Annotated in this window: 102 protein-coding genes, 1 tRNA gene and 1 rRNA gene (1 of these 104 running past the window's edge); 46 read left to right on the top strand and 58 right to left on the bottom strand. The window is 73.4% G+C overall.

Going from position 1 to position 114,476, the window contains the following annotated elements:
* From Q0795_RS13275 to Q0795_RS13265, 3 genes are all read right to left on the bottom strand, one after another.
* Positions 1-536: the start of a pitrilysin family protein gene (locus Q0795_RS13275; protein WP_298890360.1), read on the bottom strand. 745 nt of this gene lie to the left of the window's left edge; only the first 536 of its 1,281 coding nucleotides appear in the window; the start codon lies at positions 534-536; its stop codon lies off the left edge, out of view.
* Positions 537-688: 152 nt separating this feature from the next.
* A tRNA-Met gene (locus Q0795_RS13270) sits at positions 689-762 on the bottom strand.
* Positions 763-836: 74 nt separating this feature from the next.
* Positions 837-4,058: a UPF0182 family protein gene (locus tag Q0795_RS13265; RefSeq protein WP_298890358.1), complete on the bottom strand. Its 3,222-nt coding sequence runs from the start codon at positions 4,056-4,058 to the stop codon at positions 837-839.
* 62 nt (positions 4,059-4,120) lie between these two features.
* On the opposite strand from Q0795_RS13265, the gene Q0795_RS13260 reads away from it, so the two are divergent.
* The gene (locus Q0795_RS13260; protein ID WP_298890356.1) at positions 4,121-4,684 is read left to right on the top strand and encodes a PPA1309 family protein; all 564 of its coding nucleotides are present in this window, start codon (positions 4,121-4,123) and stop codon (positions 4,682-4,684) included.
* A gap of 1 nt (position 4,685) precedes the next feature.
* On the opposite strand, the gene Q0795_RS13255 is transcribed toward Q0795_RS13260, so the two are convergent.
* Both Q0795_RS13255 and Q0795_RS13250 read right to left on the bottom strand, forming a co-directional pair.
* Positions 4,686-5,846: a PDZ domain-containing protein gene (locus Q0795_RS13255; protein WP_298890354.1), complete on the bottom strand. Its 1,161-nt coding sequence runs from the start codon at positions 5,844-5,846 to the stop codon at positions 4,686-4,688.
* On the bottom strand, positions 5,843-6,271 hold the full coding sequence (locus Q0795_RS13250; RefSeq protein WP_298890352.1) for a molybdenum cofactor biosynthesis protein MoaE: 429 nt from the start codon (positions 6,269-6,271) through the stop codon (positions 5,843-5,845). Before Q0795_RS13250 ends, Q0795_RS13255 begins: the two co-directional genes overlap by 4 nt.
* A 184-nt stretch (positions 6,272-6,455) precedes the next feature.
* On the opposite strand from Q0795_RS13250, the gene Q0795_RS13245 reads away from it, so the two are divergent.
* Both Q0795_RS13245 and Q0795_RS13240 read left to right on the top strand, forming a co-directional pair.
* Positions 6,456-7,865, top strand: a complete 1,410-nt coding sequence (locus tag Q0795_RS13245; protein ID WP_298890350.1) for a zinc-dependent metalloprotease — start codon at positions 6,456-6,458, stop codon at positions 7,863-7,865.
* A 61-nt stretch (positions 7,866-7,926) separates the two neighbouring features.
* Positions 7,927-8,694, top strand: coding sequence for a hypothetical protein (locus Q0795_RS13240; protein WP_298890348.1), 768 nt, complete (start codon positions 7,927-7,929; stop codon positions 8,692-8,694).
* 21 nt (positions 8,695-8,715) lie between these two features.
* On the opposite strand, the gene Q0795_RS13235 is transcribed toward Q0795_RS13240, so the two are convergent.
* From Q0795_RS13235 to nudC, 3 genes are all read right to left on the bottom strand, one after another.
* A complete protein-coding gene (locus Q0795_RS13235) occupies positions 8,716-9,024 on the bottom strand; it encodes a WhiB family transcriptional regulator (RefSeq protein WP_298890346.1) in 309 nt (102 codons plus the stop codon).
* A gap of 491 nt (positions 9,025-9,515) precedes the next feature.
* A complete protein-coding gene (locus tag Q0795_RS13230) occupies positions 9,516-11,621 on the bottom strand; it encodes an ATP-dependent DNA helicase UvrD2 (RefSeq protein WP_298890344.1) in 2,106 nt (701 codons plus the stop codon).
* The gene (nudC, locus tag Q0795_RS13225; RefSeq protein WP_298890342.1) at positions 11,618-12,565 is read right to left on the bottom strand and encodes an NAD(+) diphosphatase; all 948 of its coding nucleotides are present in this window, start codon (positions 12,563-12,565) and stop codon (positions 11,618-11,620) included. Before nudC ends, Q0795_RS13230 begins: the two co-directional genes overlap by 4 nt.
* Before the next feature lie 114 nt (positions 12,566-12,679).
* On the opposite strand from nudC, the gene Q0795_RS13220 reads away from it, so the two are divergent.
* On the top strand, positions 12,680-14,287 hold the full coding sequence (locus tag Q0795_RS13220; RefSeq protein ID WP_298890340.1) for a phosphotransferase: 1,608 nt from the start codon (positions 12,680-12,682) through the stop codon (positions 14,285-14,287).
* Here Q0795_RS13220 and Q0795_RS13215 read toward each other — a convergent pair.
* Positions 14,251-17,583: an ATP-dependent DNA helicase gene (locus Q0795_RS13215; protein WP_298890338.1), complete on the bottom strand. Its 3,333-nt coding sequence runs from the start codon at positions 17,581-17,583 to the stop codon at positions 14,251-14,253. The two genes, Q0795_RS13220 and Q0795_RS13215, sit on opposite strands and share 37 nt — an antisense overlap.
* Positions 17,580-20,798: an ATP-dependent DNA helicase gene (locus Q0795_RS13210; protein WP_298890336.1), complete on the bottom strand. Its 3,219-nt coding sequence runs from the start codon at positions 20,796-20,798 to the stop codon at positions 17,580-17,582. Before Q0795_RS13210 ends, Q0795_RS13215 begins: the two co-directional genes overlap by 4 nt.
* 87 nt (positions 20,799-20,885) lie before the next feature.
* Here Q0795_RS13210 and Q0795_RS13205 point away from each other — a divergent pair, with 87 nt between their 5' ends.
* The 4 genes from Q0795_RS13205 to Q0795_RS13190 all read left to right on the top strand — a co-directional run bounded on the left by Q0795_RS13205 (position 20,886) and on the right by Q0795_RS13190 (position 24,057).
* A complete protein-coding gene (locus Q0795_RS13205; protein WP_298890334.1) occupies positions 20,886-21,524 on the top strand; it encodes a TetR/AcrR family transcriptional regulator in 639 nt (212 codons plus the stop codon).
* Positions 21,525-21,584: 60 nt separating this feature from the next.
* Entirely contained in the window at positions 21,585-21,812 is a 228-nt protein-coding gene (locus Q0795_RS13200; protein ID WP_298890332.1) for a DUF3107 domain-containing protein, read from the top strand.
* 172 nt (positions 21,813-21,984) lie between these two features.
* Complete coding sequence (locus tag Q0795_RS13195; protein ID WP_298890330.1) at positions 21,985-22,254, top strand: GlsB/YeaQ/YmgE family stress response membrane protein; 270 nt, start codon at positions 21,985-21,987, stop codon at positions 22,252-22,254.
* 267 nt (positions 22,255-22,521) lie between these two features.
* The gene (locus tag Q0795_RS13190) at positions 22,522-24,057 is read left to right on the top strand and encodes a DEAD/DEAH box helicase (protein WP_298890328.1); all 1,536 of its coding nucleotides are present in this window, start codon (positions 22,522-22,524) and stop codon (positions 24,055-24,057) included.
* On the opposite strand, the gene Q0795_RS13185 is transcribed toward Q0795_RS13190, so the two are convergent.
* A complete protein-coding gene (locus tag Q0795_RS13185) occupies positions 24,033-24,905 on the bottom strand; it encodes a PHP domain-containing protein (RefSeq protein WP_298890326.1) in 873 nt (290 codons plus the stop codon). The two genes, Q0795_RS13190 and Q0795_RS13185, sit on opposite strands and share 25 nt — an antisense overlap.
* A gap of 99 nt (positions 24,906-25,004) precedes the next feature.
* On the opposite strand from Q0795_RS13185, the gene Q0795_RS13180 reads away from it, so the two are divergent.
* Positions 25,005-25,694, top strand: a complete 690-nt coding sequence (locus Q0795_RS13180; protein WP_298890324.1) for a DcrB-related protein — start codon at positions 25,005-25,007, stop codon at positions 25,692-25,694.
* 69 nt (positions 25,695-25,763) lie between these two features.
* Here the strand turns inward: Q0795_RS13180 and Q0795_RS13175 are convergent, their stop codons facing one another.
* Positions 25,764-27,266: a threonine/serine exporter ThrE family protein gene (locus Q0795_RS13175; protein ID WP_298890323.1), complete on the bottom strand. Its 1,503-nt coding sequence runs from the start codon at positions 27,264-27,266 to the stop codon at positions 25,764-25,766.
* A gap of 71 nt (positions 27,267-27,337) precedes the next feature.
* Here Q0795_RS13175 and Q0795_RS13170 point away from each other — a divergent pair, with 71 nt between their 5' ends.
* Entirely contained in the window at positions 27,338-28,843 is a 1,506-nt protein-coding gene (locus Q0795_RS13170) for an aminopeptidase P family protein (RefSeq protein WP_298890322.1), read from the top strand.
* Between the two features lie 15 nt (positions 28,844-28,858).
* Here the strand turns inward: Q0795_RS13170 and Q0795_RS13165 are convergent, their stop codons facing one another.
* Entirely contained in the window at positions 28,859-29,353 is a 495-nt protein-coding gene (locus Q0795_RS13165; protein ID WP_298890321.1) for a general stress protein, read from the bottom strand.
* Between the two features lie 87 nt (positions 29,354-29,440).
* Here Q0795_RS13165 and Q0795_RS13160 point away from each other — a divergent pair, with 87 nt between their 5' ends.
* From Q0795_RS13160 to Q0795_RS13150, 3 genes are read left to right on the top strand one after another with little or no spacing between them, the layout of a single operon-like run.
* Positions 29,441-30,724 carry a CBS domain-containing protein gene (locus Q0795_RS13160; RefSeq protein ID WP_298890320.1) on the top strand — a complete coding sequence of 428 codons (1,284 nt, stop codon included), beginning with the start codon at positions 29,441-29,443 and terminating at the stop codon, positions 30,722-30,724.
* Positions 30,717-31,322 (top strand): DUF1003 domain-containing protein, encoded by a 606-nt coding sequence (locus Q0795_RS13155; protein ID WP_298890319.1) that lies wholly within the window; start codon positions 30,717-30,719, stop codon positions 31,320-31,322. Before Q0795_RS13160 ends, Q0795_RS13155 begins: the two co-directional genes overlap by 8 nt.
* A 43-nt stretch (positions 31,323-31,365) precedes the next feature.
* Complete coding sequence (locus Q0795_RS13150; protein WP_298890317.1) at positions 31,366-32,523, top strand: Mrp/NBP35 family ATP-binding protein; 1,158 nt, start codon at positions 31,366-31,368, stop codon at positions 32,521-32,523.
* A gap of 37 nt (positions 32,524-32,560) precedes the next feature.
* Here the strand turns inward: Q0795_RS13150 and Q0795_RS13145 are convergent, their stop codons facing one another.
* The 3 genes from Q0795_RS13145 to sigE form a co-directional block, all read right to left on the bottom strand.
* Positions 32,561-32,965 (bottom strand): Sec-independent protein translocase TatB, encoded by a 405-nt coding sequence (locus tag Q0795_RS13145; protein WP_298890315.1) that lies wholly within the window; start codon positions 32,963-32,965, stop codon positions 32,561-32,563.
* A 61-nt stretch (positions 32,966-33,026) separates the two neighbouring features.
* Positions 33,027-34,262 (bottom strand): trypsin-like peptidase domain-containing protein, encoded by a 1,236-nt coding sequence (locus Q0795_RS13140; protein ID WP_298890313.1) that lies wholly within the window; start codon positions 34,260-34,262, stop codon positions 33,027-33,029.
* Positions 34,263-34,288: 26 nt separating this feature from the next.
* The gene (gene sigE, locus Q0795_RS13135) at positions 34,289-34,873 is read right to left on the bottom strand and encodes an RNA polymerase sigma factor SigE (protein WP_298750694.1); all 585 of its coding nucleotides are present in this window, start codon (positions 34,871-34,873) and stop codon (positions 34,289-34,291) included.
* Positions 34,874-34,939: 66 nt separating this feature from the next.
* On the opposite strand from sigE, the gene Q0795_RS13130 reads away from it, so the two are divergent.
* Complete coding sequence (locus tag Q0795_RS13130; RefSeq protein WP_298890311.1) at positions 34,940-35,572, top strand: class I SAM-dependent methyltransferase; 633 nt, start codon at positions 34,940-34,942, stop codon at positions 35,570-35,572.
* Between the two features lie 67 nt (positions 35,573-35,639).
* Here Q0795_RS13130 and Q0795_RS13125 read toward each other — a convergent pair whose 3' ends face one another.
* The gene (locus tag Q0795_RS13125) at positions 35,640-35,807 is read right to left on the bottom strand and encodes a DUF3117 domain-containing protein (RefSeq protein WP_010147956.1); all 168 of its coding nucleotides are present in this window, start codon (positions 35,805-35,807) and stop codon (positions 35,640-35,642) included.
* Positions 35,808-35,940: 133 nt separating this feature from the next.
* Here Q0795_RS13125 and Q0795_RS13120 point away from each other — a divergent pair, with 133 nt between their 5' ends.
* Together Q0795_RS13120 and Q0795_RS13115 are read left to right on the top strand one after the other, a co-directional pair.
* Complete coding sequence (locus Q0795_RS13120; RefSeq protein ID WP_298890309.1) at positions 35,941-36,729, top strand: PaaX family transcriptional regulator C-terminal domain-containing protein; 789 nt, start codon at positions 35,941-35,943, stop codon at positions 36,727-36,729.
* Positions 36,730-36,738: 9 nt separating this feature from the next.
* Positions 36,739-37,542 carry an enoyl-CoA hydratase-related protein gene (locus Q0795_RS13115; RefSeq protein ID WP_298890308.1) on the top strand — a complete coding sequence of 268 codons (804 nt, stop codon included), beginning with the start codon at positions 36,739-36,741 and terminating at the stop codon, positions 37,540-37,542.
* A gap of 9 nt (positions 37,543-37,551) precedes the next feature.
* Here Q0795_RS13115 and Q0795_RS13110 read toward each other — a convergent pair whose 3' ends face one another.
* Genes Q0795_RS13110 through Q0795_RS13095 form a run of 4 tightly spaced genes read right to left on the bottom strand, consistent with a single transcriptional unit; the run spans position 37,552 to position 40,557 of the window.
* Positions 37,552-38,790, bottom strand: a complete 1,239-nt coding sequence (locus Q0795_RS13110) for a hypothetical protein (protein ID WP_298890306.1) — start codon at positions 38,788-38,790, stop codon at positions 37,552-37,554.
* Positions 38,787-39,422, bottom strand: coding sequence for a DNA-3-methyladenine glycosylase I (locus Q0795_RS13105; protein WP_298890304.1), 636 nt, complete (start codon positions 39,420-39,422; stop codon positions 38,787-38,789). The genes Q0795_RS13110 and Q0795_RS13105 overlap by 4 nt, the downstream gene beginning before the upstream one ends.
* Entirely contained in the window at positions 39,419-39,748 is a 330-nt protein-coding gene (locus Q0795_RS13100) for a DivIVA domain-containing protein (protein WP_298890302.1), read from the bottom strand. The genes Q0795_RS13105 and Q0795_RS13100 overlap by 4 nt, the downstream gene beginning before the upstream one ends.
* Positions 39,749-39,801: 53 nt before the next feature.
* Positions 39,802-40,557, bottom strand: coding sequence for a TIGR00730 family Rossman fold protein (locus Q0795_RS13095; RefSeq protein WP_298890300.1), 756 nt, complete (start codon positions 40,555-40,557; stop codon positions 39,802-39,804).
* 59 nt (positions 40,558-40,616) lie between these two features.
* Here Q0795_RS13095 and Q0795_RS13090 point away from each other — a divergent pair, with 59 nt between their 5' ends.
* Entirely contained in the window at positions 40,617-41,459 is an 843-nt protein-coding gene (locus Q0795_RS13090) for a hypothetical protein (RefSeq protein ID WP_298890298.1), read from the top strand.
* Between the two features lie 7 nt (positions 41,460-41,466).
* On the opposite strand, the gene Q0795_RS13085 is transcribed toward Q0795_RS13090, so the two are convergent.
* The 7 genes from Q0795_RS13085 to Q0795_RS13055 form a co-directional block, all read right to left on the bottom strand.
* A complete protein-coding gene (locus tag Q0795_RS13085; RefSeq protein ID WP_298890296.1) occupies positions 41,467-42,768 on the bottom strand; it encodes a citrate synthase in 1,302 nt (433 codons plus the stop codon).
* A 40-nt stretch (positions 42,769-42,808) separates the two neighbouring features.
* Positions 42,809-43,135 (bottom strand): ferredoxin, encoded by a 327-nt coding sequence (fdxA, locus tag Q0795_RS13080; RefSeq protein ID WP_058889883.1) that lies wholly within the window; start codon positions 43,133-43,135, stop codon positions 42,809-42,811.
* A gap of 73 nt (positions 43,136-43,208) precedes the next feature.
* The gene (locus tag Q0795_RS13075; RefSeq protein WP_298890293.1) at positions 43,209-45,023 is read right to left on the bottom strand and encodes a VanW family protein; all 1,815 of its coding nucleotides are present in this window, start codon (positions 45,021-45,023) and stop codon (positions 43,209-43,211) included.
* 57 nt (positions 45,024-45,080) lie between these two features.
* A complete protein-coding gene (locus Q0795_RS13070; protein ID WP_298890291.1) occupies positions 45,081-45,602 on the bottom strand; it encodes a flavin reductase family protein in 522 nt (173 codons plus the stop codon).
* Positions 45,599-46,507 carry an N-acetyl-1-D-myo-inositol-2-amino-2-deoxy-alpha-D-glucopyranoside deacetylase gene (gene mshB, locus Q0795_RS13065; RefSeq protein WP_298890290.1) on the bottom strand — a complete coding sequence of 303 codons (909 nt, stop codon included), beginning with the start codon at positions 46,505-46,507 and terminating at the stop codon, positions 45,599-45,601. Before mshB ends, Q0795_RS13070 begins: the two co-directional genes overlap by 4 nt.
* Positions 46,508-46,510: 3 nt before the next feature.
* The gene (gene typA, locus Q0795_RS13060) at positions 46,511-48,433 is read right to left on the bottom strand and encodes a translational GTPase TypA (RefSeq protein ID WP_298890288.1); all 1,923 of its coding nucleotides are present in this window, start codon (positions 48,431-48,433) and stop codon (positions 46,511-46,513) included.
* A 54-nt stretch (positions 48,434-48,487) separates the two neighbouring features.
* Entirely contained in the window at positions 48,488-48,892 is a 405-nt protein-coding gene (locus tag Q0795_RS13055; RefSeq protein ID WP_298890286.1) for an NUDIX domain-containing protein, read from the bottom strand.
* A gap of 154 nt (positions 48,893-49,046) precedes the next feature.
* On the opposite strand from Q0795_RS13055, the gene Q0795_RS13050 reads away from it, so the two are divergent.
* The 7 genes from Q0795_RS13050 to Q0795_RS13020 all read left to right on the top strand — a co-directional run bounded on the left by Q0795_RS13050 (position 49,047) and on the right by Q0795_RS13020 (position 57,534).
* Positions 49,047-50,738, top strand: coding sequence for an ABC transporter substrate-binding protein (locus Q0795_RS13050; protein WP_298890284.1), 1,692 nt, complete (start codon positions 49,047-49,049; stop codon positions 50,736-50,738).
* Between the two features lie 122 nt (positions 50,739-50,860).
* Entirely contained in the window at positions 50,861-51,871 is a 1,011-nt protein-coding gene (locus Q0795_RS13045) for an ABC transporter permease (RefSeq protein ID WP_298890282.1), read from the top strand.
* A 10-nt stretch (positions 51,872-51,881) separates the two neighbouring features.
* Positions 51,882-52,823, top strand: a complete 942-nt coding sequence (locus Q0795_RS13040) for an ABC transporter permease (protein WP_298890280.1) — start codon at positions 51,882-51,884, stop codon at positions 52,821-52,823.
* A gap of 12 nt (positions 52,824-52,835) precedes the next feature.
* The gene (locus Q0795_RS13035; RefSeq protein ID WP_298890278.1) at positions 52,836-53,915 is read left to right on the top strand and encodes an ABC transporter ATP-binding protein; all 1,080 of its coding nucleotides are present in this window, start codon (positions 52,836-52,838) and stop codon (positions 53,913-53,915) included.
* On the top strand, positions 53,912-55,087 hold the full coding sequence (locus Q0795_RS13030) for an ABC transporter ATP-binding protein (protein WP_298890277.1): 1,176 nt from the start codon (positions 53,912-53,914) through the stop codon (positions 55,085-55,087). Before Q0795_RS13035 ends, Q0795_RS13030 begins: the two co-directional genes overlap by 4 nt.
* Before the next feature lie 34 nt (positions 55,088-55,121).
* Positions 55,122-55,835 carry a type 1 glutamine amidotransferase gene (locus Q0795_RS13025; protein ID WP_298890275.1) on the top strand — a complete coding sequence of 238 codons (714 nt, stop codon included), beginning with the start codon at positions 55,122-55,124 and terminating at the stop codon, positions 55,833-55,835.
* A 112-nt stretch (positions 55,836-55,947) separates the two neighbouring features.
* Positions 55,948-57,534, top strand: coding sequence for a cation:proton antiporter family protein (locus Q0795_RS13020; RefSeq protein WP_298890274.1), 1,587 nt, complete (start codon positions 55,948-55,950; stop codon positions 57,532-57,534).
* A gap of 20 nt (positions 57,535-57,554) precedes the next feature.
* Here Q0795_RS13020 and Q0795_RS13015 read toward each other — a convergent pair whose 3' ends face one another.
* Positions 57,555-58,448 carry a universal stress protein gene (locus Q0795_RS13015; RefSeq protein WP_298890272.1) on the bottom strand — a complete coding sequence of 298 codons (894 nt, stop codon included), beginning with the start codon at positions 58,446-58,448 and terminating at the stop codon, positions 57,555-57,557.
* Between the two features lie 104 nt (positions 58,449-58,552).
* On the opposite strand from Q0795_RS13015, the gene Q0795_RS13010 reads away from it, so the two are divergent.
* Entirely contained in the window at positions 58,553-60,772 is a 2,220-nt protein-coding gene (locus Q0795_RS13010; RefSeq protein WP_298890270.1) for an NADP-dependent isocitrate dehydrogenase, read from the top strand.
* A complete protein-coding gene (locus Q0795_RS13005; protein ID WP_298890268.1) occupies positions 60,765-62,012 on the top strand; it encodes an MFS transporter in 1,248 nt (415 codons plus the stop codon). The genes Q0795_RS13010 and Q0795_RS13005 overlap by 8 nt, the downstream gene beginning before the upstream one ends.
* 43 nt (positions 62,013-62,055) lie before the next feature.
* Here Q0795_RS13005 and Q0795_RS13000 read toward each other — a convergent pair whose 3' ends face one another.
* Positions 62,056-62,568 (bottom strand): DinB family protein, encoded by a 513-nt coding sequence (locus Q0795_RS13000; RefSeq protein ID WP_298890266.1) that lies wholly within the window; start codon positions 62,566-62,568, stop codon positions 62,056-62,058.
* A gap of 118 nt (positions 62,569-62,686) precedes the next feature.
* Here Q0795_RS13000 and Q0795_RS12995 point away from each other — a divergent pair, with 118 nt between their 5' ends.
* From Q0795_RS12995 to Q0795_RS12980, 4 genes are all read left to right on the top strand, one after another.
* Positions 62,687-63,886: a glycosyltransferase gene (locus Q0795_RS12995; RefSeq protein ID WP_298890265.1), complete on the top strand. Its 1,200-nt coding sequence runs from the start codon at positions 62,687-62,689 to the stop codon at positions 63,884-63,886.
* Positions 63,883-64,593, top strand: a complete 711-nt coding sequence (locus tag Q0795_RS12990) for a VTT domain-containing protein (protein WP_298890263.1) — start codon at positions 63,883-63,885, stop codon at positions 64,591-64,593. Before Q0795_RS12995 ends, Q0795_RS12990 begins: the two co-directional genes overlap by 4 nt.
* Positions 64,594-64,604: 11 nt before the next feature.
* Positions 64,605-65,681, top strand: coding sequence for a glycosyltransferase family 4 protein (locus Q0795_RS12985; protein WP_298890261.1), 1,077 nt, complete (start codon positions 64,605-64,607; stop codon positions 65,679-65,681).
* A 92-nt stretch (positions 65,682-65,773) separates the two neighbouring features.
* The gene (locus Q0795_RS12980) at positions 65,774-67,357 is read left to right on the top strand and encodes an inorganic phosphate transporter (RefSeq protein ID WP_298890259.1); all 1,584 of its coding nucleotides are present in this window, start codon (positions 65,774-65,776) and stop codon (positions 67,355-67,357) included.
* 52 nt (positions 67,358-67,409) lie between these two features.
* Here Q0795_RS12980 and Q0795_RS12975 read toward each other — a convergent pair whose 3' ends face one another.
* Both Q0795_RS12975 and Q0795_RS12970 read right to left on the bottom strand, forming a co-directional pair.
* Positions 67,410-68,219 (bottom strand): hypothetical protein, encoded by an 810-nt coding sequence (locus Q0795_RS12975; protein WP_298890257.1) that lies wholly within the window; start codon positions 68,217-68,219, stop codon positions 67,410-67,412.
* A gap of 251 nt (positions 68,220-68,470) precedes the next feature.
* Positions 68,471-69,244, bottom strand: a complete 774-nt coding sequence (locus tag Q0795_RS12970; RefSeq protein WP_298890255.1) for a sugar nucleotide-binding protein — start codon at positions 69,242-69,244, stop codon at positions 68,471-68,473.
* Positions 69,245-69,301: 57 nt separating this feature from the next.
* Between Q0795_RS12970 and Q0795_RS12965 the strand changes: the two genes are divergently transcribed.
* The 4 genes from Q0795_RS12965 (at position 69,302) to Q0795_RS12950 (ending at position 73,431) form a co-directional block, all read left to right on the top strand.
* Positions 69,302-70,135, top strand: coding sequence for a DUF72 domain-containing protein (locus Q0795_RS12965; protein ID WP_298890253.1), 834 nt, complete (start codon positions 69,302-69,304; stop codon positions 70,133-70,135).
* A 32-nt stretch (positions 70,136-70,167) separates the two neighbouring features.
* Complete coding sequence (locus Q0795_RS12960; RefSeq protein WP_298890249.1) at positions 70,168-70,572, top strand: secondary thiamine-phosphate synthase enzyme YjbQ; 405 nt, start codon at positions 70,168-70,170, stop codon at positions 70,570-70,572.
* A gap of 82 nt (positions 70,573-70,654) precedes the next feature.
* A complete protein-coding gene (locus Q0795_RS12955; RefSeq protein ID WP_298890248.1) occupies positions 70,655-72,001 on the top strand; it encodes an MFS transporter in 1,347 nt (448 codons plus the stop codon).
* Complete coding sequence (locus tag Q0795_RS12950; protein ID WP_298890245.1) at positions 71,998-73,431, top strand: aminotransferase class V-fold PLP-dependent enzyme; 1,434 nt, start codon at positions 71,998-72,000, stop codon at positions 73,429-73,431. The genes Q0795_RS12955 and Q0795_RS12950 overlap by 4 nt, the downstream gene beginning before the upstream one ends.
* Here Q0795_RS12950 and Q0795_RS12945 read toward each other — a convergent pair.
* Positions 73,428-74,900 carry an MFS transporter gene (locus Q0795_RS12945; protein ID WP_298890244.1) on the bottom strand — a complete coding sequence of 491 codons (1,473 nt, stop codon included), beginning with the start codon at positions 74,898-74,900 and terminating at the stop codon, positions 73,428-73,430. The genes Q0795_RS12950 and Q0795_RS12945 overlap by 4 nt on opposite strands.
* Positions 74,901-75,197: 297 nt before the next feature.
* On the opposite strand from Q0795_RS12945, the gene Q0795_RS12940 reads away from it, so the two are divergent.
* Positions 75,198-75,587: a hypothetical protein gene (locus Q0795_RS12940; RefSeq protein ID WP_298890242.1), complete on the top strand. Its 390-nt coding sequence runs from the start codon at positions 75,198-75,200 to the stop codon at positions 75,585-75,587.
* Here Q0795_RS12940 and Q0795_RS12935 read toward each other — a convergent pair.
* Positions 75,577-75,861, bottom strand: coding sequence for a helix-turn-helix transcriptional regulator (locus Q0795_RS12935; RefSeq protein WP_298890240.1), 285 nt, complete (start codon positions 75,859-75,861; stop codon positions 75,577-75,579). The two genes, Q0795_RS12940 and Q0795_RS12935, sit on opposite strands and share 11 nt — an antisense overlap.
* 32 nt (positions 75,862-75,893) lie before the next feature.
* On the opposite strand from Q0795_RS12935, the gene map reads away from it, so the two are divergent.
* Together map and Q0795_RS12925 are read left to right on the top strand one after the other, a co-directional pair.
* Complete coding sequence (map, locus tag Q0795_RS12930) at positions 75,894-76,670, top strand: type I methionyl aminopeptidase (RefSeq protein WP_298890238.1); 777 nt, start codon at positions 75,894-75,896, stop codon at positions 76,668-76,670.
* Between the two features lie 108 nt (positions 76,671-76,778).
* Positions 76,779-77,249 carry a hemerythrin domain-containing protein gene (locus tag Q0795_RS12925; RefSeq protein WP_298890237.1) on the top strand — a complete coding sequence of 157 codons (471 nt, stop codon included), beginning with the start codon at positions 76,779-76,781 and terminating at the stop codon, positions 77,247-77,249.
* A gap of 28 nt (positions 77,250-77,277) precedes the next feature.
* Here Q0795_RS12925 and ychF read toward each other — a convergent pair whose 3' ends face one another.
* The 11 genes from ychF to Q0795_RS12870 form a co-directional block, all read right to left on the bottom strand.
* Positions 77,278-78,363: a redox-regulated ATPase YchF gene (gene ychF, locus Q0795_RS12920; RefSeq protein WP_298890235.1), complete on the bottom strand. Its 1,086-nt coding sequence runs from the start codon at positions 78,361-78,363 to the stop codon at positions 77,278-77,280.
* A gap of 85 nt (positions 78,364-78,448) precedes the next feature.
* On the bottom strand, positions 78,449-78,889 hold the full coding sequence (gene arfB / locus Q0795_RS12915; RefSeq protein WP_298890234.1) for an alternative ribosome rescue aminoacyl-tRNA hydrolase ArfB: 441 nt from the start codon (positions 78,887-78,889) through the stop codon (positions 78,449-78,451).
* 63 nt (positions 78,890-78,952) lie between these two features.
* Positions 78,953-79,900: an alpha/beta hydrolase gene (locus Q0795_RS12910; protein ID WP_298890232.1), complete on the bottom strand. Its 948-nt coding sequence runs from the start codon at positions 79,898-79,900 to the stop codon at positions 78,953-78,955.
* Positions 79,897-80,631, bottom strand: coding sequence for a 3-hydroxybutyrate dehydrogenase (locus tag Q0795_RS12905; protein ID WP_298890230.1), 735 nt, complete (start codon positions 80,629-80,631; stop codon positions 79,897-79,899). Before Q0795_RS12905 ends, Q0795_RS12910 begins: the two co-directional genes overlap by 4 nt.
* On the bottom strand, positions 80,628-81,263 hold the full coding sequence (locus Q0795_RS12900; RefSeq protein ID WP_298890228.1) for a TetR/AcrR family transcriptional regulator: 636 nt from the start codon (positions 81,261-81,263) through the stop codon (positions 80,628-80,630). The genes Q0795_RS12905 and Q0795_RS12900 overlap by 4 nt, the downstream gene beginning before the upstream one ends.
* Positions 81,260-82,831 carry an AMP-binding protein gene (locus Q0795_RS12895; protein ID WP_298890227.1) on the bottom strand — a complete coding sequence of 524 codons (1,572 nt, stop codon included), beginning with the start codon at positions 82,829-82,831 and terminating at the stop codon, positions 81,260-81,262. Before Q0795_RS12895 ends, Q0795_RS12900 begins: the two co-directional genes overlap by 4 nt.
* Positions 82,828-83,991 carry a branched-chain amino acid ABC transporter permease gene (locus Q0795_RS12890; RefSeq protein WP_298890225.1) on the bottom strand — a complete coding sequence of 388 codons (1,164 nt, stop codon included), beginning with the start codon at positions 83,989-83,991 and terminating at the stop codon, positions 82,828-82,830. Before Q0795_RS12890 ends, Q0795_RS12895 begins: the two co-directional genes overlap by 4 nt.
* Positions 83,988-84,863 carry a branched-chain amino acid ABC transporter permease gene (locus Q0795_RS12885; RefSeq protein WP_298890223.1) on the bottom strand — a complete coding sequence of 292 codons (876 nt, stop codon included), beginning with the start codon at positions 84,861-84,863 and terminating at the stop codon, positions 83,988-83,990. Before Q0795_RS12885 ends, Q0795_RS12890 begins: the two co-directional genes overlap by 4 nt.
* Positions 84,860-85,699, bottom strand: coding sequence for an ABC transporter ATP-binding protein (locus Q0795_RS12880; RefSeq protein ID WP_298890222.1), 840 nt, complete (start codon positions 85,697-85,699; stop codon positions 84,860-84,862). Before Q0795_RS12880 ends, Q0795_RS12885 begins: the two co-directional genes overlap by 4 nt.
* The gene (locus tag Q0795_RS12875; protein ID WP_298890604.1) at positions 85,696-86,436 is read right to left on the bottom strand and encodes an ABC transporter ATP-binding protein; all 741 of its coding nucleotides are present in this window, start codon (positions 86,434-86,436) and stop codon (positions 85,696-85,698) included. Before Q0795_RS12875 ends, Q0795_RS12880 begins: the two co-directional genes overlap by 4 nt.
* A 59-nt stretch (positions 86,437-86,495) precedes the next feature.
* Entirely contained in the window at positions 86,496-87,683 is a 1,188-nt protein-coding gene (locus Q0795_RS12870) for a substrate-binding domain-containing protein (RefSeq protein WP_298890602.1), read from the bottom strand.
* 211 nt (positions 87,684-87,894) lie between these two features.
* Here Q0795_RS12870 and Q0795_RS12865 point away from each other — a divergent pair, with 211 nt between their 5' ends.
* The gene (locus tag Q0795_RS12865; RefSeq protein WP_298890220.1) at positions 87,895-89,157 is read left to right on the top strand and encodes a DNA recombination protein RmuC; all 1,263 of its coding nucleotides are present in this window, start codon (positions 87,895-87,897) and stop codon (positions 89,155-89,157) included.
* Here the strand turns inward: Q0795_RS12865 and Q0795_RS12860 are convergent.
* The 5 genes from Q0795_RS12860 to Q0795_RS12840 form a co-directional block, all read right to left on the bottom strand.
* Positions 89,148-89,915 carry an amino acid ABC transporter ATP-binding protein gene (locus Q0795_RS12860; protein ID WP_298890217.1) on the bottom strand — a complete coding sequence of 256 codons (768 nt, stop codon included), beginning with the start codon at positions 89,913-89,915 and terminating at the stop codon, positions 89,148-89,150. The two genes, Q0795_RS12865 and Q0795_RS12860, sit on opposite strands and share 10 nt — an antisense overlap.
* On the bottom strand, positions 89,915-90,613 hold the full coding sequence (locus Q0795_RS12855; RefSeq protein ID WP_298890215.1) for an amino acid ABC transporter permease: 699 nt from the start codon (positions 90,611-90,613) through the stop codon (positions 89,915-89,917). Before Q0795_RS12855 ends, Q0795_RS12860 begins: the two co-directional genes overlap by 1 nt.
* A 9-nt stretch (positions 90,614-90,622) precedes the next feature.
* Entirely contained in the window at positions 90,623-91,441 is an 819-nt protein-coding gene (locus Q0795_RS12850) for a transporter substrate-binding domain-containing protein (protein WP_298890213.1), read from the bottom strand.
* Between the two features lie 249 nt (positions 91,442-91,690).
* On the bottom strand, positions 91,691-92,728 hold the full coding sequence (locus tag Q0795_RS12845; RefSeq protein ID WP_298890600.1) for a 4-hydroxy-3-methylbut-2-enyl diphosphate reductase: 1,038 nt from the start codon (positions 92,726-92,728) through the stop codon (positions 91,691-91,693).
* Between the two features lie 90 nt (positions 92,729-92,818).
* Positions 92,819-93,568, bottom strand: coding sequence for an alpha/beta hydrolase (locus Q0795_RS12840; protein WP_298890211.1), 750 nt, complete (start codon positions 93,566-93,568; stop codon positions 92,819-92,821).
* 105 nt (positions 93,569-93,673) lie between these two features.
* Here Q0795_RS12840 and xseA point away from each other — a divergent pair, with 105 nt between their 5' ends.
* Positions 93,674-94,909: an exodeoxyribonuclease VII large subunit gene (xseA, locus tag Q0795_RS12835; RefSeq protein WP_298890209.1), complete on the top strand. Its 1,236-nt coding sequence runs from the start codon at positions 93,674-93,676 to the stop codon at positions 94,907-94,909.
* 37 nt (positions 94,910-94,946) lie between these two features.
* On the top strand, positions 94,947-95,240 hold the full coding sequence (locus tag Q0795_RS12830; protein ID WP_298890207.1) for an exodeoxyribonuclease VII small subunit: 294 nt from the start codon (positions 94,947-94,949) through the stop codon (positions 95,238-95,240).
* Positions 95,241-95,291: 51 nt separating this feature from the next.
* On the opposite strand, the gene Q0795_RS12825 is transcribed toward Q0795_RS12830, so the two are convergent.
* Positions 95,292-95,894 (bottom strand): DUF4245 family protein, encoded by a 603-nt coding sequence (locus Q0795_RS12825; protein WP_298890206.1) that lies wholly within the window; start codon positions 95,892-95,894, stop codon positions 95,292-95,294.
* Positions 95,895-95,984: 90 nt separating this feature from the next.
* Between Q0795_RS12825 and glpX the strand changes: the two genes are divergently transcribed.
* From glpX to Q0795_RS12805, 4 genes are read left to right on the top strand one after another with little or no spacing between them, the layout of a single operon-like run.
* Positions 95,985-97,007: a class II fructose-bisphosphatase gene (glpX, locus tag Q0795_RS12820; protein WP_298890205.1), complete on the top strand. Its 1,023-nt coding sequence runs from the start codon at positions 95,985-95,987 to the stop codon at positions 97,005-97,007.
* Positions 97,007-97,939 carry a carbohydrate kinase gene (locus tag Q0795_RS12815; protein ID WP_298890204.1) on the top strand — a complete coding sequence of 311 codons (933 nt, stop codon included), beginning with the start codon at positions 97,007-97,009 and terminating at the stop codon, positions 97,937-97,939. The genes glpX and Q0795_RS12815 overlap by 1 nt, the downstream gene beginning before the upstream one ends.
* 46 nt (positions 97,940-97,985) lie before the next feature.
* Positions 97,986-98,522, top strand: a complete 537-nt coding sequence (locus Q0795_RS12810; protein ID WP_298890203.1) for a carbonic anhydrase — start codon at positions 97,986-97,988, stop codon at positions 98,520-98,522.
* Between the two features lie 9 nt (positions 98,523-98,531).
* Positions 98,532-99,542: a MauE/DoxX family redox-associated membrane protein gene (locus tag Q0795_RS12805; protein ID WP_298890202.1), complete on the top strand. Its 1,011-nt coding sequence runs from the start codon at positions 98,532-98,534 to the stop codon at positions 99,540-99,542.
* Here the strand turns inward: Q0795_RS12805 and glmM are convergent.
* The 3 genes from glmM to rplM all read right to left on the bottom strand — a co-directional run bounded on the left by glmM (position 99,512) and on the right by rplM (position 101,984).
* Complete coding sequence (gene glmM / locus Q0795_RS12800) at positions 99,512-100,861, bottom strand: phosphoglucosamine mutase (RefSeq protein WP_298890201.1); 1,350 nt, start codon at positions 100,859-100,861, stop codon at positions 99,512-99,514. The genes Q0795_RS12805 and glmM overlap by 31 nt on opposite strands.
* Positions 100,862-101,016: 155 nt before the next feature.
* Positions 101,017-101,523 carry a 30S ribosomal protein S9 gene (gene rpsI / locus Q0795_RS12795; RefSeq protein ID WP_298890200.1) on the bottom strand — a complete coding sequence of 169 codons (507 nt, stop codon included), beginning with the start codon at positions 101,521-101,523 and terminating at the stop codon, positions 101,017-101,019.
* Between the two features lie 17 nt (positions 101,524-101,540).
* Positions 101,541-101,984 carry a 50S ribosomal protein L13 gene (gene rplM / locus Q0795_RS12790; protein ID WP_298890198.1) on the bottom strand — a complete coding sequence of 148 codons (444 nt, stop codon included), beginning with the start codon at positions 101,982-101,984 and terminating at the stop codon, positions 101,541-101,543.
* A gap of 198 nt (positions 101,985-102,182) precedes the next feature.
* Between rplM and Q0795_RS12785 the strand changes: the two genes are divergently transcribed.
* Positions 102,183-103,352: an AI-2E family transporter gene (locus tag Q0795_RS12785; protein WP_298890196.1), complete on the top strand. Its 1,170-nt coding sequence runs from the start codon at positions 102,183-102,185 to the stop codon at positions 103,350-103,352.
* A gap of 1 nt (position 103,353) precedes the next feature.
* A complete protein-coding gene (locus Q0795_RS12780) occupies positions 103,354-103,920 on the top strand; it encodes a helix-turn-helix domain-containing protein (protein WP_298890194.1) in 567 nt (188 codons plus the stop codon).
* Here Q0795_RS12780 and pulA (Q0795_RS12775) read toward each other — a convergent pair.
* The 4 genes from pulA (Q0795_RS12775) to rrf all read right to left on the bottom strand — a co-directional run bounded on the left by pulA (Q0795_RS12775) (position 103,895) and on the right by rrf (position 114,405).
* Complete coding sequence (gene pulA, locus Q0795_RS12775) at positions 103,895-106,561, bottom strand: pullulanase-type alpha-1,6-glucosidase (protein WP_298890192.1); 2,667 nt, start codon at positions 106,559-106,561, stop codon at positions 103,895-103,897. The genes Q0795_RS12780 and pulA (Q0795_RS12775) overlap by 26 nt on opposite strands.
* Positions 106,562-106,583: 22 nt before the next feature.
* Complete coding sequence (pulA, locus tag Q0795_RS12770) at positions 106,584-112,310, bottom strand: pullulanase-type alpha-1,6-glucosidase (protein ID WP_298890189.1); 5,727 nt, start codon at positions 112,308-112,310, stop codon at positions 106,584-106,586.
* A gap of 120 nt (positions 112,311-112,430) precedes the next feature.
* Positions 112,431-113,375: a stealth family protein gene (locus Q0795_RS12765; RefSeq protein ID WP_298890187.1), complete on the bottom strand. Its 945-nt coding sequence runs from the start codon at positions 113,373-113,375 to the stop codon at positions 112,431-112,433.
* Positions 113,376-114,288: 913 nt separating this feature from the next.
* Positions 114,289-114,405 (bottom strand): 5S ribosomal RNA (gene rrf / locus Q0795_RS12760).
* Between the last annotated feature and the right edge of the window lie 71 nt (positions 114,406-114,476).

Here is a 114,476-nt window from a genome sequence, read left to right as displayed (position 1 = left end):
TCGTCCAGGGTCGCGGCACGGAGGTCGGTCATCGAGCCGATCGTCGGGTGGTGGTACGGGTGCCCGGCGGGGAAGACCAGCTCGCCCAACCGGGAGAGCGCCGTGCCGTAGGGCACGCTGTCGTAGCGCTGGCGCTTCTCCTCCACGACGACATCGCGCTGGTTGTCCAGGGTCTCCTGGGTGAGCGCCGGCAGGAGGTGCCCCTGGCGGTCCGCCTCCATCCACAGCGCCAGCTCGAGCGCGTTGCGGGGGACGGAGGCGACGTAGGACGTGCGGTCGAAGCTGGTCGTCGCGTTGGCCCGCCCACCGCGGGCCATGAGCGCCGCCATGTGCTCGCCCTCGGCCACCAGCTCGCTGCCCTGGAACATGAGGTGCTCGAACAGGTGGGCCAGGCCGGTGCGCCCCGGCTCCTCGTGGCGCGACCCGACGTCCACCCACAGGTTGATGCTGACGCTCGGGACGGCGTGGTCCTCGCTGACGACGACCTGCAGGCCGTTGGCCAGGGTCCGACGGGCGACGGGCAGGTCGAGGGGCATAGGGCTGCCACCCTATGCGCCCTGTCGTCGTGCCCCTGACCCCCCGTGGCCTCCCGGCGACGTGTCCCCGGCCGGTGCGCGCGGGCCCGCGGACGCACGACGAAGGCCCGGACCAGATGGTCCGGGCCTTCGTGCGCGTCCGACGCGATGCGTAGCGGGGGCAGGATTTGAACCTGCGACCTCCGGGTTATGAGCCCGGCGAGCTACCGAACTGCTCCACCCCGCGTCGTGGTGAGCACTACTTTACGTGATGGCGAGTCGCTCACCAAATCCCGGTCGCAGGGACACCTCCGCCCTCGCTCAGGGCTCCTGCGTCTGGGCGGCTCCGTCGTCGGCCGCGTCCTCCTCGCCGCCGTCGACGCTCACCGACCCGCCGGAGGGGTCGGCGTCGACCGCACGGTCGATGGCGTCCCGCAGCCGCTCCTGGGCCTGGCCGTAGGCCTCCCAGTCGCTGTCCGCGAGCGCGGCCTGACCGTCGTCGTAGGCGGCCTGGATGTCGGCCAGCGCCTGGGCCAGGGCACCCTCGTCGACCTGCCCCGAGCCGCCGTCGCCCTCGTCACCGGACGCCCCGTCCCCGTCGGTGGGGGCGTCGCCGTCGGTGGGGGGGCCGGCGTCCCCGGCGTCCCCGGCCGTCGCTCCCGAGTCACCGCCGAAGAGCTCGTCCAGCGCCCCGTCGAGGGTGTCGGACCAGGCCAGGTCGTTGCCGAAGGCCACGACGACGATGCGCTGCAGCGGGTAGGCGTTGCCGCCCTGGGCCTGCACGTAGACGGGCTCCACGTAGAGCAGCCCGCCACCGACCGGGAGGGTGAGCAGGTTGCCCATCAGCACCTCCGAGGCCTCGGTGTTCCGGTTCAGGTTGAGGAACTGGGACAGCGTCTGGCCGAAGGCCTCGGAGTTGGCGTCCGAGGAGTTGATGTCGTTCTGGAACTGCCCGGGTCCGCGCACCGTGGTGTCCCGGGGCAGCACCAGCATCCGCATCTGCCCGTAGCCGTCGCGCCGTTCACCGGAGGTCGTCCCGGCATCGGCATCCACGGCGACGTAGCCGGTGAGGTTCTGCCGGTCGTTGCCCCGTGGGATGTAGGTCGTGGTGAGGCTGAACGTCGGCTCCTCCTGCCCGGGCATCGTCACCGAGAGGTAGTGCGGTGGCATGTCCGGCTGGTTCTCGCCCGAGACGGTCGGGTCCTCGGAGACCGCCCAGAAGTCCTGCCCGGTGAAGAAGGAGCCGGCGTCGTCCACGTGGTAGCGGGAGAGCACCTCGCGCTGAACCTTGAAGAGGTCCTCGGGGTAGCGCAGGTGCGACATGAGCTCCCCGTCGATCTCGGACAGCGGCTGCACGGAGTTGTCGAAGGCCGAGGACCAGGCCCGCAGCAGCGGGTCCTCCTCGTCCCAGGCATACAGGTCGACGCTGCCGTCGTAGGCGTCGACGGTGGCCTTGACCGAGTTGCGGATGTAGTTGACCTGGCCACCGCCGATGGAGCTGACGTTGTCAGCCGTCTGCAGCGAGTCGAGGGTGACCTCGCCCAGCTCCTCCATCTGGCTGTAGGGGTAGCGGTCGCTGACGGTGTAGCCGTCCACGATCCACTTCACCCGGCCGTCGACCACCGCCGGGTAGGGGTTGCCGTCCAGCCGCAGCCACGGCGCCACCCGCTCCACCCGCTCGCGCGGCTCGCGGTGGTCCAGCATGCGGGACTCGCTGTTGACCGAGTCCGAGAGCATGATCTCGATCTGGCGGTACTTGATGGCGTAGGCCGCGCGGCGCGCGAAGGTGCCCATGGCGACCCCTCCCCCGCCGCTGTAGGTGTTGCGCACCTCACCGGTGTCCTGCCCGCTGACCGGGTAGTCCAGCTCGCGCGGGGGCTGGCCCTCGGGTGCCCCGGCGATCGAGTAGTTGGGCGAGGACTCGCCGAAGTAGATCCGGGGCTCGTACTCCCCCAGCTCGCCGACCGGCGGGATGTTGCGCTCGTAGAGGATCGGCTCGCCCTCGGTCGAACGACGGTTGCCGTAGCTGGCCACGACACCGAACCCGTGCGTGTAGACGGTGTGGTCGTTGACCCAGTTGCGCTGGTCCGCGGAGATCCCTTCGAGGTTCAGCTCGCGGACCGCGATGACGGTGTCGACCAGCTCGCCGTCGACCTCGTAGCGGTCGACGTCGAGGGCCTCGGGGAACTGGTAGTAGTTGCGGACCCCCTGCAGCTGCCGGAACGTCGGGGAGACGATGGAGGGGTCCACGATGCGGATGCCCGGGATGGTGTCGGCGTCGCTGCGCAGCTGACCCGGCTCGGCCTCGGTCTCGGCGTTGTAGTCGGTCATCTCGATGTCCTCGAGCTCGTAGGCGCTGAGGGTCGAGTCGATCGCCCGCTGGATGTAGGGAGCCTCCAGCTGGGCCTCCGAGGGGTTCACCCGGAACTGCTGCACCAGCGAGGGGTATGCCCCGCCGAGCACCAGCGCGACGACCAGGAGACCGGCCAGCCCGATGACGGGCAGCCGCCACGACTTCGTCCAGATGGTGGCGACGAAGAACGCGGCGCAGAGCAGCGCCGCCACCGCGAGGATGCTCCGGGTCGGCAGCAGCGCGTTGACGTCGGTGTAGGTCATGCCGGTGATGCGGGCGTGCTGGGTCATGGAGAGCGAGAAGCGCTCGACCCAGTAGCCGGCGGCCCGGACCACGAGGATGAGCCCGAGCAGCACCGCCAGGTGGATGCGCGCCGCGGTGGTCGTGCGTTGGCCGCGGCTGGCCCCCTGCAGCTGGATGCCGCCGTAGATGTAGTGGGTGAGGAGGGCCCCGATGAGGCTCAGCCCCAGGACCAGGGTGGCGAAGGAGATGACCATCTGCCAGAACGGCAGGCTGAAGACGAAGAACCCGACGTCCATCCCGAACTCGGGGTCCACCTCGCCGAAGGGCTGACGGTGGATGAAGAGCAGCACGGTCTGCCACTGGGCGGCGGCGGCGGTGCCGGCGAACAGCCCGAGCACCGCGGGCACGGCGATGAAGACGAGCCGGCGCACCGGGTCCAGCGCGCTGCGGTAGCGGTCGAGGGCGGCCTGCTCCGGGGTCGAGGGTGCGTAGATGGGCCGGTGCCGCCAGCCGAGCCAGAGGCCGGACCACACGACGCCGGCGGTGATGGCCGCCGCCAGGACGAACAGCCCGACCTGGGTGAGGAGCCGGGTGACGAGCACCTCGCGGAAACCCAGCGCCTGGAACCACAGCAGGTCGGTCCACAGCGTCGCGCCCCAGCCCAGCAGGCTGAGCAGGGCGAGCACGATGAGCACGGTCGGCAGGACCCGCCCGCGCGGCAGCCCGCCGCCACGGCGGGACGAGCGACCGGGGCGGCCGCCTCCACCTCCGCCCCCACCACCGGAGGACGGGCGGCCGGGTCCACCCCCGCGAGCTCCGGGATCGGCGCCGGCGCGCTCCTGAGGCCCCCCCGACCAGGCCGGACCGGTCGGTCCGCCGCCCGTACCGGCGGCACCGCTGCCGCTCTCGTCGGGATCCGGGCCGGGCTCTGGCTCGCGCTCGCTCACCGTTCCAGCGTAACTGCCGCGGCCGCGCGCCCCCACGGCGACCCGGATGCGACCATGGCGACGTGCCCCCCACCGACCCTGACCCCTCCGTGGCCACCGACCCGTCCCGCCCGAGCGCCCTGCTGCGGGCCGCCGTCGACACCGAGAAGCACGTCGCCCGTTCCGGGTGGGACCAGCCGCCCCGGTTGTTCGCGCTCGTGCGCACCGCCCTGCTGCGCGAGCGGGAGCCCTCCCTCGCCGGCCAGCTCACCGACCCCGAGGACGACGGGTTCACCGCCGTCGAGCAGGAGCGGCTCCCTCCGACCGCCGACCTGGAGTCGCTGCTGGGCCGGATGGCCTGGCCGCCCGACGTCGAGGGCGTGGCCCTGTCGGTCGAGCGGATCGTGGTGCCCCCGGAGGCCGAGCGCGAGCTCCCGCGAGGGCCTCAGGAGGCGACGGACGCCCTGATGGCCCACCCCGACCGCAAGGACGTGCGGCTGCTGGCCGCCTGCCTGCGCGACGGCTCGCGCACCTGCCTGCTGCGTCAGCGCGACTTCGACGAGGACGACGCCGTGGCCGTCGGGCCGGACATCGCCCCCGGCCTGACCCACGCCCTCGCCTCCACCCTCGTCGACGGGACGGGCTGACTCAGCCGGTCTGCTCCGCCTGGTCCTCGAGCTCGTCGGCGCAGGTGGGGAAGGAGAGCTCGCTCGCGGACGTGCTCGGGGACTCCTCGAGCTCACCGATGACCGCCAACGCGTCGTCGAAGGTCCCGACGGGGACCACCGTGATCCCGCCGGGGTCGCTCTCGACGACCTCCGTGCAGTTGTCGCTGGGCGCGAGGAACACCTCGGCGTCGGCCTCGCGGGCGGCATACATCTTCTGGGTGATGCCCCCGATCCCCCCGACCGTCCCGTCGCCGGTGATCGTCCCGGTGCCGGCGATCGAGCGACCCCCGGTGAGCGCGCCGGGGGTGATCTCGTCGTAGACCGCCAGCGAGAACATCAGGCCCGCGCTGGGTCCACCCACGTTGCCGGCGTCGATGGTGACCTCGTAGGGGTTGTCGTAGACCGGCGCGAGGTAGACGCCCACGATCGTGCGGCCGCTCTCCTCGTCCAGGCGGGTGGGCACGTCCAGCTCGATCTCCTCGCCCCCGCGGCGGACCGTGACCGGGACCTCCTGCCCAGGCTCCACGGCCTGGATCTGGTCCCGGACGGCCGTGGTGTCGCTGACGTCCTGGCCCGCGACCCGGACGATCTCGTCCTCGACCTCGAGCACCCCGTCGGCGGGGGCGTCGGCGATGACCTGCGCCACGACCACGTTCTCCTCGATCTGCACGCCCTGCGCCCGCAGCGCGACGACGGCGGCATCGTCCTGGGAGTGCTGCATCAGCTCGGTGTTCTGCTCCCGCACCTGTTCGGCGGTGACGTCCTCGGGGAAGACCTCCTCACGCGGCACCACGGTCGTGGACGGGTCGATGCTGGCCCGCAGCGCCTCCCACGCGGAGACCGTGTCGCCCGGGCCGCCCTGGAGCCGGATGGTGGTGAAGTAGAGGTGGCCGCCGGTGTCGTCGTAGGTGGTGAGCTCGTCGTCCACGCTGACGATGTCCGCGCCGTCGATCTGCCCCAGGGTGTCGTAGACGGGCCCGGGGACGTAGATCACCCGTTGCACCGTGACGAGGTTGAGCACCGAGCCCGTGAGCACACCCGCCGCGACCACGACGAGCAGGGCCGCGGCGCTGACGCCGACGCGCGTGTGCGGGGGCTGGCCCGCCCGCCCCTCGGGCCCGGCCTGCACGTCCCCGCTCACAGACCCACCCACTCGTGCTCCTGGCCGTCGAACTGCTGCCGTTTCCAGATGGGTATGCCGCTCTTGAGCTCCTCGATGAGCGCGCGGCCGGCCTCGAAGGCCTCGGCGCGGTGCTCGGCCGCGACGGCGCACACCACGGCGAGGTCCCCGACCTCCAGCTCACCGACCCGGTGCACGGCATACACCCCGTGCACCTGCTCGTGCTGGGCCACCGAGGTCGCGAGCGCGGTCAACCGGTCGGCGGCCTCCGGGTGGGCCGAGTAGTCGAGCCGCGTCACCCCGGAGCGCCCCGAGTCGTGGTCGCGGACGGTCCCGACGAAGATGGTGACAGCGCCCGCCCTCGGGTGCCGCACCGCGCTCAGGGCCTCGTCGACGGACAACGGCGCCTCACGCACCCCGGCGACGATGCTCTGGTCCTCGCTCATCGCGTCATCATGCCTGATCCGCCTGACCGCTCCCCGGACCGCCCCGCACGGCAGCGGGAACTCTGCCGCCCCCGCCGGTGTTGAGACCAGGGAAGGGACAGCACGCACCACCGGCGCCCCGCGCCGCCGTCCGTCTCGTGACAGGCTGGGGCGCCGGAACCCCCGAAGGAGAAGGACGAGGACCGTGTCAGAACAGGACAACCCGGAGCGTCGCGACGAGCCCGACCCGCTCGAGGCGCTGTTCGGCGGGCCGGTCCCGCCCGAGCTGCGCGAGACCCTCAGCTCGATGGGCCTCGGGGACCTCGACCCCGACCAGGTGGCGCAGATGCGTTCCCAGCTCGAGATGCTCATGGGCGGCGGCACCAGCGGCGGCGACGACGGGCCGGTGAACTCCGAGCTGGCCCGTGACGTGGCCCGCAAGGCCGTGGCCGAGGACGACCCGTCGATCAGCGAGAGCACCCGGCGGGACGTCGAGCAGGTGGTCCAGGTGGCGACCCTGTGGATCGACCAGGTCACCGACCTGCCGCGACCGGAGGGCGCCGCGCTGGCGCTGAGCCGGGCCGAGTGGGTCGAGCGCACCCTCCCCCTGTGGGAACGGCTGACGGCACCGGTGGCCGAGGGTCTGCAGTCCGCGATGACCGCCGCCATGGAGCAGCAGCTCGGACAGCTGGGCGAGGAGGGCGCGCCCCCGATCCCCGGCCTGCCCCCAGGGATGAACCCGGCGGCGATGATGGGCCAGATGGCGCCCATGGTGCGGCGCATGTCGGCCAGCATGTTCGGCGGCCAGGTCGGTCAGGCCGTCGGCACCCTGGCCGGGGAGGTGCTCTCGGGCACCGAGGTGGGCCTGCCGATCCTCGGCGACGAGAGCGTGGCCATCCTGCCGGCCAACGTCGCCGACTTCGCCGACGGCCTGGAGGTCGACGCCGGTGAGCTGCACCTCTACCTCGCCGTCCGCGAGGCGGCCCGGGTGCGGCTCTTCGCCGGGGCGCCCTGGCTCGGACCGCAGCTGCTGACGGCGGTCGAGGAGTACGCCCGCGACATCCGGATCAACACCGAGGGGATCGAGGAGGCGGTCCGTCACGTGGACCCCCAGGACCCGGCGTCGCTCCAGGACGCGCTGGGGGACAGCCTGTTCTCCAACGACCACAGCCCCGCGCAGCAGGCCGCGCTCACCCGGCTCGAGACCCTGCTCGCCCTCGTCGAGGGGTGGGTCGACGTCGTGGCCGCCCAGGCCGTGGGTCCCCACCTGCCCCACGCCGAGGCGCTCGCGGAGGCGGTGCGCCGCCGGCGGGCGACCGGCGGTCCGGCCGAGCGGACCTTCGCCTCGCTCGTCGGGCTGGAGCTGCGACCACGGCGGCTGCGCGACGCCGCCAACCTCTGGGCGGCGCTGGAGTCGCGGCACGGGCGCGACGCCCGGGACGAGGCCTGGGGCCACCCCGACGTCGCTCCCACCGGTGCCGACCTCGACGACCCGCTGGGCTTCGTGGAACGGCACGGTGCGCTCTCGGAGGGGCTGACGGTCACCGACGAGGACATCGAGCGACTGCTGAGCGACGGCGAGGACCCCGGTCCGCGGGGGCCGACGGACACCTGAGGGCCGCGGCGGCCTGTGGACAGCCGGCCGCGCCAGGCTCTGCGCGTGGCAGGGTCGGTCCATGGCGGGCGCAGGTGAGGTCGAGGGAGGGTTCCCCTGGTGGCCCTCCGGCCAGAACGGCGCTCTGCAGCTCGGTGTGGGTCCGGGCGCCTGGGCGGTGGCCGGCGGACTGCCCCCGGGACCCGCGGAGACCCTGGGGTGGAGGGTGGTCGAACGGCTCGCGGCCACCCCCGGGCGCCGGCGCCGGGACGTGACCCCCACCGACGTCCGTGGTCCTGGCCACCTGGTCGGCACGCTGCGTGCGCACCTCGCGCACGGGGCGACACCTGTCCCCCCGACGGGTACGGGTCGCGGCGACCGGCCCGTGGGCCCCACCGCACGGCCCGCGTGGCCGTCCACGACCGGGCGTGCGGTCGTCACGGTGCACGACCACGTGGTGCCCGTCGGGACGGCTCGGCAACCCGGGTTGGCCGGCCGACGGGTCCTGCCCGTGGTCGCGCAGAGCACCCGGGTGGTGATCGGTCCGTGGACGGGCCTGGCGGGGGGACCGTGCCTGCACTGCCTGGACCTGCACCGCCGTGACCGTGATCCGACCTGGCCGGCCAGCGCCGCCGCCCTCGAGGACCCGCTCACCGCGCCGCTGCCACCGACCGTGCCCGACGAGGTGCTCCGCGTGGTGGTCGGCCTGGTCGTGCTGCTCACCGCACGGGTCCCGGCGACCGCCACCGGCGACGCCCACGAGGTGGGCCCGTGGCACCCGCACCTCGTCACCCGTCGATGGTCCCGTCACGCCGCCTGCCCGTGGCACGCGGGCACCGAGATCGGCTGACGGCCGACCTCGGCGCACCGCTCAGGCAGCCACCTCGTCCTTGCGGGGCCGGCCCCGGGGCCGCTTGCGCGGCACCACCCGACCCTGCAGCATCAGCTGCCCGCCCCAGACGCCCCAGGGCTCGCGCCGTTCGAGCGCCCCGGCGAGGCACTGCTCGCGCAGCGGGCAGGGAGCACAGAGCTCCTTGGCGTGCTCGACCTCCGCGGGGAGCTCGGCGAACCACAGGTCCGCCGGGTGCTCGTGGCACGGCAGTGCCGCACGGCCGAGCACGAGCTGAGGTGCGACGGTCTCGTGGGTGTCCTCGTGATCTCGACGCGCTGCGGGATGCACGGTGGTTCCTTCCTGATGTCGGTGCTGCTGGGGTCGGGGGCTGGTCGTCATGGCGGCTGTCTTCCGAGATGGTCGGATCCAGGACCGCCGATGACGCCGGCTGACCGGCGAGCAACGAGAACGGCCGCGGATCCTCAGGCGAGGACTCGCGGCCGGAACGGGAAGGAGAAGCCTTCTACGGTGTCCGTGCTGAGCCCAGGCCCTGGGAGGGGTCGGCAACGTGCGGGAACGACGTCTGCGCGGTTCCGGCACCGAACGGCGCGGTCGCGGACGATCCCACAGAGAGGACCGTGGCGCGGGGGCGGGCGGTCCGGAGGGTGAACGCGGCGTGCGTCGCTCGGGCGGGGAAGCCGCCGGTGACGATCGTGCTCTCCATCGTGATCCACCCTCCTCTCGGTGCGCGTGACCCCAGGGCGACGAGGCCGTGGGCTTGACTCGGTCACTGTATGCCCCCCTCCACCAGGGGCGCAACGCCTTTTCCGCCGTCGCCCTCAGCCGGTGGTCGGGGGCGCGCCGGACAGGATCCCCAGCACCGCGTCACCGTACATCTCCAGCTTGCGCTCCCCCACCCCCGAGACCTGCGACAGCGCGTCGCGGTCGGCCGGCACCTGCTCGGCGATCGCGACCAGGGTGGCGTCGGTGAAGACGACGTAGGCGGGCACGGCGCCCTCTGCCGCCACCCCGCGGCGCCACTCCCGCAGCGCGGTGAAGGTCGCCTCGTCGTAGGTGGGCGGGCACGCGCCGCACCGGCCGATCTTGCGCTCCCCCGCCGCCGCCAGGACGGCGCCGCAGGACCGACAGGCTCGCGGGGGCCGCGGGGGGCGTCGGCCCCCCTCGCGCCTGCCGGCCGTCCGCCGCCCGGGCTGCGCACCCGCCCCGAGGACCCCCGCGGCGGACGCGAGGAACGGCGAGACCGAGCGGCTCGACCGGGCGCCCGGGCTGCGCGCCCCGGCCCAGCTCACGGTGAGCCGGTGGCGGGCGCGGGTGAGCCCGACGTAGAGGAGGCGGCGCTCCTCCTCCACCCGTGCGGGCGTGTCGGCGAGGGTGATGGGCAGCAGTCCGTCGCTGGCCCCGACGAGGAAGACCGCGTCCCACTCCAAGCCCTTGGCGGCGTGCAGCGAGGCCAGGGTGATGCCCTGCACGGTCGGCGCGTGCTGCTCCTGGGCACGCCGGTCCAGCTCGGCCACCAGGTCCGACGTCCGGGCACCCGGGGCCTGCTCCGCGAGGGAGTCCGCCAGCAGCACCAGCGCCTGCAGGCTCTCCCACCGCTCCCGCACCGCGCCCGAGCCCTCCGGAGGCCTGGGTGCCCAGCCGGCCCCCGCCAGGACGTGCCGCACCTGGTCGCCCAGCGGTTGGGTGCCGTCGTCGGAGCGCACCGCCCCGCGCAGCAGCACGATCGCGTTGCGCACCTCGGCGCGGGAGAAGAAGCGCTCGCCGCCGCGCACGAGGTAGGGGATCCCGGCGCGGGCGAGCGCACTCTCGAGCACCTCCGACTGGCCGTTCGTGCGGTAGAGCACCGCGATCTCGCTGGCCTCCTGCCCGGCATCCAAGAGGGCCCGGACCCCGTCGGCGACCCCCGCCGCCTCCGCCTCGTCGTCGGGGTAGGAGGTGAGGACGGGCGTCGGGCCGTCGCCCGCCTGTGCCACCAGGTCGGCCGAGGTGTCCCGCTGCCGACCACCCGACGCCAGCACCAGGTTGGCCAGGTGCACGATCTGGGGGGTGCTGCGGTAGTTGCGGACGAGGCGCACGCGTCGGGCGCCCGGGTGCAGCCGGGAGAACCCGAGCAGGTGGTCGGCGCTGGCCCCGGTGAAGGAGTAGATGGACTGCGCGGGGTCGCCCACGACGCAGACGTCCTCACGCCTCCCCCGCCACAGCTCGAGCAGCTGCTGCTGGAGCGGGTTGACGTCCTGGTACTCGTCGACGACGAAGTGGCGGTACTGGTCGTGGATCGCGGCGGCGATCTGCGGGTGCTCGTCCAGCATGCCGACGGTGAGCAGCAGGACGTCCTCGAAGTCGATGACGTGGCGCTCGGAGCAGACCTCGTGGTAGGTCTCCAGGAGGCGGGCCATGGCGGTCGCGTCGAGGTCGGCGACCGTCCGACGCAGGGTGCTGGCCCGCGCCGCGTACGTCTGGGACGTGAGCATGGAGACCTTGGCCCACTCGATCTCGGACGCGACGTCGCGCAGGGCGGCCCGGTCCAGCCGCAGGCGGAGCCGACCGGCGGCCTCCGCCACCGCAGGGGCCTTGTGGGCGACGACCGTCGGCGGCGGCCCGCCGACCGCCTGCGGCCAGAAGAACTGCAGCTGGCGCAGGGCTGCGGCATGGAACGTCCGCGCCTGGACCCCGCGGACGCCCAGCCCGCGCAGACGGGTCCGCATCTCCCCCGCGGCACGTGCCGTGAAGGTCACGGCGAGCAGCCGGTCGGGAGGGTAGGCGCCGCTCGCGACCCCGTAGGCGATGCGGTGGGTGATGGCCCGGGTCTTGCCGGTCCCGGCGCCGGCGAGCACGACCATCGGCCCCAGCGGGGCGGCCGCCACCTCCCGTTGCTCGGGGTCGAGGCCGTCCAGGATGGTGTCGGGGTCCGGCGCGGTGCTCACCGGGGCACCGCGGGGCCGTGCCCCGGCAGCGGACCGCCGAACCACTCCTCGATGAGCCGGTGGGCGATGGAGACCCGGGAGGGCAGGGTGAACCGGCCCTCCCGGAGGCCCTGGGCCAGCTGGTCCCGGGTGTACCAGGCCGCGGACCGCAGCTCGCTCTCCTGGATCGTGAGGTGGGTCTGCCCGGTCCTGGCGCGGAAGGCGAGCATCAGCGACCCGGGGAAGGGCCAGGGCTGGTTGCCTCGGTAGACCAGACCGTCGACCTGCACGCCGACCTCCTCCTCCACCTCCCGGGCGACGGCCGCCTCCAGGGACTCGCCCGCCTCGACGAAGCCGGCCAGGACGGACAACCGCCCCTCGGGCCACGGTATGCCGGTGGCGAGCAGGAGCCGGTCGTCCGGGTCCGTGACCGCCATGATGACGGCGGGGTCGGTGCGCGGGTGGTGCTCCGACCCGTCGGTCGGGCAGCGGCGCAGCCATCCCCCCTGCACCACCTGCGTCGCTGCACCGCACCGGGGGCAGTGGCCGTGGCGGTCGTGCCAGGCCCGCAGCGCGGTCGCCGCCGTGAGCAGCCCGGCGTCGCGGTCGTCGAGGTCGGCACCGACCTCCCGGAGACCGACCCAGGTCACCTCCTCGGGGCCGTCCCCGTGGTCGCCGCCCTCCCCCGTGGCGCGCTCGACCGTCACCGCCACGTAGTCGACCCCGGCGTCCCGGCCGAGGAACCACGGCTCGTGGGCGGCGTCACCCTCGCGAGGCGCGCGCAGCCGCAGTCGTACCGGGTCGCGGAGGACCGCGACCGCGTCCCCGCGCAGCTCGAGCACGCGCGTCCCCGGGCGCTGGAGGAGAGCCCCCAGCTCGGTGCCGTCGGTCCGCACCCGCGCGAGGCGGTCCACCCGGGACCGGGAGAGGGCCAGGTCCAGAAAGGTCTCGTCGGCAGCGCTCACCCGGACACTGTAGGTCCCGGGACTGACGGTGCCGTGGCGCCGGGGGCGGGCCGCTTCCGGGACGTGCCGGTGGAATGACGCCCCGGGTGGAGGACACGGCATACGGTGGGGGGTGTGAAGCGCACCGACCTGGCCCTCGCTGCCCTCGCGAGCGCCGCCGTCCCGGGGATGAAGCCGGTGACCGTGGCCCGGATGAGCGTCGAGAGGGGGGCCGAGACCGAGCTCGAGCAGGCCGTGGTCGAGGACGCCACCGGTCGACGGTGGCTGGTCCGCTCACCCCTGACCGCGATCGCCGGGGCGCGGTTGCACCGCAACGACGAGCTGGTCCGCCAGCTCGCCAGGCACCTCCCGTTCAAGGTGCCCGCCGCTGCCGGCTACGCCGCGGTCGGTCGGGAGGGGCACGCTGCCGTCTACCCCCACGTGGAGGGCGCCACCCTTGACTTCACCCGGCTCCCGGCGGGGGCCGGGCTCGCGCACGCCGTCGGCCGCGCCGTCGCCGCCATCCACAACATCCCCGCGGCGGTCTTCGAGGAGCAGGACGTGCCCTCCTTCGACGCCGCCGGGTGGCGACAGCGCCTCATCGCCGAGGTGGACCGCGCCGCCGAGACGGGGCGTGTGCCCACCAGGCTCCTCGGCCGGTGGGAGGAGGCCTTCGACGCCTCTCCCCTGTGGCAGTTCGCCAGCACCCCGGTGCACGGCTCCTTCCGTGGCGCCACCGTCGTCGTGACCTTCGCCGACGACGAGGCCGACAGCGGGCGCGTGGTGGCGGTGACCGACTGGGACGAGGCGATGGTGGGCGACCCGGCGACCGACCTCGCCGAGGTCTACTCCCAGGCGTCCCCGGAAGCCTGGGAGTCGGTGCTCGACAGCTACGCCCTGGCTCGCGCCCAGCGCCCCGACCCCTACCTGCACGCCCGGGCCCGCTTCCTGTCCGAGACCGGCCGGCTGCGCGGGCTGGCCCAGCACGTCGCCTCCGGCGACGAGGAGTCGGCCCGTCGGGTCGTCGAGGTGCTGCGCCGCATGGACCGCCTGACCGAGGACGAGGACTCCCTGGTGCCGACCACCGCCCGCGCAGGTGGGGCCGCGGTCGCGGCTGCCGGCCACCCGGTGCGCGAGGAGCCGACGGCACCCACCGGCGGGCTGGACCCGCAGGTGGCCGGACCGGGGCTCGAGGAAGGCCGGCCCTGGCCCTCCGAGGAGCGTGGGCAGGAGGCGGCCGTGGACGACGAGGGGCCGCAGGTGGGCCGCGCCTGGTCCGGCGACGAGCGTGACGACTCCGTGCCACCGGAGGGTGGCGGGGAGCTGGACGAGGAGGACGACGACCTCGACGGCTACGACGCCGTCGCCCGGCCCGACCCCTATCTCGACGACGGCGACCCGGACCCGCATCCGGACGACCGGGCCCCGGGTCCCGTCCCGGACACGCCGTCCGGGACCGGAGACCGTGGCGACGACCCGGACATCACCACGGAGGTACCCGTCGTGCGGCCTGACGACGCCCCCCGTGACCCGGCCGACGGGACGGCACCGGCGGCGGTGCAGAGCACGCCTGAGGACGACACCCCCGAGGCGGTGGACACCCCCGCTCCGGGTGCGCCCGAGGGCGACGCCACGGACGCGCCGGGCCAGGACGCCACGCCGGAGGACGTGGAGCTCCTCGACGACGACACCCGGCTGCACGAGCTCTACGGCATGCCCTCGGAGGAGGGCCAGGACCGCTGACCATCGCCGGATGACTCCTGCTCGGTGACCGGCGGGCCCTCGTCCAGCAGGTGAGCGAGCTCGGCCTCCGTGGGCAGTGGTGGCCGGACCGTGGTGCCGGTCGCCGCGTAGAAGAAGGCCGCCCGCACCTGGTCCACCGGGAGCCCGCGCAGCCGCGCGTAGGCCAGGCGGTAGACGGCCAGCTGGACCGTCCGAGCCCGCTGCTGGGCCGGGCTCCCGGGCGTCCCGGTCTTCCAGTCCACCACCGTGACACCCCCGTCGGCGTCGCCGAAGACGGCGTCGATGCGGCCCGCCACCGTGCGCCCCGCCAGCGTCGTCTGGAGGGGCACCTCGACCGCCAGGGGGACCCGCTCTGCCCACTCGCTGGCCAGGAAGTGCTGCCGCAGCGTGCCGAGCCCGGACACCTGGTCGGCGGGGTCGGATCCGGTGTCCAGGTCGTCCAGGTCGACGAGGGTGGCCGCGGCGTAGTGCCGCTCCACCCAGGCGTGGAAGAGGGTGCCGACCCGCGTGCGGGGCAGGGGTGGCGCGGGCACCGGGCGACGGAGGTCGCGCAGGTATGCCTCACGGTCGGTCGCCAGCGCCACGACCGCCGACGTGGACAGGTGTCCGGGGAGCCGGGGGGCGTCCCGACGGGCGTGCCGGTGAGCGCGCTCCGCGAGCAGCAGGTCGACCGTCTCGACCCAGGGGTCCGTGGCAGCGTCGTCGTGACCCGCTGGAGGACCACCCACGGCCCCCGCGGCGACGAGGGCGGCCGCGACACCCCGGACCGTCTCCCGTCGGTCCTCGCGCTGGACCGGCCACCGCGCCGCCATCTGCTCGCCGAGGCGGGGGTTCATCATCTCCTCCCCGGGGTCGGGCATGTCCGCCCACGGCCCGACCACGGCCCCCGGCAGGCCCTTGACCTCGTCGAGGAAACGGGAGGTCACCCTGGGCTGCTTGCCCGTCGACCACACGGGCGCGGTCAGCAGCAGCTGCTGCCTCGCCCGCGTCGTCGCGACGTAGGCCAGGCGCCGCTCCTCCTGGACGCCGAAGCGTCCCTGGTCCAGGGCGAGCTGCTCCAGCGCTGCCCGCAGTGCTCGGGTGTCGGGGATCTGCGCCCAGGGCAGGTCCGGCCGGCCCTCGCGGTCACCGCGCAGCGGGGTCGGCAGGCGCCCGATGCCCGCCAGCCACCCGTTGTCGGTCCGCTCCTTGGTGTGCCATCGACCGTCCCGGTGCTCCGGCGTGACCCGCCCCGAGGGGAAGACGCCCTCGACCAGTCCAGGGACCGCCACCGCGTCCCACTCCAGACCCTTGGCCGCGTGCACGGTGAGGACCTGGACCGCCGTCGCGTCGACCGACACCTCGGCCAGCTCCGGGGTCTCGGCGTCCTCCAGCCCCCGCTGGTGCTCCCGCGCGGCGTCGAGCCAGTCCAGGAAGGCGCCCAGGCTGGCCCGGTCGGCCCCGTGGTCGAACCCGGCGGCGACCTCGACGAGAGCGTCGAGCGGCGCGCGCCCCCAGGTGGGGTGCAGGTCGGGGTCGGCGGCCACCTCGATGTCCAGCCCGAGCAGCTGCTCGGCCTCGGACACCAGGTCCGGCAGCGGGAGCCCGGTGAGGGAACGCAACCGGTGGAGCACCTCGGCCAGCCAGGACACCCGGTCGCGGCCCTGGGACGACAGCCGCTGCCCCTCCTGGCCCGTCCAGGACTCGCCCGGCACGTGCTCGAGGGCCTCGGCCAGCACCGGCGCGTGCTCGCGTTCCCGGGCCACCACGCCACCCGCCGCCCGGGCCAGCTCGCGGGCCCGGGCCCACAGGGCGTCCAGGTCCGCCGCGCCGAGACGCCCGACCGGTCCGGCGAGCAGGCGCATCACCTGGTCGCCGCGCGTGGGTTCCTGCGCCACCCACAGCAGGGCGACCAGGTCGAGGACCTCGGGCGTGTCCAGCAACCCGCCGAGGCCGACCACCTCGACCGGCAGCCCGCGCCGGCGCAGCGCGTCGACGACCGGCCCGAACTGCGCGCGGGTACGGCAGAGGACGGCCGCCGTGGCCCCGCCGGCCGACCGGACGCGCACCCAGTCCGCCACGTGCTCGGCCTCCGCCACGTGGTCGACGAGGCGGGCCACCTCCACCGCCCCGGACCCGGCTCCCGGACGCGGGCGCAGCGTGGCCACCGGCACCGCGGTCTCCTCGCGCAACGGCCCGGCCACGGCGTTGGCCGCGCCCAGCACCATCTCGTCGTTGCGCCAGGACGTGCTCAGCTGCAGGACCTGCGCCGGGTGCCCGTCGACGGCGAACTGCTCGGGGAACCGGGTGAGGGTCGTGGCGCTCGCCCCGCGCCAGCCGTAGATGGACTGGTGCGGGTCGCCCACCGCGGTGACCGGCATGGCCAGACCCGAGAAGAGCGAGGTGAGCAGCACGAGCTGGGCCTCGGAGGTGTCCTGGAACTCGTCCAGCAGCACGGCGGCATACCGGCTGCGTTCCGTGGTACCGACCACGGGCACGTCCCGGGCGAGCCGGGCGGCCAGCGCCATCTGGTCGCCGAAGTCCAGGGCCCCGCGCTCCGCCTTGGCGCGGCGGTAGGAGACCACGAGCGGGTAGAGGCAGGCCTGCCGACGCAGGGTCGCGGCGAGGTCCCTCCCGGCCTTGAGGGGCCGGCCGTCGTGCGGCAGGTCCTCGTAGCGCTCCGCCAGCTCCAGCAGCAGCTGCTCGGCGTCCTGCGGCTCCACCAGGTGCTCACCGAGCTCGCCGGACAGGGCGATCACGGCGCGGACCACGGTGCTCGGCGCCCGGTCCATCGGCGTCATGTCACCGTCGTAGCGGCTGACGACATCGTGCGCGAGCTGCCAGCAGGCGGCCTCGGAGAGCAGCACGGCGTCGGGCTCGACACCGAGACGCAGCCCGTGCTCGCTGACGAGGCGGCCGGCGTAGGCGTGGTAGGTCGAGATGGTCGGGAGGTCGAACCCGTCCCCGCCCCCTGGCCCGGTAGTCACGTCGGGACCGTCCGCGCCGGCCTCCCCGGACCAGAGGCCTGCCTCCCGGAGCCGTCGCAGCTTGCCCGTGAGCCGGGTCGTCAGCTCCACCGAGGCCTTGCGGGTGAACGTCAGTCCGAGCACGTCCTGGGGTGCCACCAGACCGTTGGCGACCAACCAGAGCACCCGCGAGGCCATGGTCTCCGTCTTGCCGGAGCCTGCCCCGGCGACGACGACGCCCGGCAGCAGGGGCGCGGTGATGACGGCCGCCTGCTCCGGGGTGGGTTCAGGGGTCCCCAGCGCCAGCGCCAGGTCCTGGGGAGAGTAGCGGGGCCCGGTCGACCCGCTCACCGTTCGCGACCCTCGGGCTGCAGCGGACAGGCGAACCGCGCCGGGCACCGGCGGCAGGCCCGCTCCTGGTCCCAGGCGGTGAACTCGGCCCCGGCCATGCGCGTGGCGGCGTCCTGGATCGTGGACAGCGCCCACTGGGGGTCGTCCCCGGAGGTCAGCGGTGGTTGCGACTGCTCGACCTTGCCCGGCGCCCCCAGCTGCACGAGCCGGGCCCCCCCGCTCGCGGCACCCAGGTCGGCGAAGGCTCCGTGCGACACCGCGACCTGGTATGCCGCGAGCTGGGCGTGCCGGTCCACGTCCGCCCGGGGGACGGGGGTGCGTCCCGTCTTGAGGTCGGCGACGACGAGCGCCCCGTCGGCCTGCCGCTCGAGGCGGTCCACCGCTCCCGTCAGCCGGGGCTCCCGGGCGTCCTCGCCCTCGCCGGGTGGCAGCGCCACCGACAGGTCCAGCTCGGCACCCACGAGCTCGCGCCCGGCGGCCCGGGCCTCGTGGACGTAGGAGACGTAGCGCTCCAGCATGCGGTGCGCGTCCTGACGGGTGCGGTCCGAGACCCATCCGTCCACGAGACCCAGGTCGGGCCACCGGCGGTCCAGCTCGGCGACCAGCTCGCCGGCCGGCGCGTCGGGCCGGGTGGCGACGATGTCGTGCACCAGGGTCCCCAACGCGGCGCCGGTGGCCTCCCCGGTCTCGGCTCCCCTCGAGGTGAGGAACCACCGCAGCTCGCAGTCCAGGAACGTCTGGAGCCGGGAGGGCGAGACACGGACCGGCCCCTCCGGCTGGACGGGTGACGTGCTCGACAGCTCCCGCAGGTCCCACCACGCCACCGGATCGGCCCCCGGGACCTGCTCCCGTGCCAGCCGCACCAGCAGCTCGACGGCGGCCGTCCGAGCGGGCTGGTCGCCGTCACGGTGGGCCCGGACGGCGCAGCGGCGCAGCTCACCAGCCAGGCCCCGCAGGGTGAGGGGGGGCGGCACCTCCACCGGGGGCCGGTCGCGGAACGCGGGGTCGACGAGGTCCAGCAGGGCGGAGGGCTGGTCGTCGGTGCTGGCCGTGGCCGTCACCAGCACCTCCTCCTGGGCACGGGTCAGCGCGACGTGGAACTGGCGCAGCTCGTCCGAGCGCACGGCTGCCTGTGCGTGCCGCCGTGCCTCCGTGCCCGTCACCGGACGGCCCTCGACAGCAGCCACCAGCGCCTGGGACCCCAGCAGCGAGTCTCGCAGCCGCAGGTCCGGCCAGACCCCCTCCTGCACGCCGACGACGGCGACCCGACGCCACCGGCGGCCGGCCGCCGAGTGGGGGGTGAGGATCTCCACGGCCTCGGGCTGCTGGGCCCCCACCACCAGCGTGTCGGCCGCCACCTCGGCGCCCCGCACGGTGTCGAGGAAGGTCCTGGCCCGGGCCCCCGGTAGCCGGTCCGCGTGGTCCTCCGCCGCGGCGAACAGGACGAGGACCGCGTCGAGGTCGCGGTCGGCCCGCGCGCCCAAGGGGCCTCCGGCGAGCGCCTGCCGGGACCACGTCCTCGCCAGCCCGCTGCGGGACCAGAGCGCCCAGAGGACCTCGTCCGGCCCCGGGAGGAGGCCAGGAACAGCGCGCGGTCGGTGCTCGGTCACGGGTGACGCCTCCGGCGCCCCGCCCGGCGCGGGCGGCACCACGACGTCGCGTCCGGCCTGCAGGACTTCCGCCACCCGCCGCAGGGCCAGCAGCTCGACGGGGACGTCGTGCGGGGCCTGCCGTCGCAGGTCCGGGTCGCCGAGACGCAGGGCGAGCAGCTCGTCCGCGCCCCGGCTCCCGCCGTCGGCCAGCTCGGCCGCCCGGACCTGCCTGCGCAGCCGGCGCAGCCCTACCGGGTCCAGGCCTCCCAGGGCGCCGGTCAGCAGGTCGACGGCCTCCTGGGGGGCGAGGGACCACCCTGGGTCGTCATCGGCCCCCCTGGTCACCACGTCCAGGGCCAGGAGCAGAGGACGCACCGCAGGGTCCGACCCGAGCGGCACCGACGACCGGTCCGCCCGCACGGGGACGCCCCCGGAGGCGAGCGCCCTGCGGAGGGTGGCCTGCTGCGCGCGGCTGCGGGCCACCACGGCGAGCTCCTGCCACGGCACGCCGTCGAGGAGGTGCGCCTGCCGCAGCCACCGGGCCACCAGCGCCGCCTCCTGGGCCGAGCTACGGGTCACGTGGACCCGGACCGCCCCGGGAGGCCCACCGTCGGCGGGTCGGCGATGGCCCCCGCCACCCACCACGCCGATGCGCTCGACCACCCGGTCGGCCGCCCGTCCGACGTCCCTGGCCACGCCGTGCCGCGTGCCCAGGGTCAGGGCCGTCGGCCCGGCCGCTCCCGACCAGCGACGGGCCAGCTCCAGGAACGCGCCCGGCACCGCACCGCGGAAGCCCTGGACGGCAGAGTCGGGGTCACCCACGAGCACGCTGTCCGCCCCCGGGGGTCGCACCGCGTCGAGCAGGCGGGCCGCGGACGCCGTGAGCTCCTGCGCGTCGTCGACGAGGAGGGCCCCCACCCGACGGTGCACCAGGGCGCGGAGGTCGGGGTCGCTCTCCAGCGCCTCCGCGGCGGCCGTGGTGATCCAGGCGGGGTCGTAGCTGCCGGGCTCCGCGAGGGCGGTGACCTGGTCGTACTCCTCCAGCACGGCGCCGGCGCACGCCCACTCCGGCCGACCGTGGACCTGCGCCAGGACCTCGAGGTCCTCGCGTCCCACGCCGTGCTCGACCGCACGCATGAGCAGGTCCCGCAGCTGGGCCCGGAAGCCGTCGGTGCGGCGGGCCCGGTCGAGCTCCTCGGGCCAGGGTGGGCCACCGCCGTCGGCCTCGTGCCCCGCGAGCAGCTCGCGCAGCACGGCGTCCTGATCCGCCCCGGAGATCAGCCGCGGCACGGGCCCGTCCTCGCGTGCCGCCGCCAGCCGCAGCACGGAGAACGCCAGGGACGCGGCGGTCCGCGCGAGCGGCTCGGTGTGGGTGGCCGCGAGGTCCTGGCCGATGACGGCGCGCAGGCGGCCGGCTCCCTGCCGGGTCGCGGCGAGGACGAGGCAGCGGTCCGGCTCCAGCCCCTCGCGCAGCCGAGCCTGCGCCTGCGCCACGACGACGCCGGTGCGGCCGGTGCCGGGGGCCCCCAGGACGAGGAGCACGCCACCCCGGTGCTCCACGGCCCGACGCTGGTCCGGGTCGTCGCCCGGCGGTGTCGGGGGTGCGGTCTGCGGTCGAGCCATGGGGCCATCACATCACCCGCCGCCGACAGACCGCCCCCGAGCGGTCAGGTGGGATTACGATGGGAGGATCGAGAAGGAGGGAGCCCCGTGACCAGCCCCCTGACCCCCGAACGACGAGTGCGCCTGCCCCGAGGGGAGCGCCGGGCCCAGCTGCTCGGCGCCGCCCTGGAGGCGTTCGCCGAGTCGGGGTACCACGCCACCGCCATGGACGACATCGCCGACCGTGCCGGCGTCAGCAAACCGGTGCTCTACCAGCACTTCGACAGCAAGCTCGACCTCTACGTCGCGATCGCGGAATCGGTGGCCGACGACGTCGTCCGGCGGATCGAGGCCGCGCTCGCGTCCGACGGGGGCAACCAGGCCCGGATCTCCGGGTGCCTGAGCAGCTTCTTCGAGTTCGTCGAACAGCCGTCGTCCGGCTATCCGGTGCTCTTCCGCTCCGACATGACGTCCGAACCCTCCGTGGCCAGCATCCTGGAGCGCACCCGCCGGGCCTGCGGCGAGTCCATGGGCCGGGTGCTGGCGGAGGAGACCGAGCTCAGCTGGGACGAGTGCGTCCTGCTCGGGACGACCATGGCCGGGATGGCGCAGGCCGCCGCGGTCGCCTGGTACGACCGCCGAGGGAGCCTGACCCGCGAACGGGTCCTGGAGCTGCTGTCGACCATCGCCTGGCGTGGCTTCGGCGCGGTGCCCCCGCGCGCCAGGGTGGTCTCGGTCCCGGGCTAGGCTGAACCCCGCCCCTCATCCGGGGTGCACCCACTGCCACTCGAGAGGGAGGAACCCACCGTGGAGGTCCGCATCGGAGTCCGGGACGTCGGACGCGAGGTCACCTTCGAGTCGGCGCAGACGCCGGCCGCCGTCCGCCAGTCCGTGACGGAGGCGCTCAGCAGCGGCTCCTCGGTCCTCGAGCTGGAGGACGAGAAGGGTCAGATGATCATCGTGCCGACCGCGACCATCGCCTACGTGGAGATCGGTGTGCAGGAGAAGGGGCGCGTCGGCTTCGGGACCCACTGAACCCCTTAGCCGGTCACGGGAACGTCACGAACGGGTCCGTCGCGTCGTGTCGTTTGGTGTTCCTGGCGCGTGCTCTCTACTGTGAGGGCGATCTTCGCGGGACAGTGCTCCCGCGTCGATCACCCAGAGGGCTCTCTCCTCCTGGGCTGACTTGTGCGAAAGGGTCATACCCATGATCACCACCATCATCGTCGCTCTCATCGTCGGCTGCATCGTCGGCCCCCTGGCCCGGCTCATCCTGCCGGGTGACCAGAACATCTCCGTCCCCATGACCATCCTGCTGGGCGCCGTCGGCTCACTCATCGGCTCCTGGGTCGGGGCCAGCTTCCTCGGGACCAGCGGTGCGCAGTTCAGCTTCTGGGGCCTCATCCTCGGCACGGTCTTCGCGATCGTCGCCGTGATGGCCTACATCGCGGTCACCCGCCGCAAGGCGGTGCGCTGACCACGCGCTGACCCCAGCCGGGCCGGACGGCGCGCCTCTCCCCGTGGGAGGCGCGCCGTCCGCGCGTCCGGTCCCGGACGGTCTCTCGGGTAGGCTGGTAGGTGTACACCGGTGCCCGGTCGGCCGTCATGCCACGATGGTCAGACGGTTGTTCGCGGGTCGGGCGAACGGCCCGACCCCTTTCATCGCCCAGTTCCCGATCGGCCCGGACCACCCCGACGTCACCTCGTCGGGAGTTGGCCGCACTCACCCGATCAGGGAGTACCCATGCAGGAAACCCGCACGTTCGCCGACTTCGGACTGCATCCGGACCTCGTCCGGGCGCTCGCCGACGGTGGCATCACCCACCCGTTCCCCATCCAGGCGATGACGCTGCCGGTGGCGCTGTCCCGGCACGACATCATCGGTCAGGCCAAGACCGGCACGGGCAAGACCCTCGGTTTCGGCCTCCCGCTGCTGCACAACGTGGTGGCCCCGCAGGACGAAGCGTTCGCCGACCTGGAGAAGCCGGGCGCTCCCCAGGCCCTGGTGGTCGCCCCCACCCGTGAGCTCGCCGTCCAGGTCGCCGGCGACCTGTCCAAGGCGGCAGCCCACCGCTCGACCCGCATCCTCACCGTCTACGGCGGCCGCGCCTACGAGCCGCAGATCGACGCGCTGAACCGCGGCGTCGAGATCGTCGTCGGCACCCCGGGTCGGCTGCTGGACCTCGCTGCCAAGGGCCACCTCACCCTCGGGCACGCGCGCACCGTCGTCCTCGACGAGGCGGACGAGATGCTCGATCTCGGCTTCCTGCCCGACGTGGAGAAGCTGCTGGCCCTGACCCCCGCCGGTCGCCAGACCATGCTGTTCTCGGCGACCATGCCCGGCGCCGTGGTCTCCCTGGCCCGCAGCTACATGACCCAGCCCACGCACATCCGTGCGGTCAGCGACGACGACGACGGCAGGCAGACCGTCGCAGCGGTCGAGCAGTTCGCCTACCGGGCGCACGCCATGGACAAGGTCGAGATGCTGGCCCGCATGCTGCAGGCCGACGGACGAGGGCTCACCATCGTCTTCGCCCGGACGAAGCGGACGGCCGCCAAGGTCGCCGACGAGCTGGGCGACCGCGGTTTCGCCGCGGCCGCGATCCACGGCGACCTCGGCCAGGGAGCCAGGGAGCAGGCGCTGCGGGCCTTCCGCAGCGGGAAGGTCGACATCCTCGTGGCCACGGACGTCGCGGCCCGAGGTATCGACGTCGAGGCCGTGACCCACGTCATCAACTACCAGTGCCCGGAGGACGAGAAGACCTACCTGCACCGCATCGGCCGCACCGGCCGGGCGGGCGCGACCGGTGTCGCCGTGACCTTCGTGGACTGGGACGACATGCCGCGGTGGGGCCTCATCAACAAGGCGCTGGACCTCGGCTACCCCGAGCCGGAGGAGACCTACTCCTCCAGCCCGCACCTCTTCGAGCAGCTCGGCATCCCCGAGGGCACCCGTGGGACGCTCCCCAAGTCCGCCCGCACCCGGGCCGGGCTGGGTGCCGAGGTGGTGGAGGACATCGAGGGCGCCTCGGGCCGGGAGCGGGGTGACCGGCGCGGACGCGGCCGGAGCGGCGGCTCAGGGCGAGGTGGTCAGCGCAGCGGCCAGGACGGCGGTCGGTCCGGGTCCCGCGAGGGGCACGGCCCGAGGGGCGGGTCCGCAGGAGAGGGCACCGGTGGCTCGGCGCGCCGAGCCAGCTCGACCGAGTCCGCTGGCTCCGGCGGCCGTCGCCGGCGCCGGCGTCGCACCAGTGCCGGTCACGGCGAGGCGCCCAGCAGCTGACCTCCGGTCCGCTCCAGCAGGGCGGAGAGGACCCGGGGCTGCGTGGTGTGCTCGCCCAGACGGTTGGGCTTGCCCGACCCGTGGTAGTCGCTGGACCCGGTCGGCAGCAGCCCGTGGCGCGTGGCGAGCCGACCGGCCAGGTCCCGTCCGGTCCCGTCGTGGTCGCGGTGGTCCACCTCGATCCCCGCGAGGCCGGCCTCGACGAGGTCACCCAGGAGCTCGCGCGGCACGGCCCGGCCGCGCGCGGCGGCGAAGGGGTGCGCGAGCACGGCCGCTCCTCCGGCGGAGCGCACCAGCTCGACGGCCCGGCGCGGGTCCGGGGCGTAGTGCGCGACGTGGAAGGGGCTGCTGGAGTGGAGCACGTCGGCGAAGGCCGCGTCGCGGTCCGGGTACCTCCCGCGCAGCACGAGGACGTCGGCGATGTGCGGGCGCCCCAACGAGGCGCCGGCGGAGGTCTGCTGCAGCACCTCCTCCCAGGACACCGGGAAGCCGGCCTCCGCCAACCGGTCGACCATCCTCCGCAGACGGCCGTCCCTGCTGCGCCGGATGCGCCCCAGCTCCTCGAGCAGGTCCGGGTCGGTCGGGTCCACGAGGTAGCCGAGCAGGTGGACGGACGCTCCCCCCACGCTGCAGGACATCTCCAGCCCGGGCACGACCACGACGCCTCGCTCCCGGCCCGCCCGGTCAGCCTCCTCCCAGCCCGAGACGGCATCGTGGTCGGTGAGCGCCACCACGTCCAGGCCGGCCTCCTGGGCCCGGCGCACGACCTGCGCGGGTGTCTCGGTGCCGTCGCTGTGCGTGGAGTGCACGTGCAGGTCGATCCGGGCGCTCGGCGCGAGACGGGGCATGAGCCCACCGTAGGCGGCGGCCCGGGCGGGCATACTGGAACCCCACTCCCCATCCGCGCGCGCCACCGGCGCGCCAGACACGAGACACCGAGGAGAAGCATGACCACGACCCGAGCCTCGCTCCGGACCGCCGGAGCCGCGACCGTGCTCGCCGTCCTGGCCCTGGCCGGCTGCGCCGAGGAGGAGCCGGTCGCGGAGCCCACGGCGACCAGCACCGCGACCGACGACGCCGCGACCAGCAGCGCCCCGGAGGACGCGCAGGAGGAGACCGCCTCCGACGACGCCGCGGCGGACACGGCCACGCAGACCGAGCAGGCGGAGGCGACCAGCGAGCCGGAGGATCTCGAGCTCAGCGCGAGCGACGGGTCCTTCACGGTCACCGTCCCGGCCGGCTGGGAGGACGCCACCTCGACGGCGCAGGAGCAGACCGAGACGGCCGTGCTGGCGGCCCGGGACGGCGAGCGGGTCGACTCCTTCTACAGCAACATCGTCATCACCCAGGAGGAGTACGTCGGCAACCTCACCTCCGCGGTGGAGAGCTCGGCGGAGCAGCTGGCCGGCGAGGACGGGGAGTACGAGCTGCTCGAGCCGGCCGAGGTGGACGGCAACCGGGCTCCCGGCTACACCCTGGTGCGCGAGGTCCAGGACGCGACCGTGCACCAGACGCAGCGCTGGGTGTCCCACGAGGGCACGCTCTACGTCGTCACGCTCTCCGCGGTGGAGAGTCAGGCCGAGGACGCCGAGCCGGTCCTCGAGGACCTGCTCGCGAGCTGGACCTGGGACGACTGAGGAACGACTGAGCGCCACACCGACCGAGGACGTCCCGCCCCGGCGCACCCTCCGTCGTCAGGCTGCCGCTCAGGCCCCGGCCACGTAGGTGCCCCGGGACCGGCGGCGGGCCCGGATCGCAGCCCGGTCCAGGCCGAGCTTGCGTCGCGCGAGGTAGCCACCGATGGCCAGCCCGCCCGCCAGGCCCAGCCCGGTCGCCACGGCGTCGACGAAGTAGATCACCGCCTCGGGGACGGTCTCCGCGTCGTTCTGCATGATGACGTAGAGCGCGCGGTAGACGGCCATACCAGGCAGCAGCGAGACGATGCCCGCCGTGGCGATCGCGGCCTCCGGCACGTGCAGCACCCGGTACGCGACGTAGGCCAGGGCACCGACCAGGGAGGCCGCGACGGCGACACCCGCCGGGGTGGCGAGGCCGACGTAGATCGCCACCTCGAGGGTCAGCCACGCCGGCACGGCCACCCCCACGCTCACCAGGATGGTCCGGGTGCCCGAGTAGGTGCTCAGGCAGAAGCCGAGCGCGATGAGCATCGCCCCGATGGTGGAGAGCAGGGGCGTGCCACCCAGCCCGAGGAGCGGGTTGGCCTGCATGGACACGCCGAACCACCGGGAGATGCCCAGCACCGAGGCCACCCCGACCGCGATGCCCAGGGTCATCATGATCACCTCGAGGCCCCGTGCACCCGCGGTGACGTAGTAGCCGTCGATCGCGTCCTGGGCGGCACCCAGGACGCCCAGCCCGGCGAGCAGCACGACGATGCCGGAGATGACGACCACGGACGGGCTCTCCCGGCCGATGGCGTACATGACGAGCGCGATGCCCGTGGGGATGGCGGCGCTGAGGACCTGCGTGAAGAACGCCGCGACCCCCCAGATGTAGAGCTGGCGCTGGACCCGGTCGACGGTGGCCGCGGAGATCGCGGCCACCGCCCACATGAGGGGACCCGCACCGAAGAGCATGACGACGCCGACCGACATGATCGCGGCCCCCACGGTGACGACCCAGCGACGGTAGGGGTGGGGCGACGCGAGCAGGGTCGACAGGTGGGACCGGGCGGCGTCGACGTCCAGCGAGGGACCCTCGCCGGAGCTCTCGGCCGAGCGGACGATCTCCTCGATGTGTCGCTGCACGGCCTCCAGCCGGGTGTAGTCCGGCGCCCGGTCGTTGATGACGCGCATCACGGTCAGGGAGTCCTCGTCCAGCCCCCGGTGCACCGAGACCGAGATCGAGGTGTAGGTGATGTCGACGTGCATCGACCGGATGCCGTAGGCGTGCCCGAGGCGCAGCACGATCGCCACCGTGTCGGCCGCCGAGGCCCCCGTCGACAGCAGCGCCTCGCCGACCCGCAGGGCCAGGTCGCAGACCGCCCGGGCGTGCCGCTGGCTCGCCTCGTCGCCACCGCTGCGCACCCCCAGCGCCGTGGTCGGGGGCGAGCTGGAGCGCACGACGTGCACGGCGGCGTGCTTGAGGTGGCGGCCGAGACGGGCCGCCGGGATCAGCTGCGGACGGGCGATCCGCTGGGGTCCGGTCACCTCGCCGGGCATCGTCGTGAAGGGGGTCTGCTCGCTCATCAGGACCCAGCGTAGGGCCCGCCGCTGACCGTCCGCTCGGTGCTCCCTGGGCACCGCCTACGATGAGCCGGGTGAGTGAGAAGCAGCACAAGGCAGAGCACCGGAACCGGCCGACGGGCGAGGCCTTCATGGCCTTCATGCGGGAGGGCTGGGCACCCCGGTCGGGTGAGCTCCCCGAGCTCACCGACGCCGCCCGGTATGCCGCGGTGCGGCGGCAGGCGCTGTCCGCCACCTTCCCCGGCGAGCGCCTGGTCGTGCCCGCTGGCGGGCTCAAGATCCGCAGCAACGACACCGACTACGTCTTCCGCCCGCACAGCGCCTTCGCCCACCTCACCGGCCTGGGGGCCGACCGTGAGCCGGACGCGGTGCTGGTCCTGGACCCGCTGCCCTCCGGGGACGGCCACGAGGCGACCCTCTACTTCCTGCCGCTCGCGGACCGCGACAGCGAGGAGTTCTTCGCCGACTCCCGGTCCGGAGAGTTCTGGGTCGGGTCCCGTCCCACGCTCGCCAGCGCCGCGGCCGAGCTGGGCCTCTCGACGCGCCACCTGTCCGAGCTCCCGGACGCCGTGGCCAAGGACGTCGGTCCCTCCGGGCTGGCGGTGCGGGTCGTGCGCGACGCCGACCGCGAGGTCGCGGCCACGGTCGACCGGGTCCGCGAGCAGTCCGGGCTGTCCTCCGGCGAGCAGGCGCAGGAGGCCGACCTGGGGCTCGCGCGCACGCTCTCGACGATGCGCCTGGTCAAGGACGGCTGGGAGGTGGCGCAGATGCAGGAGGCGGTCGACGCCACCGCGACCGCCTTCGACGCCGTGGTGGAGCACCTCCCGGAGGCGGTCCGGCGCGGGCGCGGGGAAAGGTGGGTCGAGGGGGTCTTCGGGCTGCACGCGCGCCACGCCGGCAACGGTGTCGGCTACGACTCCATCTGCGCTGCCGGCGACCACGCGACCACCCTGCACTGGATCCGCAACACGGGCGAGGTGAGGGACGGGGACCTCCTGCTGCTCGACGCCGGCGTCGAGACCGACGCGCTCTACACCGCCGACGTCACCCGCACCGTGCCGGTGTCCGGTCGCTTCACCGAGCCGCAGCGACGGGTCTACGAGGCCGTCCTCGAGGCCCAGGAGGCCGGTCTGGCCGCGGTGCGGCCCGGCAACAGGTTCAAGGACGTCCACGCGGCCGCCATCGAGGTCATCGCGCGGCACCTGCTGGAGTGGGGGCTGCTCCCCGAGGACGTCACCCTCGAGCAGACCCTCGACGCCGAGGAGGGACAGTTCCACCGCCGCTGGATGGTGCACGGCACCAGCCACCACCTCGGGCTGGACGTGCACGACTGCGCCCAGGCCCTGCGCGAGGACTATGTCGAAGGTGAGCTGCGCGAGGGCATGGTCCTCACCGTGGAGCCCGGGCTGTACTTCAAGTCCGACGACCTGCTCGTCCCGGAGGAGCTGCGCGGGATCGGGGTCCGCATCGAGGACGACGTGGTCGTGACCGCGGACGGAGCGCGCAACCTGTCGGCCGCGCTGCCGCGGACGGCGCCCGAGGTGGAGGCCTGGGTGCGCGACGCCGGTCGCCGACGCTGACCGGCGCCGGGTCGATCAGGACAGCCGGCCGTCCAGCAGCTCTCGGGCACGCTCGACCAGCTTGTGCTCGGTGAGCACCTCGTAGCGGGTGGCCACCACCTGGCTCACGGAGGTGAAGTCGCGACGGCCCCGGGTGAAGGCATAGCCGATCAGGCCCCAGACCAGACCGAAGACGGCACCGAAGCAGGCCGTCCAGATCACCGTCATCAGCGCGTCGCGCGGCCCGGCGAACAGGGCGAAGATGAGGCCGACGAAGAGCCCCAGCCACACGCCGGACAACGCTCCGCCGAGCGCCACGCGCCCCGTCGTGAGCCGGCCGGTGACCCGCTCCACCTGCTTGAGCTCGGTGCCGACGATGAGGACCTGGTCCACCGGGAACTCGTGGTCGGAGAGGTAGTCCACGGCCTCCTGGGCCTGGTCGTAGCGCTCGAAGACCCCGAGGCTCTTCGGGTAGTCGAGGTCCAGGGTCGGCCGGGGCAGGGACGTGCGGGGACCGGTCGGAGTAGTCACCCCCTCATTGTGCCCACCACCCCCGCAACCGCGCCATTCCGGCGCACCGCGCTCCCCGGGGGTCGCCGACCTCGTATTGTCCTGGGGGTGAGCACCCACCGTGTCTTCGTCGCCCGCCTCAACGGCCTGAGCGTCTTCGACCCGCTGGGGGACGAGGTCGGCCGGGTGCGCGACGTCGTCGTCACCCTCACCGCTCGCTCGGCCGCGCACGGGCCGCGGGTCATCGGTCTGGTGGTCGAGGTCCCCGGGCGGCGGCGCGTCTTCGTGCCGATCACCCGGGTGACGTCGGTGGACGCCGGACAGGTCATCAGCACGGGGCTGCTCAACATGCGCCGCTTCGAGCAGCGCGCCGGTGAGACCCTCGTCGTGGGTGAGCTCTTCGACCGGCAGGTCACCGTGACCGAGGGGTCCGAGCGCCGTCCTGCCGTGGTCGAGGACATGGCGATGGACCAGCAGCGGAGCGGGGACTGGCGCATCACCAAGATCTTCGTCCGCAAGGGTCGGGACGAGGCGCCACGGCGGGGGCTTCTCCGTCGGCGCCGCGGCGAGACGCTGCTCGTCGACATCGACGCCGTCGAGGGCCTGCAGGAGCAGGGGCCCCCGCAGGCCGCCACCGCCCTCCTGGAGGCCTACGAGGACCTCAAGCCGCAGGACCTCGCCGAGGCCATCCACGACCTGTCGGCCAAGCGGCGCGCCGAGGTGGCGGACGCCCTCGACGACGAGACCCTCGCGGACGTGCTGGAGGAGCTGCCCGACGACGACCGCCTCGAGATCCTCACCCACCTGCCGACCGACCGGGCCGCCGACATCCTGGAGGTCATGCAGCCGGACGACGCCACGGACCTGCTGTCCGACCTCCCGGAGGCCGTGCAGGAGGAGCTGCTGGCCCTCATGGAACCGGACGAGGCCGCCGACCTGCGGCGGCTGCTGACCTACGACGAGAACACCGCCGGTGGTCTCATGACGACCGACCCAGTGATCCTCGGGCCGGAGGCCAGCATCGCCGAGGCCCTGGCCCTGGTCCGACGGGAGGAGATGCACCCCGCCACCGCGTCGCTGGTCTACGTCACGCGCCCCCCGCACGAGACCCCGACCGGCCGCCTGCTCGGCAGCATCCACATCCAGCGGCTGCTGCGCGAGGCCCCGCACCAGCCCGTGGGGTCGATCCTCGACACCGACATCGACCCCGTCTCCCCCGGCGCCAGCCTCGGGGTCGTCACGCGGGCCCTGGCGACCTACAACCTCGTGGCCCTCCCCGTGGCCGACCCGGAGGGTCGCCTGCTCGGAGCGGTGACCGTCGACGACGTCCTGGACCACATCCTCCCCGGCGACTGGCGAGAGACCGACCTGACGGAGGCGGACGATGTCTGAGCCGACGCGCCACACGGCACGGGCCCGCGGGGGCAGCCGCCGGGCGGACCCGACCTCGACCGGCCCCCGTCTCGACCAGCCCCTGGCCAAGCAGTCGCGCTGGATGCCGCAGGCGCGGATGGACCCCGAGAGCTTCGGGGCGTTCGCGGAGCGGTTCGCGCGGTTCATGGGGACGGCGCGATTCCTCGTGTGGATGACGCTGTTCGTCCTCGTCTGGATCGCCTGGAACACCGTGCTCCCCGCGGAGGCGCGCTTCGACCCCTACGCCTTCATCTTCCTCACCCTCATGCTCAGCCTCCAGGCGTCCTACGCGGCGCCGCTCATCCTGCTCGCGCAGAACCGGCAGGACGACCGCGACAAGGTGCAGATGGAGCAGGACCGCACCCGGGACGAGCGCACGCAGGCCGACACCGAGTTCCTCACCCGTGAGGTGGCGGCCCTGCGACTGGCCATGCGCGACATCGCGACCCGTGACTTCGTGCGCTCCGAGCTGCGGGACCTGCTGGAGGAGCTGCGCGCCCAGGACGCCGGGGACGACCCGACCCCGGAGCGGCAGCAGCACGGCGACGGGGGTGCGGGGACCCGGCACGACCGCTGAGGGCGCCGTCGCCGGTGCCCCGTCCGGCGCCTACCATGGAGGTATGCCCACCCCCAGCGACGACGCCCTGCACGCTGCCCTGGCCCGCGTCAACGACCCGGAGATCAAGAAGCCGATCACCGAGCTCGGGATGCTCGAGGCGGTCGACGTCGCCGACGACGGCCACGTCCAGGTCACGGTGCTGCTGACCGTCCCCGGCTGCCCGCTCAAGGACACCATCACCCGCGACGTCACGGCTGCGGTGAGCGAGGTCGAGCACGTCACCGGGGTGGACGTCCGGCTGGGCGTGATGACCGAGGAGCAGCGCGGCGCGCTGAAGGACCAGCTGCGCGGTGGGCAGGCCGAGCGCGAGATCCCCTTCGCCCGGCCCGACTCCCTCACGACGGTGTATGCCGTGGCCTCCGGCAAGGGTGGCGTGGGCAAGTCCTCGGTCACCGTCAACCTGGCCGTCGCCCTGGCCGAGGAGGGCCTGCGGGTGGGGGTGGTCGACGCGGACATCTACGGCTTCTCCGTGCCCCGCATGATGGGCATCACCCAGGCACCCACCCAGGTGGACGACATGATCCTGCCGCCGGTCGCCGAGCCCAGCGGGGTCAAGGTCATCTCCATCGGCATGTTCGTCCCCGGCAACCAGCCGGTCGTCTGGCGCGGGCCGATGCTCCACCGGGCCATGCAGCAGTTCCTGGCCGACGTCTACTGGGGCGACCTGGACGTCCTGCTCCTCGACCTGCCCCCCGGCACCGGCGACATCGCCATCACCGTGGCCCAGCTGCTGCCGAGCAGCGAGCTGCTGGTCGTCACCACGCCGCAGCAGGCCGCCGCCGAGGTGGCCGAGCGGGCCGGCGCCATCGCGCTGCAGACCCACCAGCGGCTCGCCGGGGTCATCGAGAACATGTCCTGGCTGGAGCTGCCGGACGGCTCCCGCTCCGAGCTCTTCGGCAGCGGTGGCGGTCAGGCGGTCGCCGACTCGCTCTCCCGCTCCATCGGCGCGCAGGTGCCGCTGCTGGGGCAGGTGCCGATCGACGTGGCCCTGCGCGAGGGCGGCGACCACGGCACCCCCGTCGTCGCGGCCCAGAACGGCGCCGCCGACACCCCCGCGGCGACCGCGCTGCGGGGCGTCGCCCGGCAGCTGGCCCGACGGGGCCGCGGTCTGGCGGGGCGCAAGCTGGGCATCACGCCCACCGCTCGCGCCTCGTCCTAGGGACGAGGTCGCGGCACGTCCACGTCGGACGGCGAGACTAGGTCGCGTCGGTGTCGAACGGCGTGGGCCGTGAGGGATCGTGCCCCCCGCCCAACGCCGGGCGCATGCGGGCGGACACCGGCTTCTCCCCCTGCTCCCCCGCGTCGGCGCCCCCTCCCGCCCGGGCCGAGGACGACGTCGCGCCCCGGGGCTCGGTGAGGGCCTCGCGCACGATGCGTCGGGGGTCGTACTGCCGGGGGTCCAGCTGCTGCCAGTCGATGTCGTCGAAGCCCGGGCCGAGCTCGTCGCGCAGCTGCCCCTTGGCCCCTTCGGCGAGGTCGCGCAGGTAGCGGACACCGTGACCGAGCTTGGCGGCATACCCCGGCAGCCGGGTCGGGCCGAGGATGATGAGCGCGGCCAGCACCAGCAGCAGGATCTCGCCGCCCGCGAGGTTGCCGATCACGCTGTTCCTCCGCTCCGGGGGCCACCTCGTGCGGGTGGACGGGACACCGGTGTCACCCTACCTAGTCCCCCGAGCCGACCAGGGTGATGCTCACCATGCGCTCCTCGCCGGAGGCGGTCCGCAGCTCCAGCTCGACGCTGTCGCCCACGGCGTAGGAGCGCAGGACCACGATGAGGTGCTGGGAGTCCCGGATCGTCGTCCCGTCGACGGAGAGGATGACGTCGCCCGGTCGCACCCCGGCGCGGTCCGCCGGGCCGCCGGCGACCACCGGGTCGTCCTCGCCGGCCACCTGCCGCCGGACCCGGGCGCCGTCCCCGGTGTAGGTGAGGTCGACGAGGACGCCCATGACCGGGTACTCGCTGGTCCCGGTCTCGATGAGCTGGGTCGCCGTGCGGTCGGCCTGCTCGGCGGGGACGGCGAAGCCCAGACCGATGCTGCCCGACCTGCCGCCGAACCCCGCGGCCTGGGGCACCTGGGCGATGGCCGAGTTCACCCCGACGACGCGCCCGGACAGGTCGAGGAGAGGTCCACCCGAGTTGCCGGGGTTGATGGCGGCGTCGGTCTGGATGGCGCTGATGTAGCTCGTGCTCTCCTGCGTCCCCCCCGCGACGACCGGGCGGTCCTTCGCCGACACGATGCCGCTGGTGACCGTGCTGTCCAGCCCCAGCGGCGCGCCCACCGCGACGACCGTCTGACCCACCAGCACGTCGTCGGAGTCGGCGAACTGCAGCGGGGTGAGGTCTTCGCGCTCCACCTGCAGCACGGCGATGTCGTAGGCGGGGTCCGACCCGACCACCTCGGCCTCGAGCGGGTCCTCGCCGGGCAGCTCGACGAGGATGGGGTCACCCTGGCCCGCCCCCTCGATGACGTGGTGGTTGGTGACGAGGTACCCGTCGCGGCGCACGACGAAGCCGGACCCCAGGCCCAGCGACCCGTCCTCGCCGATCGAGATGAGGGCCACGCTGGGCAGCACCGCGCGGGAGAGCCCACTGATGGTGCCGTCGGCCTGGGCGGGCGGCACCTCGGGGCTGCTCTGCGCGGCGTCGGCACGGGCGGGCTCGTCGGCCGGGTCGGGCGGCTGGTCCTGCGAGGACGTCGAGGACGAGGCCACCGGCTCGATCCGGTCCGCGAGCACCGCGCCCCCCAGACCGCCCAGCGCGCCACTGACCAGGGCCACGAGCACCACGGGCACGAGGGAGCGTCGTGCCGGGCGACGCGCCGCGGCGCGACGGGGCGCCGGGCCAACGGATGGCGGGGCGGGGCCGTCGATGGGCCGCTCGGTCGTGGGATCGGTCATACCCACGGATTCTGCCAGCGCCGACGTCAGCCGAGCGCGGCGGCCGGTCGACCCAGCCCGGCGCCCGCGGGACGCAGCCCACGGCTGGGACGGCGGTGGGCGAGCGACTGACGCAGCAGCGCCCGGCCACGGTGGATGCGCGAGCGCACCGTCCCCATCTTGATGCCCAGGGTCTGGGCGACCTCCTCGTAGGAGAGGCCCTCGATGTCGGACAGGACCACCGCCGCACGGAACTGGGGCGGCAGGGCGTTGAGCGCCTGCTGGATGTCCCCGTCGAGGTGGGTCATGGCATAGACCTGCTCGGGGTCGGTGCCCGAGGCCCGCAGCGGCAGCCGGGCGGACAGCTCCTCGGTCAGGGCGTCGAAGCGGATCCGCTGCCGGCGGCGCATCTTGTCCAGGAACAGGTTGGTCGTGATGCGGTGGAGCCAGCCCTCGAAGGTCCCGGGACGGTAGGAGTCGAGGGAGCGGAAGACCCGGACGAAGACGTCCTGGGTGAGGTCCTCGGCCTCGTGCGGGTCACCGGTCAGCCGGTAGGCCAGGCGGTAGACGCGGGGAGAGTGCTCGCGCACGATCTCCTCCCAGCTCGGGGGCACCCAGTCCGGCGTCGACATGGACCAACGGTGTCAGGTCCGGCTGGGAGGAGGCTGGACGGTCCGGGCCGGGATAGGCTACGCCCCATGGCAGCACCCAAGGCATCCTCGGTCGCCTACGCCGAGGACTTCATCGCCCCCCACCCCGTCATCGAGTCGGCCCAGCGGCGCGGCGAGGAGCTCGGGGCGACCCCCCTCGGCAACGGTGCGGGCGCCACGCTGCGGCTGCTGGCAGCGGCGGTCCGGGCCGCCCACGTGGTCGAGGTGGGCACCGGCGCCGGGAGCTCGGGGCTGTGGCTCCTGCAGGGTATGCCGCGCGACGGGATCCTCACGACGATCGACAGCGACCCGGAGCACCAGCGGGCCGCGCGGGAGGCCTACGCGGCGGCGGGCATCCCGCCGCAGCGCACCCGGGTGATCAGCGGGGACGCCGCGGCCGTGCTCGGCCGGTTGACCGACGGTGCCTACGACCTGGTCCTGGTGGACGCCGACAAGGACGGCTATCCGGTCTACGCCGAGGCCGCGCTGCGTCTGCTGCGTCCGGGCGGGCTGCTCGTCCTCGACAACATGCTCTGGCACGACAAGGTCGCCGACCCGGCCGCCCGCGACGAGACCACCAGCATCCTGCGCGACCTCGGCAAGACCCTGCGCGAGGAGGACGGACTGGTCCCCGCCCTCCTCCCGGTGGGTGACGGGCTGTTCGTCGCGGTCAAGCGCTGAGCAACGTCAGAGCCCCCGGACGGTCTCGGCGTCCAGGGGCTCCGCGGCGGTGCGGGGGGCGGGTCGGTCAGCCCACGCAGTCCTTGATGGCGTCCCCCAGGGCGCTCGCCTCTTCGGCGTTCATCTCGACGACGAGCCGGCCACCGCCCTCCAGAGGCATGCGCAGGACGATGCCGCGGCCCTCCTTGGTCACTTCCAGCGGACCATCCCCGGTGCGAGGCTTCATTGCTGCCATGGTTGCCCTTCCTCGTGGCGCGGCCTGCCGCCGCTCCTCCGCCGCGGTGTCGACGGAGACATGTCACCGAATTATCCCCCCTGGCTGACGCCGTGCCTAATCGGGGTGACCCGACGTGCGGCACACTGTCCCCGTGCACGCCCGCTCCGCCGTCGTCGACCTCTTCGGCGACCACCTGCGACGACGTGGCTGGTGGGCGCCGGTCTCCGCGGTCCTCGCGCTCACCTCCGCGGTCGAGGTGGCCGGCCCGGCCACCCGGACGGCGATCTCCCGGCTGGTGGCCCAGGGGTGGCTCGAGGCCCGGGCCGAGGAGGGGGTCCGGGGGTATGCCGCGACCCCCCGGGCCCGGGTCCGCTGGGAACGAGCCCACGACCGGGTCTACGCTCCCGGTCCCCCCGTCTGGGACGGGTGCTGGCACCTGGTCCACGTCGACTCCGGCGGCGACCGCCGACGTCGTGAGCAGGTGACCCGGACCATGACCTACCTCGGCTACGGGCGGCTGGGCTCCGGCGGCTGGGTCAGCCCCCGACCGAGCCCCGAGCTCGAGCCCTCGTTGGGGCCGCTCGAGGTCGGCTGGGTGGCGGTGCACGGCCGGCTGGAGCCGACCCAGGACCCGGCCCGGCTCGCGGGCCGCGTCTGGGACCTGGACGGTCTGGCCGAGGAGCACCACCGGTTCGCGCAGACGCTCGCCTCCGCGCCGGCGGTGGCCGGGTTGCGTCCCGAGCTCGCCTACCGCGAGCGCACCGCCCTGGTGCACGCCTGGCGGCGCTTCCTCTTCCGGGACCCCGACCTCCCGCCCGAGGTGCTGCCGGTCGGCTGGCCGGGCCACCGCTCGCGCGAGCTCTTCCTCGACCGGGCGGCCGACCTGGCGCCCGCCGCCGACCACTACGTCGATGGCGTGCTCGCCTCGAGCGTTCGGTAGGTTGGGAGGATGAGCAGCGCCGCCTCCCCCGTCCAGGTGGACCACGACGCCGGCAGCGGCGTCGCCGTCCTCCGGCTCCACCGTCCCGAGGCCATGAACTCCCTCGACGTCGCGACCAAGGAAGCCCTGCTCGAGGCCCTGCGCACCGTCGCCGGCGACCCCGAGGTCCGGTGCGTCGTGCTCACCGGGACCGGTCGGGCGTTCTGCGTCGGCCAGGACCTCAAGGAGCACGTGCAGCTGCTCGGTGAGGACGCCGAGGCGTTGTGGCGGACCGTCGCCGAGCACTACAACCCCGTGGTCGAGCTGCTCGCCACCATGGACAAGCCGGTCGTCGCCGCGGTGAACGGCGTGGCGGCGGGAGCCGGGGCGGCCTTCGCCTTCGCCTGCGACCTGCGCTACGTCGCGGCCTCCGCCGGCTTCAACCTGGCCTTCACCGGCATCGCGCTGTCCTGCGACTCGGGGACCTCCTGGTCCCTCCCCCGCCTGGTCGGCACGGCTCGGGCCAAGGAGCTGCTGCTCTTCCCGCGGACCGTCCCGGCGGAGGAGGCGCTGAGCCTCGGGCTGGCCACCGAGGTCGTCCCCGACGAGGAGCTGCTCCCCCGTGCCCTGGACGTGGCACGGCGGCTGGCGGCCGGACCGACCCTGGCCTACGGCGCGGTGCGGCGGGCCGTCGCGTTCTCCGCCGGCCACGGCCTCGCCGACTCGCTGGAGGTCGAGGAGACCCTCATGGCCCGGACCGGCACCAGCACCGACCACCGCGCGGCCGTGGACGCCTTCCTGGCCAAGGAGAAGCCGGTCTACACCGGCCGCTGAGGCCCTCGGTCACGGCGGGTAGTCGCTGGGGGGCTCGAACCGGAAGAGGTACCACCCCCACCACACCTGCCACGCGACCATGAGGGCCGCCAGGACGGCGGTGCGGACCACCAGCAGCCACCGTGGCTGCTCGTGCTCCCGGGTGCCCGGCGCCCACCCGGCCCCGGCCAGCACGACGAAGAGCGGGAAGAGCAGCATGAGGTAGCGGTACAAGCTGGTCCACGGGTCCAGCGCCGCGAACAGGTAGAGCGCGTACCCGAGGCACCAGGTGCGCAGGGCCAGACCCAGCCCTGCCGCCCACGGACCGATCACGGCCAGGACGAGCACCCCGATGCCGGCCGCCAGGACGAGCAGCCCGGCGAGGTCCCCCCACAGCCACTGCGCCCGTTCGATGCTGGGCAGGAACGGCAGCACCTGCTCGCCGCCGCGCCAGGCGGACATCGTCGAGGTGTAGGCGTCCGCCTGGCCGGTCCGCACCCAGGCGATGGCCGGCCACAGCAGTCCGGCGAGCCCGCACCCCACGAGGGCGGCCACCATCGCGAGGTACTCCCGGGGAGGCAGCGGGCGCTCGCGCCTGCGGCGCCACCGCGCGACCACGACCACCAGGGCGACCAGCCCCAGCGGCAGCGCCACCGGGCGGGCCAGTCCGGTGAGCAGGGCGACGGCTCCGGCGGCCCACCACCGCTCCCGCACGAGCAGCCAGAGCGCGGCCGCCAGCACGAGCAGCGCGATCGACTCGGTGTAGGCGACCTGGAAGGTGGGTGAGCTCGGGTACGCCCCGAGGAGGGCCACCCCCGCCAGCGCACCGGCCGGGCCGACCCGGTCGCGCAGCAGGCCGGCGACGACGACGGCGGCGGCATACCCCAGGACCGTGGCGACGACGGGGCCGGCGACCGCGAACGGCCACCCGGTCAGCGCCATGACACCACGCGCGAGCAGCGGGAAGACGGGGTAGAAGGCCCACGGGTTCTGCTGGACGACGCCGTCCGTCCCGACGGGCACCTCGTCGGGGTAGCCCTCGGTGGCGATGCGTTCGTACCACTGGCCGTCCCACAGCGTCGCGAACTGGAAGTACAGGCCGACGCCGGGGTCGTCGTAGACGGAGGGGTCCTGGTGGTCGTGGGCCAGCCGGAGGAGGACCACCCCGCTGACCGCGCGCAGCAGGGTCCAGAGGAGGAGCACCGCCCCCACGAAGCGCAGGTCGAGCAGGCGGGCCGGCAGCGGGGCCCGGGTCGCCGCGCGGGTCATGAGGTGGCGCGCATCTCCGTCGGACGGAGCCCGGAGCGCGCCGAGCCGGCGCGGAAGCACCCGACGAGGTGGTCGTCGACCAACCCGCAGGCCTGCATCGCGGCATACAGGGTGGTCGGGCCGACCTGCTCGAAACCGGCCTTGCGCAGCCGCTTCGCGAGCAGCTCGGACTCGGCGCTCTGCGTGGGGACGTCGGCGAAGCGACGCGGCCTCGGCGTCGGCTCGGGCGCGTGCGTCCACAGCAGCTCCTCGAGACCGCCGTGCTCGCGCAGCCCCAGGGTCGCGCGGGCGTTCGCGATGGTGGCCTCGATCTTGCGCCGGTTGCGCACGATCGACTCGTCCGTGAGCAGGCGCCGCACGTCGGTCTCGGTGAAGTCGGCGACCACCTCCGCGTCGAAGCCGGCGAAGGCGCGCCGGAAGGCAGGCCGTTTGCGCAGGATGACCAGCCACGACAGTCCGCTCTGGAAGCCCTCCAGGCACAGGCGCTCCAGCAGCGCCGACTCCCCGTGGACCGGCTTGCCCCACTCCCGGTCGTGGTAGTCGCGGTAGTCCGCGTGCTGCAGCCCTGGCCACCCGCACCGGGCGACCCCGTCGGGGCCCACCGTCAGGTCCTGTGCTCGTGCGTCGTTCACCTCTCCCCCTCCGACGTCCGGTCCGGCCACTCTCCCGCCGCCGCGGCCGACCCCTCGCGCAGCCGGGCGATCTCGATGTCCCGTTCCCTCAGCTCGCCGGCGAGCCGGTCCATGACCTGGTCGACCTGCTCCATCCGGTAACCCCGCAGCGCCTGGTCGAAGCGGACCGCGCCGACCGCCTCCGGCGGGACCGGCCCCGCAGGCAGGCCACGGGCCGACTGCGTGTCGACCGCCGGGCCCACCCCGGGCACCTCACGACGGGCGACCGCCCAGGCCAGCACGGCACCGAGGGCGACCACCAGACAGACGACCCCGAGGATGATCACGGCACCGATCATGGCACGCCAGGACCCCGATGACCGACACCGCCCCGACCGTCTCAGACGTCGCGGTGCTCAGGCGCCACGCGCTGCTCCCGGTGCTCGCGGACCCACCGGACCGCCTCGTCCACGTCGTCGGTGACCTGCAGCAGGTCGAGGTCGCCTGCCGAGATCATCCCCTCGGCGAGCAGGGTCGAGGTCAGCCATCCCAGGAGGGGGGACCAGTAGTCCTCTCCGAGGAGCACGATCGGGAAGTTGGTGACCTTCCCGGTCTGGATGAGGGTGACCGCCTCGAAGAGCTCGTCCAGCGTGCCCATGCCTCCGGGCAGCACGACGAAGCCCTCGGAGTACTTGACGAACATCGTCTTGCGGACGAAGAAGTAGCGGAAGTTGACCCCCAGGTCGACGTGGTCGTTCAGGCCGGTCTCGAAGGGCAGCTCGATCCCCAGCCCGACCGACGTGCCCCCGGCCTGCGCCGCCCCCTTGTTGGCCGCTTCCATCACCCCCGGCCCGCCGCCGGTGATGACGGCGTAGCCGGCCTGGACGAGGGCGCGACCGACGCGCTCGCCCCAGGCGTAGTACGGGTGGTCCGTCCCCGTCCGGGCCGAGCCGAACACGGCCACCGCCGGGCCGATCTCGGCCAGCGCCCCGAAACCCTCCACGAACTCGGCCTGGATGCGCATGACCCGCCACGGGTCGGAGTGCACCCAGTCCGCAGGACCGGCGTCGTCGAGGAGTCGCTGGTCGGTGGTCGTCCGCGGCACCTGAGTGCCCCGGAGGGTCACCGGCCCCTTGTGGTAGTCGCGACGGGTCACGCGGACGACCCTACGCGAGGGTCCGCCGGAGCGCCGAGGAGGACTCCTAGACTGGACCGGTGCCCCGCTCCACCGTCAGCCGCCTCCTCGTGCCCGCGCTCGTGATCGGGCTGACGGCGACAGGGTTGGTGCTGGGGACCCGGTGGGCGGCGGCCGAGCTGGCCCCGGCCCGGTGCACCTTCAGCGCCGCCGACCGCGAGGTGCGGCTCACCCCCGAGCAGGCCGCGAACGCCGCGACGATCGCCGCCGTGGCCGTCCAGCGCGGGCTGCCGCCGCGGGCCGCCACCATCGCCCTGGCCACGGCCATCCAGGAGAGCAAGCTGCGCAACCTGCGGTACGGCGACGCCGACAGCCAGGGCCTGTTCCAGCAGCGCCCCAGCCAGGGCTGGGGCACCGTGGAGCAGGTCACCGACCCCGTCTACGCCAGCAACGCCTTCTACGACGAGCTCGTCGAGGTGCGCGGGTGGGACGAGGGGGTCGTCACCGAGGTGGCCCAGGAGGTGCAGCGCAGCGCCTTCCCGGACGCGTATGCCGACCACGAGGGGGAGGGACGCGTCCTGGCCTCGGTGCTCACCGGGCAGGAGGGGACGGGCACCGCCCTCGACTGCCGCCTCGGCGGTCGCGCCGGGGCCGGGTCGGCCACCGAGGTCGCCGACAAGGCCGCCGCACAGCTCGGGCTGGCCGGCCGGACGGAGGGACGTACGGTGCTGCTGGAGGCCGGCGACCCCGCCCGCGCCTGGGCCGCCGCGACGTGGGCCGTCAGCCACGCGCAGGCCGAGGAGGTCGTCCGGGTGCAGGTGCAGGGTCGGGCCTGGGACCGGTCGTCCGGCACGTGGTCCGACGCCGACGACGACGGCGCGACGAGCGGGTCGTCGACCACCGTCGTCGTCGAGGTGGGCTGAGCGGCGGTCAGCCGCGCTGGTCCACCGGGGTGTAGTCGCGGGCGCCCTCGCCGACGTAGACCTGCCGCGGGCGGCCGATCTTGGTGGCCGGGTCGTTGATCATCTCGCGGTACTGCGCGATCCAGCCGGGCAGGCGCCCGATCGCGAAGAGGACCGTGAACATGTCGGTGGGGAAGCCCATGGACTCGTAGATCAGGCCGGTGTAGAAGTCCACGTTGGGGTAGAGCTTGCGCTCGACGAAGTAGTCGTCCTCGAGCGCCTTCTGCTCCAGCTCCATCGCGAGCTCCAGCAGCGGGTTGCTGCCCGCCTTGGCCAGCATCTCGTGAGCGGTCTCCTTGACGATGGCCGCGCGCGGGTCGTAGTTCTTGTAGACCCGGTGGCCGAAGCCCATGAGCTTGACCCCGTCCTCCTTGTCCTTGACCTTGCGGACGAACTCGGAGACGTCGCCGCCGTCGGCCTTGATCTGGTCCAGCATCGCGAGGACGGCGCTGTTGGCGCCGCCGTGCAGCGGACCGGACAGGGCGTGGATGCCGGCGGAGATGGCGTTGTAGAGGTTGGCCTCCGAGGAGCCCACGAGCCGGACGGTCGAGGTCGAGCAGTTCTGCTCGTGGTCGGCGTGCAGGATGAACAGCTGGTCCAGGGCCCGTGCCACGAGGGGGTCCAGCTCGTAGCGCTCGGTCGGCTGGCCGAACGTCATCCAGAGGAAGTTCTCGACGAGGTTGTAGTCGTTGTTGGGGTAGAGGATCGACTGCCCCTGGCTCTTGCGGAAGGCGTAGGCCGCGATGGTCGGCAGCTTGGCCATGATCCGGACCGTGGAGATCTCCACCGCCTCCGGGTCGTGCGGGTCCAGGCTGTCCTGGTAGAAGGTGCCCATCGCCGAGACCCCGGAGGAGAGGACGGACATGGGGTGGGCGTCCCGGGGGAAGCCGTCGAAGAAGTTCTTCATGTCCTCGACGAGCAGGGTGTGCCGCCGCAGCCGCTGGTCGAACTCCTCCAGCTCGGAGGCGGAGGGCAGCTGGCCGTAGATGAGCAGGTAGCTGGTCTCCAGGAAGGTGGACTGCTCGGCCAGCTGGTCGATCGGGTAGCCGCGGTAGCGCAGGATGCCCTCGCCGCCGTCGATGTAGGTGATCTCCGACTGGCAGGAGGCGGTGTTGACGAAGCCCACGTCGAGGGTCACGTCCCCCGTCGTCTTGAGCAGCGAGCTGATGTCCAGCCCGTTGTTTCCCTCGGCAGCCGGCACGACCGGCAGGGACAGCTGGTGGCCGGCGTGGGTCAGGGTGGCCGGGGTCGTGCTGGTGGTGTCGGTCATGAGGTCCTCCTGGTCGGGGTGGGCCGGTGGGGGGTACGCGTCACTCGTCGTGGGACTGCGGGGGCAGCACCGCGACGACGGGGTGGTCCTTGGCGATGACGCCCATCTTGGCCGCCCCTCCGGGGCTCCCGAGGTCGTCGAAGAACTCGACGTTGGCCTTGTAGTAGTCCGCCCACTCCTCCGGGACGTCGTCCTCGTAGTAGATCGCCTCGACCGGGCAGACCGGCTCGCACGCACCACAGTCCACGCACTCGTCAGGGTGGATGTAGAGGGAGCGTTCCCCCTCGTAGATGCAGTCGACCGGGCACTCCTCGATGCAGGCCTTGTCCTTCAGGTCCACGCAGGGCTGGGCGATCACGTACGTCATGGGCACAGACTACGGCGTCCCAGGCCAGGACCGCCTCACGGGGTCCTCGCCCCGCACGGCACGCCGCGCAGGCTCACCGGCCCCCTGCGCGGGGGTTGGTGCAGACGATCTCGTCGGCCGCGGCGTAGGTCGTGGTGAAGTCGTCGCGGGAGACCTCGTCCCCGCCCTGGAGCAGGATCCGGATGTTGCGGATGGTGAAGCCCTCGGACGGTGCCTGGTCGACGCAGTCCTCGCTGTCGTCCTCCCGCCGCTCGCCCCGGGTGACGTCACGCCGCTCACCGTCCACGGTGCGGACGGTGTACTGCTTGTCGCCGAGGAGCACCATGCGGATCTCGTCCCCGGTGATCCAGGTGCGCACGACCACCGGGGTGTCCGTGTCGTTCGTCCACAGGTTGTCGATCCAGGGCAGGGCGAGGGTGGCCTCGCGCCCGGCCGGGTAGCGCGGGATGTAGAACGAGTGCGTGGTGTGGGCGTCGAGCTGGACGCCCGCGAACCACGAGGCGTTGAACACCACGGTGGAGATCTGCGACAGGCCGCCGCCGAGCCCCATGACCAGCTCCCCGTCGACGATGACGGGCGCCTCGGCATACCCGGCCTCCTCGCTGACGTCCCCCAGGGCGGCGCCGAGGCTGAACTGCTCCCCCGGCATGACCACCGTGCCGTTGACGTTGCTGACCCCCGTGCGGAGGTTGGCCGTGCGCGCCTCGTAGTCCGGACCGCTGGGGAAGACGGAGACGAAGGAGGACATCTGGGAGAAGGACCACTCGCGCGCCACGGCGTTGGTGATCTGCGGGCGGACGGTGTCGATGCCCGCCGCGACGGTCCGCTCCTCCCCGGTCTCGCGCAGCGCCGCCTCGACGGCGTCGACGAGGCCCTCCTCGACGAGGGCGTAGCCGACCTGGCCGCCGACCACCTCGACCGAGGACCCCTCCAGGCGGACCGTGGCGTCGCGCGGGCCGCGCTCGAGCCGGCCGAGGTCCTGCCGGACCCGCGCGAGCGTGGCCTCGGCGTCGATGCCCAGCGCGAGGGTGCCGTCCGCCTGCTCGACGGTGAGCAGCTGCAGCAGGTCCCGCCGCGCGAGCTCGGCGCTGGCCTCCTCCTCCTGCTCGCCCTCGCCCCGGGTCGCCTCCACCACGACGGGCGCCGCCAGCGCCGGGTCCAGGACCTCCTCGGTGAAGCGCTCGATCTCCGCGGCGGTCAGCTCGGGCCGCTGGCTCGAGGCGACGCCGGCGACCTCGCGGTCCAGCCCCTGCTCCTCCCCCCAGACCTGCCCGACCCAGGCCTCCTCCAGCTCCTGGACGGTCTCCTCGACCTGCACCGTCCGGCCGGCCTGCGCCTCGGTGACCTCCACCCCGTCCGCCGACAGGGCGACCTCGCCGTCGACCGGCTCGGTGTCGTAGTCGGCGGCCAGGCGGGTGACCTCCGCGCGCAGCGCCTCCTCGTCCACGCCGCCGTAGAGGGGCAGGTCCCGGTCGGCGCCCGCGACGTGGTCCCAGAGCCGTGCCGGGTGGAACGACAGCCCGGTCACCCCCCTCAGGGTGCGGTCCAGGTCGAGGGACAGCCCGGCGTCCTCGGGGACCACCTCGATCCGCTCGGCCCCCTCCGGCGTCCCCCCGTCGGGGCTCAGCGTGAGCACGATCGGCTCGGTGGTGCGGTCGCCGAACTCGCGGGTGAGCTCGGCCCTGGCCTCCTGGTCGGTCAGCGACCCGATGTCGACCCCGGCCACGCTGACACCCGCCGGCGGACGGTCCTGGAAGTAGAGCGCGGCACCGACGTAGACCGCTGCGAGCACGAGCAGCGCCGCGGTCAGACGGCCCACCACGGACCACCAGCCGCGGCCGTCGCCCTCCTCGCGGAGGGTCCCTGGTCGATCGGTGGCGTCAGCCATCAGCGCTCCGTCCCTGTCGTCCGGTCCCGGTCGTGGCGGGGGCGCCGCGCCCCGTGGTCACCGCAGCTCTCCCAACCGTCCACGGTAGTGCACCAGGGCAGGACGGTCGGTCGGCCTCGCCTCGAGGGCGACGACCTCGCCGAGGGCGAGGACGTGGTCACCTGCCTCGCGCAGGTCGACGGTCCGGCACTCGAAGCACGCGAGCGCGTCGTCGACGACCGCCATGCCGCTGACGGCACCGCGGTGGTGCGGCACCCGCCCCAGCTGGTCGTGCAGCGGCCGGCCGGTCTCCCCGAGCCACTCCGCCGTGCCCCGCTGGGCCGCGCTGAGCACGCTGACCGCGAAGTCCGCCCCTGCCTCGAGCCCCTCGAGCACACGCGCCTCCGGGTGCAGGCTGACGAGGAGCAGCACCGGCTCGAGGGAGACGCTGGTCAGCGAGTCCACGGTCAGGGCGACGTCGTGGCCGCGCACCTGGGACGTCACCACCGCGACGCCGCTGGCGAACCGGCTCATCGCGAGGCGGTAGGTCGCGGGGTCGAGGGCCCCGGGGGTGTGCGGAGCCGGCTCGTGCGCGCTCATGCCGGGGGCTCCCCCTGCGCCCGGGTGAGCGCCTCGCGGGACGCCGGCCACGCGGCATACCCCTCGCGACCGGGGAGCCGTGCGGCCACATCGTTCGACAGGGTGTACCACCCCTCGTGCAGGGTCACCTGGGTGGGGTGCTCGGCCAGCGCCGCCCGCTGACGGGGCAGCGCGCCCTCGTCCACGACGGCGTGCGTGACGAGGTCGTCGGCCACGACGTTCGGGGGGAGCGGGTCGTCGGTCTCGGGCACCCGCACCGTGCCGCCGGCGGGGCTGCGGGCACCGTCCGGGACGTGCGCGGCCAGCCAGCGCCGGTCCTCCCGGGCCCACGAGGCCGGGACGAGCGCGACGTAGAGCCGGGGCGCGGCGCCGGGGCTCTCCTCGGTGAGCAGCTCCACCGCCCTGGCGGTCACCCGGTGGGTCTGGACGTGGTCGGGGTGCGCGTACCCGCCCCAGGGGTCGTAGGTCAGCACGAGGTCGGCCCGCAACGGCTGCAGCAGGTCGGCGAGGACGCGCGCGGCCTCCTCGACCTCCGCGCCGGCGAAGGCCCGCGGGTGGGCGGCGGCCGACGAGCCGGCCATACCGCTGTCCCGCCACCGGGGCCGGGCGCCGCCGAGGACGTGGTGCTCCACCCCCAGCCGGCGCATCGCGCGGTCCAGCTCGCCCCGGCGGTGCGCGGCGAGCGCCGGCCCGTCCCCTTCCAGCGCGGCGAGCGAGGGGGTGATGACCTCGCCCTCCTCACCCAGCGTGCAGGTGACGACGTGGACGTCGTCACCGGCCTCCACGTGGTGCGCCAGCGCCAGCCCGGTGGCGAGCGTCTCGTCGTCGGGGTGGGCGTGCACCGCCACCAGCCGCAGCGGTCTGCCGGCGGGCAGCCCGTCGCGCAGGTCCGGGCGCACCGGCACGGCTCAGCCCTTCGAGCGGGCCGCCTTGGCCCGCTGGTTGGCGTCGAGGATCACCTTGCGCACGCGGACCGCCTCGGGGGTCACCTCCACGCACTCGTCCTCGCGGCAGAACTCCAGCGACTGCTCGAGCGAGAGCACCCGCGGGGGGACGAGGCGCTCGAGCACGTCGGCGCCCGCGGAGCGCACGTTGGTGAGCTTGCGCTCCTTGGTGATGTTGACGTCCATGTCGTCGGCGCGGGAGTTCTCCCCGACGATCATGCCCTCGTAGACCTCGGTCGTCGGCTCGAGGAACATCGTGCCGCGCTCCTGGAGGTTGAACATGGCGTAGGTGGTGGCGACCCCGGCCCGGTCGGACACCAGCGAGCCGGACTGGCGGGTGCGGATCTCCCCGAACCACGGGGCGTAGCCGTCGAACACGTGGTGCCCGATGCCGGTGCCCCGGGTCTCGGTGAGGAACTCGGTGCGGAAGCCGATGAGCCCGCGTGAGGGCACGACATACTCCATCCGGATCCAGCCGGTGCCGTGGTTGGTCATCTGCTCCATGCGGCCCTTGCGCGCGGCCATGAGCTGGGTGATCGTGCCGAGGTGCTCCTCGGGGGTGTCGATGGTGAGCCGCTCCACCGGCTCGTGCAGCTTGCCGTCGACCTCGCGGGTGACCACCTGCGGCTTGCCGACGGTCAGCTCGTAGCCCTCGCGGCGCATCTGCTCGACGAGGATCGCCAGCGCCAGCTCACCACGCCCCTGGACCTCCCAGGCGTCGGGCCGCTCGGTGGGCAGCACCCGGAGGGAGACGTTGCCCACGAGCTCCTTGTCCAGCCGGTCCTTGACCAGGCGTGCGGTGACCTTGCCACCCTTGACCCGGCCGGCCAGCGGGCTGGTGTTGGTGCCGATGGTCATGGAGATGGCCGGCTCGTCGACGGTGATGAGCGGCAGCGGCACCGGGTCGGACGCGTCGGCGAGGGTCTCACCGATGGTGATCTCGGGGATGCCGGCGATCGCCATGATGTCTCCGGGGCCGGCCTGCTCGGCAGGCTTGCGCTCCAAGCCCTCGGTGAGCAGCAGCTCGGTGATCTTCACCGACGTGACCGAGCCGTCGCGACGGCACCAGGCGACCTGCTGCCCCTTGCGGATCTCGCCCTCGTACACGCGGCAGAGCGCGAGCCGGCCGAGGAACGGGCTGGAGTCGAGGTTGGTGACGTGCGCCTGCAGCGGCGCGCCCGGGGTGAAGGTCGGGGCGGGAACCGTCTCGAGGATGGTCGCGAACAGCGGCTCCAGGTCGGGGCTGTCCGGCAGCTCGCCGTCGACCGGCGCCTGCAGGCTGGCGCGCCCGGCCTTGGCCGAGGCGTAGACGACCGGGAAGTCCAGGGCCAGCTCCACCTGGGCCGGGTCGTGCTCGTCCAGCAGGTCCATGAAGAGGGCGTAGACCTCGTCGACGACCTCGCTGATGCGGCTGTCCGGCCGGTCCACCTTGTTGATGCAGAGCACGACGGGCAGGTGCGCGGCCAGGGCCTTGCGCAGGACGAAGCGCGTCTGGGGCAGCGGGCCCTCCGAGGCATCGACCAGGAGCACGACGCCGTCCACCATCGACAGGCCGCGCTCGACCTCGCCCCCGAAGTCGGCGTGGCCCGGCGTGTCGATGATGTTGATCGTCATGCCGCCGTCGGGGGCCGAGGCACCGGTGTAGCGGATGGCCGTGTTCTTGGCCAGGATCGTGATGCCCTTCTCGCGCTCGAGGTCTCCGGAGTCCATCACCCGGTCCGGACCCTCCCCCCCGCGCTGCTGCTGGTCGGCGAAGGCACCGCCCTGGGTGAGCATGCCGTCGACCAGGGTCGTCTTGCCATGGTCGACGTGCGCCACGATGGCGACGTTGCGGATGTCTGCGCGCACTCCTGCGGGCAGGGCGGGGTCACGGTCAGCAAGGGGCATACGCCCAGTGTCTCACCCCGGGGGCGCCGGACCGACCTCACACCAGCGGGTCGGTCAGCGGTGCAGCAGCGGCCCGAGGTGACGCACGACCGGCACGTCGTGCTCCAGCCAGGGGACGCCCAGCAGGTCCTCGGGGCCCAGCCAGCGCAGCTCGCCGTGGTCCTGCAGCGGCCGGGGAGGGGGCTGACCGGGCTCGGGGACCGCCCACCACAACCGCATGGACCACGGGGGCGCCAGCGGCCAGTCGTCCCCGACCCGTCCCCCCAGGACCACCCGCACGCCGAGCTCCTCGCGCGCCTCCCGTACCGCGGCCGCGGCGGGATCCTCCCCACGCTCCACCTTGCCCCCGGGGAACTCCCACCCGCCTGCCAGCGCCGCGGGGGCGCTGCGGCACCCCGCCAGGACCCGCGTGGGTCGCGCCAGGGAGTCGCAGAGGGCGACGGCGGCGACGAGCTGCATCGGCTCATCTTCCCAGCCCGCCGGGATTGCCCCAGGGGCAGGTCACGGTCCCGTCACGAACGGCCCGTCACCCTTGGCAACCGGCCCCCGGTGTGGTGAGGTCACCCCCTATACCGGGCTATCCGCGTCCGGTCATGACGCTGTAGGAGGAACGATGAAGAACCGCAGAGTCGCGATCGCCGCGACCAGCGCAGCTCTGGCCCTCGTGCTGAGCTCGTGCGCCGAGTCCGAACGCGACGACAGCTCCGCCGAGGGCGACGGGGCCTCCGGGTCCGAGGACGCCGGCGGCGGAGAGGCCTCGGACGCCACCTTCGTGTTCGGTGCCGCCGGCGCCCCCACCACCTTCGACCCCTTCTACGCCAGCGACGGGGAGACGTTCCGCGTCACCCGGCAGATCTTCCAGAACCTCGTGGGCATCGAGCCCGGTGGCACCGAGTTCGTGCCGGAGCTCGCCACCGAGTGGGAGTCCTCCGAGGACGGCCTGACCTGGACCTTCCAGCTCCAGGACGGCGTGACCTTCCACGACGGCGAGCCCTTCGACGCCGAAGCCGTCTGCTACAACTTCGAGCGCTGGGCCGACCAGAACGAGGCCGGCCAGAACCCGTCGGCCGCCTACTACTACGGCAACGACTTCGGCTTCGGCGAGGACTCGCTCTACGAGAGCTGCACCGCCACCGACGAGATGACCGCCGAGGTCGTCCTGACCCGGGCCACCGGCAAGTTCCCCGGTGTCCTCTCGCAGAGCTCCTACGGCATCTCCTCCCCCGCCGCCCTCGAGGAGTACGACGCGAACGGCATCGAGGTGCAGGGAGAGGGGTTCACCTTCCCCGAGTACGCCACGGACCACCCGACCGGCACCGGGCCGTTCGTGTTCGACTCCTTCGACGGCACCAGCAACGTCACCCTGACCCGCAACGACGACTTCTGGGGCGAGCAGGCCGGCGTCCAGGAGATCATCTTCCGGATCATCAGCGACGAGACCGCGCGCCGCCAGGAGCTGGAGTCGGGCACCATCAACGGCTACGACCTGCCGAACCCCGTGGACTGGGCCGGGCTGGAGGAGGCCGGCAACCAGGTCCTCATCCGCGACCCCTTCAACATCCTCTACCTCGCGCTGAACCCGGTGGCCGACCCGCAGCTGGAGGACCCGCTGATCCGGCGGGCGCTCTACCACGCCATCAACCGGGAGGAGCTGGTGGCCAGCCAGCTGCCCGACGGCGCGGAGGTGGCCACGCAGTTCATCCCGCCGACGGTGGCCGGCTACAACGAGTCGATCGAGCCCTACGCCTACGACCCCGAGGCGGCGCAGGACCTGCTCGAGGAGGCCGGCGCGTCCGACCTGGAGATCGACCTCTGGTACCCCACCGAGGTGACCCGGCCGTACATGCCGAACCCGCAGGCCATCTACGACGCGGTCGCCGCGGACTGGGAAGCGGTCGGCGTGACCATCAACCCGGTCGCCCGCCCCTGGGCCGGTGGCTACATCGACGGCACGCAGCAGAGCCAGGCACCGGCCTTCTTCCTGGGCTGGACCGGCGACCTGAACTCGGCGGACAACTTCCTGTGCGCCTTCTTCTGCGGTGAGGACAACCAGTTCGGCACCAGCGCGCTGCCCTTCCAGGACGAGCTCCAGGAAGGCCTGCGCGCCGGAGACGCCGAGCCCGACGAGGACGCCCGCACGGCGCTCTACGAGGAGCTCAACGCGCAGATCATGTCCGAGGAGTGGCTGCCCGGCCTGCCGCTGAGCCACTCCCCGCCGGCGATCGTGGTCGGCCCGAACGTCGAGGGGCTCGTCCCCAGCCCCCTGACGGCCGAGGACTTCTCCACGATCACCCTCAGCGAGTGATCCCGCGGTGGCAGGACGGGAGACCGTCCTGCCACCGATGATGACGACGGGCCGACCTCCCCGGTCGGTCCGTCGTCATCATGGTCCCTGTTCCGCACCCCCGCTGGGCCGAGGAGTCCGCCGTGCTGAAGTTCGTCATCCGCCGCGTCCTGCAGATGGGGCTCGCGCTGTTCATGCTGAGCCTGTTGCTCTTCGCCTGGCTGCGCGCCCTGCCCGGCGGTCCGGTCAGCGCCCTGCTCGGCGAGCGGGGCTCCCCCGAGGCCGCCGCCGACCTGCGCGCCCAGCTGGGCCTGGACCAGCCGCTGCCCGTGCAGTACGTCCGCTTCGTCCAACGGGCGCTGGAGGGTGACTTCGGCATCTCCACCGGGGTGTTCCGCGGACAGCCGGCGCTCGACATCTTCCTGACCCGGTTGCCGGCGACCATCGAGCTGAGCATCTTCGCCCTGGCCATCGCCCTCACCCTGGCGATCCCCCTGGGCTACATCTCCGCCCGACGCCGGGGCGGTGTCCTGGACACGGGGCTGGTCATCAGCTCGCTCGTCGGGGTCGCCGTCCCGGTGTTCTTCCTGGCCTTCGTCCTCAAGTACCTCTTCGCGGTGCGCTGGGGCCTGCTGCCCCCGTCCGGCTACCAGACCGCCGGGATCGACGCCACCAGGGTGACCGGCTTCGCCGTGCTGGACGGCATCCTGACCCGGGAGTGGGACGCGTCCTGGGACGCGTTCCGGCACCTGCTGCTGCCGGCGATCGCGCTGTCCTCCATCCCGTTCGCGGTGATCTTCCGCATCACCCGGGCGTCGGTGCTCGACGTCATGGACGAGGACTACGTCCGCACGGCCCGGGCCAAGGGCCTGCGCGCCCCGGTCATCCGGGTGCGGCACATCATGCGCAACGCCCTCATCCCCGTCGTCACCATCATCGGTCTGCAGGTCGGTGCCCTGCTGGCCGGCGCCGTGCTGACCGAGAAGGTCTTCGCCTTCCCCGGGATCGGACAGGCGCTGGCCCTGGGGTTCGAGACCCGCGACTACCCCGTGCTCCAGGTCCTCATCATGATGGCCGCGATCATCTACATCGTCGTCAACCTGCTGGTCGACATCGCCTATGCCCTGATCGACCCGCGCGTGCGGACCAAGTGAGGACGCGGACATGACTTCCTACGGTGACACCAAGAAGGCACGGATCGACTCTCTCGCCGAGGCCGGGGCGCTCAGCGACGAGGAGGGGGTCAGCCTCTGGCGCTCGGCGTGGCTGCGGCTGCGCAGGGACCCGGTCTTCCTCATCGGGGCGACGATCATCACCGCCTTCGTCCTCCTCGCGATCATCGCCCCCTGGCTCGCCCCCCACGACCCCGCCGCGAGGCTGCTCATCGGTGAGGTGAGCCGTCAGTCCAACCCCGTGCCCGAGCCCCGGCCCGGCTTCCCGCTCGGCGCCGACGACCGGGGTCGCGACCTGCTGTCCCGCCTCATCGTGGGATCCCGGCAGACCCTCATCGTCGGCGTCCTGGCGACCGTGGGCGGCCTCATCGGTGGACTGACCCTGGGGATCCTCGCGGGCGGCATCGGCGGGTCGGTCGACGCCGTCGTCATGCGGGTGGTCGACGTCATGCTGTCCATCCCCTCGCTCCTCCTGGCCTTCTCGCTCGCGGCCATCCTCGAGCCGTCGCAGTGGAGCGTCATCGCCGCCATCGCCATCATCCAGGTGCCGATCTTCGCGCGTCTGCTGCGGGGTTCGATGCTCAGCCAGCGGCACAGCGACCACGTGCTCGCCGCGCGGGCCCTCGGGGTGCGACGCGTCCCGATCGTCTTCCGGCACATGCTGCCGAACGCCATCGGCCCGGTCATCGTCCAGGCCACCCTCGTCCTGGCCGTGGCCATCATCGACGCCGCCGCCCTGTCCTTCCTCGGCCTCGGCAACCCCGACGACACCAGGCCCGAGTGGGGCCAGATGCTCGGCGCCGCGCAGCCGTACTTCAACAGCTACCCGCACCTGGCCTTCTACCCGGCGATCTGCATCGTCACCGTGGCGCTGGGCTTCACCCTCATGGGCGAGTCCCTGCGCGAGGCCCTCGACCCCAAGTCCCGTCGCTGAGGAGCCCGGCCGATGACCGAACCATCTCTGACCCACCCCTCCGCGCGGACCGACGGCGGGAGCCCGCTGCTCTCCGTCAACGACCTGACCGTGACCTTCGGGAAAGGCGCCAAGGCCTTCACCGCCGTCGACCGGGTGAGCTTCGAGGTGCACCCCGGACAGACCGTGGGCCTGGTCGGGGAGTCCGGCTGCGGCAAGTCGGTGACCTCGCTGGCGATCATGGGCCTGCTCCCCGCGCGGGGCAACACCGTCAGCGGCGAGGTGCTCTTCGACGGCACGGACCTGCTCCGGCTGCGCCAGGACCAGCTCCGTGACCGACGGGGTCGGGACCTGGCGATGATCTTCCAGGACCCGCTGTCCTCGCTCAACCCGGTGGTCCCGCTGGGCGTGCAGGTGGCCGAGGTGCTGCAGCGGCACCGCGGGATGGGTCGCACCGCCGCGCAGAAGCAGGCGGCCGTGCTGCTGGAGAAGGTCGGTATCCCGGACCCGACCCGACGGCTGCGGGAGTACGCCCACCAGCTCTCCGGCGGGATGCGGCAGCGCGCGCTCATCGCCATGGCGCTCGCCTGCGAGCCCCGGCTGCTCATCGCCGACGAGCCCACGACCGCACTCGACGTCACCATCCAGGCCCAGATCCTGGCGCTGCTGCGCGAGCTCGTCACCGAGTCGGGCACCGCCCTGATCATGATCACCCACGACCTGGGCGTGGTGGCGGGGCTGTGCGACGAGGTCAACGTCCTCTACGGCGGCAAGGTCGTGGAGCGGGCCGAACGGCACGACCTGTTCGCCCGGCCGCGTCATCCCTATACCGGTGGGCTGCTCGCCTCCATCCCCCGGCTGACCGAGGACCGGGGCCGTCGGCTCAACCCGGTGCCGGGCTCGGTCGCCGACAACATCCCGTGGGAGGGCGGGTGCGCCTTCGCGCCCCGCTGCCCCTCGGAGGTGGCGGCGTGCCGGTCGACGACGCCCGAGCTGGTTCCCGACGAGGACGGGCTCGGTGACGGCCGGCTGCTGCGCTGCCACCACCCCCTGGCGGAGAACCCGTTGGACGACGAGAGAGCGCCCGAGCGCCACGAGGAGGACCAGCCGTGAGCACGACCGCCGGGGCGGCCGCCCCGCAGCCCACCGAGACCGAGCAGGACCTCCTCGTCGACGTGCGCGGCCTCAAGGTCCACTTCCCGATCAAGAAGGGCATCGTCTTCGACCGGACCGTCGGCCACGTCTATGCCGTGGACGGCATGGACGTGCAGATCCGGCGCGGGGAGACGTACGGCCTCGTCGGGGAGTCCGGGTGCGGCAAGTCCACCTTCGGCCGGGCGCTGCTGCAGCTCGAGCCGATCACCGCCGGCGAGGTGTACGTGGACGGCATCGACCTGTCCACCCTCAAGGGCGAGAAGCTGCGCACCCACCGCCGGCACATGCAGATGGTCTTCCAGGACCCGCTGGGCAGCCTGGACCCCCGGCAGACGGTGGAGCAGCTGCTGCTGGAGGGTATGCGCGCGCACGGCATGGCCTCGGACGGCAAGGCCGCGCGGAAGCGGCTCTCCGAGCTGCTCACCGCGGTGGGCCTGCCCGCGGCCGCGCTGTCGAAGTACCCCCACGAGTTCTCCGGGGGCCAGCGCCAGCGTGTCGGTATCGCCCGCGCCCTCTCGGTGGACCCGCAGCTCATCATCGCCGACGAGCCGGTGAGCGCCCTCGACGTGTCCGTCCAGGCCCAGGTGATCAACCTGCTCGGTGATCTCCAGGCGGAGTTCGGCCTCACCTACCTCGTCATCGCCCACGACCTCGCCGTGGTCCGGCACATCAGCGACCGGATCGGGGTGATGTACCTCGGCTCGCTGGTCGAGGAGGCCGACGGCCAGGACCTCTACGACACCCCGCTGCACCCCTACACCCGGGCCCTGCTGTCCGCGGTCCCCGTCCCGGACCCCACGATCGAGGACACGCGTGAGCAGATCCTGCTCACCGGAGACCTCCCCTCCCCGGCGAACCCTCCGACGGGGTGCCGCTTCCACACCCGCTGTCCCTGGCGCCAGGAGACCCGCTGCGACGACGAACGACCCCAGCTGCGGGTGGTCGAGATCGACGGGGTGCCCTCGAACCACCGGGTCGCCTGCCACTGGGCCGAGCAGATCGCCAGCGGCGAGCTGGAGCGGCACACGGTCGACCCGGTCGAGGACGACGAGCCGTACTGGTCCCAGACCGACGAGGAGGCCGACGGCACCGAGGCCGCCGCCCGGGACCTGCCCGGTTCCAGCGGGTGACGCACCGGCCCCGCACGGGGTCTAGCCTGTGCCCATGACCTCACGGGCGCTGGTCCTGCAGCACGAGGAGAAGGCACCTCCGGGCCTGCTCGCGCCGTGGTTGGCGCAGGCCGGGCTGGAGTGCGACGTCCTGCCCGCGCACGAGGGGTATGCCGTCCCTGCCGACCTCGGCGACCACGCCGCCCTGGTGGTGCTCGGAGGGTCGATGGACGCCTGGGACGACGACGCATACCGCTGGTTGCTCCCGACCCGGGCCCTCATCGCCGGCACCGTGTCGGCGGGCCGCCCCTTCCTCGGCGTCTGCCTGGGGCACCAGCTGGCCGCGCTGGCCCTCGGCGGCGGGGTGGGCCGTCAGCCCGGCGGCCAGACGATGGGGCTGCGCGCGTGGCGGCCCACTCCCGAGGGCCTCGCCGACCCGCTCACCAGCGCACTGCCGCCGGACACCGAGGTGCTGCACTTCAACTCCGACGCGGTGACCGGGCTGCCCCCGGGTGCGACGCCGCTCGCCCTCGACGCGGAGGGCACGGTCCAGGCGGCCCGCTACGGCCCCCTCGCCTGGGGGGTGCAGTTCCACCCCGAGGTGGACGACGCCCTCGTCCAGGGCTGGGCGACCGGCCGGCGGCCGGAGGCCGAGACCGAGACCGTCCGCGTGCTCCGGGAGCGGCAGGCCGAGCTGCACCCCGCCTGGGCCGGGCTCATCCACCGCTTCGGGCTGCTCGCCACCACGCCGCAGGCGCAACCCGCCTGAGGGCCGGGTGCCGGGGCACCCCCTCGGGCCCCACCGGTCCGGTGCCGGGCAGGCCCGCCACGGCCGTGGGAGACTGTGCCCCACCCGCCGCGGCCCACGCGAGGAGCCAGCCATGAACGACGCAGCGATCTTCATCGCCGCGACCTTCGCCGCGGGCCTGCTCGCCACCACGTTGCGCCTCCCGGCCCTGCTCGGCTTCCTGGTGGCCGGGTTCGCGCTCAACTGGATGGGCGTCGAGGAGCTGCCCTACCTCGACTTCCTGGCCGACCTCGGCGTCACCCTGCTCCTGTTCGGTATCGGCCTGAAGCTCAACGTCCGCAGCCTGCTGTCCCGGGAGGTGTGGGCCACGACCGTGGGGCACATGGCCCTCTCGGTCGCCGTCGGCACCGGCTTCCTGTGGGTGGTGGCGCTGCTCGGCTACCCGCTCCTGCAGGGTCTGGACCTGCAGACCCTCGCCCTCGTCGGCTTCGCCCTGTCCTTCTCCTCGACGGTCTTCGTCGTCAAGGTGCTCGAGGAGCACTCCGAGCTGCAGTCCTTCTACGGCCGCGTGGCCATCGGCATCCTGGTCCTGCAGGACCTCGCCGCGGTCGTCTTCATGACGGTGTCCGGCGGGCGGATCCCCAGCATCTGGGCGATCCCGGTCGTGCTGGCGCTGGTCCCGACGGCGTGGCTCGGACGGTGGCTGTGGAGCCACATCCCGCACGGGGAGATGCAGGCGCTCTTCGGTCTGGCCATGGCCCTCGGCCCCGGCTACGCCGCCTTCGACGCCGTGGGGCTCAAGGGCGACCTGGGTGCCCTGGTGATCGGCATGCTGCTGGCCGGGCACCAGGCCGCCAGCGACCTGTCGCACTCGCTCTTCCTCCTCAAGGACCTGCTCCTCATCGGGTTCTTCATCTCCATCGGCTTCATCGGCACCCCCACCGCCTCCTCGGCCGTGCTCGGCCTGCTCCTCCTGCTGCTCCTGCCCGCCCAGATCGCGCTCTACGTCTTCCTCCTCGACCGGCACAAGCTGCGCCGACGCACCTCGGTCAAGGCCGGCGTGCTGCTGGGCAACTACTCCGAGTTCGGTCTCATCGTCACGTCGGTGGCGGTGGCCAGCGCCATGCTCGACGAGGAGTGGCTGGTCGTGATGTCGGTCGCGGTCGCAGCCAGCTTCGTGGCCGCCGCCCTCGTCAACGAGAAGTCGGACGCGATCCTGCGCTGGGCGCGGCAGGTCATGCCCATGCACCCCCCGACCGACGTGCACCCGCACGAGCTGCCGATCTCCTTCGGCGACGCGCGGGCGGTGGTCATGGGGATGGGCCGGATCGGTCGGAGCGCCTACGCCGAGCTCTCCGAGGTCTACGGGCTCGCGGTGCTCGGGGTGGAGAACCTCCCGAACCGCGTCGCCCGGCTGCGCGAGAAGGGTCTGACCGTGGTGGAGGCCGACGCCGCGGACGGCGACTTCTGGAGCCGGCTGGAGTCCACCCGCCAGGTGGACATCGTCGTCCTCGCCATGCCCTTCCACGGCGCCAACCGGGTCGCGCTGGAGCAGCTCACGGCGAGCGACTACGACGGCGTCATCGCCGTGGTCGCGCAGTACGACGACGAGGTGGGCGACCTCGAGGCGCGCGGCGCGGACGTCGTCGTCAACCTCTACGAGGGCGCCGGGGCCACCATCGCCGAGCGCGCCGCCGAGGCCACCACCGGGGGCCTTTGACGCCGGCCCGCCCGGCCGGCTCAGGTCGAGCGGGAGACGACGACCGGGCAGGGCGCGGCCCGCATGAGGCGCTGGCTCACCGAGCCGAGCAGGCGCCCCCGGACCGCTCCGCGGCCGCGGCTGCCGACGACGAGGGCGTCCCACCCGCGCGCCGCCTCCAGCAGGGTGGGCACCACCGGACCCCGCCGCACCTCCCAGTCCACCGGCACCTGCGGGTATGCCTCGACCGCCGGCTGCAGCGTCCGCACCACGGCCTCGGCGTGGCGTCGCTCGACGGCGGCCCACTCCGGGCTGTCCGGCTCGGTCACGACATACCCGTCGACCACCTCGAGGAACCACGTGCTGAGGGCGGTGACCGCGGCTCCGGTCAGGTCGGCGAGCGCCAGGGCGGCACGGGCCGCGCGGGCGCTGTCCTGGCTGCCGTCGACCCCCAGGCCGATCTGGCCGTGGGTCAGCGCCCCGACATCGACCCCGGAGTTCACCACGGCCACCGGACGGTGCGCGTGGGCCGCCACCCCGAGCGAGGTGCTGCCGAGCAGGAACTCCTCCACCGCGCTCTTGCGACCGGTCCCCACGACCAGCAGTGCCGCGGCGTCCTGGTGCGCCAGGAGGGCCGCCACCGGCGAGCCGCGCGAGGTGTCCAGCCGCGCCTCGACCCCGAGTCGCTCACCCAGGGCCGCGACGTGCGCGCGCAGGTCCGCGACCGTCTCCTCCTCGGCCTCCAGCACCGCGGTCACGGCCACGGCCTCGCCGCCGGCCATCCGCGCCGCGAGGGCCTCCGGCTCGCTGGCGTGGACGACCATCAGGCCCGCCCCGGTCCTCGCGGCGGTGCGTGCCGCCCACTCCAGCGCGACGTCCCCCTCTCCTGTTCCCGCCACACCGACCACGATCGGGTGCTCCAGCCGAGTCGTCACCGACACCACCTCCAGGCCTCCGGGAAGAGTGCCTCCAGCATACCGCCGCAGCGCCCGTAGACTCGGGCGCGAAACGTCCCGACCGCGACTGACCAGGGAGAGGCATGTCCACGATCATCTACACCCGCACCGACGAGGCACCGCTGCTGGCGACCTACTCGCTCAAGCCGATCATCGAGGCCTTCGCCGGCGCAGCGGGGATCGACGTGGAGACCCGGGACATCTCCCTCGCCGGGCGCATCCTGGCGCAGTTCGCCGACCGTCTCGACGAGGACCAGCAGGTGGGTGACGCGCTGGCCGAGCTCGGCGAGCTGGCCACCACGCCCGAGGCCAACATCATCAAGCTGCCCAACATCTCCGCCTCCGTGCCCCAGCTCAAGGCCGCGATCGCCGAGCTGCAGGAGCAGGGCTACGACCTCCCCGACTACCCCGAGAGCCCCCAGGACGAGCAGGAGCGGGACGCCCGCGCCCGCTACGACCGGGTCAAGGGCTCGGCCGTCAACCCGGTCCTGCGCGAGGGCAACTCCGACCGCCGCGCCCCCGAGGCGGTCAAGAACTACGCCCGCGCCTACCCCCACTCGATGGGCGCCTGGAGCGAGGACTCGCGGACCCGGGTCGCCACCATGGACGCCGGCGACTTCCGGCACAACGAGGAGTCGGTCGTCCTCGACGCGGACGACACCCTCACCATCCGCCACGTCAGCACCGACGGCACCACGACGGTGCTCAAGGAGTCGGTCCCCGTGCTCGCGGGTGAGGTCGTCGACGCCACCTTCATGTCCGCCCGCGCGCTGGAGGACTTCCTGGCCGGGACGGTCTCGACCGCGGCGCAGGAGGACCTCCTCTGGTCGCTGCACCTCAAGGCCACGATGATGAAGGTCGCCGACCCCATCGTCTTCGGGCACGCGGTGCGGGTGTTCTTCGCCGACGTCTTCGAGCGGTATGGCCAGCAGCTCGCCGCCGCGGGCCTGTCGCCCAACGACGGGCTGGGCGGGATCCTCTCCGGGCTGGACGCCCTGGGCGAGCAGGCCCCCGAGGTCAAGGCCGCGGTCGAGGAGCGCCTCGCCGAGCTGCCCCGGCTGTCCATGGTCGACTCGCGCAAGGGGATCACCAACCTCCACGTGCCCAGCGACGTCATCATCGACGCCTCGATGCCGGCGATGATCCGCAACGGTGGTCAGCTGTGGGGCCCCTCGGACGAGACCGAGGACACGCTCGCCGTCATCCCGGACTCCTCCTACGCCGGGGTCTACCAGGCGGTCATCGAGGACTGCAGGGCGCACGGCGCCTTCGACCCCACCACCATGGGCTCGGTGCCCAACGTCGGGCTCATGGCCAAGAAGGCCGAGGAGTACGGCTCGCACGACAAGACCTTCGAGGTCGCCGCCGACGGCGCGGTCGAGGTCGTCACGGCCGGAGGCGAGGTGGTGCTGCGCCACGAGGTCTCCACCGGCGACATCTGGCGCGCCTGCCAGACCCAGGACGAGCCGATCCGTGACTGGGTGAAGCTGGCCGTCGGACGGGCCCGCGCCACCGGCGACCCCGCGGTCTTCTGGCTGGACCGGGAGCGGGCGCACGACCGCAACCTCATCGCCAAGGTGGAGGCCTACCTCGCGGAGGAGGACACCGAGGGGCTGGACCTGCGCATCCTCTCCCCCGTCGAGGCCACCCGGCTCTCGGTCGAGCGCATCCGCGCGGGCCAGAACACCATCTCGGTGACCGGCAACGTGCTGCGGGACTACAACACCGACCTCTTCCCCATCCTGGAGGTCGGCACCAGCGCCAAGATGCTCTCGGTGGTGCCGCTGATGAACGGCGGCGGTCTCTTCGAGACCGGCGCCGGCGGGTCGGCGCCGAAGCACGTGCAGCAGCTGGCGGAGCAGAACTACCTGCGCTGGGACAGCCTCGGCGAGTTCCTGGCCCTGGCCGAGTCGCTGCGCCACCTGGCCGACCGCGACGGCAACGAGCGGGCGCGGGTGCTCGGCGACGCGCTCGACGCCGCCACCGGACGGGTGCTCACCGAGGGCCGCTCCCCGGCCCGGGCGCTCGGGCAGATCGACAACCGGGGCAGCCACTTCTACCTCGCGCTCTACTGGGCGCAGGCGCTGGCCGAGCAGACGCAGGACGAGCGCCTGGCGCAGCGTTTCGCCCCGGTCGCGGCGGAGCTGACCGAGAAGGAGCAGCAGGTCACCGACGAGCTCGTCGCGGTGCAGGGCAGCCCGGTCGACCTGGGCGGCTACTACCACCCGGACGACGCCAAGGCGTTCGCCGCGATGCGTCCCTCGGAGACCTTCAACGCCGTGATCGACGCCCTGCGTGACTGAGGAGGGGCGCGGCGTCGCCGGCTCCCCCGCCGCGCGGCGCGCCGCCCCTCTCGGGCTGCTCACGCTGCTCGCGGTGGCCCTGGTCTCGGTCAACCTGCGTCCCGGCGCCACCTCGATCGGACCGGTCCTCGCCGAGCTCGAGGCCGGGGTCGGGGTCAGCCCGGCGGTCGCCGGGGTGCTCACCGCGCTGCCCGGCCTGTGCTTCGGCCTGCTCGGCATGGCTGCGGTGCCGCTGTCGCGGCGATGGGGGCTCACCGGCACCATCTGCCTGGGGTTGGGTCTCGTCGTGGTGGGGCTCGGGCTGCGGGTCCTGACCGGTTCCACCGTGCCCTTCGTCGTGCTCTCAGCGGTGGCGCTCGGCGGCATGGCCGTCGGCAACGTGCTCGTCCCGGCCTGGATCAAGCGCCAACCCGGTGCCGGCGTGCGCCTCATGACGATCTACAGCACCGGCCTCACCGTCGGCGGCGCATCGGGGGCTGCTCTCTCGGCCCCTGTCGCGGCCGCGGGACCGGGGTGGCGCGGCGCTCTGGGCGTGTGGGCCCTGGTCGCCCTCACCGCCCTGGTGGCCTGGCTGCTCGTGGCCCGCCGCGAGCGTGGGTCCCTGGTCCCGACGGGTCGGGGCGTCGCCACGGGTCGGCTGGTCAGGTCCCCGACGGCGGTGGCCCTCACCGTGCTCTTCGGCATGCAGTCGATGAACGCCTACGTCCAGTTCGGGTGGCTCCCGCAGATCTACCGCGACGCCGGGCTGTCCGCAACCTCGGCCGGGCTGCTCACCGGGTCCTTGACCGCGACCGGCATCCTGGGCGGGCTGCTCATGCCGACGGTCATCCACCGCTCCCGCACCCTGGCCCCGTGGATGGTGGCCTTCGGGGTGCTCGCGGTCCTGGGGTACACCGGGCTGCTCCTCGCCCCGGCGGCCCTGCCCTGGCTGTGGGTCGCCCTCCTGGGGCTGTCCGGCTGGGCCTTCCCGACGGTCATCGCCCTGCTCACCGCCCGGAGCCGCCGCCCCGAGGTCACCGCGGGGCTGTCCGGGTTCGTCCAGCCGGTGGGCTACCTCTGCGCGGCAGCGGGGCCCTTCCTCGTCGGCCTCATCCACTCCTGGACCGGGGACTGGCAGCTGGTCCTCGTCCTGCTGGCCCTCAGCGGCGTGCCGCTGGCCGTGGCCGGGGTCCGCGCCTCGCGCCCGGTCTACGTCGACGACGAGCTCGACCCCCCGGGCGTGCGCAGCGCCGTGGTCTGATCCCGGACCCGCGCGGCCGCCCGCCGTGCAGCGGGCTCGGCCCTCAGCCCCGCCGCCGGGCCAGGCCGGCGACGTACTCGGCCTGCCCCAGATGCTTCAGCGCGTCCTCGAGCACCGAGCACACCCGCACCCCCACCGTCACGGGTGGGTCCCAGGCGTCGTCGACCACCCGACCCAGGTCCTGGGCGTCCCACCCCTCGACGAGGCGCCGGGTCGAGGCGTGGACGGCCCCGGCATACCCGAGGAGGAGCCCGGTGTCGCGGAGCTCGAACCGGCCGACCTCGGCGGCCTCCTGCCCGTAGCCCATCGCGTCCGGCGGGTAGGGCAGGTCGAACCGCTCCCGCCACCCCTGGACCCAGTCCTCCTCCTGGCCGGCGAGCTGGGCGAGCTGGGCGTCCTGCTGCCGGAGCAGGTGCCACAGGAGCCACCCGACGGGGTTCGCCTCGTCGTCGGGCCGCCAGCGCAGCTGCTCGGCCGTCAGCCCCTCGAGCACGGCCCCCACCCCCTCCTCCACGCGGGAGAAGCCGTCGACGAGCAGGTCCTGGAAGGCGTCCATGCCAGGCACCGTAGCCCGGGAGCCGCCCCGCCCGCCCCCGGGCGTGGGGGGTAGCCCCCCGCCACCGAGGTGGTCCGCCCCCTGGCCGCGGGTGGGCAGGCGCGGCCACGATGACGGTATGCGCGTCCATCCCCTGGCCAGCCCGCACCCGCAGCCGGGGCAGCGCCGGGTCCTGCTGCTGACCGACTCCTACCGGCCCACCGTGAACGGGGTCGTCAGCTCGGTCGACGAGCTGCGCCAGGGGCTGCTCGAGGCCGGTCACGAGGTCCGCGTGCTGACGGTGGGGCCGACCCGCCGCACGACCTTCGACGGCCAGGTCTACCGGCTGCCCTCCCTGGACGCGAGCCACATCTACCCGCACGCCCGGCTGGGCCGGCCGGTCGACGGCCACCTGCTCGCCGACCTGGTCCGGTGGGGCCCGGAGGTCCTGCACTCGCACACCGAGTTCGTCGCCTTCTGGTGGGCCCGGCGCCTCGCGCACCGGTTGTCCGTGCCGCACGTGCACACCTACCACACGCTGTATGCCGACTACACCCACTACTTCTGCCCGCACGAGCGACTGGGTCGGTCGCTGTGCGCCTCGTTCGCGCGGCACACCCTCGACCGGACCGACCTCGTCATCGCGCCCACCGAGAAGATCCGCCGGCTGCTCGAGGGGTATGCCGTCCGCCCCCCGATCGAGGTCGTGCCCACCGGCGTCGACCTGGCGAGGTTCGCGCCGGGCGAGCGGTCGCCGGAGCTCCGGGCAGCGCTCGGCCTGGCCCCGGGCGTGCCCGTGGTGCTCAGCCTGGGGCGCCTGGCCACCGAGAAGAACCTCGCCGAGGTCGTCGACCTGCTCGCCCGCGTGCCGGACCCGTGGCAGCTGCTGGTCGCCGGCGACGGGCCGGAGGCGGGTCCGCTGCAGCGGCAGGTGAGCCGGCTCGGTCTCGGTGCCCGGGTGCGCTTCGTCGGGGCCGTCGAGCCGGCGCGGGTCCCCGAGCTCTACCGGCTCGCCGACGTCTTCGTCTCCGCCTCCCGCACCGAGACCCAGGGGCTGACCTTCCTGGAGGCCCTGGCCACCGGGGTGCCGGTGCTGTGCCGCGACGACGCCGCGGTGGACGGCGTCGTGGTGGCGGGCCGCAACGGGGAGCGCTACACCACCCCCGAGGAGTTCACCCGGTCGCTGACCCGTCTGCTGCGGGACCCGGACCTGCGCCGGCGGTGGAGCCGCGCGGCCGTCCGGACCGCGACCGGTCTCGGCCGGGACGGCTTCGTGGCCGCGGTCTGCTCCGCCTACGACCGGGCCGCGGGCCGGGGCAGGACGACGGTGGCCGCGTGAGCACCGGGCTGGCCGTGGCGCGGGGCGACGTGGACAGGATGGCGCATGCCCCGGGAGCTGCTGCCCCGGCGGCGGACGGCCCGCAGCGCGAGAGCGCGCCGGCCGGGCCGGCCCGCACACGGGTCTGGCTGCGCCGGGCCCGAGGGGTCGTGGCCCTCGGCTGGCTGGCCCTGGCCGTCGCCGTGCTCTGGGGCGTCGGGTCGGGGGCGCTCACCTCGGTCGCCGAGCTGCGCGAGCTGCTCTCGAGCCTCGGTGTCCTCGCCCCCGTCGTCTACACGCTGGTCGGGGCCGCCGAGGCGGTCTTCCCGGTCGTCCCGGGCTCGGTGACGATCATCGCCGGACCGGTCCTCTTCGGGCCGGTCGTCGGCCTGGTCGCGGCGTACTGCGCGACCTGCCTGGGCTCGGTCGCGGTGTTCGCCCTGTCCCGGTACCTCGGCCAGGACCTGCTCGCCGCACGCTTCCGGCCAGGGACCGTGCGGCGGTGGCTGGGTTGGCTGCAGCACCGCCGCTTCACCAGGTGGTTCGCCCTCGGGATCGCGCTGCCGCTGGCCCCGGACGACCTGCTGTGCTGCCTGGCCGGGCTGTCCCGGATGCGCTGGCGCACCTTCGTCCTGCTCGTCCTGCTGCTCAAGCCGTGGGCGCTGGTGCTCTACACCTTCGGTGTGCTCACCGTGCTGGACCGGTGGGTCCCGGGGCTGACCGGGTGACGGGGGCACGGATGAGCAGGACGGCGGCACTCGTGGTCAACATGGCGAGCGAGAGCGACATCAGCGTGCAGGGCCACGGCGTGCACTCGGCCTACGTCGAGATGGCGCGGGCCCTGGAGCAGCGCGGAGACGTGCAGGTGGTCCGGGGGGTCTACGGGCGGCGGGTCGGCTGCGACGTCTACCACCTGCACACCCTGGGCTGGGCGGTGTGGCCCAAGCTGCTCGACCCGCGCACGCCGACGGTGGTGTCGGCCCACGTCGTCCCGGACTCGCTCGTGGGCTCGCTGCGGTGGGCGCGGGCGTGGCGCCCCCTGGCCCGGTGGTACATGCGGTGGTTCTACGGTCGCGCGGACCGGGTCCTGGCCGTCTCCGAGGCCGTCGCACGGACCCTCGAGCGCGAGCTGCGCGTGCCGGCCGAGCGGGTCGAGACCCTGCCCAACACCGTCGACGCCACGGCCTTCCTCACCGACGAGACCGCCCGGGCCCTCGCCCGTCGACGTCTGGGGGCGGACCCCGGCACCTTCCTCGTGCTCGGGGTGGGCCAGGTGCAGCCGCGCAAACGGGTCGACGTCTTCGTCCGGCTGGCGCGAGAGCACCCCGACATCCAGTTCGTCTGGCTGGGGGGCATCCCGTTCGGCCGCCTCGGCGCGCAGCACGCTGCGATGCACCGGTTGATGCAGGACGCCCCGGAGAACCTGCGCTTCGCCGGGTCCGTCCCCCGGGAGGAGGTGGCGGCATACCTGCGGGCGGCCGACGTCTTCTGCCTGCCCGCCGAGCAGGAGAACCACCCGGTCTGCGTCCTGGAGGCCGCCGCCGCGGGTCTGCCGGTCGTCGTCCGTGACCTGCGGGAGTACGACGACACCTTCGGCAGCGACGTGCTCCGGTGCACCGAGGACGGCTTCGGCGCCGCCCTCACCTCGCTGCGCACGGACCCGGCCGGGTATGCGGCGGCCCGCCGGGGCGCCGCCCGGATCGCCGCCCGCTTCGGCAGCGCCGCCGCGGCCGAGCGCCTCGTCGGCATCTACCGGGAGCTCGCCGGCCCCGGCCGGGCGGCACCGACGGGAGCCCGCGCTCCAGGGGCTGGCTGAGCGCAGATTGCTCCTGGGCAGCGAGCCGGTTACCGTCAGGTGTCTCGTGAGTGGCCTGCGGGCCTCCGTCCCCGCACCCGCGGGTGAAAGGTATGGCCCCGGTGAAGCTGACGGAGTATCGCCAGATCGAGCACATCACCACCCGCGGTCCGGCCCAGCTCCGCCGGCTCGCCCTGGCCGCGGTCTTCCTGGCGGGGGTGATCGTCTTCACCCGCGCCCAGTTCGGCCACCTGGACCACGCCTGGCTGCTCATCGCCGCGGCGCTGATCGGTGGCTACATGGCGATGAACATCGGCGCCAACGACGTCGCCAACAACGTCGGACCGGCGGTCGGCTCCCGGGCCATGACCCTGGGGACGGCGATCGTCATCGCCGCCGTCTTCGAGGCGGCCGGCGCGATCATCGCCGGTGGCGACGTGGTGAGCACCGTCAAGAACGGCATCATCGACCCCGCCGACATCGGCGATCCCATGGTCTTCGTGTGGGTGATGATCGGTGCCCTGCTCGGCGCGGCCATCTGGCTCAACATCGCCACCTGGCTCGGCGCCCCGGTGTCCACCACCCACTCCATCGTCGGTGGCGTCATGGGCGCCGGCATCGCCTCCTCCGGGTTCGCGATCGTCAACTGGCCGGTCATGGGCGCCATCGCCGCCAGCTGGGTCATCTCACCCGTCGTGGGGGGGCTCCTGGCCGCGGCCCTGCTCTACGTGCTGGAGCGCAAGGTGCTGTGGCAGGTGGACCCGGTCCAGGCCGCCATCCGCTACCTGCCCTACCTCCTGGGGCTCATGGCCGGGGCCTTCACCACCTACATCGCCCTCAAGGGCGTGCAGAACGTCCTCGCCATCAGCAGCCCCGTGGCCTTCGGCCTCGGCCTGGTCGCCGGTGTCGTCACCTTCCTCCTCACCCGGCCCGGCATCGCCCGTCGGTCCTCCTCCCTGCAGCAGTCGCGGGAGGGCGTCAACACCTTGTTCACCATCCCGCTCGTGGCCGCCGCGGCGCTGCTGTCCTTCGCGCACGGTGCCAACGACGTCGCCAACGCGGTCGGCCCGCTCGCGGGGGTGGTCGAGGCGCTCTCCGGCGGAGGGGTGGGCGCGGACGGCGAGGCCGGCATCCCGCTGTGGGTCCTCGTCATCGGCGCCATCGGCATCTCGCTCGGGCTCGCGCTCTTCGGCCCCCGTCTCATCCGCACGGTCGGCTCCGAGATCACCGAGCTGGACCGCTCGCGGGCTTTCTGCGTGGCCCTCAGCGCGGCCCTGACCGTCATCGCGGCCAGCCAGCTCGGGCTCCCGGTCAGCTCCACGCACGTCGCGCTCGGCGGCATCTTCGGGGTGGGCTTCCTGCGCGAGTACCTCGACCAGCGGATGGCCAAGGCCGTCGAGGACGTGCTGCACAGCCACCAGGGCGACGAGCACATCGCCGAGGTCGAGCGGATGCTCTACACCTTCGTCAACGCCGACGCCGAGACCAAGCGCGACATGCTGCACCAGCTCAGCGACATGGGGCACGAGGCCGTCATCACCGCCGCCCAGCGGCGCAAGCTCAAGAAGGCGCTCAAGCGCCAGCAGGTGCGGCGCGAGCACCTCGTCCGGATCGTCTCGGCCTGGATCATCACCGTGCCGGCCTCGGCGGTGCTGTCCGCGCTGTTCTACTTCGCGCTGCGCGGGATGATGGTCTGACCCACCCACGCTCCGAGCGACATGTCCAGCTGGACGGCGTTGGCCCGGACCCTCAGGTGCGCTGACTCTGCGCCGGGCTGAGGCGTTCGCGCCGCGTCATGGCCAGCGAGATCATGAGGGGCAGGACCGGAGCCACCAGCACGTAGAGCCATCCGGTGGATCCCAGGACAAGCCCCTGGTAGAGCGCAAGCGCCACTACCGAGGAGAGGTACAGCAGGGCATGCGCCGGAGCCCACCACCGCCCTCGGGCTACGAGCGCGGTCAGGAAACCCAGGAGGAGCGGCATGGCGAACTGGCCGAGGACCTGTCCGTCCGAGCCGGAAGCCAGGTCGGTGCCGGCGCTGAAGGCGAAGGCCAGCGAGATCGCCGTGTAGCCGAGGAAGGCGATCGAGGCGACGACCAGAGCACCCATCACCCTGCGCGGACCGGCAGCCGTCGGGTGGGCCGGCGCGCGCAGCGTCCGGTGCAGCCACACGCTGAAGCCCAGGGTCTGCACCACCATCTCCGGCAGCCCGACGAGGTGGAACCACCACGGCAGTCGTGTGTAGACGACACCCTCGAAAGAGCTGGGCGCAGCCGCGGGCGTACCAAGGATCCCGATGACGACGAAGACCGACCACACCCAGAGCCATCCCCAGCGCGAGTCCGCCAGGACACCGCAAAAAGGCAGCAGCACCAGGCCGAAGAGCGCACCACGGAGGACCTGCAGCGCGGTGGAGGCCAGGAGGTCCGCCGATCCGTACGGCAGGTAGTAGTCGCTGATCACCGGCCGACCGAGAAGGTCGGTGTAGTCCAGTGCGCGGGACGCGATCAGCCCCACCAACAGGTAGGTCGCGACATGGATGAAGGCAGCCGAGGCCACGAAACGCGCCGGGCCGCGCGACCTGGCTGTTACGACTCCGGGGCGTGTGGCCATGCTCGGTCCCTCCGCCGCACCCGCGCCGGTCCGGGCAGGATCGTCGAGGCGCTGCAACGGCGACAGGATACTGCGCGACCGCCCCGGTGCGCAGATCTCGGACGGAGCTCAGGCGGCGGAGCGGAACTCCACCACGTGGCGTGTCCGGACAGTCGTCGCCCCGGATGAACGCCGCGTCGCGTTGGACTCAGGTGAGCTCAGAACCTCACCCGCTCCGACAGCGCCGGCATGAGGCTCTCGTCACCGACCAGCCGCGAGTCGTGGTCCAGCTCCTCGTGCTCCTGCACGGTCCAGGAGTGGCCAGTGAGGCGAGCGACATACCTGACGATCTCCGGGAAGGTCCATGCGTCGACGGCGTTGCTGTCGAGGTGGACGGTACCCGCACGCCCGGACGTCGCGAGGTCCACGAGCGCGGCCGCGGTGTCGTCCATCCAGGAGGTGGCGGGGCGCCAGAGCCGGCTCGCGCGGACCACTCCCCCGCCGGCCTCGGCCTGGGCGGCGAGCTGGGCCACCATGTTGTTGCCCACGCCGTCGGGGTCCGCCTGCCAGCCGATGCGCGCGACGACCGCCTGCGGGTATGCCTCGCGCACGGCCTGCTCGCACCGCGCCTTGTAGCTGCCATAGTCGTCCCGGGCGGTCGGGGCGTCCGAGGGCCGGAAGGGGCCGTCCGGGTCGCCGGGCGCGTCACCGAAGACCGAGACCGAGCTGGTGACGACGAAGGGCAGGTCGTGCTCGCGGGCGTGCGCCGCCAGCCGCCCGGCCCAGGCCTCGGCTCCCATGCCCAGGTGGACGATGCCGGCCGGCCTGACCTCGGCGAGGAAGGCCCGCCCCGCCTCCACGTCGTCGGGCGGCACCGCCGCGCGGTCCCAGCCGACGACCTCCCCGCCGAGCTCGACCACCCGTGCCGCGACCTTCGGCGCCACCGTGCCGTTCAGCCCCGTGATGAGCCAGGTCCCGTCCATCCGTGCCATGGCGGCACGCTACCGGTGCGACCTGCGCACCCCGGGCGGAGGGCATACCGTCGGCGCATGGGCAGGGTGCGCGTCGGGATCTCGGGCTGGCGCTACCGCCCGTGGCGCGGGGAGTTCTACCCGCCCGGGCTGGTCCAGCGGCGCGAGCTGGAGTATGCCGCGCAGCGCTTCTCCACCATCGAGCTCAACGGCTCCTTCTACTCCCTCCAGCGACCCGAGAGCTACCGGCAGTGGGCCGACCAGACCCCGGAGGGCTTCGTCTTCGGGGTCAAGGGCAGCCGCTTCATCACCCACCTGAAGAGCCTGAGCGACGTCGACCAGGGCCTGGCGAACTTCTGGGCCTCGGGCGTGCTCGCCCTCGGACCGAAGCTGGGGCCGGTCCTGTGGCAGCTGCCGGCCCGGCACCGCTACGACCGGGACCAGCTGCGCGACTTCCTCTCCCGGCTGCCGCGGACGACGGCGGCCGCCCTGGACGCGGCGCGAGGTCACGACGGCCGGGTGGCCGACCGCACTTGGTTGCAGATCGACGCCGACCGCCCCCTGGAGCACGTCCTCGAGGTCCGCCACCACGACTCCTTCGCGGGCAACGAGGAGTTCCTGGAGCTGCTGCGCGAGCAGCGGGTCGGCGTGGTCGTCGCCGACAGCGCCGGGCTGTGGCCGTTCTTCGACGCGGTGACCAGCCCGGTCGTCTACGTCCGCCTGCACGGCGACAGCGAGCTCTACGTCAGCGGCTACTCCGAGGACGCGCTGCAGACCTGGGCCGGTCGCGTCGAGAGGTGGCGCGAGGAGGCCGACGTCTACGTCTACTTCGACAACGACGTCAAGGTCCACGCGCCGTACGACGCCGCGCGCCTGGCCCGCCTGGTGGGGGTGGACGTCTCCCCGCCCTGACAGGGCACGCCCGATCGGCCATGCTGGGGCCCATGCGGACCACGACGCTGAACCTGCGGACGGGGGGCGACGAGGTCGTCCTGGACCTCACCCGGGAGTGCGAGAGCTTCGTCTCGGGGCTGGGCGACGGGCTGCTCCACGTCTTCGTGCCCCACGCGACGGCCGGGCTGGCGATCATCGAGACCGGCGCGGGCTCCGACGACGACCTGCTCGCTGCCCTGGGCGACCTGCTGCCGGCGGACGACCGCTGGCAGCACGCGCACGGCACGCGCGGCCACGGGCGCTCCCACGTCATGCCCGCGGTCGTCCCTCCCTACGCCACCGTCCCCGTCGACGGTGGGCGGCTCGCGCTCGGCACCTGGCAGAGCATCTGCCTCGTCGACCTCAACGTGGACAACGCCGACCGGTCGGTGCGCCTGGACTTCCTCGAAGGCTGACCCGCCGACCCGGCCCACCCCCGGCTCCGGTGCGGGGCGCGCCGGAGCCGTGTCGACCCCCCGGCTGGCTACCCTGCTCACCATGAGCTCCCACCTGCCCCGCTCCGCCGTGCTGGGGTACGCCGCCGGCAGCGTGGGCACCGGCGGTTTCAGCACCCTGCCCGGGCTGGTGCTGGCCTACTACCTCACCGACACCCTCGCGGTGCCGGCGCTGCTGGCGACGCTGGTCGTCATCCTCCCCAAGGTCTGGGACGTGCTCATCGACCCCGCGGTGGGCGCGCGGAGCGACCGGGACGCGACCAGCCGCGCCGGCCGCACGCGGCTCATGCTGGCCGGTGCGCTCACCCTGCCGGTGGGCTTCGTCGGCATGTTCGCCGTTCCCGACCCCCTGGGACCGGCTGCCGTCGGCCTGTGGGTGCTCGTCTTCTTCGTCCTCGCGACGACCTCGTTCTCCTGCTTCCAGGTGCCCTACATCGCCCTGCCCGCCGACCTCACCGACGCCTACCGCGAGCGCACCCGCATCATGGCGTGGCGGATCGCCGTGCTGGCACTGGCCATCCTGCTCGTCGGCGCCGGTGGTCCCGCCCTGCGCGACGCCGCGGGCGGCGGCCGGCCCGGCTACCTCACCATGGCGCTGGGCATCGCGCTGCTCCTCCTCTTCGGCATGGTGACCACCGTCGTCACGACCCGGGCCCACCTGCGCCGCCCGCCGACCGCGGCACCCGGCGACGCGGGCGGCTACCGTGCCGGGCTGGTCGCCTGGCGGGAGGTGGCGGCATACCGGGTCCTGCTGTCCGTCTTCGTGCTCCAGGCGCTCGCGACCGGGGTGATGCTCGCGGCCGCGCAGTACGTCGCGGCCTACACGCTGGGCGACCAGAGCGCGCTGACGCTGCTCTTCGCGGCCCTCGTCGCGCCCGCCCTGCTCGTCATGCCCCTGTGGACGCGGTATGCCGCCGCCCGCGGCAAGCGCAACGCGCTCACCCTCGCGTCGGGGGTCTTCGCGGTGGCCTGCCTCGGCCTCGCCGGGATGCCGTGGCTGGCCGGAGGGTGGATCTATCTCTTGGTGGGGGTGGCCGGGGTGGCGTACGCCGGTATGCAGCTCTTCCCGCTGGCGATGCTGCCCGACGTCATCGGCGCGGCCGGCCGCGGGCGAGGTGGCGCGATGAGCGGGCTGTGGACCGCGGGCGAGACGGCCGGGCTGGCCCTGGGCCCGGTCGTGGTCCTCCTCCTGCTCGCCGCCACCGGCTTCCGGTCGAGCACCGCGGGCGAGCAGCTGGCGCAGCCGGCGGGCGCGCAGGCCGCGATCGTCCTCGCCTTCTCGCTCGTCCCGGCCGTGCTGGTGGCGCTCAGCCTGCTCGTGCTCCGCCGCTACGCCGACCCGGCCCTCCCCCGCGCAGCCCCCGTCCCGACCCCGGAAGGCACCGCATGAGCGAGCACGACGAGCAGGTCCTGGCCCGCCTCGACACCTACCGCGCGCACGACGCCCCCACCCATGGGGGACGCGTGCTGAGCTACGTCTACGACAGCGGCCTCGCCGAGCTGGACGCGCTCGCCGGCCAGGCCGCGGCCCGCGTGCAGGCGGTGAACGGGCTCGACCCGACCACGTTCCCCTCGGTCGCGCTGATGCAGGCGGACCTGCTGGTGTTCGCCCGCGAGGTGCTGCACGGCCCGCCCGCCACCGGTGGCGCGGTCACCTCCGGTGGCACCGAGAGCATCATGCTGGCCGTCCTGGCCGCCCGCGAGCGCTGGCGCCAGACGCGTCCCGGAGACGGGCGCACCCTGCGGGTCGTAGCGCCCTCGACGGCGCACGCCGCCTTCCACAAGGCCGCGCACTACCTCGGGCTGGAGATGGTGACCGTCCCGGTCGACCCACGCACCGGCACCCTCGAGGCGGACCGCCTCGCGGAGCACCTCGACGAGACCACCGTGCTCGCGGTCGCCAGCGCACCGGCCTACCCGCACGGCGTCCTCGACCCGGTGGCCGGGATCGCGGCGGCCGCCGCCGAGCGCGGCATCCCCTGCCACGTCGACGCCTGCGTCGGCGGGTTCGTGCTGCCGTGGTGGGAGGGGACGCCGCCGTGGGACCTCTCGGTGCCGGGCGTCACCAGCATCTCGGCCGACCTGCACAAGTTCGGCTACGCCCCCAAGGGCGCCTCGGTGCTCCTCGTCACCGACCCCGCGCTGGACCGCGCCCGCTACTACGCGCTGACCGACTGGCCCGGCTACCCGGTCGTCAACCCGACCGTGCTCGGGTCGCGCTCGGCGATGTCCCTCGCCGCGGCGTGGGCGGTGGTCACCCGACTGGGGGCGCAGGGGTATGCCGAGCTCACGGCCGGGGTGGCCGGCGTCACCTCGGCGGTCCGGCAGGTCGTCGACGGCATCCCGGGGCTGCAGGTGGTCGGCGAGCCGATCGGGCCGCTGCTCGCCGTCGGCACCGACCCCGCGGTGCCGGACCACGTGCAGGTCGACCCGCACGCGTGGGCGCAGGCGGTGGCGGCGCGGGGCTTCGTGCTGCAGGGCCAGCCCGCCCTGACCCAGGCCGACGGGACCGTCCTGGCGCGCACGACCCACCTCACGCTCACCCCGGCGAGCGTCGGCGTGCTGGACGAGCTGGGGGCGGCGCTGCGCACCGGCGCCGACGACGTCCGCGGGCAGGCACCCCGGCACGCCGCCGCGCCGGCCGACGGACCCACGGACCTGCCCGACCCGGTGGCCCTCGCCCGGGCCGCCCGCGAGACCGGTGAGCTGGACCTGCCGGCGGTGCTGGCCCTCATCGAGACGCTGCCCCGCGCGCAGAGTGCGCGCCTGCTCGTCGACTTCCTCGCCGCCTTCACCGCCCCGCCGACCGGCCGGGCCTAGTTCGGGACGCCGCTCTCCTCCTCGTCGGCCTCCGCGGCCTCCGCGCGACGTCGGCCGTCCCACACGGCCGCGGCGAGCGCCGCGAGGAGCAGCACCAGCGCGGTCCCCAGCGCCGCCCGCAGCCCGGTGGCCGCGTCGTCGCCCCCGCCGGCGCCGACCTGGTAGGCCGTCACCAGCACCGCGGCCCCGATCGCCGAGCCCAGCCGCTGCCCGGTCTGCAGGGCTCCCCCGGCGGCCCCGCCCATCCGCTGGGGGACCTGCGCGAGGGTGAGGGTGAAGTTGGGCGAGACCACGGCGCCACCGCCCAGCCCGGCCAGCAGCAGCGGGGCCGCCAGCGCCAGCCACAGCCACGGGCTGTCCTGGGCGGGACCCACCAGGACGCCCAGCACGAGCAGGCCGCTCATCATGACCAGCAGGGCCCGCACGACCAGCGACCGGCCCACCCGGGTCACCGCCCGCCCGGCCCAGGGCGAGGAGACGGCCGAGCCGACCGCGAAGGGGGTGAGCAGCAGACCGGTCACCAGCGTGGAGTAGCCGAGGCCGTCCTGCAGGAAGATGGACAGGACGAGGAAGACCCCGGTGAAGCCGGTGAAGTAGAGCGAGCCCACGACGATGCCGTTGGCGTAGCCCGGGGTGCGCCGCAGCAGGTCGACGTCGAGCAGCGGCATCCCCCCGGTGCGGGCCAGCCGCTTCTCCCACGCCAGGAAGGCCCAGGCGAAGAGCGGGACGCCCACGAGCAGCACCAGCGCCCGGGTGTCCCCCGACTCCAGGGCGACGACCGGCAGCAGCAGGCACATGACGGCGGCCCCTAGCAGCAGGGCGCCGACCAGGTCCAGGCGCGGGTCCTGGTCCTTGCCGCGCAGGTCCGGGACGATGCGGGTGATGGCGACGAGGAGGGCCAGCCCGATGGGGACGTTGACGAGGAAGACCCAGCGCCAGCCGCCATCCTCCCCGGCGAGGGTGATGATGACCCCGCCGAGGACCGGCCCGATGCCGGAGGCCACCGACACGACCAGGCCGAACAGGCCGAAGGCCCGGCCCCGCTCGGCGCCGGTGAACAGGTCCTGGATGAGACCGGTGTTCTGGGGTGCCAGCAGCCCTGCGGAGAGGCCCTGCACGAGCCGGGCCGCGACGAGCACCCCGGCCGTGGGCGCCAGCCCGCAGGCCGCGCTGGCCAGCACGAACCCGGTGAGGCCCACGAGCATGATCCGGCGCCGGCCCCAGGCGTCCCCGAGCCGGCCTCCGGTGACGAGCAGGAGGCCGAAGGTGAGGGCATACCCCGAGACCACCCACTGGATGGAGGCGGCCGAGGTGTCCAGGCCCTCGCGCATCGAGGGGATGGCGACGTTGACGATCGTCACGTCCAGCAGCGACATGAAACCGACCGCGAGCGTCACGGCAAGGATGCGCCAGCGGGCCGGGTCAGGGTCGGGAGTGGTGTCGGTGCGGGTGGTGCGGTCAGCCGTCACGTCGTGCTCGTCCAGGTCACCGACCCATGCTAGGCGGGACCACCGACACCCGCCCCTCGACCCGGGCGCCCGCCCGTCGGCTCGTGCCGCTCCTCCCCTCGCGCGTCCGGCGGCCAACCATCAGCCGCCAAGTCAACCATCAACCGCCAAGTCAACCATCAGCCTCGTCGAGGAGGACGATGGTTGACGAACCGGCCGACGGTGGACCAACCCAGCCGACGGTGGACGAACCGGCCGAGGGTGGGGCCAGGAGACGCCGATATCCTGGCTTCCCCGACCGACCCGCGAAGGAGCATCATGCAGAACTCGTCCATGCCGCGCACCACCACCCTCCTCGGGGTCGTGCTCGTCGTCGTGGGGGTGGTCGGCTGGCTCGCCGCGGGGATGACGAGCTGGACCGCCCTCATCCCGGCGATCCTCGGCGCCGTGCTGGCGGTCTGCGGCCTGCTGGGCCGCAGCAACCCGAAGGTGTGGATCCACGCCGCCCTCGTCGTCGCGCTCCTCGGTGCCCTGGGGACGATCCGCAACGTCCTGGGTCTGGCCGACCTGGCTGGGGGCGACGCGGAGCGCCCGCTCGCGGTGGTCGCCGGCACCATCACCTTCGTGCTGCTCGTGGGCTACCTCGTCGTGGGTGTCCGCTCGTTCGTCGCCGTGCGCCGCGCACGCCGGCAGCAGGTCAGCGGCTGAGCCGCTCGCCGGCCCGCTCGCTGCCCACCTCCCCCGCTGCGACCTCCCCCCACAAGTGGTCCAGGGACACCCCCAGCACCGCTGCCAGGGCCGCCACCACGGGGAAGGACGGGGTGGCGATGCGTCCGGTCTCGATCTTGCGCAGGGTCTCCGGGGAGACCCCGGCCGCGAGCGCGACGTCGAGCACGGGCCGGTCGCCCCGGGCCTGCCGCAGCAGGGACCCCAGGCGCTGGCCGCGCTCGCGGTCCCGGGCGGTGAGCGGAAGTCTGACCATGGTGGGACGATCATACCGGTATAGTTATCGCCATGGTGGAGATCCTCAGTCCTGAGCAGCTGGACCGGGCTCGCGGAGCCGGCCGGCTCGTCGGCGAGATCCTCGCGACGGTGCGCGAGCGGGCCGGCGCGGGCACCAACCTGCTGGAGATCGACCGGTGGGCCGAGGAGATGATCCGCGGCGCCGGCGCCGAGTCCTGCTATGTCGACTACGCCCCGTCCTTCGGCAGCGGCCCCTTCGGGCACTACATCTGCACCTCGGTCAACGATGCCGTTCTCCACGGCCTGCCGCACGACGACACCCTCGTCGAGGGCGACCTCGTCAGCCTCGACCTCGCCGTCCTCCTGGACGGGGTGGCCGCGGACGCGGCGGTGAGCTTCGTGGTGGGCGGGTCCGCGCGCCCGGAGGACGCGCGGATGATCGAGACGACCGAGCGCGCCCTGGCCGCCGCCGTCGCGGCCGCCACCGTGGGCGCCCGGACCGGGGACGTCTCGCACGCCATCGGCACCGTCCTCACCGAGGCGGGGTATGCCGTGAACCTCGAGTTCGGCGGGCACGGGATCGGCACCACGATGCACCAGGACCCGCACATCGCCAACGACGGGCGCCCCGGGCGCGGCTACCGGCTCCGGCCGGGCATGCTCCTCGCGCTGGAGCCCTGGGTGATGGCGGACACCGACCGTCTGGTCACCGACCCCGACGGGTGGACGCTGCGCAGCGCGACCGGCTGCCGGACCGCGCACAGCGAGCACACCGTGGCCATCACCGACGCGGGTCCTGAGATCCTGACCGCTGCTCACCCAGGCTGAGGAGTAGGCTGCCTGCAGCGTCGCGTGCTGGTGGCAGACCGTGCCAGGCATGGAGGCGTGGGACCCGAAGGATGGTGGCCGCCATGTCACCCGTTTCTTCGCGCCCTCGTGACTGAGGGCGAGGGGGCCAGGCTGGTGGCCTGGGCCCGGGAGATGCGCCGCGTCCACGACCGGCTGCGCGAGGCGCTGCGGGTGACCCGAGAGGCGGTCGCCGCTGGCGCCCCGGCCGAACCGGCCACCCGAGACCTGCTGCTGTTCTGCCACGGCTTCTGCACGGCGCTGACGGCTCACCACGGCGGCGAGGACCGCGCGCTGTTCCCGGCGATCGCCGCCGCGCACCCGTCCCTGCGCGAGACTCTGCGCTCCCTGGAGCAGGACCACTCGATGATCGCCTACCTGCTCGGTGGCCTGCGGACGGCGGTGGACCAGCGGGCCGGCCCGTCCGAGCTCGACCGCCACCTCGAGGGCGTCGCGGCCGTCATGGAGTCCCACTTCGGCTACGAGGAGCGTCAGCTCCTGACGGTCCTGGAGACCCTCCGCCTGGACGCCGAGGTGCCCACCGTCCTCGGGCCGCTCTGAGGATCGCCGTCCGTCCGCGGTGCGACGTTCACACGTTGAAGCGGAACTCCACGACGTCGCCGTCGGCCATGACGTAGTCCTTGCCCTCGATGCGCACCCTGCCGGCCTCCTTGGCCTTGGCCATGGATCCCAGCTCGTCGAGCGCGTCGAAGCTGACGACCTCGGCCTTGATGAAGCCGCGCTCGAAGTCGGTGTGGATGACCCCGGCGGCCTGCGGCGCGGTCGAGCCCTGGCGGATGGTCCAGGCGCGCGACTCCTTGGGCCCGGCGGTGAGATAGGTCTGCAGCCCCAAGGTGTCGAAGCCGACCCGGGCCAGCTGGTCCAGCCCCGGCTCGGTGACCCCGACCGACTCCAGCAGCTCGCGCGCCTCGTCCTCCTCCAGCTCGGCGAGGTCGGCCTCCAGCTTGGCGGACAGGTAGATCGCCTCCGCAGGCGCGACGGTGGCCGCCAGCTCGGCGTGGAGCGCCTCGTCGGTGAGACCGTCCTCGTCGAGGTTGAAGACGTAGAGGAAGGGTTTGGTGGTGAGCAGACCCAGGCCGCGCGCGATCGCCGTGTCGACGCCGGCGGCCGCCCCCGCGGCATACAGCGTGTCGCCGCGCTCGAGCACCCGCTGGGCGGCGAGCGCGGTGTCGAGGATCTCCTTGTCCGTGCGCTTGCCCTTCACCTCCTTCTCCAGGCGGGGTATGGCGTTCTCCAGCGTCTGCAGGTCCGCCAGGACGAGCTCGGTGTTGATGGTCTCGATGTCGTCGCTCGGGCTGATGCGGCCGTCGACGTGCACGACGTCGTCGTCGCGGAAGGCGCGGACGACCTGGCAGATGGCGTCCGCCTCCCGGATGTTGGCCAGGAACTTGTTGCCCAGCCCCTCCCCCTCGCTGGCGCCGCGCACGATCCCGGCGATGTCGACGAAGCTCACCGTCGCGGGCAGGATCTTGGCGCTGCCGTGGATCTGTGCCAGCCGGTCCAGCCGTGGATCCTTGAGCGGCACCACCCCGATGTTGGGCTCGATCGTGGCGAACGGGTAGTTCGCCGCGAGCACGGAGTTCTTGGTCAGCGCGTTGAAGAGCGTGGACTTGCCCACGTTGGGCAGGCCGACGATTCCGATGGTGAGTGCCACGGGGTCAGCAGTCTAGTCGGCGCGGCGGGCAGTCAGGACCGTGGCCGGGCGGCCCCGAGGCCGGCGGCACGTCGAGCGCCCGGGCTCACTCGGCGCCGGGCCGACGGCGCAGCTGCTTGACCTGGGAGCGCCGCGTCTTCGCCTCGGCTCGGCGGCGCCGGGAGCCGCGGGTGGGCCGGGTGGGACGCCGCACGGTCGGCGGGGTCACCGCCTCCCGCAGCAGCTCCGCCAGGCGCCGACGGGCAGCGGCCCGGTTGCGCAGCTGGGCCCGGTGCTCGCTCGCGGTGACGGTGAGCACGGTGCCGGACAGCCGGGGTGCCAGCCGGGCCAGGACGCGAGGACGCTGGTCCTCGTCCAGGGCCGTGGTCGTGGCCAGGTCCAGGCTGAGCTGCACCCGGGTGTCCGCGGTGTTGACGCCCTGCCCGCCCGGACCGGAGGCGCGGGAGAACTGCTCGACGAGCTCGTCGGCGGGCACCCGCAGACCGCCTGGGGCACCGGGGCCGGGGGCCACGTCGAGGTCGTCCACCCGACCAGTCTGGCGCAGCCCGGCGTCGCGGTCAGCCGGAGGCCGGATCGTCGTGCCGCGTGCTCACGCCAGGTCCGCGCGCAGGTGCGGCAGCAGCTGGCGGACCCCGGGCGCACCGAGGACCACGGTGTAGTGGTTGACGTCCTCGACGGCCACCAGCCGCAGCGTCGGCAGCTCGCGCGTCCACCGCTCCCGGGCCGCGTCCGGGTAGAGCGGGGGCACCTCGTCCAGGAGCCCGCGGGGAGCGAGGTACCAGGTCGCCGGCCGCGACGGGACCCCCTGCAGCGCCGCCCGCACGGACGCACCGTCGACGAGCTCGCGGATGTCCTCCTGCAGCGCGGCCGGCCGGGTCGCGGGCGAGAGCGCAGGCTCCTCCCCCACCAGGTCGTAGTCGACGTAGGCCGTGACGAACTCGTCCTGGTACGGCCCCAGAGCCGGGTGGTCGGCCCAGAACTCGCGGTATGCCGTGCGGCTGGGGAAGGTCATCCGCAGCCGGTCCGCGGCCGGTCCCAGCACCGCGGCCGCCACGTCCTGCGGCGCGACGCCGGGCGGCGGGAGCAACGGCATACCCCCGTCGACGAGGTGCAGGCTGCGCACCAGGTAGGGGTGCCGGTCGGCGAGCACGAGCGCGACGAAGGCCCCCATCGAGTGCCCGACCGCGACCGCGTCGCGCACGCCCAGGTGGTCGAGCGCGGTGGCCACGTCGTCGGCGTGCCGCGACATGCCGTAGGGCGCCGGGAGGTCGCGGGAGCGTCCACGGCCGCGCAGGTCGGGGGCGACGAGACGGACCCCGGGCAGGGCCCGGGCGAGCGCCGCCCAGGACACGTGCGAGGCGGTGATGCCGTGGGTCAGCACCGCGGTGGGCGCCGCCGCACCCGCGGCGCCGGCGTCCTCGGGCTCCCACACGCCGACGTGCAGGTCTCCCCCCTCGACCGGCACCGCGACCGCGCGGTAGCGGGGGCCGAGGACGGCGGAGACGCTCTCCGGCAGCTGCTGGGTCGTGGTGCTCACTGGGCCGTCCACCCCCCGTCCATGGTGTATGACGTGCCCGTGACCATGGCCGCGTCGTCGGAGACGAGGTAGGCCACCAGGGAGGCGACCTCCTCCGGCTCGACGAGGCGCTTGACCGCGGAGCGGGTCAGCATGATCCTCTCGACCACCTCGTCCTCGCCGATCCCGTGGGTGGCCGCCTGGTCGGCGATCTGCGCCTCCACCAGCGGCGTGCGGACATAGCCCGGGTTGACGCAGTTGCTCGTCACCCCGTGCCCGGCCCCCTCCAGCGCGATGACCTTGGAGAGCCCCTCGAGCCCGTGCTTGGCCGAGACGTAGGCCGACTTGAACGCCGAGGCCCGCAGCCCGTGCGCCGAGGAGACGTTGACGACCCGGCCCCAGCCCCGGGCATACATCCCCGGCAGCGCGGCCCGAGCCAGCAGGAAGGGCGCCTCGAGCATGAGGCGGTGGATCAGCCGGAAGTCCTCGGGTGCGAGCTCGTGGACCGGCGCCACCCGCTGCACCCCGGCGTTGTTGACGAGCACGTCGCAGTCGACGGCACTCGACTCCAGCGTCGCGGTGTCCGACAGGTCCACCGTCCAGGGGCGGGCGCCGATCTCCTCGGCGAGCGCCGCCGCCCCCCGCTCGTCCCGGTCGGCGACGACGACGTCCAGGCCGTCCGCCGCCAGCCGGCGGGCGACCGCGGCACCGATGCCGCTCGCCCCACCGGTCACGATCGCTGTGCGGGTCATGTCCGCTCTCCGTCCGTCGTCGGGGTGGGCGCCAGCGCGCCCTCGATCAGGGCCATCAGCTGCTCGAAGACCGGCTCCGGGATCCGCCCCTCCCGCTCCCAGAGCACCCAGCGCATGCCGATGAGCTCACCGGCGCCCATGAGCGCCCAGGCCGCCACCTCCGGGTCGAGCCCCCGGATCTCGCCGCGCCCCATGGCGGCGTCCAGGCCCGCGGCATACCCCGAGCAGATGTCGTCGTAGTGCCTGCGCATCACCTCGGGCGAGACGAACTCCGCCTGCCGGATGATCCGGTAGAGCGCCGGGTGCTCGGCGGTGAAGGCGAAGAAGGCGCGGAAGCCCTCGCGCTCGGCCTGCAACCGGTCCGGGGCCGCCGAGGACGCCGCGCTCATCGCCTGACGGACCCGCCGGGACAGGTCGCGCACGACCTCGTCGAAGATCTCCTTCTTGCCGGTGAAGTGGACGTAGAACGTGCCGAGCGCCACCCCGGCCAGCTCGGTGATGCGCACGATGGAGGCGTCCGGGTAGCCGACGGTCGCGAAGACGTCCTCCGCGGCCTGCAGGAGCCTGGCCCGGGTGCGTGCTCCCCGGGCCGTGCGGGGGGCGGGTCGTGGGGTGGTCTCCTCGAGGCTCACCGGCGCTCCTCCTGGTGCAGGGCCCGCGCCAAGAGGGCGCGCACCGCCCCCTGGTCGGTCTTGCCGATCCCCACGGACGGCAGCTCGGGGACGGCGATGACCCGCTCGGGCACCTTGAAGGAGGCCAGCTGCCCGCGGCAGTGCTCGACGAGGTCGCGCTCGTCGGTCGCGACCCCGGGTCGCAGGACGACCGCGGCGACACCGACCTCGCCCCAGCGCTCGTGCGGGACGCCGACGACCGCCGCGGCCGCGACCGCCGGGTGCCGGCGCAGGGTGGCCTCCACCTCCGCGGGGGCGACGTTCTCCCCGCCGCTGATGTAGATGTTGCGCAGCCGGTCCACGATCCGCAGGTAGCCGTCCTCGTCCCGGGTGGCGACGTCGCCGGTCCACAGCCACCCGTCGTGCAGGACCGCCGCGGTGGCCTCCTCGTCGTGCAGGTAGCCGGAGAACAGCCCCGGCCCGGCCACGAGCAGCTCGCCGGTCCCGGCGCCCTCGACGCGCTCCCCGGTGGCCGGGTCGGCGAGCGCGACCTCGACGTGCGGGTAGGGCACACCGGCCCACCCGGCGCGCTGGGCGGCCTCGTGCGGGGGCAGGCACAGGACGTTGGGCCCGGCCTCGGTCAGCCCGTAGCCCTGGGTGAGCGCGACCCCGCGTGCGTGGAAGGTGCGCAGCAGCGGGGGCGGCATCGGCGCGCCGCCCACGACGGCGCTGCGCAGGCTGGAGAGGTCGGCGTCGGCGAAGGCCGGGTGCTCGGCGAGCAGGAGGTAGTGGGTCGGCACCCCCATCATCGTGCTCACCCGGTGCTCGGGGACGAGGCTGAGCACGCGGCCGGGGTCGAAGGTGCGCTCCAGCACGACGGTGGCGCCGGTCCACCAGGCGAGCAGCGGCTGGATGTTCCACCCCCCGGCGTGAAACTGCGGCAGCACGGACAGCACGACGTCGCGCTCGGTGAGCTCCAGCGTCCGGGACAGCGACAGGTTGGTCCACCAGCAGGTGCGGTGGGTCAGCACGGCCGCCTTGGGCTCGCTGGAGCTGCCCGAGGTGAAGACGACGAGCAGCGCGTCCTCGTCCTGCACCGGCTCCACGGGTGCGGGCGCCCGTCGGGTGAGCGCGTCCAGCACCCCTGGGCGCGCCAGCTCGGTGAGGTATGCCGTGGGCACCGGCTGCAGCAGCAGCGCACCGAGCTCGCGGGTCAGGGACCCCGTCTCCTCCTCGGCGACGAGCAGGACCGGGTCGAGCAGGCGCACCTGGCGGGCCAGCTCGACCGGGGCCAGGCGCCACGACAGCGGGGCGAGCGCGGCCCCGACCCGGGCGCAGGCGAAGAGCAGCACCACGTGGTCCGCGCTGTTGCCGACGAGGCTGGCCACCCGCACACCCCGTCCGATGCCGGCTCCCCGCAGGAGGGCGGCGAGCCGCTGCACCCGGTGCTCGAGCTCGCCGTAGCTCAGCGCCACCCCGCGGTCCACCACGGCCTGGTGCGCCGGCGCGATGCGGGCCCGGTCGGCGGGCCACCGGCCCAGCGTGTGCTGCCCGTCGGCCGGTCCGCCGCCCGGAGTCCAGGGGCTCATCGGCGGGCCCCGCCGGCCGTCGCCACCTGCTGCTCGTCGTCCACGTCCTCCAGCCTGTCAGCACCCTCGGTCGACCCGCCAGGCCCAGCCGTCCCGCGCCACCGGCGCACCCTCGCGACCGTCCCCGCGAGGCCGCCGGGCAGGAACAGGACGACGAGCACGAAGAGCGTGCCGAGGACGAACATCGGCTCCGAGAGCGGGATCCGCAGCGGCGCGGGCAGGTCGTGCACCCACGTCGCCTGGGCGAGCACGGTGAGACGCTGGTTGAGCAGGACGTAGAGGACCGCCCCCGCCACCGCGCCCCACCGGGAGCCGACGCCGCCGATGACCACCATGAGCAGCAGCGAGATGGTGAGCTCGGCGCTGACGATGTGCGGGACGGCGCCGGAGTTGAGCAGCAGGTGCACCATGCCCATGCCGACGGCGATGACCGAGGCGGCCACGAAGATCGCGAGCTTGACGAGGAACGGCCGCATGCCCAGCACCCGGACCCGCAGCTCGTTCTCGCGCACGGCAGCCGCGACGTGCCCGGCCCGGCTGCCCTGCACCCAGGAGACGAGCAGGAACGCCAGCACGAGGGCGGCCAGCGCGAGCCAGTAGAGGTTGCGCGTGTCGGCGACGCCCACCAGCGCGTCCGGCACCTGCTCGGTGGGCAGCCGCAGCCCCTCCTCACCGCCGGTGACCCGGCCGGGGTCGCGGCGGACCAGCACCGACCCGGCCTGGGCGAAGGCCAGGGTGACCATGGCGAAGGGGATACCGGTCACCCGCAGGCTGACGGCGCCGAGGAGGAGGGAGATGACGACACCGGCCACCAGGACCACGAGCACCGACGGCACGAGGCCCAGCTCGAGCTCGGACATGACGATGCCGAGCAGGTAGGCCCCCAGCCCGAAGTAGAGCGCGTGGCCGAAGGAGAGCAGCCCGGCCACGCCGAGCAGCAGGTGGTAGGACAGCGCCAGGGCCGCCATGACCATGGCGAGCGCCAGCAGGTGCAGGGTGCCCGGGGTGTAGGTCGGGCCGGGCAGCACCCCCGGCAGGCGCAGGTCGAGCAGCGGCAGGCAGGCGAGCAGCAGCACGAGGGCGGGCGGCGCCAGCCGGCCGACCCAGGCGCGGGCGCCACCCCGGTATGCCGTCGCGCTCGCGGGTGTCGAGGTGCTCATGCTCGCCTCCCCATCAGTCCGGAGGGCCGGGTCAGCAGCACGACGGCCAGCAGCACGACGACCGCCAGGTCGCCGGTGCCCCAGAGGTAGTAGTTGGCGAACTGCTGCAGGAGCGCCACCACCACGGAGGCGATCGCCGCGCCGGTGAGGCTCCCGAGCCCGCCGATGACGGTGACGATGAAGGCGAAGATGAGCAGCGTCTGCCCGAGCAGCGGGGAGACGTAGCCGAAGTAGTGGCTCGCCAGGACGCCCCCGAGACCCGCGGCGATGCCGCCGATGGTGAACACGAGGGTGAAGGCGGTGCGGACGTCGATGCCCAGGGCGGTCACCATCGCCCGGTTCTCCACCCCGGCCCGGATGATCATGCCGTAGCGGGTGCGGCGCAGGAACAGCACCATCCCGAGCAGCACGAGCCCGGCGACGAGGATCGCCACGAAGCGGTCGTTGGGCACGTTGGCGCCGAGGACCGAGGTCGTCCGACCCATCCAGGCCGGCCCGCTGATGAACCTCGGGTCGGTCCCCCAGATGCCGTCGAAGAGGGCGACCGCGGCCAGGCCCAGCCCGACGGTCACCAGCACCTGCTCGATGTGCCGCTCGTAGAGGCGCTGCACCAGCAGCCGCTCGGTCAGCGCGGCGAAGAGGGCCCCGGCGAGCGCTCCGACCAGCAGGGACGCGGCGAAGCCGGTCCACGTCGTCGCCCCCAGCCGGGAGGCCACCTCGAAGCCGAGGAAGGCACCGAGGGAGAGGAAGACGCCGTGGGCGAAGTTGAGGACGTGCATGAGGCCGTAGATGAGGGAGAGCCCGGAGGCGACCAGGAAGTAGATCGCCCCCAGCCCCACCCCCGTGAAGAGCAGCAGCACGACGGTGCTCATGCGGGTCCCTCCTCGTGGGCGGCCCGTCGCGGGGCGGCGCCCGCGCCGGCGCCCGCGCCCGTGTCCGCGCCGGAGTCGGCGCCGGTGTCGGTGTGGACCCCGAGGAGGCGTTGGGTGAGCTCCTCGTCGGCCAGCAGGTCGGCGGCGGGACCGTGGTGGACGCTGCGCCCGTCGGTCAGCACGACGGCGTGCTCCGCCAGGTCGCGGACGACCTGCAGGTTCTGTTCCACCAGCAGGATGGGGGCCACCTGCGCGGCTCGGGCGAGCACCCGGCTCACCTCCTGGACGAGTCGGGGCGCCAGCCCCTTGGTCGGTTCGTCGACGAGCAGCACCCGGTTCTCGTTGAGCAGGGCGCGGGCCAGGGAGACCATCTGCTGCTGCCCACCGGACAGCGTCCCGGCGGCCTGGGCGCCCCGCTCCTTCAGCTCGGGGAAGAGGTCGTAGACGAGGTCGTAGCGGTGCTCGCTGCCGCGCCGCTCGGCCAGACGCAGGTTGTCGGTGACCGTGAGCCCGGCGAAGACCTCGCGGTCCTCGGGGACGTAACCGACCCCGCGCCGGACGACGAGGTGGGTGGGCAGGGCCACGAGGTCGGTGCCGTCGAGCTCGACGGTGCCGGAGCGTCCGACGAGCCCGAGGACCGCCTTGATGGTGGAGGTCTTGCCGACGCCGTTGCGGCCGAGCAGCGCGGTCACGCCGACCGGCGCGACGTCGAGGTCGACGTGCTCGACGACCTGCTGCCCGGCCACGTGCGCGCGCAGGTCGCGCACCCGCAGGACCGGCTCGGCCGAGGACGGAGCGCCTGCCCGCGTGTCCTCGCGCGGCGACGTGCTCGTCATACCGACTCCCCGAGGTAGGCGCTCTGCACGGTCGGGTCGGCCATGACCGCCTCCGGCGTGTCGAGGGCCAGGAGGTGGCCGAAGTGGAGCACGGCGACCCGTTCGACCAGGCCCAGCAGCACCTCCATGTGGTGCTCGACCATGAGCACGGTGCAGCCGTGGTCGCGGTGCAGCCCGCGGATCACCTCGGTGAGACCGGGCACGTCGCCGGAGGCCACGCCCGCCATGGGCTCGTCGAGCAGGACCACCTGCGGGTCCGTCGCCAGCAGCATGGCGATCTCGAGCTTGCGCTTGTCGCCGTGCGGCAGGTCCGCGGCGCGGTGCCCGGCGCGGTGCGCCAGCCCCACCTCCTCGAGGAGCTCGCCGGCCCGCCGTGAGGCGGCGTCCCCGGCCCGGGGCCGACTGAAGAGCGAGAGCGCGCGACCTCGGGTCACCTGGGCCGCCAGGCGGGCGTTCTCGTGCACGGTGAGACCGGGGAAGAGCGAGGAGGTCTGGAAGGTGCGGCCCAGCCCGGCCACCGCCCGCCGGGTGATGCTGGTGCGGGTCACGTCCCGACCGGCGAGCAGCACCTGGCCGGACGTCGGCTGGTGCACGCCGGACACGAGGTTGAACAGTGTCGTCTTGCCGGCGCCGTTGGGTCCGATGACACCCACGATCTGCCCGGTGGGGACGGCGAAGGTGATGTCCTCCAGGATCTGCGCGCCACCGATGCGCAGCGAGAGGTCGCGGACCTCCAGGGCGGGGGCGGCCTCGGCGTCCGCCGCCCCCGGCGCGGGACCCGGTCGGGCGGGTGCGCTCACTCGCCCGAGGCCTCCGGCGGTGCCACCTCGTCGGCGGGGACGGTGTCGATGACCTCGGGCACCCACGCGTCCCCGTCCTGCACCAGGCGGGCGGTGAACATGTCCTGGACCAGTGCGTGGTCGCCCTCGCGGATGGTCGTGGTGCCCTTGGGGCCCTCGAACTCCCAGCCCTCGAGCGCATCGACCATGGCCTGGACGTCGTCGTCGCCCTCGGCCACCGCGTGCACGATCATCTGTCCGGCGACGAAGCCGTCCACGGTGAACAGGTCGGGGGTGCCACCGGCCTCGGTGACGTGGTCCACGAGGGCCTGGTTGACCTCGTTGTCGGTCGCCGACGGGAAGTAGTGGGACAGGAAGGAGATCTGCTCCCCCGCGTCGCCGTAGGCGGCGAAGGTGGCCGAGTCGGCCAGGCCGGTGACGACCGGGGCCGCGTCGAAGACGTCCTGCTGGCTCAGCGACTGCCACATGTTGCCCGCGGTGGCCCCGGCCCAGGCGACGAAGATGAGGTCCGGGTCCTCGTCGACGACCTGCCGCGCGAACCCGGTGAACTCGGTGGCGTCCTCGGGGACGAGCACGCTGGCCACGTCGGCTCCCTCCGCGCCCAGCACGGCCTCCACGGCGGCCAGGTTGCCCTGGCCGAAGGCGTTGTCCTGGGCCAGGACGACGACCTTGCCGGACTCGTCGTCGAGCATCGCGCCCGCGGTCGCGACGTCCTGGAAGCTCTGGCGGCCGGAGCGGAAGGTGAACTCGTTGACCCCGGTGATGGCGTCCGTCGCCGCGGGACCGGAGATGTAGAGCACCTCGTTCTGGGCGGCCTGCTCGGCCATGGCCGTCGCGATGCCCGAGACGACGGTCCCCCCGAGGATGCGGTAGTCCTGGCCGATGAGGTCCTTGGCGGCGGCCACCGCGGTGTCGGGGTTGCCCGCGTCGTCGCGGTACTCCAGCTCGATGGTCGTGCCGTCGACCTCGCCGGTGCCGTCGGTGGCGTAGTCGATCCCGGCCTCCAGGCCCTGCCGGTACTGCTCGCCGTAGGCGGCCAGCGGTCCGGTCTCGGAGTAGATGATCCCGACCGCGGCAGTGCCTCCCGACGACTCCTCGCCGCCGCCGGCCGCGTCGCCTCCGTCACCCCCCTCCGAGCTCGAGGGCGCGCATCCGGCCACGGCGAGGACGGCGGTCGCGGACATGAGGGCGATCAGGGGACGTGCGGACACCTCGGACACTCCTTCGTGCGGGCCAACATGAAAGGTGATTCATGTTTCGTTCAAGGTATGCGGCCCACCTCCCGTTGTCAACGAGGCCGCCCGACCTCGCCGGCGGCGTGGCGCCACTTGCCGGGTCTGACCCTCGGGCGGGTCGATCGGCAGGTCTGTCGGCGCCCCGTGCCACGGTGTGGTCATGAGCACCACCGTGCAGGGACTCCTCCCCCTCGTCCTGGTCCTCCTCGTCGGGCTCGGCCTCGGGTGGCTCGTGGGGTCCTCGCGGGTCGGCGCGCGCCTGGCCCGCGCGGACACCGAGGTCGCCCTGGCCCACGCCGACCGGGACCGCGAGCGCTCCCGCAGCGCCGAGCTCGAGCAGGCGCTGGCCGACGCCGAGCAGGAGGGCGAGGCCGATCGGCGCACCGCCGCCGAGCTGGCCCCGTTGCGCAGCGCCCTGGAGCGGGTCGAGCGCCAGGTGCGCTCCCTCGAGCGGGACCGCCTCGAGCAGTTCGGGCAGGTGGGCGAGCACCTCGACCAGGTCGTGTCGCAGACCCGCGCGCTGCAGGAGCAGACGGCTGCCCTCTCCGGCGCGCTGTCCGCGTCCGGCACCCGCGGCACCTGGGGCGAGGTGCAGCTGCGCCGGGTGATGGAGCACGCGGGCATGCTGGCCCGCTGCGACTTCGACGAGCAGGTGGGGGCGGTGAGCCGGCACGACGCGCGGGTGCGCCCCGACGCGGTCGTGCGGCTGCCCGGCGACAAGGTCCTCGTGGTGGACAGCAAGGCCCCGCTATCGGCCTTCCTGCGGGCCCAGGCGCCGCAGTGCCCTCCCGACCGTGTCGACGACCTCCTCCGCGATCACGCCGCCGCGCTGCGGGGGCACGTCGAGGCACTGGCGGCCAAGGACTACTGGTCGGCCTTCACGACCTCGCCCGAGCTGGTCATCTGCTTCGTGCCCAGCGACGCCGTGCTCGCGGCGGCGCTGCGGGCCGCGCCGGACCTCTACGACCACGCCCAGTCGCGCAAGGTGGTCCTGGCCTCCCCCGCCACGCTGCTGGCCGTGCTGCGCGCCACCGCCCTGGCCTGGCAGCAGGACGCCCTGGCCGGCAACGCCCGCGAGCTGCTCGCGCTGGGCACCGAGCTGCACCGGCGCCTGGGCACGGTGGGGCGGCACACCCGGGCGATGGGCTCCGCGCTGCGCCGCTCGGTCGAGACCTACAACCAGCTGGTCGGCACCTTGGAGTCCCGGGTCATGGTGACCTCCCGGCGGATGAGCGAGCTGGGCCTGGTCGACTCGGCGCACGACCCGCTGTCCGGACTGGAGGTCGCTCCTCGGCCGACCGGCGAGGACTGGCTGGCCACCGAGCTCGAGGCGGCCACCCCGAGCCGGGAGGAGCTGCCTGCCCCCACCTCGGACGGCGGTCGCCACGCGCCGAGCGAGTCTGCGCGCAGCCGCTACGCCTGACCGATCTCCTGCAGGAACGCCCGCCCCCGGGCGCTGCTGGGCTGCGTCAGCACCCTCTCCGGCGGCCCCTGCTCGGCGATGCCACCGTCGGCCAGCAGCACCACCCGGTCGGCGGCGTCGCGGGCGAAGCGCATCTCGTGGGTCACCACGACCATGGTCATCCCCTCCGAGGCCAGGTCCTTCATCACCTTGAGGACCTCCCCCACCAGCTCGGGGTCCAGTGCCGAGGTGGGCTCGTCGAAGAGCATCAACGCCGGGTCCATCGCGAGCGCCCGGGCGATCGCCACCCGCTGCTGCTGCCCGCCGGACAGGTTGTCCGGGTAGGCCTCCGCCTTGTGGTCCAGGCCCACCCGCTCGAGCAGGCCGTGCGCCCGGTCCCGCGCCTCCGACGCGCTGCGGCCGAGGACCTCCCGCTGCGCGACGCAGATGTTCTCCCGGACGGTCAGGTGCGGGAACAGGTTGAACGACTGGAAGACCATCCCGATCCGCGACCGGATGGCGTTCAGGTGCTTCTCGTCGTAGCTCAGACGCTGCCCACCGACGTCGATGGTGCCGCCGGTGATGCGCTCCAGCCCGTTGATGCAGCGCAGCAGGGTCGACTTGCCGGCACCGGAGGGCCCGATGAGACAGACCACCTCACCACGGGCCACGTCGAGATCGATCCCGTCCAGCACGGTCGTCGACCCGAAGGCCTTGACGATGCCGCGCAGGCTGACGACGGGCGCACCGCTCGTCGCCGTGCGGTCCTCGCTCGTCATCAGAATGCTCCTTCGCTCTTGACCTTGGCCTTCATCTGCACCTCGGGCCGACGGTGCTTGCTCAGGCGCGCCTCCAGCGTGTTCACCAGCAGGGTCAGCACCAGCACGATGGCGAGGTAGTAGATCGCCACCACCACGTAGGAGGTGAGCGGCTGGTAGGTGGACGCCGCCATGTTCTGCGACGTGCGGAACAGCTCGGTCATCCCGATGAAGGCGACCAGCGAGGAGTCCTTCACCGCGATGATGTACTGGTTGCCCAGCACCGGCAGGGTGGTGCGCAGCGCCAGCGGCGCCTGCACCCGCTTGAGGGTCTTCAGCCGCGACATCCCCAGCGACCGGGCCGCTTCGGTGAGCCCCTTCGGCACCGCCTGGAAGCCGGAGCGGATGATCTCCGCGATGTAGGCCGAGTTGTGGAACGCCAGCGCCAGTGCCCCGGCCCAGAAGGCGGGGAGGGTGACCACGTAGGCGAGGCCGAAGTAGATGATGAAGATCTGGGTGATGAGCGGGGTCCCGCGGACCAGCCCGATGTAGGCGGTCGCGAGCCACCGCAGCGGCCGCACCGCGCTCATCGCCAGCCAGGCGACGCCGGCACCCGCCACCATGGCCAGGACCAGGGACACCGCGGTCAGGCTGAGGGTGACCCAGGTGGCCTCCAGGAACAGCGGCGCGTACTCCACGAAGAGGGAGACGAAGTCCACGGTCCTGCCTCAGTCGTCGGACGAGCCGGCGACGTCACCCGAGATGTCCTGGCCGAAGTAGCGTTCGCTGATCTCCGCGTAGGTGCCGTCCTGGATGATCGTCTGGAGCGCCTCGTCGAGGTCCTCCGCCAGGGCGGTGTTGCCCTTCTTGACCGCGAAGGCGGGCTCCTCGGTGTAGAGCGGGTCGCCGCACTCGACGACGTCCAGCCCGGCCTCCTCGATCTGGTGCAGCCCGACCAGCCGGTCGGTCATCACCGCGTCCAGCCGACCGGTGCCGAGGTCACGCAGCGCCACCACGTCGGAGTCGAAGGTACGCACCTCCCCGACCCAGTCGCCGCCCTCCTCCTCGAGGTAGTCCTGGTACGTGGTGCCGGTGGCGACCCCGACCGTGGGGGCGTCCATCTCGGAGATCTCGGTGCACTCGGTGCCGGCCGGGACGAAGGCCTGGGCCCCGGAGCTGTAGTAGCCGCCGGTGAAGTCGACCGCCTCGGCGCGCTCCTCGGTGGGCGTCATGGAGGCGATGAGGACGTCGTACCGGTTGGCCTGGACGCCACCGATGAGGGAGGCGAAGGCAGCCGTCTCCGACTGCATCTCGAGGCCCAGCTCCTCGGCGACCGCCGCGCCGATGTCGTAGTCGAACCCGGTGAGCTCGTTGCCCTCGAAGTAGCTGAACGGCTGGAACTCCCCGCTCATCGCGACGACCAGCGTGCCGTCCTCGACCAGCTTGGGTTCTCCCCCGGCCTCGGACCCACCACCGTCGCCACAGGCGGACAGGGCGAGCGTGGCGGCGGCGAGCGCGCCGAAGAGGGTGGTGCGGGATGCGGTCATGACGATGAGCTCCTCATCGGGTCAGCGGGAGCCGCCGGTCTGCGCGCTCCCTCGGGACGCCAGGCCCGCCGTCTCCCCCGACGGGACCTGGGCACCCGACCACCATAAGCAGGCTCTACGGGCCGGATCGACGCTGCGGACCCGGGTTGCCCTCCCGCCCGACGGCTGCTACGCACGCGCGCGTCAGGGCTGCACCTCCGCCCGGAGGCGGTGAAGGGATCGTGACCCAACCGTGACGTGACCGACCGGTCAGCGCAGCGAGTCCTCGCGGCCGCTCGGGATCGAGCTGGGGTCGTGCTGCACCTTCTTGACCTCCTGGCCGGCGGCCTTGAGGTCGCGACGGATGTCCGTCGGGAGGGCGAAGAGCACGGACTCCTCGGCCGCGGTCACCGCCTGCACGTCCTCGAAGCCGCGGTCGGCGAGCCAGTCCAGGACGTCGCGGACCAGCACCTCCGGGACGCTGGCCCCGCTGGTGACCCCCACGGTGCGGACCCCCTCGAGCCAGGCCTCGTCGATCTCGTCGGCGTAGTCGACGAGGTGGCCGTCGCGCGAGCCGTACTCCAGCGCGACCTCGACGAGCCGCTTGGAGTTGGAGGAGTTCTGGGAGCCGACGACGATCATGAGGTCGCAGTCGGTCGCCATCTGCTTGACGGCCACCTGACGGTTCTGGGTGGCGTAGCAGATGTCGTCGCTGGGCGGGTCCTGGAGGTTGGGGAACTTCTCCCGCAGCCGGCGGACCGTCTCCATGGTCTCGTCCACGCTCAGCGTCGTCTGCGACAGCCAGACCACCTTGTCCGGGTCCCGGACCTCCACCGCGTCGACGTGCTCCGGGCTCTCGACGACCGTGATGTGCTCGGGCGCCTCCCCGGCGGTGCCCTCGACCTCCTCGTGCCCCTCGTGGCCCACGAGGAGGATGTCGAAGTCGTCACCGGCGAAGCGGACCGCCTCGCGGTGCACCTTGGTGACCAGCGGGCAGGTCGCGTCGATGGTGCGCAGCGAGAGCCGGGCGGCCTCCTGGTGCACGGCCGGGCTGACCCCGTGCGCGGAGAAGATGACCCGCGCACCCTCGGGCACCTCGTCGGTCTCCTCCACGAAGATGGCGCCGCGCCTCTCGAGGGTCCGCACCACGTGCTTGTTGTGCACGATCTCCTTGCGGACGTAGACCGGCGGACCGTAGAGCTCCAGGGCCTTCTCCACGGTCACGACGGCACGGTCCACCCCGGCGCAGTAGCCGCGCGGCGCCGCGAGCAGCACCCGCTTGGTGGCGGCGGAGGCGTCGGCCGGCACGTCGATCGCCTCGGTCGGTCGGGTCGAGGGCGTTGCAGAAGTCACCCTCTCAGTCTAGGTGCTTCCCCTGGGCGCTCCCCGAACCCCGGGTCAGCCCGACCAGCTCTGCTCCCAGGCCCGCCGGAGCGCGTCCGCGACCTGCTCGGGGTGGGTGGCCGGCAGGAGGTGCGAGGCTCGCGGGACGGTGACGACGCGCACCTGCCGGCACGCCGCGGCATACCGGTCGACGTGCAGACGCATCTGGTCGAACTGACCGTTGACCAGCGTCACCGGCACGTCGACCGAGGTCAGCAGCTGCGGCCCGGCACCCGACATCACCAGCTCCCAGGCCGCCGGCAGCGAGGCGTAGGCGGCGCCGTCGGGAAGCAACCGGGCGTGCTCGCCCCGGGCCCCCAGCACACGCATGACGGCGTTGACGGCCCGCGCCATCCGGTCCGGACCCACCAGGGGGAGGACGCGCGCGAAGCCGCGGTAGACGCCGGCCAGCCGGCTGCGCGGGTCGGCCGTCGCGCCGAGGAGGACCAGCCCGCCGAGCTGGCCGGGGTGCTGGTCGGCCCACATCATCGCCAGGTACCCGCCCAGGCTGTGGCCGCACAGGACGGGCGGGGTCCCGCCGGCCGCGTCCCGTGCCCGCCGCACGGCGTGCCCGATGGTGGCCAGGGCCGCCTGCGCGGTGAAGTCCTCCCCCACCCGCCGCCCGTGGCCGGGCAGGTCGACCGTGACGAGCTCCACGTCGGGCAGCAAGGGGCGGTAGGGCTCCCACTGCGCCGCGCTCATGCGGGTGCCGTGGACCAGCACCAGGGCGGGTCGTGACCGTGACCCGGGGTCGCTCGCGTCCATGGCCGGAGTCTGCCCTGCCCGGCCGGACGCACGCTGGGCGACCGGCGAACTCACGCCCCGGCCGCACCTCCACGGTCGGCGGGGCGCGCGGCATACCCTGAGGCGGTGCCCTCACCCCAGCTGCCGCAGACCGCCCGGGAGACGACCGCCTCCTCCCCGTGGCCGGTGCGGACCCTGTCGATGAAGATCAGCGACTACGTCGACAAGATGTCCCCGCTCTGGGTCGAGGGGCAGATCGTGCAGCTCAACCGTCGTCCGGGCATGTCCACCGCCTTCCTGACCCTGCGCGACACCGACGTCGACATGTCGCTCTCGGTCGCCATCCCGACCGGGGCGCTCGACGCGATGCCGGCGCCTGCGGAGACGGGCGCGCGGGTCGTCGTGCACGCCAAGCCGACGTTCTGGACCAAGCGGGGAACCCTGCAGATGGAGGCGCGACAGATGCGCCACGTCGGGGTCGGGGAGCTCCTGGCCCGGCTCGAGCACCTGCGTCAGCTCCTGCGCAGCGAAGGCATCTTCGACGCCGAGCGCAAACGACCGCTGCCCTTCCTCCCCCGCCGCATCGGCCTGGTGACCGGCCGCGCGACCGCCGCCGAGCGGGACGTCCTGGCCGGCGTGGCGCGACGCTGGCCGGCGGCCGTCGTGGACGTGCGTCAGGTCCCGGTGCAGGGCGCCGAGACCGTCACCGCGGTGACGGCCGCCCTGCGCGAGCTCGACGAGGACCCCGGGGTCGAGGTCATCGTCATCGCCCGCGGCGGAGGGTCCTTCGAGGACCTCCTCCCCTTCTCTAACGAGGCGCTCGTCCGCGCCGTCGCCGCCGCCCGCACCCCCGTGGTGTCGGCGATCGGCCACGAGAGCGACACCCCGCTGCTGGACTTCGTGGCCGACCTGCGGGCGTCCACCCCGACCCACGCCGCCGCGGCCGTGGTCCCCGACGTCGACGACGAGCTCGCCGGGCTGCGCACCGTCACCGCCCGCAGCCGACGCGCCCTGGTCACCCGGCTCGCCCGCGAGCGCGAACGTCTGCGGGACCTCATGGCCCGCCCGGTCATGGCCGACCGGGCGGCGATCGTGGCGCAGCACCGCAGCGACGTCGCCGAGCTGCACGCCCGTGGCCGGTCAGCCCTGACGTCGCGGCTCGAGCGCGAGCGGGACCGCAGCGACCAGCTGCTGCGCCACCTGCGGGCGGTCTCGCCGCAGCACACGCTCGAGCGAGGGTATGCCGTGGTGCGCCACGGCAGCGGCGCCATCGTCCGCGACCGGGACGAGGTGGACGCCGAGGAGCTGCTGCGCGTGACCGTCGCCCGGGGGGACTTCGCCGTCCGCCCCGTCACGCGGTAGAGCAGCCACGCCGGCACGGGACGCGTACGGTGGTCCGGTGACACCCGACGACAGCCCGACGACCGCCGACCTCGCCCCCGTCGGCGACCTCAGCTACGAGCAGGCCCGCGACGAGCTCGTCGCGCTCGTGTCCCGGATCGAGTCCGGTCAGGTGCCGCTGGAGGAGGCCATGGGCCTGTGGGAGCGGGGCGAGGAGCTGGCCGCCCACTGCCAGGGCAAGCTCGACGCCGCCCAGGAGACGCTGGACCGGGCGACCGACCGTGGCGAGGGGGTCGGCGACGACGGCGGCACCGACGAGACCGCGACGTCGCAGGCCACCGACCAGCCCTGACGCGCACCGACGACGCGGACTGACCGAGGCCGCTCGGGGGGCTCGGGCTGCCTAGTCGCGTGCCTCGACGCTGGCCAGCAGCTCGACCGCCTCGGCCTCCTGCGCCGTGCCGTGCACGACCACCGTCGTGCCGTCCGCGTCCTGCGGACCCAGCAGCCAGGCGTTCTCGGCGTTGCCGGACTCCGCCTCCCAGACCTGCCAGGGGTGCTCACCCGTGGGCCCGGTGAGGTCCGTCTCCCCGACGCGGTCGGCCCCGGCCAGCACCGCGTCCTGCCAGGCCTGGTCCACCCCGGCGCCCTGGTGCAGGGCGAGGTACTCCCCCTGCGGGGTGACGTAGGAGATGTGCCAGGTCGGCACCTGCTCCAGCGGCTCGTACCAGACGACCGTCGGGGTCCAGCCCTCGCCGGGGTCCGGCACCCACACCGGCCAGTCCGCCTGCGTCACGGCATACGAGGCCGTGCTGCCGACCTCCACCTCGCGGCCCTGCTGCTCGGAGGGGTTGTAGGTCAGCGACCACCACACGAGCACGACGGCGAGCACCAGCAGCGTGGAGTAGACCATGTTGCGCACCGTGTAGGAGGCCAGCCGCTGCCGACGCCGGTCCGGTGCGGGTCCGCCGGGCGGGGCGGGGGTGGTCGGCGACGAGGTGCTCACCCCTCCATCGTCGCACCCCCGGCTTCCCAGCGGGCATGCGAGCGCACCCGATAGGGTGACGCCAGCACCGTCTCGCCCAAGGAGGGGCCCATGGCCGACCGCTCACCGAAGACCACCGACCAGGTCCTCCCGGATCGCAACCTGGCTCTCGAGCTGGTGCGGGTCACCGAGGCCGCCGCGCTCGCCGCCGGCCGCTGGGTCGGTCGGGGCGACAAGATCCTCGCCGACAACGCCGCCGTCGAGGCCATGCGCAAGGTCATCTCGCAGGTCGCCATGGACGGTGTCGTGGTCATCGGGGAGGGCGAGAAGGACGAGGCCCCGATGCTCTTCAACGGTGAGCAGGTCGGGGACGGCCACGGGCCCGCCGTCGACGTGGCCGTGGACCCCATCGACGGGACGACCCCGACCGCCAAGGGCATGGACAACTCGATCGCGGTCATGGCCGTGTCCGAGCGGGGCACGATGTACGACCCCTCTGCGGTCTTCTACATGGACAAGCTCGTCGTCGGCGCCGATGTCGCCGACCGGGTCGACATCCGGCTGCCCGTCGGGGAGAACCTGCGGCGGATCGCGCGCGCCAAGAAGCGGTATGTCGAGGACCTCACCGTCATCATGCTCGACCGTCCCCGGCACGACCAGTACACCCACGAGGTGCGCGAGGCCGGCGCCCGGCTGCGCTTCATCACCGACGGCGACGTCGCGGCCGCCATCGCCGCCGCCCGCGAGAACTCCTCGGTCGACATGCTCATCGGCATCGGGGGTACCCCGGAGGGCATCATCACCGCCTGCGCCATGAAGGCCATGGGTGGGGTCATCCAGGGACGGCTGTGGCCCAAGGACGACGACGAGCGGCAGAAGGCCATCGACGCCGGTCACGACCTCGACCGGGTGCTGTCGACCGACGACCTCGTCACCGGGGACAACTGCTTCTTCGTCGCGACGGGCATCACCACCGGGGAGCTCCTGGACGGGGTGAAGTACGGATCCGGCACGGCCGTCACCCAGTCCCTGGTCATGCGCTCGCGCTCCGGCACCATCCGGGAGATCACCTCCCACCACCGGCTGGACAAGGTGGCCGCCATCGCCGACGCCCTCTCCCCGGACGCCGTCTGATGGCCGCCGTCCTCACGGTCGGTGAGGCGCTGATCGACATCGTCGTGCCCCACGACGGGGGCGAGCGCAGCGAGCACGTCGGGGGCTCGCCCGCCAACGTCGCCATCGGGCTCGCGGCGCTGGACCACGACAGCCGGCTCACGGCATACCTCGGGCCGGACGAGCACGGGGAGCGGGTGCGCCGCCACGTGGAGGGCTACGGGGTGACCCTGACGGAGGGTTCGCAGGACGCACCCCGCACCTCCACCGCCACGGCGCACCTCGACGCCGACGCGGTCGCCACCTACGACTTCGACCTCGCCTGGGAGCTGGGACCGCAGGACCTCACCGGCGTCGGCCACGTGCACACGGGGTCCATCGCCGCCACCCTGGAGCCGGGCGGGTCGGCCGTCGTCGAGCTCATCGAGAGGGCGCGTGAGGAGGCCACGGTCTCCTACGACCCCAACGCGCGGCCGACGATCATGGGTGCCCCGGAGGACGCCCGCGGGCGCATCGAGGAGTGCATCGGCCGCAGCGACGTCGTCAAGGCGAGCCTGGAGGACGTCGAGTGGCTCTACGGCGAGGCCGACCAGGCCGACGTCGTCGACGTCGTGCACCGCTGGGGTCAGCTGGGGCCGCACCTCGTGGTGGTGACCCGCGGCGGGGAGGGTGCCGTGGTGCACCTGTCCCGCGACGACACCACCCTGGAGCTGCCCTCGCTCACGGTGCAGGTCGTGGACACCGTGGGAGCCGGCGACTCGTTCATGTCCGGCCTGGTGAGCGGGCTCCTCGACGCGGGGCTGCTGGGCTCCCCCGAGGCCCGCGACCGCCTGGCCCTGGCCGAGCTGGAGGACATCGCGCCCGCGCTGGAGCGGGCGGTCGCCTGCGCGGGCTGGACCGTGGCCCGGTCCGGCGCCGCGGCCCCGACCCGGGACGACCTCGGCCAGTCCTGACCTGCGGGACCGGTCCCCTGCCCCCGACCCACTAAACTCCAGGGTCATGGACCCCACCTCTCCCGCCCGGGACGACGCCGGCCCCGCCGCCTTCGCCGACCTGCTGGCAGCCAACGAGACCTTCGCCACCGAGCACGCGGCCGAGCTCGAGGGCTTCGACGGGGTCGCCCGCGCCGGGGTGGCCATCGTCACCTGCATGGACTCCCGGATCCAGCCGCTGCAGATGCTCGGGCTCACGCACGGTGACGCCAAGATCTTCCGCAACCCGGGTGGCCGGGTGACCGATGCGGCGCTCGAGGCCCTGGTCCTCGGGGTCCACCTCCTCGGGGTCCGGCGCATCCTCGTCGTCCCGCACACGCGCTGCGCCATGACGCTCAAGACGGAGAACGAGCTGCGCGAGACCATCACCGGGCTCACCGGGATCGACGCGTGGTTCCAGCGTTTCCACGTGGTGCCCGACCAGGAGGCGGCCCTGGCCGAGGACGTCCACCGGGTCACCTCACACCCGCTCATCCAGGGCCGGGCCGAGGTGGGGGGCTTCCGCTACGACGTCGACACGGGGCGCCTGACCCAGCTGGTGTAGACCCGACCCGTGCCCCCAGCCCTGGCCCTCACGGCACTCCCCCTGGCCCTGGTCCTCGGACTCGCCGGCCTGGCCAAGCTGTCCGCGCCCGGCGCCACCGCCGACATGGTCCGCGCGCTGCGTCTGCCCGGCCCGCTGCGACCACCCGTGGTCGAGCGGGTGCTGCCCTGGGTGGAGCTGGTGAGCGCCACGCTCCTGCTCACCCCGTGGTCCGTGACGTATGCGGTGGGTGCCGCGTCGGCGCTGGCGCTCTGCCTCGTCTTCACCGCCGTGGTGGCCCGTGCCCTGCGCACGGACCCGCGACCGGACTGCGCCTGCTTCGGCAGGATCGGGGACCACCGCATCACCGCCCGCACCCTGGTCCGCAACCTGCTCCTCGTGGCGCTCGGCGTCGGTGCCGCGTGGGCCGCGCTGGGCGGCCGCACCGCCTGGGGCCTGCTGGCCGACTTCGGGGCCTCCGACTGGTGGTGGTTGGGCATCGCCCTCGTGACCTCGGCCACGGCGGCCCTCGCCCTGGGCCGGCCGTCAGCGCCGCCCCCCGACGAGGCCCCCGTCCCCACGGACGAGGTCCGGGCCGGAGAGGTCAGCTGGGCGAGCGCCTGGTCACCAGGACCGGTGCACGCGGACGCCGCGTGGTCGGTGCCGCTCGTGGACCGCGACCTCGACGTCGTCACCGCCCGGACCCTGGCGGTCACCGGCCCCCAGGTGCTGGTCCTGGTGAGCTGCTGGTGCGGGCCGACCTTCGACGTCGTCGGACGGTTGCCGCGGTGGCGGCAGGACCATCCGCGGACCGGGATCCACCTGGTGCACACCGAGCCGCCCTGGTCCGAGCCGCGGGTGCGCGACCTCGGCGACGTCTGGTGGGACCCGGGCGCTCGCCTGCACGAGACCTGGGGAGAGGGTGCGCGCCCCACCGGGGTGCTCCTGGGCGCGGACGGGCTGCTCGCCGGTCCGGTCACCGGGGTGCCCGAGATCGAGAGGCTGCTGGGCTACAGCGCCAACCGGTCGCGGACGACCTGAGCCAGCCGGTCGGCACAGGCCGCGGCCCGCTCCTCGGAGTCCGCCTCGACCATCACCCGCACGACCGGCTCGGTGCCCGACTTGCGCAGCAGCACCCGCCCCTGGTCCCCGAGCTCGGACTCGATCTCGGCGACGGCGGAGGCGACGCCCTCGTCCTGGCCCACCCGGTCCTTGTCGACCTCCTTGACGTTCACCAGCACCTGCGGCATCCGCGTCATGACGCCGGCCAGCTCGTGCAGCGCCCTCCCGGAGCCCACCACCCGCTGGGCCAGCGCGAGGGCGGTGAGGACCCCGTCGCCCGTCGTGCCGTGCTCGAGCATGATGACGTGGCCGGACTGCTCCCCACCCAGCGAGTAGCCGTGGGCGCGCATCTCCTCCAGCACGTAGCGGTCGCCGACCGCGGTCTGCACCACCCGCACCCCTTCCCGCTCCATGGCCTGGAGCAGACCCAGGTTGCTCATGACGGTCGCCACCAGGGTGTCGTCGCGCAGCTCGCCGCGCTCGCGCATGCTCAGCGCGAGGATGGCCATGATCTGGTCCCCGTCGACCTGATGCCCGCGCGCGTCGACCGCCAGGCAGCGGTCCGCATCGCCGTCGAAGGCCACCCCCATGTCGGCGCCCCGCAGCCGCACGGCCTCCTGCAGCTGGTCGAGGTAGGTCGACCCGGCCCCGTCGTTGATGTTGAGCCCGTTGGGGTCGGCGCCGATGACGTCCACGGTCGCCCCCGCCCGGCGGAACACCTCCGGCCCGACCTCGGAGGCGGCCCCGTGGGCCGCGTCGATGACGATGCGCAGACCGTCCAGCCGCCCGGGTGCGGCCTCCAGCAGGTGCTCGATGTAGAACTCGGCGCCCCGCTGGAACGGCCGGATGCGTCCGACCCCCGCTCCGGTGGGCCGCTCCCACCCGCCGCCCATCCGCTCGGAGATCCGGTCCTCGATCTCGTCGGCGAGCTTGTGGCCCCCGCTGGCGAAGAACTTCAACCCGTTGTCCGGCATCGCGTTGTGCGAGGCGGACAGCATGGCGCCCATCTCGGCGTTCATCCGCTGGGTCAGGAAGGCGATGGCCGGGGTCGGCAGCACGCCGGCGTCCAGCACGTCCACCCCGGCCGACGCGAGCCCGGCCATGACCGCCGCGGAGAGGAACTCCCCGGACGCGCGGGGGTCCCGCCCGACGACCGCGGTGGCCCGGTTGCCGCCGAAGACGCTGTGCCCGCCCAGCTCGTGCGCGACGGCCACCGACAGGTCGAGCGCCAGCTCGGCGGTGATGTCCTTGTTGGCGAGCCCGCGCACACCGTCGGTGCCGAAGAGTCGTCGTCCCATGGTCTGTTTCCTGTCTCGCTGTCGGTCGAGGGGCTGACAGAGCAGTATGCCGCACGGAGGTGACGGCGGGAGCGCTCCCCGCACGACGACGGCCCGCCCGCAGCCGAGCTGCGGGCGGGCCGTCGCGGTGCTCCGGCCGGGGCCGGGCTCGCGGATCAGCGCTTGCTGTACTGCGGCGCCTTGCGGGCCTTCTTGAGACCGGCCTTCTTGCGCTCGGGAACGCGCGCGTCACGGGTGAGCAGACCAGCCCGCTTGAGGGCGGGGCGGTTCAGCTCGGTGTCGATGCCGTTCAGGGAGCGGGCCACACCGAGGCGGACCGCGCCGGCCTGCCCGGACGGACCGCCGCCGTGCACGCGGACGAGCACGTCGTAGGCCCCGTCCAGCTCCAGCAGGGTCAGCGCCTCGGCGGCGATCTGCTGGTGCACCTTGTTGGGGAAGTACTCGGCCAGGGTGCGGCCGTTGATGCGCCACTGACCGGTGCCCGGCACGATGCGGACGCGGGCGACGGCCTGCTTGCGTCGGCCGGTGCCGGCTCCCGGGGAGGAGGCGCTGGGGCGCTGGGCCCCGGCTTCGGGAGCCGCAGAGGACTCGGTGGTGTACTCGGAGACGGCGTTCTCGTCGAAGTCGGCGCCGTCGGCGGTGTCGATGTCGTTGACAGTCATGGTGTCCTTCGGCTTCCTTACTGGGCGACCTGGGAGATCTCGAACGGGGCAGGCTGCTGGGCCGTGTGCGGGTGGGTACCACCGGCGTAGACCTTGAGCTTGGAGATCATCTGCCGCCCCAGCGAGTTCTTCGGGAGCATGCCGCGGACGGCCTTCTCCACGGCGCGGGTCGGGTGCTTCTCGAGCAGCTGCTCGTAGGACTCGGCCTTGAGCCCGCCCGGGTAGCCGGAGTGGCGGTAGGCCTTCTTCTGCTCCAGCTTGGCGCCGGTGAGGGCGACCTTGTCCGCGTTGATGATGATGACGAAGTCGCCGGTGTCCATGTGCGGGGCGAAGATCGTCTTGTGCTTGCCGCGGAGCAGGATCGCGGTCTGGGACGCCAGGCGACCCAGGACGACGTCCGTGGCGTCGATGACGTGCCAGGCGCGGGTGATCTCGCCGGCCTTTGGGGAGTAGGTGCGCATTCGCCTACCTTCTTCGAGAGTTGGTGATGGGCAACCGTTCTAGTCTACCGACCGCCCCCGGTCCACCCAACTCCGACGAAACCGCAGGTCAGAGGGGCGGTGTACCACCCGCGCCACCTCCTGCGACGACTCCTGTGCACAACTATTGTGCACCGGGGGCGGGTGCCGTAGCCTCGACCTCGTCGAGAGGAGCACGCCGTGCCCATCCTGCCTTCCCTCCGTCGGCGTTCGACCAGTCCCGAGCGAGCGCCGGTCGTGCCCCCGGCCCCTGCCCCGCCGGCGCCGGTGGACCCCTGGCCCCGTGCCGTGCTGGTGCTCCTCGGCATCGCCCTGGCCTTCGCGGTCCTGCTCGGCCTGAACCAGCTCCGGGACTACATCGCGCCCACCTTCCTGGCGCTCAACCTCGTCCTGGCGGCCGCCCCGCTCCAGCGCTGGCTGGTCACGGTGGGGCTGCCGAGCATCCTCGCCGCCATCGTCACCGGCGGTGCCATCTTCGCCTTCCTCATCGCCTTCTTCACCGCCCTCGGGTGGTCCGCGGCCGCCATGGTGGAGGAGCTCAGCTCGCAGGAGTACCGCCAGCGCTACACCGAGCTCTACACCCAGGCGGTCACCTTCCTCGAGGGCTACGGCCTGGAGCAGGACACCCTCACCCGGCAGCTGGAGTCCGTGCTCGACCCGGGCCGCCTGATCGCCGCGCTCGGCGGGGTCCTCGGCAACCTGGGGAGCATCCTCGGCCTGCTCACCACGACGGTCATCGTCATCTTCTTCCTCATGATCGACACGATGAGCGCCGGCCGGCGGATGTCCCTGGTCCAGGAGGAGCACCCCAACGTCGCGCACGCGCTGGTGAGCTTCGGCCAGGGCGTGCGCCGCTACTGGGTGGTGACGACGGTCTTCGGTCTCATCGTCGCCGTGCTGGACGTGGTCGCCCTGTTCTGGCTCGGTGTGCCGCTGGCCCTGGCCTGGGGCGTGCTGGCCTTCCTCACCAACTACATCCCCAACATCGGCTTCGTCATCGGTCTGGTCCCCCCGGCGGCGGTCGCGCTGCTGGCCAACGGTCCGGTCAACGCCCTGCTGGTCGTGGTGGTCTACAGCGTGCTGAACTTCACCATCCAGAGCCTCGTCCAGCCCAAGTTCACCGGCGACGCCGTGGGCGTCACCCCCACGGTGACCTTCATCTCCCTCATCGTGTGGGCCTGGGTGCTGGGCCCGGTCGGCGCGCTGCTGGCCCTGCCCGCCACGCTCCTGGTCAAGGCGGTGCTCATCGACGCCGACCCGCAGGCCCGCTGGGTCAACGCCTTCCTGGCCTCCAAGCCCGAGACGGCCCGGGCCGAGACCACCCGCGAGAGCTTCGGCCAGGAGTCCTGAGGTGAGCGAGCGCACCGCCCTGCGCGCCCTCGCGCACCCCCTGCGCAGCCGGCTCCTGGCCGAGCTGCGGGTGCACGGTCGCGCCACCGCCACCGAGCTCGCCCGGGCCCTCGACACCCACACCGGCGCCACGTCATACCACCTGCGCAAGCTCGCCGAGGTGGGGCTCGTGGAGGACACCCGTTCCGGCACCGGTCGGCGACGGATCTGGCGGGCGCTGGACCTGCCGCCCACCGCCGGCCTGGTCGACGAGCCGCTCGACGAGGACGACGCCCAGGCTGCGGACTGGCTGGCGCTGGACTACCTCGCCCACTTCGGCGAGAGGGCCCGCGACTGGCTCCGGGAGAAGGACTCCGACGATCCGGCCTGGCGGGAGAGCTGCGGGCTGGAGGACCACCCGGTGCAGGTCACCGCCGAGCAGGTCACCGCCCTGCGCGCCGAGCTGCTGGAGGTCCTGGAGCGCTACCGCCGCGTGGGCCAGGGCAACCCGCAGGCCAGGCGGGTGGTGGTCTACACCTGTGCCCTGCCGCTGCCGCCCTCGCTCACCGGACGAGCAGCGCCGCCGTGATGCCGGGCACCCGCAGCTGACCCTCGGCAAGCCGCCAGCCGGTGGACTTGACCAGCTCGTCGGCGCCGTCCCGCTGGACCGGTGAGAGCCGCCAGCGCTGGCCGGCCAGGCCGGGCACCGTCACGGTCCTCGTGTCCCGTGCGGCGTTGAGCACGACCAGCACCGCCTCGTCGTCGCCGGGTGCGCCGGCGGCCAGCGCGCGCCCGTCCACCAGCATGACCACGAGGTCTGGCGCCCCGTGCTCGGTCCCGGACACCGGGAAGGACGCGGCCGCACGGATCGCCTCGGCCGAGCCGAGCCGCAGGAGCGGGTGCGCCGAGCGCAGGCGCAGCAGGTCCAGGGCGCAGGCGCGCGCCAGCGTCATGTCCGCCTCGGTGGGCACGAGCGAGGCGTCCGCGAGCAGGGGGGCCATGAGCTCCCACCGCGGCCCGTTGTCGGGCTCCGGCGGCAGCCCCCGGGCGAAGCCGTTGTCGCGCAGCCCCGGGTCGTAGTGGTTGAACCAGTCGCCGGAGGCGTAGCTGTTGCGGTCCAGGCTCTTGCTGCGCAGCAGCTCGGCCCCGGCGTGCCAGAAGCTGATCCCCTGCGACAGGGTGACGGTCGCGAGGGCCAGGGTGTTGCGCCGCAGCCGCTCGGCCATGGGGGTGCTCGGGGGCAGCTTGAGCGTCAGGGTGTCCCAGAGGGTCTCGTTGTCGTGGGCGTCGACGTAGTTCACCACCTCCTCGGGGCTCGCGGCGTACCCGCCCGGCGCGCCCCCGTAGTCGACCTGCTCACCCACCACCTGCTGGCCCGTCTCCTGCGAGCGCAGACGCAGGCCGCGCAGACCGCCGGCCAGACCCACCTGCACCAGGTCGGTATGCCGGGGGTCGAGCCCCCCGGTGGCGAACCCCAGCCCTGACCGGGGGTCGGCGTCGTGGACGCTGCCGCCGCGCACCGCGTCGCGCAGCCGGTCGTTGAAGGTGCCGATGCCGGTGCCGTCCAGCTGCCCCTGGGTCGCCTGGTGGAAGCGGGCGTTGCCGGCCACCTCCCCGAAGTCCCACCCCTCGCCGTAGAGGTGCACCGCTGAGCCGTCCACACCGTCGGCCTCGGGGGTGAGCGCGTCCAGCGCGGCCCGGACCGCCTCCAGGTCCTCCCTGCTGTGATGACCCATGAGATCGAAGCGGAACCCGTCGACACGGTAGTGGCGCACCCAGAGCACGCACCCGTCCACCATGAGCGTGCGCGCCAGGGCGTGCTCGGTGGCGATGTTCTGGCAGCACGTCGAGGTCTGCACGTCGCCGTCGGCGTCGAGCCGGTGGTAGTAGCCGGGGACCACCCGATCCAGCACCGAGGAACGGTGGAGGCCCGAGTCGGTGGTGTGGTTGTAGACCTGGTCCAGCACGACCCGCAGCCCCAGCTCGTGCAGACCGGCCACCATCGTGCGCAGCTGCGCGGTGCGCGCGCCGCCGTGCGCCTGCCCGGGGGTGCTCGCGTAGGACCCTTCCGGGGCGAGGAAGTGCCAGGGGTCGTAGCCCCAGTTGAACGCGTCGCGCAGGGCGTGGGCCCGGATCCGCCGCTGCTGCTCGCTGCTGTCCGGTGGGAGGGCCGCGAGTGCACCGGCCGGCTCGACCGCCTGGGCGGCCGGGTCCTCCGGCACGGAGGTCAGGTCGAAGGTGGGAAGCAGGTGGACGCTCGTGAGGCCCGCGTCGGCGAGCCGTCGCAGGTGGCGCCGCCCTTCCCCGTCGGTGGCGAAGGCGAGGTAGGACCCCCGTTCCTCCGGCGGGACGGTCTCGTCGTCGCGGGAGAAGTCGCGCACGTGCAGCTCGTAGACCGCCTGGTCGACCGCCCGGAGGGCCGGTGGGACCGGTGCCTCCAGCCAGCGCCGTGGGGCGTGCGCCGGGTCGTCCAGGTCGACGAGCACGCTGTGACGAGAGTCCAGCGACAACCCGACCGACCAGGGGTCCGTGGCCCGCACCCGGCGGCGCTCACCCGTGCGCGGCAGGACGTGGTCCAGCTCGAGCCGGTAGCAGCGGTCCGCCCAGGAGGGCGTGCCGGTCACCGTCCACGCACCGTCCTCCTCGCGTTGCATCGGGACCCGCATCGGCTCACCGGCCGGCGCCCACGCCCGCTCACGGTCACGCTCGGGCACCCCCTCCCACAGCAGCAGCTCGACGGCGCGGGCGGTGGGTGCCCACACCGCGACGGTGGGCACCCGCCGGCCCCGCTCCCCCGCCCAGCTGACGCCGAGCACCCGGCCCGCGGCCGCCTCGGCATACAGGTCGTCGAGGACGCCGGGGACCTGCAGCGAGGTGGCCAGCACCCTCCGCCCGGTGCCGTCGCGCCCGAGCAGGGCGACCTGGCCCGTCAGCAGGGTCGCCGCCCTCCGCGCCGCGTCACCGTCCAGGCGCAGCGCCCGGCAGGCCGCCAGGTGCGGCCAGCGACGCGCGAGCCCGTCCGGGAGCGGGGCGTCGGCCAGGGTGAGCGTCAGCTCCTCCGCGGCCCCCTCTCCGCGACGGTCGATCCCGCCGTCCGGTGCCACGGCGAGGCTCCAGGCCACGTCCTGCGCCTCGGTGCCCTCCGGCAGCACCGCGGACGGGACGGCGAGGAGGTCGGCGGTCAGCCAGTGCGCGCGGGCACGGAGCAGGTCAAGGGGGTCGAGGTCCACGTGGTCCATCCTGCCCCGGACCTCACGGCTGGATGAAGACCGCCACGGTGCGGGCCGGCACCCGGGCCGTGCCGGACCCCGCGTCCCACGTCGCCGCCTTGACGATCTCGTCCGCACCGTCGGCCTGGACCGGTGAGAGCTCCAGCTGCTCGCCCTCCAGCCCAGGGACGACCTGCTCCACCGGCCGCCCGCCGGCGTTGAACACCACGACCAGACCGTCCAGCTCGGGGTCGACGTCGGCACCCACCGTGTCGTCCACCCGCATGACGACGACCTGGGCGTCTCCGGCGGACGTTCCCGAGACGGGGAAGGACACCTTCTCCTGGACCAGGGCGGGGTCGGCCAGCCGGAAGAGGTCGCTGGAGAAGCGCAGCCGCAGCAGGTCGGCCGCCATCGCCGAGGCCTGCTCGATGTCGGCCGGTCGCGGCGCGAGCGCCGGGTCGGCGAGCAACGGACGCATGATCTCCCACGTGTCCCCGTTGTCCGCCGCCGGTGGCAGACCCCGACCGAAGCCGTTGTCGGTCATGGTGAAGTCGAGCACGTTGAACCAGTCGCCGCTGTTGTAGGAGTTGCGGTCCAGGCTCTTGCTGCGCAGGAGATCGGCACCGCCGTGCCAGAAGCTGATCGACTGGGACAGGGCCGTGGTGGACAGGGCCACGGTGTTCATCCGGACCCGGTCCTGCATGGGCAGGTCCTGCGGCAGCTTGAGGGTGAGGGCGTCGAAGATCGTCTCGTTGTCGTGGGCGTCGACGTAGGTGACGACCTCGTCCGGATGCTCGGCGTAGCCCGCGGGCGAGCCGTTGTAGGAGATCTGCTCCCCGGTGACCACCTCGCCGGTCTCCTGGCTGCGCAGCTGCAGGTCACGCAGGTTGCCCGCCAGACCCACCTGCACGAGGTCGGTGTCGTTGCCGCTCGTGCCCCCGGTGGCGAAGCCCTTCTCGGCCCTCGGGTCCTCGTCGAAGGGCCCGCCGCCGCGGGCGCCGTCGCGCAGCCGGTCGTTGAAGGTGCCGATGGCGGTGCCGTCCAGCTGCCCCTGGGTCGCCTGGTAGAAGCGGGCGTTGTCCGCGACCTCGCCGAAGTTCCAGCCCTCGCCGTACAACGTCACCCGGCGGCCGTCGACCCCGTCCCGTCGGAGGGTGAGCTCGTCGAGCGCCGACCGGACGGCCTCCATGTTGGCGCGGCTGTGGTGCCCCATGAGGTCGAACCGGAAGCCGTCCACCTTGTAGTCCCGCGCCCACAGCACCACCGCGTCGACCATGAGCCGCTGCGCCATGGCGTGCTCGGTGGCGAGGTTCTGGCAGCAGGTCGAGGTCTCCACCTGCCCGACGTCGTTCAGCCGGTGGTAGTAGCCGGGCACGACCTGGTCGAGCACGCTCTTGTCGCCCTGGCCCGACTGCGCGGTGTGGTTGAAGACCTGGTCCAGGACCACGCGCATCCCCGACTCGTGCAGCCCCCCGACCATGGTGCGGAACTCGGCGACCCGGGCACCGCCCTCGGCGGCCGCCGTCGTGGAGGCGTAGGACCCCTCGGGCGCCATGAAGTGCCACGGGTCGTACCCCCAGTTGAAGGCGTCGGCATCCGCCTGGGCCAGGACGCAGGCCTGTTGCTCGGCGCTGTCCGGCGGCAGCGCCCCGAGGTCGCAGTCCGGGTCGGGCACGGCGTCCGCGTCCGCCGTCGTCTCCGGGATGGAGGCGATGTCGAAGGTCGGGAGGAGGTGCACCGTGTTCATCCCGGCCTCGGCCAGCGCCTCCAGGTGGCGCCGGCCGTAGCCGTCCTCGGCGAAGGCGAGGTATGACCCGCGCAGCTCCTCGGGCACGTCCGGGTCCGCCACCGAGAAGTCGCGCACGTGCAGCTCGTAGATGGTCTGGTCGACCTCCTCGCGCAGCTGCGGGGCCCGCGCCCGCTGCCAGGTGCGTGGCTGCCAGCGCCGGTCGGCGAGGTCGACGAGGACCGAACGCTCGCTGTCGAGGGTCAGGGCGACCGAGTACGGGTCGGTGACCCGGTTGGTCTCCACCGCCCCGGTCGCCGGCACGAAGACGTCCACCTCGTAGAGGTACTCGCGCCCGGTCCAGGACCGCATACCCCTCGCCTCCCACGTGCCGTCCTGCGACCGTCGCATCGAGGACACCTGGGGGTCACCCTCCCCACCCTGCGGCCAGGTCAGCAGCCGGACGTCCTGGGCGGTCGGCGCCCACAGACGCAGGCGGGGGTGGGGGCCCTGCCAACTCACGCCGAGGTCGGTGTCCTCCGCCCGGGCGGCGTAGAGGTCGTCGAGGACACCGGGGACCTGGACCCCGGTGGCGTCCCGCAACCGGCCCAGGTCGTCGTACATCGCGACCGCCACCTGGCCGGTGAGGATCTCGCCGGCGGCGCGGGCGCTCTGCCGGTCCAGCCGGAGGGCCAGGTAGCCCTCCAGGTGCGGGAACCTCTCCAGGACCGCGTCCGGCAGACCGTCCGGATCGAGGGTCAGGGAGGAGGAGGAACCGCCGGTGACCGTCTCGGCGTCCACCTCCAGCCCGCCGTCGGGCGACCAGTGCAGACGCCAGTCGCGCAGGCGCGGGTCACCCACCTCGTCGGCGGGCCAGGCGATGAGGTCCTCCGTCACCCAGAGGGCGCGCTGCGAGGCGAGGTCGGGGGCCACGCCCGCCTCCGAGGTCGAGACCGTGAGGACGTGGGAGGACAGCTCGTAGCTGAAGGTGGTCCGGACCCCGTCCGAGGGGACGGAGAAGCCGATGTTGGCCCCGCCCGGCGCGCCGTCGACCCCGTAGCTCTCGTCCCAGGTGAGGCCGTGCGCGACCTTCACCTCGTAGGCTCCCGCGGGGATCTGCGTGGTGGCGTAGGTGTAGGTGCCGTCGCCGTCGGGGTCGATGAGCCACGGCGCCATGCAGCCCGGCGACCAGTCGTCGGGGCACCCGAGCTCGCTCTGCATCGAGCCGGGCGCCGTGATGATCGGCCCCTCGGCGTCGGAGGTGGCGTAGTGGCGGGCGTGCTCGTAGTAGAAGCTCACCGGTCCGCCGTCGGCCGCGTAGGCGACGTTGGCGCCGCCGGGGGCCCCACCGGCGCCGTAGTTCTCGTCCCACGAGCGGTCGATCGCGGCCTTGTACTCGTAGTCACCGGCCGGGATCGTGCCGGCGTCGTAGGTCCGCTTCCACACGCTGTCGGCCGCGTCCAGCGAGAGCTGGGCCTGGTCGCAGTCGGGCTGCCAGTCACCCGGGCACCCCATCGCCGCGTTGTGGTTGCCCGGGACGCCCACGGCCCCGGGCTGCTCCACCGGGCCGATGGGATCGACACCACCGCCACCGCCGCCGCTGCCGGCGTCACCCACGATGCCGTAGCCGGAGGACCCGGACACGTTGCCCGAGTGGTCCTGCAGGACGGCGCGGTACTCCAGCAGCGTGCCGTGCGGCATACCGCTGACGTCGTGGAAGACGCGGTAGGGGGCGTTGTCGTCGGTGCCGAGCGCCGTCCAGTCCTCCATCCCGACGGGACGGTAGGCGAAGGTCACCTGGGCGAAGACGTTCTCCGGGACGGCGGCGGCGATCTCGGCACGGCCGCCGACCACCTCTCCGGCCGACGGGCTGCGCAGCGTCACCGCCGGCGCCTCGCGCCGCGGCCGCAACGCGTTCTCGGCGCGGTAGACCTCGACCGACAGTGGCGCGACGTCCACGGTGAGTCGGCCCTCGGCGCCGGTGATGATCCTGCCCCGCTCCCCGTAGATGGCGCGGTAGAGCGTCCTGGGCCCGTAGGTCGACAGCGTCGCCTGCTGCGGCTCGTCGGAGTTGTTCGCGACCACGAGGTATTCCACCTGCTCCTCGGCGTCGATCCGGGAGAAGGCGTAGACGCCCGCGTCGTCGCTCGCGTAGCGGTGGACCTGGGCCCCGTCGGCGAGCGCGGGGTGGGCAGCCACGAGGTCGCTCAGCGCGGCGATCTGACGGTACAGCGGGTGCCGGGTGTCGTAGCGGTCGCGCGCCCCGGAGGGGGCGCCGATGACCGCCTCGGTGGCGTACTGCTCGACCTGGGTCGCGAACATGTCCTGCCGGGCGTCCTTGTCACCCCCGCTGCCGACGAAGCCCTGCTCGTCCCCGTAGTAGACGACCGGCTGCCCGCGGGTGAGGAACATGAGGGCGTTGGTCAGCTCGACCCGTCGCTGGAGGTCCTGCCCGGAGTGGTCCCCGGCGAGCATCATCGCGGCACGACCCATGTCGTGGTTCCCGGTGAAGGTGGGCAGCTGGTAGGCGTTGGAGTCGGCGTCGGTGTAGTAGTCGTCCTGGGCGTAGAAGCTGCGCAGGTCGGTCGTGGCGCCACCCTTCGCGAAGCCGATGGCGCGGGCCTGGAACCCGAAGTCGATGACGGCCTGCAGCTCCCCCTCGGTGGTGAAGCCGGAGAGGTACTCCGGGCCTGCGTCGTAGACCTCGCCGAACATGAAGAAGTCGTCGTTGCCCGCCCGGGCGGCCTCGAGGACCCGCGGGCTGAACTCCTGCCAGAACTCGAGGTTGACGTGCTTGACGGTGTCGATACGGAAGCCGTCGATGCCCAGGTCGGCCCAGGTGGAGTAGATGTCGACCATGCCGTCGACGACCTCGGGGTTCTCGGTGAACAGGTCGTCCAGCCCGACGAAGTCGCCGTAGAGACTGGACTCCCCGGCGAAGGTGGAGTCGCCGCGGTTGTGGTAGAGCGTGGGGTCGTTGAGCCAGTCCGGCACCTTGACCTCGGCGTCAGCCTCGCTGCGGAAGACCGGTGTGTAGGGGAAGGACACCTCCGGGTCGAGGAGCGGGAAGGGCTTGCCGACGTAGTCGCGGTCGTCGAAGGCGGCGCCGGAGGCGTCGCGGTACGGCTCGGTGGCCTTGTCGACGTAGCCGTACTCCCCCTCGGCGTAGTCGATGACGTCGGCCGTGTGGTTGGTGATGATGTCGAAGTAGACCTTCATGCCCCGGGAGTGCGCCTCGTCGACGAGCGCCTTCATCTCCTCGTTGCTCCCGAGGTGCGGGTCGATCTGGGTGAAGTCGGTGACCCAGTAGCCGTGGTACCCGGCGCTGGCGTCCGCACCCTCGCCCTGGACGGGCCGGTTCTTGAAGCTGGGGGTCAGCCAGATCGCGGTGGTCCCCAGCCCCTCGATGTAGTCCAGCCTGTCCAGGATGCCCGCCAGGTCCCCGCCGTGGAAGAACCCCTTGTCCGTCGGGTCGAAGCCGTGCTGCAGCCGGTCGCCCTCGATGCCGGCCGTGTCGTTGGTCGGGTCGCCGTTGGCGAATCGGTCCGCCATGACGAAGTAGAACTGCTCCCTGGTCACCGGCGCGCGCAGGCTGTCCCCGGCCAGGGCGTCGTCCTGCTCGGTGTCCGGCGGCTCGAGCGCCGGCACCAGACCCACCTCGTCGGTGGTGTCGTCGAAGGAGAACTCGAGGGTGGCCGGCCCCTGGACCTCGAAGGAGAGGTTCTGCTCGGGGTATGCCTCGTCCCAGCCACCGTCGAGGGCCACCTTGTACTCCCACCTGCCCGCGGGCACCTCGAAGGTGGACCGGTACACCTCCGGGCTGCCGTCCACCGGGGTGAGCCTGGTGGCCTCGCACGCCGGCTCCCAGTCGGCGCCGCAGCCCAGCTCCTCCTGCAGGTCGCCCACCAGGGTGACCGCCCGCCCCTCCTGCGCGAGGGCCGCCGCGGGGGTCAGGGCCTGACCGGCCAGGGTGGCAGCGCCGGTGGTGGCCAGCAGCGTCGAGGCGAGCAGCATGCCGACAGCAGGACGTGGACGCATCATTGCGATCTCCAGGGTGGGGCAGGGACGGTGCGGGGGGATGGTGCTGCCCAACCTAGAACCATCCTGCACAGAACACAACAGGTCGCTGCAAGATCTTGCAGCCAGCCCACGGCCGGCGACTCAGCGGTCCCGACGCTCCCACGGCGAGCGGAACGGGAAGCGCTCCTCGAGGAAGCGTCCGACCCTGGCGTGGACCTCCTCGCGCAAACCCTCCGGGGTGTCCACGTCGTTGAGGCAGAAGCTGTCGATGGAGGTGGAGGTCAGCAGCCCCTCGAGCCGCCGGGCGGCGTCGGTGGAGGAGATGTTGACGTAGCGCATCCGCGTCGGCGCGGACACGGCCCGGCCGGTGAGGAGCGCGTAGTGGTGGTGCATGGTCGCCGCCGGCGCGACGTCGCCGGTCGAGCGGAAGCGGGTACGACTCGTCCGCGAGACCGGCTCGGCGTACCTCTCCTCCAGCTCGGCCAGGACCGACCGGAGCTGCGGGTGCGGTGCATGCTTGAACTTGTGCGTGATGCCCCGGGCGAAGTCCGCCTGGAACAACGAGCGGACGTTCTTGCCGGCCGAGTTGGGCGCCACCTCACCCTCGACCGGCTCACCGACACCGAGCTGCGCCGACGAGAAGGGGACCTGGGCGATACCGCTGGCGTGGAAGAAGTCCTCCGCCCGTCGCATCCGCGCCAGGAACACGTCGTCGTTGAGGTACACGTAGTGCTCCGACAGTCCCGGGATGTGGTGCAGCCGTGCCTCGATGGCATGGGAGTTGAAGGTGGGCAGTGCCGTCGGGTCGTCGAAGATGTCGCGGTGGTCGACGACCGTGATGCCGGCGGCGTCGGGGTCGAGCCAGGACGGCACCTGGTCGTCGGTGACCACGTAGACGTGGCGCACGAACGGCGCATACATGTGCACCGAGCGCAGCGAGAAGCGCAGCTCGTCGTGGCTGGTGTAGCGCGAGGCGTTGGCCCCCAGCCCCACGGGCGCCTCGCCGGCGTAGTGGGCCCGTCGCGCGGCGTGCCGGGGGTCGGCACCGTCCACCCACGTGTAGACCAGGTCGACGGGGAAGGTCACCTCGTCGGTGAGCGTCCAGGTGAACGGTTCGAACGCCGGGGCGCTGCCCGACCATGGCCTGCGCGGGCACCTGAGCCGAGACGGGGACGACGTCCGCCACCCGGTTGGGCCGCGGGGCGACGAGGGCGCCGACCAACGCCTGCTCCGGCGTCTGGCACCGCACCTCCTCCAGCCGCTCGCTCCCCTCCCGGACCAGGTCTTCCCCGTCCTGCCAGAACTCGACGTCGCACCCGAGCTCCAGCCCACCGATGACCCGCCCCGAGGGGGCGAGCAGCGGCTCGCCGAACCGGACCACGAGTCCAGACTTGATGCCGCTCCTCAACCCACCGTCGACGTACGCGCTCGCCAGCCCGACAGACCCGCCCGGGCCCGGCTTGACCGCCCAGAGGGCACTGAGGTCGTGGCGCGCCCGCATGGCCCGGAAGAGTGCCGGACGGTCACGCAGGTGCACGCCGAGCACGTGCCGACGCGCGGAGCTGCCGCGTACCAGGAAGTAACGGACCCCGGCCTCGTCGAGGACGTCGAGGACCAGCCGGAGGTTGTGCTCCTTGGCGCGACTGACGGTGAAGTCGGTGACCACCCGCCCGGGACCCTCCTGGGCACCCATCGTGACCAGGCGCACACCCGGCTCCGCGGCCAGCAGCGCGGCGCGTCGCTCGGCGGTCCGCTGTTCCCGACGTCGGGCAGCGGTCTGCTTCCGTCGCCGGCCGCGGCTCGCCCTGGCCCGCTCCGCCACCGGAGCGGGCAGGGTGCGCAGGGCCATCTGCGCCATGCTTCGCCGATTGATCGCCACCGACCCCATCATCCCCGTCCCTCCTCGACACTGCCCCCATCGTCTCAGGCCGCACCGTGCGTCTGGTGGTGGACATGCGGAAGGGCCCGCCCTGGTGGGCGGGCCCTTCCGTGAATGGTGGTCCGGCGGTGTCCTACTCTCCCACACCGTTCCCAGTGCAGTACCATCGGCGCTGTCAGGCTTAGCTTCCGGGTTCGGAATGTGACCGGGCGTTTCCCTGACGCTATGACCGCCGTAACATGATTGACCATGTCACAACCTGTTCGTGCTGGGTGGTTGTGGGTCAGGAACCGTGCAGTGGACGCGAG

This window comes from uncultured Serinicoccus sp. (assembly GCF_947487915.1).
Lineage (GTDB): Bacteria > Actinomycetota > Actinomycetes > Actinomycetales > Dermatophilaceae > Ornithinicoccus.
Note: the sequence above shows the minus strand (reverse complement) of the source record. Positions and strands in the feature narration are given on the sequence as shown.

Coding starts and splice junctions, on each gene's coding strand:
- Q0795_RS13185 (WP_298890326.1), bottom strand. CDS start 24,905: ATGCCCCGTCTCGCGCCGAGCGCCCGGATCGACCTGCACGTGCACTCC.
- rplM (WP_298890198.1), bottom strand. CDS start 101,984: ATGCGCACCTACTCCCCAAAGGCCGGCGAGATCACCCGCGCCTGGCAC.
- Q0795_RS12950 (WP_298890245.1), top strand. CDS start 71,998: ATGAGCGAGCACGACGAGCAGGTCCTGGCCCGCCTCGACACCTACCGC.
- typA (WP_298890288.1), bottom strand. CDS start 48,433: ATGCCCCTTGCTGACCGTGACCCCGCCCTGCCCGCAGGAGTGCGCGCA.
- Q0795_RS13055 (WP_298890286.1), bottom strand. CDS start 48,892: ATGCAGCTCGTCGCCGCCGTCGCCCTCTGCGACTCCCTGGCGCGACCC.
- Q0795_RS13175 (WP_298890323.1), bottom strand. CDS start 27,266: ATGAGCGAGCAGACCCCCTTCACGACGATGCCCGGCGAGGTGACCGGA.
- Q0795_RS12940 (WP_298890242.1), top strand. CDS start 75,198: ATGCAGAACTCGTCCATGCCGCGCACCACCACCCTCCTCGGGGTCGTG.
- Q0795_RS12850 (WP_298890213.1), bottom strand. CDS start 91,441: ATGACCGCATCCCGCACCACCCTCTTCGGCGCGCTCGCCGCCGCCACG.
- Q0795_RS12955 (WP_298890248.1), top strand. CDS start 70,655: ATGAGCTCCCACCTGCCCCGCTCCGCCGTGCTGGGGTACGCCGCCGGC.
- Q0795_RS13155 (WP_298890319.1), top strand. CDS start 30,717: ATGTCTGAGCCGACGCGCCACACGGCACGGGCCCGCGGGGGCAGCCGC.
- Q0795_RS12935 (WP_298890240.1), bottom strand. CDS start 75,861: ATGGTCAGACTTCCGCTCACCGCCCGGGACCGCGAGCGCGGCCAGCGC.
- Q0795_RS13070 (WP_298890291.1), bottom strand. CDS start 45,602: ATGAGCGCGCACGAGCCGGCTCCGCACACCCCCGGGGCCCTCGACCCC.
- Q0795_RS12840 (WP_298890211.1), bottom strand. CDS start 93,568: ATGGACGCGAGCGACCCCGGGTCACGGTCACGACCCGCCCTGGTGCTG.
- Q0795_RS13150 (WP_298890317.1), top strand. CDS start 31,366: ATGCCCACCCCCAGCGACGACGCCCTGCACGCTGCCCTGGCCCGCGTC.
- Q0795_RS12985 (WP_298890261.1), top strand. CDS start 64,605: ATGAGCAGGACGGCGGCACTCGTGGTCAACATGGCGAGCGAGAGCGAC.
- Q0795_RS12815 (WP_298890204.1), top strand. CDS start 97,007: ATGGCCGCCGTCCTCACGGTCGGTGAGGCGCTGATCGACATCGTCGTG.
- Q0795_RS13180 (WP_298890324.1), top strand. CDS start 25,005: ATGACCACGACCCGAGCCTCGCTCCGGACCGCCGGAGCCGCGACCGTG.
- Q0795_RS12895 (WP_298890227.1), bottom strand. CDS start 82,831: ATGAGCCCCTGGACTCCGGGCGGCGGACCGGCCGACGGGCAGCACACG.
- Q0795_RS13110 (WP_298890306.1), bottom strand. CDS start 38,790: ATGACCCGCGCGGCGACCCGGGCCCCGCTGCCGGCCCGCCTGCTCGAC.
- Q0795_RS12980 (WP_298890259.1), top strand. CDS start 65,774: ATGGCCCCGGTGAAGCTGACGGAGTATCGCCAGATCGAGCACATCACC.
- map (WP_298890238.1), top strand. CDS start 75,894: ATGGTGGAGATCCTCAGTCCTGAGCAGCTGGACCGGGCTCGCGGAGCC.
- Q0795_RS12965 (WP_298890253.1), top strand. CDS start 69,302: ATGGGCAGGGTGCGCGTCGGGATCTCGGGCTGGCGCTACCGCCCGTGG.
- Q0795_RS13195 (WP_298890330.1), top strand. CDS start 21,985: ATGATCACCACCATCATCGTCGCTCTCATCGTCGGCTGCATCGTCGGC.
- Q0795_RS12885 (WP_298890223.1), bottom strand. CDS start 84,863: ATGAGCACCGTCGTGCTGCTGCTCTTCACGGGGGTGGGGCTGGGGGCG.
- Q0795_RS13115 (WP_298890308.1), top strand. CDS start 36,739: ATGAGCAGCGCCGCCTCCCCCGTCCAGGTGGACCACGACGCCGGCAGC.
- Q0795_RS13075 (WP_298890293.1), bottom strand. CDS start 45,023: ATGGCTGACGCCACCGATCGACCAGGGACCCTCCGCGAGGAGGGCGAC.
- Q0795_RS12970 (WP_298890255.1), bottom strand. CDS start 69,244: ATGGCACGGATGGACGGGACCTGGCTCATCACGGGGCTGAACGGCACG.
- Q0795_RS13250 (WP_298890352.1), bottom strand. CDS start 6,271: ATGAGCGAGGACCAGAGCATCGTCGCCGGGGTGCGTGAGGCGCCGTTG.
- Q0795_RS12995 (WP_298890265.1), top strand. CDS start 62,687: ATGCGCGTCCATCCCCTGGCCAGCCCGCACCCGCAGCCGGGGCAGCGC.
- Q0795_RS12880 (WP_298890222.1), bottom strand. CDS start 85,699: ATGACGAGCACGTCGCCGCGCGAGGACACGCGGGCAGGCGCTCCGTCC.
- Q0795_RS13025 (WP_298890275.1), top strand. CDS start 55,122: ATGACCTCACGGGCGCTGGTCCTGCAGCACGAGGAGAAGGCACCTCCG.
- Q0795_RS13010 (WP_298890270.1), top strand. CDS start 58,553: ATGTCCACGATCATCTACACCCGCACCGACGAGGCACCGCTGCTGGCG.
- Q0795_RS13020 (WP_298890274.1), top strand. CDS start 55,948: ATGAACGACGCAGCGATCTTCATCGCCGCGACCTTCGCCGCGGGCCTG.
- Q0795_RS13085 (WP_298890296.1), bottom strand. CDS start 42,768: ATGACCGACACCACCAGCACGACCCCGGCCACCCTGACCCACGCCGGC.
- Q0795_RS13035 (WP_298890278.1), top strand. CDS start 52,836: ATGACCGAACCATCTCTGACCCACCCCTCCGCGCGGACCGACGGCGGG.
- Q0795_RS13050 (WP_298890284.1), top strand. CDS start 49,047: ATGAAGAACCGCAGAGTCGCGATCGCCGCGACCAGCGCAGCTCTGGCC.
- Q0795_RS12890 (WP_298890225.1), bottom strand. CDS start 83,991: ATGAGCACCTCGACACCCGCGAGCGCGACGGCATACCGGGGTGGCGCC.
- Q0795_RS12865 (WP_298890220.1), top strand. CDS start 87,895: ATGAGCACCACCGTGCAGGGACTCCTCCCCCTCGTCCTGGTCCTCCTC.
- Q0795_RS13130 (WP_298890311.1), top strand. CDS start 34,940: ATGGCAGCACCCAAGGCATCCTCGGTCGCCTACGCCGAGGACTTCATC.
- glpX (WP_298890205.1), top strand. CDS start 95,985: ATGGCCGACCGCTCACCGAAGACCACCGACCAGGTCCTCCCGGATCGC.
- Q0795_RS13210 (WP_298890336.1), bottom strand. CDS start 20,798: ATGGCTCGACCGCAGACCGCACCCCCGACACCGCCGGGCGACGACCCG.
- sigE (WP_298750694.1), bottom strand. CDS start 34,873: ATGTCGACGCCGGACTGGGTGCCCCCGAGCTGGGAGGAGATCGTGCGC.
- rpsI (WP_298890200.1), bottom strand. CDS start 101,523: ATGACTGTCAACGACATCGACACCGCCGACGGCGCCGACTTCGACGAG.
- Q0795_RS12810 (WP_298890203.1), top strand. CDS start 97,986: ATGGACCCCACCTCTCCCGCCCGGGACGACGCCGGCCCCGCCGCCTTC.
- Q0795_RS13125 (WP_010147956.1), bottom strand. CDS start 35,807: ATGGCAGCAATGAAGCCTCGCACCGGGGATGGTCCGCTGGAAGTGACC.
- Q0795_RS12960 (WP_298890249.1), top strand. CDS start 70,168: ATGCGGACCACGACGCTGAACCTGCGGACGGGGGGCGACGAGGTCGTC.
- glmM (WP_298890201.1), bottom strand. CDS start 100,861: ATGGGACGACGACTCTTCGGCACCGACGGTGTGCGCGGGCTCGCCAAC.
- Q0795_RS13040 (WP_298890280.1), top strand. CDS start 51,882: ATGACTTCCTACGGTGACACCAAGAAGGCACGGATCGACTCTCTCGCC.
- pulA (WP_298890189.1), bottom strand. CDS start 112,310: ATGATGCGTCCACGTCCTGCTGTCGGCATGCTGCTCGCCTCGACGCTG.
- Q0795_RS13240 (WP_298890348.1), top strand. CDS start 7,927: ATGGCGGGCGCAGGTGAGGTCGAGGGAGGGTTCCCCTGGTGGCCCTCC.
- Q0795_RS12870 (WP_298890602.1), bottom strand. CDS start 87,683: ATGTCCGCGACCGCCGTCCTCGCCGTGGCCGGATGCGCGCCCTCGAGC.
- Q0795_RS13140 (WP_298890313.1), bottom strand. CDS start 34,262: ATGACCGATCCCACGACCGAGCGGCCCATCGACGGCCCCGCCCCGCCA.
- Q0795_RS13190 (WP_298890328.1), top strand. CDS start 22,522: ATGCAGGAAACCCGCACGTTCGCCGACTTCGGACTGCATCCGGACCTC.
- fdxA (WP_058889883.1), bottom strand. CDS start 43,135: ATGACGTACGTGATCGCCCAGCCCTGCGTGGACCTGAAGGACAAGGCC.
- Q0795_RS12905 (WP_298890230.1), bottom strand. CDS start 80,631: ATGACCCGCACAGCGATCGTGACCGGTGGGGCGAGCGGCATCGGTGCC.
- Q0795_RS12860 (WP_298890217.1), bottom strand. CDS start 89,915: ATGACGAGCGAGGACCGCACGGCGACGAGCGGTGCGCCCGTCGTCAGC.
- Q0795_RS13000 (WP_298890266.1), bottom strand. CDS start 62,568: ATGGACGCCTTCCAGGACCTGCTCGTCGACGGCTTCTCCCGCGTGGAG.